At 68.5% G+C, this 104,363-nt stretch carries 95 protein-coding genes and 1 pseudogene; 58 read left to right on the top strand and 38 right to left on the bottom strand.

Translation table 11 applies throughout. The features are described from left to right. Positions 1-132: 132 nt before the first annotated feature. Together H0X95_RS24380 and H0X95_RS24375 are read right to left on the bottom strand one after the other, a co-directional pair. A complete protein-coding gene (locus H0X95_RS24380) occupies positions 133-1,065 on the bottom strand; it encodes an AEC family transporter (protein ID WP_195904306.1) in 933 nt (310 codons plus the stop codon). 173 nt (positions 1,066-1,238) lie between these two features. Next, positions 1,239-2,123, bottom strand: coding sequence for a LysR family transcriptional regulator (locus H0X95_RS24375; protein WP_034202378.1), 885 nt, complete (start codon positions 2,121-2,123; stop codon positions 1,239-1,241). A gap of 377 nt (positions 2,124-2,500) precedes the next feature. On the opposite strand from H0X95_RS24375, the gene H0X95_RS24370 reads away from it, so the two are divergent. Then, entirely contained in the window at positions 2,501-2,878 is a 378-nt protein-coding gene (locus H0X95_RS24370) for a nuclear transport factor 2 family protein (protein WP_006482852.1), read from the top strand. A gap of 24 nt (positions 2,879-2,902) precedes the next feature. On the opposite strand, the gene H0X95_RS24365 is transcribed toward H0X95_RS24370, so the two are convergent. Beyond that, a complete protein-coding gene (locus H0X95_RS24365; RefSeq protein ID WP_006482848.1) occupies positions 2,903-3,703 on the bottom strand; it encodes a helix-turn-helix transcriptional regulator in 801 nt (266 codons plus the stop codon). Between the two features lie 130 nt (positions 3,704-3,833). Between H0X95_RS24365 and H0X95_RS24360 the strand changes: the two genes are divergently transcribed. Both H0X95_RS24360 and H0X95_RS24355 read left to right on the top strand, forming a co-directional pair. Beyond that, positions 3,834-5,240 carry an APC family permease gene (locus H0X95_RS24360; RefSeq protein WP_006482833.1) on the top strand — a complete coding sequence of 469 codons (1,407 nt, stop codon included), beginning with the start codon at positions 3,834-3,836 and terminating at the stop codon, positions 5,238-5,240. Between the two features lie 64 nt (positions 5,241-5,304). Next, the gene (locus H0X95_RS24355; protein WP_006482834.1) at positions 5,305-6,414 is read left to right on the top strand and encodes a P1 family peptidase; all 1,110 of its coding nucleotides are present in this window, start codon (positions 5,305-5,307) and stop codon (positions 6,412-6,414) included. A 138-nt stretch (positions 6,415-6,552) separates the two neighbouring features. Here the strand turns inward: H0X95_RS24355 and H0X95_RS24350 are convergent, their stop codons facing one another. Both H0X95_RS24350 and H0X95_RS24345 read right to left on the bottom strand, forming a co-directional pair. After that, complete coding sequence (locus tag H0X95_RS24350) at positions 6,553-6,765, bottom strand: hypothetical protein (protein WP_006482828.1); 213 nt, start codon at positions 6,763-6,765, stop codon at positions 6,553-6,555. Between the two features lie 136 nt (positions 6,766-6,901). After that, complete coding sequence (locus tag H0X95_RS24345) at positions 6,902-9,085, bottom strand: FUSC family protein (protein WP_059723401.1); 2,184 nt, start codon at positions 9,083-9,085, stop codon at positions 6,902-6,904. A gap of 188 nt (positions 9,086-9,273) precedes the next feature. Here H0X95_RS24345 and H0X95_RS24340 point away from each other — a divergent pair, with 188 nt between their 5' ends. Beyond that, on the top strand, positions 9,274-10,221 hold the full coding sequence (locus H0X95_RS24340) for a LysR family transcriptional regulator (protein ID WP_012493318.1): 948 nt from the start codon (positions 9,274-9,276) through the stop codon (positions 10,219-10,221). Positions 10,222-10,331: 110 nt separating this feature from the next. Here H0X95_RS24340 and H0X95_RS24335 read toward each other — a convergent pair whose 3' ends face one another. Beyond that, on the bottom strand, positions 10,332-10,634 hold the full coding sequence (locus tag H0X95_RS24335) for a DUF4148 domain-containing protein (RefSeq protein ID WP_006482838.1): 303 nt from the start codon (positions 10,632-10,634) through the stop codon (positions 10,332-10,334). A gap of 230 nt (positions 10,635-10,864) precedes the next feature. Continuing rightward, positions 10,865-12,007, bottom strand: coding sequence for a porin (locus H0X95_RS24330; protein WP_196446245.1), 1,143 nt, complete (start codon positions 12,005-12,007; stop codon positions 10,865-10,867). Positions 12,008-12,347: 340 nt separating this feature from the next. Between H0X95_RS24330 and codA the strand changes: the two genes are divergently transcribed. The 3 genes from codA to H0X95_RS24315 all read left to right on the top strand — a co-directional run bounded on the left by codA (position 12,348) and on the right by H0X95_RS24315 (position 16,614). Further along, on the top strand, positions 12,348-13,583 hold the full coding sequence (gene codA, locus H0X95_RS24325; protein WP_196446244.1) for a cytosine deaminase: 1,236 nt from the start codon (positions 12,348-12,350) through the stop codon (positions 13,581-13,583). 164 nt (positions 13,584-13,747) lie between these two features. After that, positions 13,748-15,073, top strand: coding sequence for a chloride channel protein (locus tag H0X95_RS24320; protein ID WP_196446243.1), 1,326 nt, complete (start codon positions 13,748-13,750; stop codon positions 15,071-15,073). A 218-nt stretch (positions 15,074-15,291) separates the two neighbouring features. Continuing rightward, positions 15,292-16,614, top strand: coding sequence for a TIGR00366 family protein (locus tag H0X95_RS24315; RefSeq protein WP_012493319.1), 1,323 nt, complete (start codon positions 15,292-15,294; stop codon positions 16,612-16,614). A 64-nt stretch (positions 16,615-16,678) separates the two neighbouring features. Here H0X95_RS24315 and H0X95_RS24310 read toward each other — a convergent pair whose 3' ends face one another. The 4 genes from H0X95_RS24310 to H0X95_RS24295 all read right to left on the bottom strand — a co-directional run bounded on the left by H0X95_RS24310 (position 16,679) and on the right by H0X95_RS24295 (position 20,789). Then, positions 16,679-18,007, bottom strand: coding sequence for an MFS transporter (locus H0X95_RS24310; RefSeq protein ID WP_058903093.1), 1,329 nt, complete (start codon positions 18,005-18,007; stop codon positions 16,679-16,681). A 223-nt stretch (positions 18,008-18,230) separates the two neighbouring features. Beyond that, on the bottom strand, positions 18,231-19,163 hold the full coding sequence (locus H0X95_RS24305) for a 3-keto-5-aminohexanoate cleavage protein (protein WP_006482842.1): 933 nt from the start codon (positions 19,161-19,163) through the stop codon (positions 18,231-18,233). A gap of 35 nt (positions 19,164-19,198) precedes the next feature. Next, positions 19,199-20,005: an SDR family oxidoreductase gene (locus H0X95_RS24300; RefSeq protein WP_006494903.1), complete on the bottom strand. Its 807-nt coding sequence runs from the start codon at positions 20,003-20,005 to the stop codon at positions 19,199-19,201. A 73-nt stretch (positions 20,006-20,078) separates the two neighbouring features. Then, complete coding sequence (locus tag H0X95_RS24295) at positions 20,079-20,789, bottom strand: GntR family transcriptional regulator (protein ID WP_006482853.1); 711 nt, start codon at positions 20,787-20,789, stop codon at positions 20,079-20,081. Positions 20,790-20,982: 193 nt separating this feature from the next. Between H0X95_RS24295 and H0X95_RS36320 the strand changes: the two are divergent. From H0X95_RS36320 to H0X95_RS24285, 3 genes and pseudogenes are all read left to right on the top strand, one after another. Next, positions 20,983-21,321, top strand: a pseudogene (locus tag H0X95_RS36320) (hypothetical protein); the annotation flags it as partial. Positions 21,322-21,443: 122 nt separating this feature from the next. Next, positions 21,444-21,575, top strand: coding sequence for a type VI secretion system amidase effector protein Tae4 (locus H0X95_RS36210; protein WP_239068207.1), 132 nt, complete (start codon positions 21,444-21,446; stop codon positions 21,573-21,575). Next, positions 21,572-22,024 (top strand): type VI secretion system amidase immunity protein Tai4, encoded by a 453-nt coding sequence (locus H0X95_RS24285; protein ID WP_196446242.1) that lies wholly within the window; start codon positions 21,572-21,574, stop codon positions 22,022-22,024. Before H0X95_RS36210 ends, H0X95_RS24285 begins: the two co-directional genes overlap by 4 nt. A gap of 54 nt (positions 22,025-22,078) precedes the next feature. Here the strand turns inward: H0X95_RS24285 and H0X95_RS24280 are convergent, their stop codons facing one another. Next, on the bottom strand, positions 22,079-22,870 hold the full coding sequence (locus H0X95_RS24280) for an IclR family transcriptional regulator (protein WP_196446241.1): 792 nt from the start codon (positions 22,868-22,870) through the stop codon (positions 22,079-22,081). Positions 22,871-23,029: 159 nt separating this feature from the next. Between H0X95_RS24280 and H0X95_RS24275 the strand changes: the two genes are divergently transcribed. The 5 genes from H0X95_RS24275 (at position 23,030) to H0X95_RS24255 (ending at position 28,097) form a co-directional block, all read left to right on the top strand. Continuing rightward, positions 23,030-23,806, top strand: a complete 777-nt coding sequence (locus H0X95_RS24275; RefSeq protein ID WP_006482855.1) for an ABC transporter substrate-binding protein — start codon at positions 23,030-23,032, stop codon at positions 23,804-23,806. 88 nt (positions 23,807-23,894) lie between these two features. Further along, positions 23,895-24,551 (top strand): amino acid ABC transporter permease, encoded by a 657-nt coding sequence (locus tag H0X95_RS24270; RefSeq protein ID WP_196446240.1) that lies wholly within the window; start codon positions 23,895-23,897, stop codon positions 24,549-24,551. Then, on the top strand, positions 24,548-25,303 hold the full coding sequence (locus H0X95_RS24265; protein WP_196446239.1) for an amino acid ABC transporter ATP-binding protein: 756 nt from the start codon (positions 24,548-24,550) through the stop codon (positions 25,301-25,303). The genes H0X95_RS24270 and H0X95_RS24265 overlap by 4 nt, the downstream gene beginning before the upstream one ends. After that, complete coding sequence (locus tag H0X95_RS24260) at positions 25,300-26,610, top strand: NAD(P)/FAD-dependent oxidoreductase (protein ID WP_034202367.1); 1,311 nt, start codon at positions 25,300-25,302, stop codon at positions 26,608-26,610. The genes H0X95_RS24265 and H0X95_RS24260 overlap by 4 nt, the downstream gene beginning before the upstream one ends. Positions 26,611-26,828: 218 nt before the next feature. Beyond that, a complete protein-coding gene (locus H0X95_RS24255) occupies positions 26,829-28,097 on the top strand; it encodes a glycosyltransferase (RefSeq protein WP_058903099.1) in 1,269 nt (422 codons plus the stop codon). Positions 28,098-28,150: 53 nt separating this feature from the next. Here H0X95_RS24255 and H0X95_RS24250 read toward each other — a convergent pair whose 3' ends face one another. Continuing rightward, positions 28,151-29,569 carry a cytochrome-c peroxidase gene (locus H0X95_RS24250; RefSeq protein ID WP_059723420.1) on the bottom strand — a complete coding sequence of 473 codons (1,419 nt, stop codon included), beginning with the start codon at positions 29,567-29,569 and terminating at the stop codon, positions 28,151-28,153. A gap of 95 nt (positions 29,570-29,664) precedes the next feature. Then, positions 29,665-31,338, bottom strand: a complete 1,674-nt coding sequence (locus H0X95_RS24245; protein WP_006481710.1) for a phospholipase C — start codon at positions 31,336-31,338, stop codon at positions 29,665-29,667. Positions 31,339-31,737: 399 nt separating this feature from the next. On the opposite strand from H0X95_RS24245, the gene H0X95_RS24240 reads away from it, so the two are divergent. Continuing rightward, on the top strand, positions 31,738-32,595 hold the full coding sequence (locus H0X95_RS24240; protein WP_080322760.1) for an EamA family transporter: 858 nt from the start codon (positions 31,738-31,740) through the stop codon (positions 32,593-32,595). A gap of 26 nt (positions 32,596-32,621) precedes the next feature. Here the strand turns inward: H0X95_RS24240 and H0X95_RS24235 are convergent, their stop codons facing one another. Further along, a complete protein-coding gene (locus H0X95_RS24235) occupies positions 32,622-33,095 on the bottom strand; it encodes an Lrp/AsnC family transcriptional regulator (RefSeq protein WP_006479071.1) in 474 nt (157 codons plus the stop codon). A 319-nt stretch (positions 33,096-33,414) separates the two neighbouring features. On the opposite strand from H0X95_RS24235, the gene H0X95_RS24230 reads away from it, so the two are divergent. The 6 genes from H0X95_RS24230 (at position 33,415) to H0X95_RS24205 (ending at position 37,768) form a co-directional block, all read left to right on the top strand. Continuing rightward, on the top strand, positions 33,415-34,800 hold the full coding sequence (locus tag H0X95_RS24230; protein ID WP_006494893.1) for an amino acid permease: 1,386 nt from the start codon (positions 33,415-33,417) through the stop codon (positions 34,798-34,800). A gap of 46 nt (positions 34,801-34,846) precedes the next feature. Then, complete coding sequence (locus H0X95_RS24225) at positions 34,847-36,049, top strand: amino acid aminotransferase (RefSeq protein ID WP_059723422.1); 1,203 nt, start codon at positions 34,847-34,849, stop codon at positions 36,047-36,049. Positions 36,050-36,206: 157 nt separating this feature from the next. Next, on the top strand, positions 36,207-36,605 hold the full coding sequence (locus H0X95_RS24220) for a DUF488 domain-containing protein (protein ID WP_006494891.1): 399 nt from the start codon (positions 36,207-36,209) through the stop codon (positions 36,603-36,605). 111 nt (positions 36,606-36,716) lie between these two features. Continuing rightward, positions 36,717-37,007: a DUF1488 domain-containing protein gene (locus H0X95_RS24215; protein ID WP_006481711.1), complete on the top strand. Its 291-nt coding sequence runs from the start codon at positions 36,717-36,719 to the stop codon at positions 37,005-37,007. Positions 37,008-37,023: 16 nt separating this feature from the next. Beyond that, the gene (locus tag H0X95_RS24210) at positions 37,024-37,263 is read left to right on the top strand and encodes a hypothetical protein (RefSeq protein ID WP_006479066.1); all 240 of its coding nucleotides are present in this window, start codon (positions 37,024-37,026) and stop codon (positions 37,261-37,263) included. 154 nt (positions 37,264-37,417) lie between these two features. Beyond that, a complete protein-coding gene (locus H0X95_RS24205) occupies positions 37,418-37,768 on the top strand; it encodes a metal ABC transporter ATPase (RefSeq protein WP_069352236.1) in 351 nt (116 codons plus the stop codon). 30 nt (positions 37,769-37,798) lie between these two features. Here H0X95_RS24205 and H0X95_RS24200 read toward each other — a convergent pair whose 3' ends face one another. From H0X95_RS24200 to lhpI, 3 genes are all read right to left on the bottom strand, one after another. Next, positions 37,799-38,578 (bottom strand): helix-turn-helix domain-containing protein, encoded by a 780-nt coding sequence (locus tag H0X95_RS24200; RefSeq protein ID WP_006481707.1) that lies wholly within the window; start codon positions 38,576-38,578, stop codon positions 37,799-37,801. Between the two features lie 16 nt (positions 38,579-38,594). After that, positions 38,595-38,999 carry a response regulator transcription factor gene (locus H0X95_RS24195; protein ID WP_006481701.1) on the bottom strand — a complete coding sequence of 135 codons (405 nt, stop codon included), beginning with the start codon at positions 38,997-38,999 and terminating at the stop codon, positions 38,595-38,597. Positions 39,000-39,168: 169 nt separating this feature from the next. Beyond that, positions 39,169-40,104: a bifunctional Delta(1)-pyrroline-2-carboxylate/Delta(1)-piperideine-2-carboxylate reductase gene (gene lhpI, locus H0X95_RS24190; protein WP_196446238.1), complete on the bottom strand. Its 936-nt coding sequence runs from the start codon at positions 40,102-40,104 to the stop codon at positions 39,169-39,171. A 263-nt stretch (positions 40,105-40,367) separates the two neighbouring features. Here lhpI and H0X95_RS24185 point away from each other — a divergent pair, with 263 nt between their 5' ends. From H0X95_RS24185 to H0X95_RS24155, 7 genes are all read left to right on the top strand, one after another. Further along, positions 40,368-41,105, top strand: a complete 738-nt coding sequence (locus H0X95_RS24185) for a FadR/GntR family transcriptional regulator (protein WP_006481703.1) — start codon at positions 40,368-40,370, stop codon at positions 41,103-41,105. A gap of 127 nt (positions 41,106-41,232) precedes the next feature. Continuing rightward, positions 41,233-42,354 carry a branched-chain amino acid ABC transporter substrate-binding protein gene (locus H0X95_RS24180; RefSeq protein WP_077021078.1) on the top strand — a complete coding sequence of 374 codons (1,122 nt, stop codon included), beginning with the start codon at positions 41,233-41,235 and terminating at the stop codon, positions 42,352-42,354. A 68-nt stretch (positions 42,355-42,422) separates the two neighbouring features. Beyond that, a complete protein-coding gene (lhpH, locus tag H0X95_RS24175) occupies positions 42,423-43,430 on the top strand; it encodes a trans-3-hydroxy-L-proline dehydratase (protein WP_006494886.1) in 1,008 nt (335 codons plus the stop codon). A gap of 185 nt (positions 43,431-43,615) precedes the next feature. Then, positions 43,616-46,195: a penicillin-binding protein 1A gene (locus H0X95_RS24170; protein WP_196446237.1), complete on the top strand. Its 2,580-nt coding sequence runs from the start codon at positions 43,616-43,618 to the stop codon at positions 46,193-46,195. 79 nt (positions 46,196-46,274) lie between these two features. After that, positions 46,275-47,153, top strand: a complete 879-nt coding sequence (locus H0X95_RS24165) for a PilZ domain-containing protein (protein ID WP_196446236.1) — start codon at positions 46,275-46,277, stop codon at positions 47,151-47,153. A 225-nt stretch (positions 47,154-47,378) separates the two neighbouring features. After that, on the top strand, positions 47,379-47,708 hold the full coding sequence (locus tag H0X95_RS24160; protein ID WP_006483709.1) for a DUF4148 domain-containing protein: 330 nt from the start codon (positions 47,379-47,381) through the stop codon (positions 47,706-47,708). A 366-nt stretch (positions 47,709-48,074) separates the two neighbouring features. After that, complete coding sequence (locus H0X95_RS24155; RefSeq protein ID WP_006483706.1) at positions 48,075-48,479, top strand: lysozyme inhibitor LprI family protein; 405 nt, start codon at positions 48,075-48,077, stop codon at positions 48,477-48,479. Between the two features lie 40 nt (positions 48,480-48,519). Here the strand turns inward: H0X95_RS24155 and H0X95_RS24150 are convergent, their stop codons facing one another. Continuing rightward, on the bottom strand, positions 48,520-49,167 hold the full coding sequence (locus H0X95_RS24150; RefSeq protein WP_006483707.1) for a response regulator: 648 nt from the start codon (positions 49,165-49,167) through the stop codon (positions 48,520-48,522). Continuing rightward, entirely contained in the window at positions 49,164-51,266 is a 2,103-nt protein-coding gene (locus tag H0X95_RS24145) for a PAS domain-containing sensor histidine kinase (protein WP_125331898.1), read from the bottom strand. Before H0X95_RS24145 ends, H0X95_RS24150 begins: the two co-directional genes overlap by 4 nt. A gap of 319 nt (positions 51,267-51,585) precedes the next feature. On the opposite strand from H0X95_RS24145, the gene H0X95_RS24140 reads away from it, so the two are divergent. The 6 genes from H0X95_RS24140 (at position 51,586) to H0X95_RS24115 (ending at position 57,064) form a co-directional block, all read left to right on the top strand. Continuing rightward, entirely contained in the window at positions 51,586-52,056 is a 471-nt protein-coding gene (locus H0X95_RS24140; RefSeq protein ID WP_034202359.1) for a universal stress protein, read from the top strand. 314 nt (positions 52,057-52,370) lie between these two features. Further along, a complete protein-coding gene (locus H0X95_RS24135; protein WP_006485821.1) occupies positions 52,371-52,877 on the top strand; it encodes a cupin domain-containing protein in 507 nt (168 codons plus the stop codon). 185 nt (positions 52,878-53,062) lie between these two features. Next, positions 53,063-54,088: a DedA family protein/thiosulfate sulfurtransferase GlpE gene (locus H0X95_RS24130; RefSeq protein WP_006485817.1), complete on the top strand. Its 1,026-nt coding sequence runs from the start codon at positions 53,063-53,065 to the stop codon at positions 54,086-54,088. A gap of 168 nt (positions 54,089-54,256) precedes the next feature. Next, positions 54,257-54,499 (top strand): hypothetical protein, encoded by a 243-nt coding sequence (locus H0X95_RS24125; protein ID WP_077176092.1) that lies wholly within the window; start codon positions 54,257-54,259, stop codon positions 54,497-54,499. A 33-nt stretch (positions 54,500-54,532) separates the two neighbouring features. Beyond that, on the top strand, positions 54,533-55,915 hold the full coding sequence (locus H0X95_RS24120; RefSeq protein ID WP_048985478.1) for an amino acid permease: 1,383 nt from the start codon (positions 54,533-54,535) through the stop codon (positions 55,913-55,915). A gap of 213 nt (positions 55,916-56,128) precedes the next feature. Next, positions 56,129-57,064 (top strand): universal stress protein, encoded by a 936-nt coding sequence (locus H0X95_RS24115; protein WP_006485822.1) that lies wholly within the window; start codon positions 56,129-56,131, stop codon positions 57,062-57,064. Between the two features lie 475 nt (positions 57,065-57,539). Here the strand turns inward: H0X95_RS24115 and H0X95_RS24110 are convergent, their stop codons facing one another. After that, on the bottom strand, positions 57,540-57,974 hold the full coding sequence (locus H0X95_RS24110; protein WP_006492218.1) for a hypothetical protein: 435 nt from the start codon (positions 57,972-57,974) through the stop codon (positions 57,540-57,542). Between the two features lie 545 nt (positions 57,975-58,519). Between H0X95_RS24110 and H0X95_RS24105 the strand changes: the two genes are divergently transcribed. Further along, positions 58,520-58,774 (top strand): DUF3562 domain-containing protein, encoded by a 255-nt coding sequence (locus H0X95_RS24105; RefSeq protein ID WP_006491227.1) that lies wholly within the window; start codon positions 58,520-58,522, stop codon positions 58,772-58,774. A gap of 199 nt (positions 58,775-58,973) precedes the next feature. Further along, positions 58,974-60,773: a methyl-accepting chemotaxis protein gene (locus tag H0X95_RS24100; protein ID WP_006494876.1), complete on the top strand. Its 1,800-nt coding sequence runs from the start codon at positions 58,974-58,976 to the stop codon at positions 60,771-60,773. A gap of 28 nt (positions 60,774-60,801) precedes the next feature. Here the strand turns inward: H0X95_RS24100 and H0X95_RS24095 are convergent, their stop codons facing one another. Continuing rightward, complete coding sequence (locus H0X95_RS24095; RefSeq protein ID WP_080322761.1) at positions 60,802-61,842, bottom strand: sigma-54 interaction domain-containing protein; 1,041 nt, start codon at positions 61,840-61,842, stop codon at positions 60,802-60,804. Positions 61,843-62,233: 391 nt separating this feature from the next. On the opposite strand from H0X95_RS24095, the gene H0X95_RS24090 reads away from it, so the two are divergent. The 4 genes from H0X95_RS24090 to H0X95_RS24075 all read left to right on the top strand — a co-directional run bounded on the left by H0X95_RS24090 (position 62,234) and on the right by H0X95_RS24075 (position 65,993). Then, entirely contained in the window at positions 62,234-64,216 is a 1,983-nt protein-coding gene (locus H0X95_RS24090) for a hybrid sensor histidine kinase/response regulator (protein ID WP_062885512.1), read from the top strand. Positions 64,217-64,281: 65 nt separating this feature from the next. Beyond that, the gene (locus H0X95_RS24085; RefSeq protein WP_080322747.1) at positions 64,282-64,692 is read left to right on the top strand and encodes a BON domain-containing protein; all 411 of its coding nucleotides are present in this window, start codon (positions 64,282-64,284) and stop codon (positions 64,690-64,692) included. Between the two features lie 79 nt (positions 64,693-64,771). Further along, positions 64,772-65,317: a hypothetical protein gene (locus H0X95_RS24080; RefSeq protein ID WP_006491228.1), complete on the top strand. Its 546-nt coding sequence runs from the start codon at positions 64,772-64,774 to the stop codon at positions 65,315-65,317. 49 nt (positions 65,318-65,366) lie between these two features. Beyond that, positions 65,367-65,993, top strand: a complete 627-nt coding sequence (locus H0X95_RS24075; RefSeq protein ID WP_080322748.1) for a DUF4142 domain-containing protein — start codon at positions 65,367-65,369, stop codon at positions 65,991-65,993. 22 nt (positions 65,994-66,015) lie between these two features. Here H0X95_RS24075 and H0X95_RS24070 read toward each other — a convergent pair whose 3' ends face one another. From H0X95_RS24070 to H0X95_RS24060, 3 genes are all read right to left on the bottom strand, one after another. Continuing rightward, positions 66,016-66,519, bottom strand: a complete 504-nt coding sequence (locus tag H0X95_RS24070) for a PRC-barrel domain-containing protein (RefSeq protein WP_058903113.1) — start codon at positions 66,517-66,519, stop codon at positions 66,016-66,018. A 100-nt stretch (positions 66,520-66,619) separates the two neighbouring features. Then, positions 66,620-67,051, bottom strand: coding sequence for a CBS domain-containing protein (locus H0X95_RS24065; RefSeq protein WP_006491217.1), 432 nt, complete (start codon positions 67,049-67,051; stop codon positions 66,620-66,622). Positions 67,052-67,387: 336 nt separating this feature from the next. Continuing rightward, complete coding sequence (locus tag H0X95_RS24060; protein ID WP_006491222.1) at positions 67,388-67,636, bottom strand: hypothetical protein; 249 nt, start codon at positions 67,634-67,636, stop codon at positions 67,388-67,390. 134 nt (positions 67,637-67,770) lie between these two features. On the opposite strand from H0X95_RS24060, the gene H0X95_RS24055 reads away from it, so the two are divergent. The 5 genes from H0X95_RS24055 to H0X95_RS24035 all read left to right on the top strand — a co-directional run bounded on the left by H0X95_RS24055 (position 67,771) and on the right by H0X95_RS24035 (position 73,869). Then, on the top strand, positions 67,771-68,070 hold the full coding sequence (locus tag H0X95_RS24055; RefSeq protein ID WP_012493330.1) for a hypothetical protein: 300 nt from the start codon (positions 67,771-67,773) through the stop codon (positions 68,068-68,070). Between the two features lie 315 nt (positions 68,071-68,385). Further along, entirely contained in the window at positions 68,386-68,697 is a 312-nt protein-coding gene (locus H0X95_RS24050) for a hypothetical protein (protein ID WP_006479035.1), read from the top strand. A 203-nt stretch (positions 68,698-68,900) separates the two neighbouring features. Beyond that, positions 68,901-69,782 (top strand): MipA/OmpV family protein, encoded by an 882-nt coding sequence (locus tag H0X95_RS24045; protein WP_080322749.1) that lies wholly within the window; start codon positions 68,901-68,903, stop codon positions 69,780-69,782. Between the two features lie 95 nt (positions 69,783-69,877). Further along, a complete protein-coding gene (locus tag H0X95_RS24040; RefSeq protein ID WP_196446235.1) occupies positions 69,878-71,572 on the top strand; it encodes a VRR-NUC domain-containing protein in 1,695 nt (564 codons plus the stop codon). Further along, the gene (locus H0X95_RS24035) at positions 71,569-73,869 is read left to right on the top strand and encodes an ATP-dependent DNA helicase (RefSeq protein WP_059723457.1); all 2,301 of its coding nucleotides are present in this window, start codon (positions 71,569-71,571) and stop codon (positions 73,867-73,869) included. The genes H0X95_RS24040 and H0X95_RS24035 overlap by 4 nt, the downstream gene beginning before the upstream one ends. 18 nt (positions 73,870-73,887) lie before the next feature. Here H0X95_RS24035 and H0X95_RS24030 read toward each other — a convergent pair whose 3' ends face one another. The 3 genes from H0X95_RS24030 to shiA all read right to left on the bottom strand — a co-directional run bounded on the left by H0X95_RS24030 (position 73,888) and on the right by shiA (position 77,901). After that, positions 73,888-74,661 carry an IclR family transcriptional regulator domain-containing protein gene (locus tag H0X95_RS24030; protein ID WP_006485222.1) on the bottom strand — a complete coding sequence of 258 codons (774 nt, stop codon included), beginning with the start codon at positions 74,659-74,661 and terminating at the stop codon, positions 73,888-73,890. A gap of 426 nt (positions 74,662-75,087) precedes the next feature. Continuing rightward, a complete protein-coding gene (locus H0X95_RS24025) occupies positions 75,088-76,389 on the bottom strand; it encodes a UDP-N-acetylglucosamine 1-carboxyvinyltransferase (RefSeq protein WP_006485223.1) in 1,302 nt (433 codons plus the stop codon). A 204-nt stretch (positions 76,390-76,593) separates the two neighbouring features. Then, positions 76,594-77,901 carry a shikimate transporter gene (gene shiA / locus H0X95_RS24020; protein WP_058903117.1) on the bottom strand — a complete coding sequence of 436 codons (1,308 nt, stop codon included), beginning with the start codon at positions 77,899-77,901 and terminating at the stop codon, positions 76,594-76,596. Between the two features lie 358 nt (positions 77,902-78,259). Here shiA and H0X95_RS24015 point away from each other — a divergent pair, with 358 nt between their 5' ends. Further along, positions 78,260-79,387, top strand: a complete 1,128-nt coding sequence (locus tag H0X95_RS24015; protein ID WP_006485220.1) for a 4-hydroxyphenylpyruvate dioxygenase family protein — start codon at positions 78,260-78,262, stop codon at positions 79,385-79,387. Positions 79,388-79,391: 4 nt separating this feature from the next. Here H0X95_RS24015 and H0X95_RS24010 read toward each other — a convergent pair whose 3' ends face one another. From H0X95_RS24010 to H0X95_RS24000, 3 genes are all read right to left on the bottom strand, one after another. Further along, on the bottom strand, positions 79,392-80,627 hold the full coding sequence (locus H0X95_RS24010; RefSeq protein ID WP_060212418.1) for an NADH:flavin oxidoreductase: 1,236 nt from the start codon (positions 80,625-80,627) through the stop codon (positions 79,392-79,394). Positions 80,628-80,828: 201 nt separating this feature from the next. Further along, entirely contained in the window at positions 80,829-81,953 is a 1,125-nt protein-coding gene (gene ribBA, locus H0X95_RS24005) for a bifunctional 3,4-dihydroxy-2-butanone-4-phosphate synthase/GTP cyclohydrolase II (protein WP_060266082.1), read from the bottom strand. Continuing rightward, positions 81,950-82,888 carry an alpha/beta hydrolase gene (locus H0X95_RS24000; protein ID WP_196446234.1) on the bottom strand — a complete coding sequence of 313 codons (939 nt, stop codon included), beginning with the start codon at positions 82,886-82,888 and terminating at the stop codon, positions 81,950-81,952. Before H0X95_RS24000 ends, ribBA begins: the two co-directional genes overlap by 4 nt. Positions 82,889-83,170: 282 nt before the next feature. Between H0X95_RS24000 and H0X95_RS23995 the strand changes: the two genes are divergently transcribed. Continuing rightward, positions 83,171-84,361 carry a helix-turn-helix transcriptional regulator gene (locus tag H0X95_RS23995; protein ID WP_012493335.1) on the top strand — a complete coding sequence of 397 codons (1,191 nt, stop codon included), beginning with the start codon at positions 83,171-83,173 and terminating at the stop codon, positions 84,359-84,361. A gap of 195 nt (positions 84,362-84,556) precedes the next feature. Here H0X95_RS23995 and H0X95_RS23990 read toward each other — a convergent pair whose 3' ends face one another. Beyond that, positions 84,557-85,222, bottom strand: a complete 666-nt coding sequence (locus tag H0X95_RS23990) for a cation diffusion facilitator family transporter (protein WP_196446246.1) — start codon at positions 85,220-85,222, stop codon at positions 84,557-84,559. Positions 85,223-85,621: 399 nt separating this feature from the next. Here H0X95_RS23990 and H0X95_RS23985 point away from each other — a divergent pair, with 399 nt between their 5' ends. After that, positions 85,622-86,218: a hypothetical protein gene (locus H0X95_RS23985; RefSeq protein WP_006490642.1), complete on the top strand. Its 597-nt coding sequence runs from the start codon at positions 85,622-85,624 to the stop codon at positions 86,216-86,218. A 6-nt stretch (positions 86,219-86,224) separates the two neighbouring features. Continuing rightward, positions 86,225-87,154 carry an alpha/beta fold hydrolase gene (locus H0X95_RS23980; protein ID WP_196446233.1) on the top strand — a complete coding sequence of 310 codons (930 nt, stop codon included), beginning with the start codon at positions 86,225-86,227 and terminating at the stop codon, positions 87,152-87,154. On the opposite strand, the gene H0X95_RS23975 is transcribed toward H0X95_RS23980, so the two are convergent. The 4 genes from H0X95_RS23975 to H0X95_RS23960 form a co-directional block, all read right to left on the bottom strand. Next, positions 87,129-88,721 carry a S41 family peptidase gene (locus tag H0X95_RS23975; RefSeq protein WP_230878280.1) on the bottom strand — a complete coding sequence of 531 codons (1,593 nt, stop codon included), beginning with the start codon at positions 88,719-88,721 and terminating at the stop codon, positions 87,129-87,131. The two genes, H0X95_RS23980 and H0X95_RS23975, sit on opposite strands and share 26 nt — an antisense overlap. Before the next feature lie 2 nt (positions 88,722-88,723). Next, positions 88,724-89,095, bottom strand: coding sequence for a DUF4156 domain-containing protein (locus H0X95_RS23970; RefSeq protein ID WP_034202340.1), 372 nt, complete (start codon positions 89,093-89,095; stop codon positions 88,724-88,726). Between the two features lie 170 nt (positions 89,096-89,265). Then, positions 89,266-89,913 carry a response regulator gene (locus H0X95_RS23965; RefSeq protein ID WP_006490644.1) on the bottom strand — a complete coding sequence of 216 codons (648 nt, stop codon included), beginning with the start codon at positions 89,911-89,913 and terminating at the stop codon, positions 89,266-89,268. Beyond that, the gene (locus H0X95_RS23960; RefSeq protein WP_196446231.1) at positions 89,910-91,367 is read right to left on the bottom strand and encodes a sensor histidine kinase; all 1,458 of its coding nucleotides are present in this window, start codon (positions 91,365-91,367) and stop codon (positions 89,910-89,912) included. Before H0X95_RS23960 ends, H0X95_RS23965 begins: the two co-directional genes overlap by 4 nt. A gap of 289 nt (positions 91,368-91,656) precedes the next feature. Here H0X95_RS23960 and H0X95_RS23955 point away from each other — a divergent pair, with 289 nt between their 5' ends. Further along, on the top strand, positions 91,657-92,676 hold the full coding sequence (locus H0X95_RS23955; RefSeq protein ID WP_059723480.1) for a DNA-binding protein: 1,020 nt from the start codon (positions 91,657-91,659) through the stop codon (positions 92,674-92,676). An 83-nt stretch (positions 92,677-92,759) separates the two neighbouring features. Here H0X95_RS23955 and H0X95_RS23950 read toward each other — a convergent pair whose 3' ends face one another. Beyond that, positions 92,760-94,331, bottom strand: a complete 1,572-nt coding sequence (locus H0X95_RS23950; protein WP_059723483.1) for a hypothetical protein — start codon at positions 94,329-94,331, stop codon at positions 92,760-92,762. A gap of 304 nt (positions 94,332-94,635) precedes the next feature. Here H0X95_RS23950 and H0X95_RS23945 point away from each other — a divergent pair, with 304 nt between their 5' ends. The 7 genes from H0X95_RS23945 to H0X95_RS23915 all read left to right on the top strand — a co-directional run bounded on the left by H0X95_RS23945 (position 94,636) and on the right by H0X95_RS23915 (position 102,688). Continuing rightward, entirely contained in the window at positions 94,636-95,256 is a 621-nt protein-coding gene (locus H0X95_RS23945; protein WP_059723485.1) for a TetR/AcrR family transcriptional regulator, read from the top strand. A gap of 234 nt (positions 95,257-95,490) precedes the next feature. Continuing rightward, entirely contained in the window at positions 95,491-96,549 is a 1,059-nt protein-coding gene (locus H0X95_RS23940) for an NADP-dependent oxidoreductase (protein WP_006482783.1), read from the top strand. 93 nt (positions 96,550-96,642) lie between these two features. After that, positions 96,643-96,942 carry a putative quinol monooxygenase gene (locus tag H0X95_RS23935; RefSeq protein WP_006482784.1) on the top strand — a complete coding sequence of 100 codons (300 nt, stop codon included), beginning with the start codon at positions 96,643-96,645 and terminating at the stop codon, positions 96,940-96,942. A 150-nt stretch (positions 96,943-97,092) separates the two neighbouring features. Further along, the gene (locus H0X95_RS23930; RefSeq protein ID WP_006494852.1) at positions 97,093-97,548 is read left to right on the top strand and encodes a (2Fe-2S)-binding protein; all 456 of its coding nucleotides are present in this window, start codon (positions 97,093-97,095) and stop codon (positions 97,546-97,548) included. Between the two features lies 1 nt (position 97,549). Further along, positions 97,550-99,769: a xanthine dehydrogenase family protein molybdopterin-binding subunit gene (locus H0X95_RS23925; RefSeq protein WP_006494851.1), complete on the top strand. Its 2,220-nt coding sequence runs from the start codon at positions 97,550-97,552 to the stop codon at positions 99,767-99,769. Positions 99,770-99,784: 15 nt separating this feature from the next. After that, positions 99,785-101,089: a c-type cytochrome gene (locus H0X95_RS23920; RefSeq protein ID WP_059723488.1), complete on the top strand. Its 1,305-nt coding sequence runs from the start codon at positions 99,785-99,787 to the stop codon at positions 101,087-101,089. A 153-nt stretch (positions 101,090-101,242) separates the two neighbouring features. Next, positions 101,243-102,688, top strand: a complete 1,446-nt coding sequence (locus tag H0X95_RS23915; protein ID WP_006482793.1) for an NAD-dependent succinate-semialdehyde dehydrogenase — start codon at positions 101,243-101,245, stop codon at positions 102,686-102,688. Positions 102,689-102,886: 198 nt separating this feature from the next. Here H0X95_RS23915 and H0X95_RS23910 read toward each other — a convergent pair whose 3' ends face one another. Next, a complete protein-coding gene (locus H0X95_RS23910; RefSeq protein ID WP_012493339.1) occupies positions 102,887-103,654 on the bottom strand; it encodes a glycosyltransferase family 25 protein in 768 nt (255 codons plus the stop codon). Positions 103,655-104,363 lie beyond the last annotated feature (709 nt).

The raw sequence follows: 104,363 nt of genomic DNA, 5'->3' as shown, positions 1-104,363 counted from the left end.
TTCATGTGGCGTGCAATCTCGAAAGGAGGCGTGTGCCGCGAGGCGTGCGTGGCCGCGCGCGGCTAAACGATGCCGAACCGCGCGATGGCTGGCCTGCGGGCCGATTCAGGGAAGGGGGCCGGGCGGGCGTCGTCAGCGGAACGCGGGCGCCGACGCGAGCGCGGTGAGCACGGCCGGCATCGCGAGCGCGGCGGCGATCGTCTGGAACGCGGTGATGCCGGCCATCAGCGGCGCGTCGCCGCCGAGCTGGCGCGCCATGATGTACGACGCCGACGAGGTCGGCAGCGCCTGGAACAGCAGCGCGACGGTCAGCGCCGCATCGCCGAGCCCGAACAGCCGGCCGGCCGCGAGCGTGATGAGCGGCATCGCCACGAACTTGAACGCCGATGCGACGCACACCGGCTGCCACCATGCGCGGGCCGCATCGAATGTCAGCGCCGCGCCCACGCACAGCAGGCCGAGCGGCATCGACGCGGCGCCGAGCGCCCGCACGGCCGGCTCGACGGCGGCCGGAAACGCCAGGCCGCCGGCCTGCATCGCCATCCCGAGCGCGCAGGCGACGACGAGCGGATTCGACAGGATCTGACGCACGAGCGCCGCCGCGCCGAGCCGCGTGTCGCCGTAGCGCGCGAAGACCAGCACGCACATCAGGTTGACGGTCGGCACGATCGCCGCGACGCAGACGGCCGCGAGTGCAATGCCCTTCGCACCGAACAGCCCGGCGGCGAGCGCGGTGCCGACATAGTTGTTGAAACGCACGGCGCCCTGGAACACCGACGTGAAGCCGGCGCCGTCGACCCGCACGAACTGGCGGACCAGCAGAAGAAGCGCCGCGGCGAATGCGGTCGAACCGACCAGCGCCGCCGCGAGCGGTAAAACGGGCAACGATTGCAGCCGCGCATTCGCGAGGCCGTCCGCGAACAGCGCGGGCAGCAGTACGTAGTAGCAGAGCCGCTCGGCGTGCGGCCAGAACGCTGCGGCGATGAAGCCGGTGCGCCGCAGGCCATGACCGAACGCGACCAGCAGCGCGACCGGCGCGAGCGCGAGCAGGATCGGGCCGATCATCGGCGCGCCTTCATGCGGGTCGTGCCGGAGCGCCGGCGCGGCCGGCAGGCAACGCAGCGGAACGACGCGGGAATCCATCCGGCGGACGACATGGCGACATGCAATCGAAAGAGTGACGATGCCGCCAAGTTAACACGCGCAAGCAACAGGAATAATGGTGAATTATCGGGTGTTCAATGAGAAATTCTCATCGATGACGCGGTCACTTCGGCGGCCAGCGCGCGGGCGAAACGTTCGGCCGGACGCGACTGGTGTTCGAGCAGGACGACCGCGCGGCCCATCTGCGGCTGGCCGAACGGCAAGCGCGTGACCGGCGGCAGGCGCGCAAGCGTCGCGTCGGGGAGCGCGACGATCGCCGCACCGAGCCCGCGCGCCACCATGCGCGCGATCGTTTCCGCGCTGTCCAGCACCATCTCCTCGCGCACCCGCACGCCGATGCGGCGCAGCTCGGCGGCGATCATCCGGCCGGCCCACGCCTGCGCGTCGAAGCGAATGAACGGCAGCGCATCGAGCAGCGCGCCCGCGTCGCGTTCCGCATGACCGGGCGGCGCGAGCAGCCAGAACCGATCCTCGTACAGCGTGGTCCACGTCAGTTCCGCCGGATGCGGGCGCACCGGGCGCGTCGTGATCGCTGCGTCGAGTTCGCCGGCCGCGACGCGGTTCGCGAGTTCCACCGACATGCCGGCCGACACGTGCACGCGCAACGACGGATGCGCGGCACGCAGCGCGAGCAGCGCGTCGGGCAGCGGGCCGGACAACGCGGTCTGGATCGCGCCGATCCGCAGCCGGCCGACCAGCTTCTTCTCGTCGCTGAGCGCATCGGGAATCCGGTCGACCATCGCGAGCACCTGCTCGGCCTGCGCGAGCAGGATGTTGCCGGCTTCGGTGAGCACCGGCTGCCGGCGCGAACGGTCGAACAACTGCACGTTGTATTCGCTTTCGAGCGTCTTGATCTGCAGGCTCACCGCCGATTGGGTGAGGCCGATGGCTTCGCCGGCGCGCGCGAAGGTCCGGTAGCGGGCGATGGCGACGAGCGTTCTGAAGGCGCGGAGTGACATGGGCTCGGTGAGATGGACGAACGGGGCCGGCACGCGGATTGCTCGACGATGCCGGCGGCGCAGTGGCGGCATGCCGCTCGGGGTATCGACGACCGCCGAAGCGGACGGCTGGCGCCGGCACGCTGGCGGACATCATGCCCGTGCGTGCGGAAACGGGCAACCGATGCGCGCCCCGGCCTGCGCCGACAGGCGCGGTGCGGGACGGGCGGATCGGCCCGTGCGTGTTTTCTCATGCATGGCGTCGTGCCGGACATGCACGCCGGTCCGCGCACGCGTGAGCGGCCGTGGCCGTGCGTGCCGCCCGTTTCCGTTTCATCGATGCGCCGGGGCGACGCGAGCCGTTGCGGTCACCCCGACCCTTCGCGGAGGTAACGACGATGCCAGACGATCCCGGTGAAGTCGCGCGTGCGAGCTATCGCGCGTATGTCGACAAGAACCGCGACGCGATCGAAGCGCTGATCGCGCCGGACTTCCATTTCACGAGCCCGCTCGACAACCGGCTCGACCGCGACGCGTATCTGGCGCGCTGCTGGCCGAACAGCGCGATGCTCGCAGGATTCGAGTTCGTCGACGTGGCGGTGCATGGCGAATACGTGTTCGTCGTGTACGAAGCCGTCACGACCGCCGGACGGCGGTTTCGCAACGCCGAGCGATTGCGCGTACGCGACGGCCGGATCGTCGAGGCCGAGGTGTATTTCGGCTGGTACGTGCCGCACCAGGCGCCCGATGGCGGGTTCATCGAGGCGGGCGGGTGAAGGCAGTCGCGTGCATCGGCGCACTCATCCCGCCGCGTCCTCACCCAGCGCCTGGATGAACCGCGAAAACAGCTCCGGTTGCGACGAAATTCCGAGCTTTGCATACACATGCCGTCGATGCACCTTCACCGTTTCCGGTGAAATCGCGAGCCGCTCGGCGATCGCCTTCGACGAATTGCCGCGCAGCACCATGCGCGCGATCGACATCTCGCGGTCGGTCAGCACGCCCGCGCCGAAGCGCGCGAGCGCCTGCTCGACACGTGCGCCGAGATCGGCGTCGGGCATCACGCGCGCGGCGTCGCCCACCAGCCGCCAGTGCTGCCGGATCGCCGCGAGCACCCACGGCATCGCGGCCGTCAGCTTGCCGAGCGGCTCGACGTCGAAGCGCGTCGACGCACCGAGCGACAGCGACAGCAGCGTGTCGGCATTCGGCCGCACGAGAATCTGGATCTCGTCGTCGCCGACCGCGTCGCGGAAATAGCTGAGGAAATACTCGCTCTGCCGGAACAGGTCGGGCGCGACTTCCTCGAGCCGGTAGCAACCGTCGGCGAGCCCGTCGTGCGCGGCCTGCAGGAACGGATCGAGCAGATAGACGCCGTTCAGGTAGAGCGGCACGGGCGACGCGCTGTCGGTGCCGCCGGTGTCGTATTCGTCGAGCACGAGCGGCACGCCGTCGCTGCCGACCGCGGTCGCGAGCGCGTTGTCGAACGGCACCATTTCATTGAGCAGCAGCACCAGGAACCGCCAGAAGCGCGGCTGGCCGAGATGATCGATTGCGCGGCCAAGCGCCTGGTGCATTGCGATTTCCGAAAAGAGACGATCCATACCACCACCGGAAGGGCGTAACACGAAGGGGGAATAGCGGTCCTGAAATTGGCTTCCTAGACTGCCACGCAATCAATCGGGCCCGAGTATGGGTTGTCAAAAAAGAGCAGCATAGGCGCAGGAGAACGAAATGGCGATGATGTCGGAATCGACGGGCAGCGTGCAAGCGGCGCCCGCAATGGAAGACGCGCCGCGCGCGCTGTCGCAGACGCTCAGCGTGCGCGACGCAGTGATGATCACCGTATCGGGCGTGACACCGGCCAGCTCGATCTTCGTGATCGCGCCGTTCGCGATCCAGCAGGCCGGCAGCGGCGCCGTGCTGTCGTTCGTGCTCGGCGGCGTGCTCGCGCTCGCGTTCGCGCTCTGCTATGCGGAACTCAGCGCCGCGCATCGCAGCGCGGGCGGCGAATACGTGATGGCCAAGCGCGTGTTCGGCACGCTGCCCGGCTACCTGACCTTCATCACGGTGCTGTCGGTCAGCGTGTTCATCCCCGCCGTGCTCGCGAGCGGTGCCGCGCCGTACCTGAACAACGCGCTCGGCACGCACTTCAGCAACCAGTCGGTCGCGCTGACGATCGTGCTGCTCAGCTATCTGCTCGGCATGCTGAACATCAAGACGAACGCCTGGATCACCGGCGCGTTCCTGGTCGTCGAAATCGGCGTGCTGATGCTGATCGCGGGGCTCGGCTTCGGGTCGCCGCATCGCGGCGCCGAAGTGCTGATCGCACCGGTCGTCGCGAGTGGCAATGCGCTCGTGCCGGCGACGCTCGCGGCCATCGTGCCCGCGATCGGCACCGCGATCTTCTGCTACAACGGCTTCGGCTCGGCCGCGTATCTCGCGGAAGACCTGCGCGGCGGCAACCGCAACGTCGCGAAGGCGGTGATCTATTCGCTGCTCGTGATCCTCGTCGTCGAACTGGTTCCGCTCACCGCGATCGTGCTGGGTGCGCCGTCGCTGACGGAACTGACGAAGAGTGCCGATCCGATCGGCTATGTCGTGCGCTCGCTGAGCAATCCGGCCGTGTCGCGGGTGGTCAGCGGCGGGATCTTCCTGTCGGTGTTCAACGCGATCATCGCGATCGTGATCACGATGGGTCGCCTGCTGTACAGCAGCGGCCGGCATGCGCTCTGGTCGCGCACCTGCAACCGCGCGTTCTCGGCGATCCATCCGCGCCTCGAATCGCCGTGGCTGGCGACGATCGCGCTCGCGATACCGTCGGCCGGGCTCGTGTTCGTGTCGAGCCTCGACGAGCTCACCGCGTTCACGGTCGACCTGTTGCTGCTGATCTACCTCGTCGTCGGGCTGGCCGCGCTAGCGAGCCGGTTCGTGCGCCGCGACGTCGAACATCACTACCGGATGCCGCTGTGGCCCGTGACGCCGCTCGTCGCGGTGGCGGGCGCCGCGTATACGCTGGTCACAACGTTGGCCACCGCGACGAAGCCGACCGACCTGATCATCATCGCGGGGCTGCTGGTCGCGGCACTCGTGATGTACGTGGCCTGGGCGCGCCACAGCGAAGCGTTCCGCGCGCTCTGAGCACCGGATCGACACCTTGCAGCACCGATATACCGAACCATTGAAAGACGGGAGGAATTGCATCATGCGCACGAGGGATCTCGGCATCCGCATCGGACTCGGCACGCCGGGCCGCTTCAACGCGATCACGGACGTACCGGGCGTGCGGGTCGGACATTGCACGCTGAACGTCGAGAACGGCGACGCGTCGATCCGCACCGGCGTCACCGTGATCGAGCCGCGCGCGGGCGCCGTGCACGATTCGCCGTGCTTCGCGGGCGTGCACGTGCTGAACGGCAACGGCGACGCGACCGGGCTCGAATGGATCCGCGAAGCGGGCCTGCTGACGACGCCGATCGCCTATACGAACACGCACAGCGTCGGTGCGGTACGCGACGCGCTGGTCGCGAACGAACGCGAAGCGGCGGCCGGCCGCGTGTACTGGTGCATGCCGGTCGTGATGGAAACCTACGACGGACTGCTGAACGACATCTGGGGGCAGCACGTGAACGCCGCGCACGTGCAGCGCGCGCTGGCCGCCGCGCAATCGGGGCCGGTCGCCGAAGGCGGCGTGGGCGGCGGCACCGGCATGATCTGCCACGAGTTCAAGGGCGGCATCGGCACCGCATCGCGCGTGCTGGCGGACGAGGCGGGCGGCTGGACCGTCGGCGCGCTCGTGCAGGCGAACTACGGCGTACGCGAGATGCTGCGCGTGGCCGGCTACCCGGTCGGCGAAGTGCTGCGGCACGTGCATTCGCCGTTCCGCGACGCGGACGCGAAAGGCGAGGCCGGCATGGGTTCGATCGTCGTCACGATCGCGACCGACGCACCGTTGCTGCCGCATCAATGCACGCGTCTCGCGCAGCGCGCGAGCGTCGGGCTCGCCCGCGTCGGCGGCGGCACCGAGGATTCGAGCGGCGACATCTTCCTCGCGTTCGCCACCGGCAACGACGGCTTGCCGGCCGCGAACTACGGCAGCAAGGGTACGCCGACCACCGGCGTGCAAATGGTCAACAACGACCATATTTCCGCGCTGTTCGTCGCGGCGGCCGAAGCAGTGGAGGAGGCGATCGTGAATGCGCTGGTCGCGGGCGGCGACGTCGCGTCGCGCGGGGCGCGGGTCGAGGGGCTCGGGCCGGCGCGCTTGCTGGATGCGTTGCGCGAAGTGGGTTGGCGGCCGGGGCGCGGCGCCTGAAACGGCAAGCGCCGCTTCAATCGAAGCGGCGCGGGGCGGAACGGCGATGCGGCGATCGGCCGGACCGCCGTCCGCCCGCGCAGGTCATGCGCGCGGTGCGGGCGATACGGGCCTGGCCGTGACGACGCGGCGTCATGCTCAGCTGCCGAAATAGATGTTGCAGAAGCTGACGGGGCCGACGCAGGCATTCGGGTCTTCCTGCTTCGATTGCGCACGATCGACGCGGCCGGCGGCCTTGATCGCCTCGGCGCGGTTCGCCTGTTGCGGTGCGACGTCTGCCGGCGCCGGCTGTGCGTGGGCGACAGCAGCGGTGAGCGACAGGGCAACGAGGGCGAGGTGCAGCGGCTTCATTTGAGTTCTCCTGGGTGAGTGCCAGTCTCGCTGGCAGTGAGGAAACTATAGGCTCGCACTGCTTAAAGATTAATCACCGCGGCTGTAGAGCTTATTTCCATCCGGAACAACGATCCCGTTGCGCGCGCATCGGCCTTCAATGGCGGTGCCGGTTGAACGGCGCGTCCTTGTCGAGCAGCGCGCTGCGCATGAAGTGCAGGCAGCCGACGATCCGCTGCATGCTGCGACGCGCGTCGGGCACCGCGTACCACGCCTGCAGCGTGTGCTGCGCCGCGCGGATCGCGAGATTCACGGATTTCAGCGTGCGTGCATGGTGGCCGGGCGTCGGATCGTCGAAGAAGCGTGGCAGTTCGTTCAGCACCGCGTCGATCGAACCGGTCCAGCGCAGCGTCTGCGGCGGTTTCGACGCGCAGAACGCGTGCAGTTCGTCGCGCAGGTCGATCACCGCATGGCCGACCTCGAGCGTCGACAGCATCCAGCGCATCGCATCGCGATGCTGCCGCGTGCGGCGTACCAGCAGCGTCCGCAGTTGCGCCATCAGGTCGTGCGTGCTCGACTGGAAGCGCTGCGCGAGGCCGTCCGGCGCGCCTTCGCATGCGAGCGTCACCTGGCGGCGCAAGTCGTGCGCGATCCGGCCGGTGAGCCAGGGCATGTGGGTCGGGAACACGACGGCGAACACGAGCGAGCACGCGAGCATCGCGACGACGATCGCCAGCCCGTTGTTGATCAGCACTTCCGGCATATACGCGATCGCGTTGTCGGGGCCCGCGAGCAGGCAGAAAAACACCGCGAAGCCGATCCCGTAGCCGGACAGGCCCGGCCGCATCGCGAGGAACGCGCCGAGGCCGAGCACCGGCGCGAGCGCCGCGCACAGCAGCGGAAAGCCGTCGATGTTCGGATAGACGTAGCACAGGAACAGGTAGCCGACCGCGGTCGCGAACGCCGCGCCGACGCTCATCTGCGCGACGAATTTCGGCGCGCGCGGCGAGGTCGAGCTGAGCGCGCATGCGATCGCGGTGGCGATCACCGCGAGCGAGCCGCTCGGCCATTCGGACGCGATCCAGAATGCGCTCATCGCACCGACGGCGACCACCGTGCGCAGGAAGGCGAAGCCGACGAAGAACGCATTGGTCTTCACCGCGTAATGCGTGACCGAGCGCTCGAATGCGTGGTCGTCCTGATCGAGCGACGCGTAGGTATCGACGTAGCCGAGATATTCGCCGATGAACCGGTACAGCAGCTCGATCGCGGTATCGAAGTCGAGCAGGCCGCCGGCCGCATGGTCCTCGATGGCCCGTCGCGACGCGCGCGCGGCCTTCGGCAACGCACCATGGAAGCGGCGCAGTTCGAGCAGCGCGCCGGTGGCCGGTGCGATGCCGTGCTGGCGTTCGTCGCGCAACGCGGCGAAGCGCTGTGCGAGCGCGTCGACGTGCGGCGCCAGCGCGTCGAGCACCGCGTCCGAATGATTCGCGCGCAGCCGTTTGACGAGCTGGTGCAGCGCATGCAGCCGCGTGCATGCGTTCATGAACTCGCTGTTCAGCCGCGCGAGCCGGCGGCTGCGCGCGCGAATGTGCGGGTCCTCGAACGACGCGAACGCGCGGTTGGCTTCGAAGCCGACGATGTCGTCGACGAAATCGGCGAAGCGCCGTTCGAAATCGCCGCGCGCGACGTCGCCCGCCAGCGCGCCGGCCGTGAACGCCGCGAACGTCGCGTGGCGCGCGCTCAACGAGCGCATCAGCGCCTTCGCGGAACTCAACGGCAGGATCAGCGCGCTGACCGCGCCCGAGCACGCGATGCCGAGTGCGACTTCCGCGGCGCGCGTGAGCGCGGACTGGAACAGCGTCTGCGGCGTCATCACGGCCGGCAGGCCGATCAGCGCGGCCGTGTAGCCGGCGAGCACGAAGCCGTACCAGCGGAAGTGGCGGTTGCGCACCGCGAGGGCGATGCAGCCGCCGATCCACAGCGTGATGCCGGCCATGTACAGCTCCGGCTGCTGCGCGAACAGCCCGCCGAGCGCGAGCGCACCGACGAGGCCGGCCGCCGTGCCGAGCACGCGATAGAAGCTCTTCGCGAACACCATGCCCGACAGCGGCTGCATCAGCACGAACACGGTCGTCATCGCGGTGCGCGGCTGCGACATCTCGAGACGCATCGCGATGCCCATCGCCAGCAGCGCCGCGAGCACCGTTTTCGCGAGATGCAGCCAGATCAGCCCGTCGGTCGCGGCCCAGTCGCGCGCCGCGTTGCCGAGCGGATCGAGCCATGGCCTCCATCGTGCCGGTTCGATGGAAGATCGCTCGATCGCAGGTTGTGGCTTCATGAAAAGAGGGGGCCGGCGCGGTGCCGCGGCGCGTCCGAACGGCCCGTTCGACTGGTGAGGCGCCGATTGTAGGAGCGCGGCGCCCGCGCATTAACGCAGTTGCGGGGAAACGATAGTTGCAGCCGAAGTAACAATCTGTCGCATCCAGTGGAGGAAAATGGCGGCTCCGCTACAGGTTGCTCACAGGAATGGATACCCTACAAAACATGCGGGTGTTTTCGCGCGTCGTCGAGACGGGCAGCTTCACCGCCGCCGCGCAATCGCTGAATTCGACGACCGGCGCGATGTCGCGCGCGGTGTCGGAGCTCGAGGCGCGCCTGCGCACCCGTCTGATGAATCGCTCGACCCGCCGTCTCGCGCTGACGTCGGCCGGCGAAAGCTATCTGCGGCGCTGCCGCCAGATCCTCGCCGACGTCGACCGCGCGGAAGAAGAAGCGAGCTGCGCGCACGAGCGCCCGGCCGGTGTGCTGCGCATGCACAGCTTCGCGAGCGTCGGTCACCACTACGTGATGCCCGCGCTGACGCGCTATCACACGCAGTACCCGGACGTGTCGATCGAGCTGTCGCTGTCGCAGCGCATGCCCGACCTGTTCGACGGCACGAGCGACATGGCCGTCGTCACCGCGTCGTCGCTGCCCGATTCGGAACTCGTGTCGCACCTGCTCGGGTCGACCTTCAGCATTCTGTGTGCGTCACCCGACTACGTGAAACGGCACGGCGTGCCGGCCCGCCCGCAGGATCTCGCCGCGCACGCGTGCCTGACGCTGTGCACGCCGGCGTTTCCGACGCACGAATGGGTGCTCGAAGGGCCCGAAGGCGTCGAGCAGATCCACGTCGCCGGGCCGGTGCAGACCAATACCGCCGAATCGCTCGCGCTCGCGATCCGCGACGGCATCGGGATCGGCATGCTGCCGCTGTATTCGGCGATCGACGCGCTGCGCGACGGCACGCTGGTCCGTGTGCTGCCCGCGCATATCCTGCAGAAGATGAACGTGTATGCGCTGTACCCGTCGCGCCGTTTCGTCGATGCGAAGGTGCGGACCTGGGTCGAGATGTTGCGTGCGCAAGTGCCGGGAATGATTGCGCGCGACGTCGAGATGCTGAACGCGATCGACCGCGAACCGCAGGCCGCCTGAGCGCAGGCCGCCTGAACCCCGCGCGCGCATCGGCGCGCGGCGGGTTGTTTCCTGCAAACATCCACTACGCGTCGCTCGCCATGCATGCTCGATGCGAGCGACGCACGTCATCACAGCGCGGGCTTGGCCGCCGCGCCCGATTCGGTTGCAGGCGCCCCGGCCGGGCCGTAGGCGGCCTGCGCCGCTTTCCGCTCGGCGAGACGCTTCGCCTGCAGTCGTTCCTGCGCCGCCAGGATGTCCTCCGGATAGTTGCCGACTTCACCGCGCGCCGGGTTGTAGCCGACCGATTCGAGATCGATCAGTTCCTGCAGCACCTGCGCGCGCGTGACGGGCGACTTCGCCTGCTGGGCGAACGACAGGGCCGGTGCGGCAAGCAGGATGGCAGCGGCGGCGGTAACGACGAGCGATTTCACGAGGTTCTCCTGAATACGGGGTGGGTGGCCGGATCGACGCGCGACGCGCGGCTCCGACCTTCCACGTCAGTCTACGCAGCGGGCCGATGCGCAAACACCCCGATTCCAGGAGGGCTGCGTTCCAGAAGCAACAACATTGGCGCTGTCACCCGCCGCGGCCGGACCCGTGAGCAAACACGGGCGCCGTGCACACGGGCTCGGTACAGGCGGGCGACGTTGCGCGCTGCCGGTCAGAAGCGCGTGCGCATGCCGATCGTGCCGACGACCTGGTTCGCCGTGCTCGATGCGCCGCCCGACGTGTTGATGAACGCCTGGTAGCCGCGGCCGGACGCATGCTGGAACATCGCTTCCGCGTACAGGTCGGTGCGGCGCGACAGCTTGTACACGGCCTGCAGGTCGACCTGATGCCACTTCGGATCGGTGCCGTGCTTGCTGTCGGGATTCGACACGCTGGCGTCCGTGTACACATAGGCGGCGCCGAGGCTGACGGCCGGCGTGACCGCATAGCGCACGTTCACGTCGTAGTTGTTGAACGCGATCTGGCCGCTGGAGCCGAACGAGCCGGTGTTGTCGTACTGCGAGCGCGTGTAGACGAAGCCGACGGTCGCCGGCCCGAATACGTAGCTGACGCCGCCGCCGTAGGTGCGCATGCGGTCCGAGCCGATCGACCAGCCCCCCTGGTTCAGGCTCTTCGCCTCGGCCGAATCGGTCGCGCCGGGGCTCGCGCTCGTCGAGCCCTTCGTGCCTTTCATCTGCAGGTAGGCGCCGGCCAGCTTCAGCGGGCCGTTCGTGTAGCTCGCGGCCACGCTGTACGCGCGGTTGGCGCTGAAATTCGCCGAGTTGGAGAACGCGTACAGCGCGCCGACCTTGAAGCCCGCGATCGTGTCGCTCGTGTACTTGACCGCGTTGTTGATGCGCAGCGAGTGGTTCAGGTTGTCGTTGTCGAACGGATGCGCGAAGCCCGCATCGCCGAGATCGCCGGCCGTCGCGGACAGCGGCGCGACGAAGTCGACCATCGTGTCGTACTGGCGGCCGAGCGTCAGCGTGCCGTAGCCGGCGCGGCTCAGGCCGACATACGCGTGGCGGCCGAACAGCTTGCCGTCCTGGCCGAGCCCGCCGTTGTTCACGTTGAAGCCGTTCTCGAGCACGAACAGCGCCTTCAGGCCGCCGCCGAGATCCTCGGTGCCGCGCAGGCCGAAGCGGCTGCCGTTGATCGTGCCGGTCGCCATGCGCCACTGCGACGCGCCGTTCACGTTGTTGGTATAGGCGATGCCGGCGTCGATCAGGCCGTACAGCGTGACCGAGCTTTGCGCGTGGGCGAGCGGCGCGAACAGGGTGGCGGCGCACGCGCCGGCGATCATGGTTTTTTTCATCGGGAAGCTCCTGCGTGTGGGACTGGAAACCAAAGTTCGGCGCAAGTATAGGAATGCGCCGCACGCGCAAGGGCCTTGGGGCCGCGAGCGCACTGTTCCTGATCCGGCAAGAGTCCTTCACAAAACTGACACGCGGCGTCGCGCGCGCGTCGGGCCGGCGGTTCCTGCGTGACGGCCGGCATGCGGCTGCCGTCCCGCGCAGCCCGGCTGTCGCGTCGATGCAACATGCGCGGCAGGTGCGCGCGTCGCCGCTTTTCCTCCATACTGATTGCCCGGACCGCACGGTCGTCGACGCAGATCGCGCGGCCGTGTTCACGCATGCACGACAAGAGGCCTCCCCATGAACCTGTTCAACGTACGCCTGCGCGGCCGCGACGGCCTGTTCACGATCGGCATCGATGCCGGCAAGATCGCGCGCATCGACGCGCAATCCGCGCCGATCGCGTCGACGAACCCGGACCATATCGACGGCGGCGGCCGTCTCGCGATTCCGCCGCTCGTCGAGCCGCATATCCACCTCGATGCCGTGCTGACGGCCGGCGAGCCCGCGTGGAACATGAGCGGCACGCTGTTCGAGGGCATCGAGCGCTGGGCCGAGCGCAAGGCGACGATCACGCACGAGGACACCAAAACGCGCGCGCATGCGGCGATCGGCATGCTGCGCGACCACGGGATCCAGCACGTACGCACGCACGTCGACGTGACCGATCCGACGCTCGCCGCGCTGAAGGCGATGCTGGAAGTGAAGGACGAGGCGCGCGGGCTGATCGATCTGCAGATCGTCGCGTTCCCGCAGGAGGGCATCGAATCGTTCGACGGCGGCCGCGCGCTGATGGAGCGGGCGATCGAACTCGGCGCGGACGTCGTTGGCGGGATTCCGCATTTCGAGAACACGCGGGAGCAGGGCGTCAGCTCGATCCGCTTCCTGATGGACCTCGCGGAGCGCACGGGCTGCCTCGTCGACGTGCACTGCGACGAGACCGACGATCCGCATTCGCGCTTTCTCGAAGTGCTTGCCGAAGAGGCACGCGTGCGCGGCATGGGGGCACGCGTGACCGCGAGCCATACGACCGCGATGGGCTCGTACGACAACGCGTACTGCTCGAAGCTGTTCCGGCTGCTGAAACAGGCAGGGCTGAACTTCATCTCGTGCCCGACCGAGAGCATCCATCTGCAGGGCCGCTTCGACACGTTTCCGAAGCGGCGCGGCGTCACGCGCGTCGCGGAACTCGACCGTGCCGGCCTCAACGTGTGCTTCGGGCAGGATTCGATCAAGGATCCGTGGTATCCGCTCGGCAACGGCAACATCCTGCGCGTGCTCGACGCGGGCCTCCATATCTGCCACATGATGGGCTACCAGGACCTGCAGCGCTGCCTCGACTTCGTGACCGACCACAGCGCGACGGCGCTACACCTCGGCGACGGGTACGGCATCGCGGTCGGACGTCCGGCGAATCTCGTCGTGCTGGATGCGGACAGCGACTACGAAGCCGTGCGCCGGCAGGCGAAGGCCACGCTGTCGATGCGCCACGGGCAGGTCATCATGCGGCGCGAACCGGAGCGGATCACGTATTGACGAGGAGGCGGGCCATTCCGGCCCGCCGGACGCCGTGCATTCATAAAATGCATGAGTCGATTCGAAAAATACGTTTGTCTCATGAGAGGTGCAGGCCTACGATGCGGTGCTGACGACGGCGTGCGGGTTGCATGCCGTCTTTTCGATCCCCGTTCGCCGACCTTATGCGCCTCGATCTTCCGTCCCCTCCCGCGGCATCTTCGCCGACCGCCAGCCCGTTCGCGCGCGTGGCCGTCGTCACGGTCCTGACCGGTATCGGCGCGGGGCTCGGCGGCATGCTGCTCGCGTTGCTGCTGCATGCGATCCAGCACGTCGCGTACGGCTACAGCGTCGCGCACGTGATCGGCGCCAAGAGCTTCCTCAGTGGCGTGACCGGCGCCGAGCCGCTGCGCCGGTTGGCGGTCCTGGTCGTCTGCGGGATCGTCGCGGGCGGCGGCTGGTGGGCGCTTTACCGGTATGGCTGGCCGCTCGTCAGCATCCGCCGCGCGGTGCGCGCGGCCGATCCGCGGATGCCGTTCGTCAGCACGACGGTTCACGCGCTGCTGCAGATCGTCACCGTCGCGCTCGGCTCGCCGCTCGGCCGCGAAGTCGCGCCGCGCGAGATCGGTTCGCTGCTCGCCGGGCGGCTTGCCCATGCGGCGGGACTCACGCCCGACGACTGCCGGCTGATGGTCGCATGCGGCGCCGGCGCGGGGCTCGCGGCCGTCTACAACGTGCCGCTCGGCGGCGCGATCTTCGTGCTCGAGGTGCTGCTCGGCACGTTCGAACTGCGTGCGCTGGTCGTGGCGGTCGTGACGTCCGCGATCGCGGCGATCGTCGCGTGGCTCGGTCTCGGCAACGAACACCAGTACACGGTGCCGGCGTTCGTGCTGAGCACGCCGCTCGTCGCATGGTCGGTCGTCTGCGGGCCGCTGTTCGGCTTCGCCGCGTACGGGTTCGTGCGGCTCACCACCCGCGCGCGGGCGAACGCGCCGAAGGACTGGCGGCTGCCGGTGTTCGCGCTGCTCAACTTCGCGGTGATCGGCGTGCTGTCGATGCGGTTTCCGCAATTGCTCGGCAACGGCAAGGGGCCGGCGTCGCTGGGTTTCGACGGCACGCTGACGATCGGCCTCGCGGCGGCGCTGCTCGTGCTGAAGGTGCTGATCGAGGCCGGCAGCCTGCGGGCCGGCGCGGAGGGCGGGCTGCTGACGCCGGGTCTCGCGAACGGTGCGCTGCTCGGGGTCGTGCTCGGCGGGCTGTGGAGCGCCGTGTGGCCCGGCGCATCGCTCGGCGGATGCGCGCTGATCGGCGCGACCGCGTTTCTCGCCGCATCGATGCAGATGCCGGTCACGGCCGTCGTGCTGCTGCTCGAATTCACGCGTGCGAATCACGACAGCCTCGTGCCGATGCTGCTGGCGGTGGCGGGATCGCTCGTCGCGTATCGGTTCGCGCAGCGGCTCGCCGAGCGGCGGGTGACGGACGTGGCGACGCTGAGCGAGCCAGTGAAGTGACGACGGCGCGTTGACGCGCGGCGGCCATTACCCTCGAAGGCGGCGCGGATCGTGCCGCCTTTCTCCGTTTTTCCCCGTTTCCCTGTCCTGACACGACGCGATCGTGATTTTGCGCGCCGAAGCGCGTCCGCCGGTTCTGTGCAAGAATCCGCGCGTTTCCGCGCCTCAACCAACAACGATACGCGCGGATGTCCCTATCAGGAAACGAGGAGCTCAAGTTGATCCAGCGCATTTCCCGCTTCTTCACGCAGGTGGTCCACCGCGTGTTGCCCGACCCGTTGATTTTCGCGATCCTGCTGACGATCGTCACGTTCGCGCTCGCGTTCGGCCTCACGCCGAACACACCCGTGCAACTCACGACGATGTGGGGTTCGGGCTTCTGGAACCTGCTCGCGTTCTCGATGCAGATGGTCATGATCCTCGTCACCGGCCACGCGCTGGCGAGTTCGCCGCCCGTGCGGCGCCTGCTCGTCGCGCTCGCGAGCACCGCGCGCACGCCCGGCCAGGGCGTGATGCTCGTCGCGTTCGTCGGCGCGCTGGCCTGTGCGATCAACTGGGGCTTCGGGCTCGTGCTCGGCGCGATGCTGGCGCGCGAAGTCGCGCGCCGCGTGGCCGGCAGCGACTACCGGCTGCTCGTCGCGTCCGCCTACATGGGCTTCCTGAGCTGGCACGGCGGGCTGTCGGGTTCGATCCCGCTCGTCGCGGCGACGAAAGGCAATCCGATGGAAAAGACCATCGGCCTGATTCCGGTGTCCGACACGATCTTCACCGGCTACAACGCGTTCGTCACGATCGGGCTGATCGTGATGCTGCCGTTTCTCGCGCGAATGATGATGCCGAAGCCGGGCGACGTCGTCAGCGTCGATCCGGCGCTGCTCGCCGAGCCGCCGAGCGTCGAGCGCAAGCTCGGGCCCGACGCGACGTTCGCGGAGCGGATGGAGGAGAGCCGCGTGCTGTCGATGCTCGTCGCGGCGCTGTGCGCGGCGTTCCTCGTGCTGCGTTTCGCGCAGAAGGGCTTCGCGCTAGACATCGACACGGTGAACCTCGCGTTCCTCGCGGCCGGCATCCTGCTGCACCGGACGCCGATGGCCTATGCACGCGCGGTGGCCGGCGCGGCGCGCGGCGCGTCCGGGATCATGATCCAGTTCCCGTTCTACGCCGGCATCCAGGCGCTGATGGATCACTCGGGGCTCGCGGGCGTGATCACGAAGTGGTTCGTCGATATCGCGAACGTGCACACGTTCCCGCTGCTCGCATTCCTGAGCTCGGCCGTGATCAATTTCGCGGTGCCGTCGGGCGGCGGCCACTGGGTCGTGCAGGGGCCGTTCGTGATGCCGGCCGCGCAGGCGCTCGGCGCCGATCTCGGCAAGGCGGCCATGGCGATCGCGTACGGCGAGGCGTGGACCAACATGGCGCAGCCGTTCTGGGCGCTGCCCGCGCTGGCGATCGCGGGGCTCGGCGTACGCGACATCATGGGGTACTGCGTGACGACCCTGCTGTTCTCGGGCGTGGTGTTCGTCGCCGGGATGTATCTGTTCTGACGAAGTGAGACGAGAGGCGGGCGCGAGGCCCGCATCCTGTCCGCTGGATTTTTTCAGCCTGCCTTCAGCCGCGCGACCGCACGCCGGCGCGCTCGTGCCCGTGCCGCAAAGCGAGGCTCGCGAACGCTGCGATCACGAGCGCGGCCGCCAGCAGCGTCAACCCGTTCTTTGCATTGCCGGTCGCCTGTTCGATCGCGCCGACGACGGTCGGCCCGACGAAGCCGCCGAGCAACCCGCACGTATTCACGAGCCCGAGCCCGCCGGCCAGCGCGCTGCCCGCCAGCCGCGACGCCGGAAACGTGAACACGATCGACTGGACGACGAAGAACATCGACGCCGCCACGCACACGCAGAGCAGCCCCGCCAACGGCGACGCATGCGCGGCGCCGACCATCCCGGCCGCCATGACCACCAGCCCCGCGCACAGCATGCGGCGCGAATGACGCGATTCACGGGCGAAGCGCGGCAGCGTGCCGGCCCCGAGCGCGGCGGCGAGCCACGGCAGCGAAGTCAGCAACCCGACCGCGAACGGCGAGAGGCGCCCCGACGCACCGATGATGCCCGGCAGGAAAAAGATCACCGTGTAGATGGTCAACTGGTGGCAGAAGTACACGAAGATCGCGAGCCAGATCTGCGGATCGCGCAGCGCGGCGCCGAACGCATGGCCGCCGTGCGCGGCGACGCCCGCGTCCTGTTCGGCGGCCAGCTTGCGCTCGAGCGCGCGGCCGGTTTCCGGAGCGAGCCACGGCGCGGCGCTCGGCCGGTCCGGCAATCGCATCCATACGACGAACGCGAGCAGGATCGCCGGAATGCCTTCGACGACGAACAGCCATTGCCAGCCGTGGAAGCCGAGCGTGCCGTCGAGCTCGATCAGCGCGCCGGCCAGCGGCCCGCCGACGATGTTGGCGATGCACACGCCGAGCAGGAAATAGCCGGTGGCGCGCGCACGTTCCTCGCGGCCGAACCAGTACGTCAAATACAGCATCACGCCGGGAAACAGGCCGGCTTCGGCCACGCCGAGCAGCAGGCGCATCACGTAGAACGACGTTTCGCCGCTGACGAACGCCATCGCGACCGACAGCGCACCCCACGTGATCATGATCCGCGTGATCCAGAAGCGTGCGCCGACGCGATGCATGATCAGGTTGCTCGGGATCTCGAAGAGCGCGTAGGTCAGGAAAAACAACCCCGCGCCGAGTCCGTACGCGGCCGATGAGATGCCGAGATCGACGCCCATCGAGTGTTTGGCGAACGCGATGTTGGTGCGGTCGAGAAAGCTGATCACATACGCGGCGATCAGCAGCGGCATGAGTTTGCGGAACAGCAGCCGGTTCAGCGACGCGTTCGCGTCGCCGGCGGCGGACGACAGGGCCTGAGCGTGATGAGTGGACATGCGGACGACTCCGGTAAGGGCGAACCGGCGCGCACGGCAAGCACGGCGCGCCGCGTTCGGCAAATGCCGCTGCGGTGTGGGCAGCGGATGGGCAGACGACGGAGCCGCGCCGGCGGCGCTCGAACGGAGCGGGGCGATGAAGGGCGTCCTGGCGCCGGCCGGCTCGGGCCGGCGCCTTGTCACTGCGCTTGCGGATTCTGGTGTTGGGGTGGCGACCCGGCGATCAGAAATTCACCGCGTCGCCGCCCTTGAGCGCGAGCATCGCGCGCGCCTCGGCCGGCGTCGCGATCTCGAGCGACAGGCCTTCGAGCACCTGACGCATTTTCAGGACCTGCGCGGCACTCGATTCCGCGAGCTTGCCGGGCGCGATCCACAGCGAATCCTCGAGCCCGACGCGCACGTTCGCGCCTTGCGCGGCGCCGATCGTCGCGAGCGGAATCTGGTTGCGCCCGGCGCCGAGGATCGACCATACGTAATCGCTGCCGAACAGGCGGTCGGCCGTCCGGCGCATGTGCATCAGGTCCTCCGGATGCGCGCCGATCCCGCCGAGCAGGCCGAACACGCTCTGCACGAAGAACGGCGGTTTCGCGAGCCCGCGATCGACGAAGTGCGCGAGGTTGTACAGGTGCGAGATGTCGTAGCACTCGAATTCGAACCGCGTGCCGTTCGCGCCGCAGCGCGTGAGGATCGTCTCGATGTCGGCGAACGTGTTCTTGAAGACGAGATCGCGGCTTTTCTCGAGATGTTCGCGCTCCCACGGATGCTTCAGCTCGCGGAAGCGCTCGAGCATCGGGTACAGCCCGAAGTTCATCGAGCCCATGTTCAGCGACGCGACCTCGGGCTGGAAATGCAGCGCGGGCTGCAGCCGTTCGTCGACCGTCATGTGCGGGCTGCCGCCGGACGTGAGGTTGATCACGGCGTCGGTCTGTGCCTTGATGCGCGGCAGGAATTCGGCGAACACGGCCGGATCCTGCGTCGGTTTGCCGTCCGACGGGTTGCGTGCGTGCAGGTGCAGGATCGCCGCGCCGGCCTGCGCGGCCGCGACCGCGGCCGTTTCGATTTCGTGCGGCGTGACGGGCAGGTACGGCGACATCGACGGCGTATGGATCGCGCCGGTCGGCGCACAGGTGATGATGACTTTGCGAGCGTTTGCCACGGATGGATTCCTTTCGATGAACGATGCAGGAGGCGTCAGAGCACTTCGACGTTGCCGCAGACGGAGATCGCCTGCCCGGTGATTCCGTGCCCGCCCGGCGAGCACAGGAACAGCGCGGTCGCGGCGATCTCGGCCGGATCGGTCATGCGCCGCAGCGAGATCTTCTCGAGATAGCGCTGCTCCATTTCGTCGTAGCCGATGCCGAGCTGCTGCGCGCGCGCCTCGATCACGCGGCGCATCCGCGGGCCGCGCACGATGCCGGGCTGGATCGCGTTCACGCGGATGCCGAGCGGCCCGAGTTCGATCGCGAGGCTTTTCACGAGACCGACCACCGCCCATTTGGTGGCCGCATACGGCGTGCGGAACGCGTAGCCGAGCCGGCCGGCGACCGACGACAGCGCGATGATCGCGCCGCCGTGTTTCGACTCGCGCAGCAGCGGCACCGCGCGGCGCGCGAACTGGAATTGCGCGTTCAGGTTGATCGCGACGGTCTGCTCCCATTGCACGGGGTCGATTTCGTCGATGCCGCCGGTCGGGCCGGCGATCCCCGCGTTGTTGACCAGCACGTCGAGGCCGCCGAGCGTGGTCGACACGTCGGCGAACACGCGCTCGACGGCGGCCGGGTCGGATACGTCGGCCAGCGTCGCGCTGATCGCGCCGGCCGCGGCACGCGGCGGCCGGTCGGCGAGCGCCGCGATCGCGGCTTGCGATGCGTCGCACACGTGCACGCGCGCGCCGCATTCGGCGAACGCGTCGGCGATTTCGAGACCGATGCCCGATGCGCCGCCGGTCACGAGGACGCGCAGGCCGTCATAGGGTTTCAGCAGGTCGGAAGCTGTCATGCCGGGTTGTCTCCATCGTTGATGTTGTGGGATGACGGCCGCTTGGGTATCGGGCGGCCGTGGCAGGCGGTCGCTACGGCTTCGCGTTCACGGTCCGCGGTGTCTGTTCGGCGCGCAGCGTCTCGGCGAGGTCGTGCGCGGCGCCGCCGATGTCGAGCGCGATGCCGGCCCGCACGCCCGCGCCGTCGCGCCGCTCGAGCGCATCGACGATCGCGCGGTGCGCATCCATCGAGCGCCGCATGTGCGGGATGTCGAGCGCGACCATGTTGAGGAACGGGCCGACGCGCATCCACAGGTTCTCGACGATCGCGAGCGTGCTTTCGCTGGCGCCGTGCGCATAGATCGCGCTGTGGAACGCAAAATTGCTTTGCAGGTAGGCGCGCGAGCGGCCGGCCTCGGCGTGTGCCTGCATCGTCTCGCAGGTCTTGCGTACGGCCGCGATCTGCGCGTCGGTCATCCGTGCGCACGCGCGCTCGGCGATGCAGCCTTCGAGGGCGATCCGCACGTCGCGCAGTTCGTCGAGCATGTCGAGCGTCATCGGCGGGACGACGAGCGCCCGATTCGGGCCGTCGACCAGTGCGCGTTCGGCGCGCAGCCGCGTGAGCGCGGCACGCACCGGCATCGTCGACGAGCCGACCGCCTCGGCCACGCTGCGCAGGCTCAGCGCCTGGCCAGGCGCGAAGCGGCCGCTCATCAGCGCTTCGCGCAGTTGCTGGTAGACCTTGTCGGCCATCGTTTCCTGTTCGATGACCTTCAATGCGGGCGGGGCGATACGAGGCGGCAAGGCGGGCTCTCCTGGGTTTGATCTGCGATCTGTGATCACACTGACGATATGCGAAGTTTTGACGATCGGAGGAGCGGAGTCAAGGCGAACGGGATTGGGGAAAACGAGGGGGGCAATAGAAGAGGGGCGGCGTCCGGGAAGCTGGCGTCATTACAAAAAACTTTCAAATCACGCATCATGACGCCCTGATTCGATGGATTCGAAGGTTCCCGGAGCACATGAGCCGTCGCGAGTTTTCGATGCGTTTGCCCTCGAGTCGAATTCATCTCAACAACAAGGAGCCAAAGTGAAACGTCCATCATTTGCCGTTGCATGGGCGGCATCTCAGCGAATCTACGACCCGGCAAATTCCGGTGAGCGCGTTGCGAAAGTGATAGGTGGATACGTCGAGAAGAACGTCAACAATCCGAATCCGACAGAGCGATGGAGCAATACTTGCGCGGTGAGGATGAGTTATATCCTGGGTGAAGCCGGTATGGTGATACCGAGAATCCCCGAGCAAACGGTCTCGGGCAGAGACAATCGGCAATATTTTTTTCGTGTCCGGGACTTGATTCGTTTTCTCGAGCAACGCTGGGGGAAGGCTGAGGGCGTCAAATACCCGCCGTCGAACGGAGGGCTGCTTGCGGTCGGCAGGGCGTCATCCTGTTCGAGGTGTCGGGGTGGAGCGATGCACAGGGCCACGCCACGCTGTTCAATGGGCGGACGTGTTACGACCATTGTTACTTCAACGAACCGGGCGCGCGGTATCGTACCGATCGCGCAAATTTTTGGAGCCTGTCATGAGGGGAGTCCGGATCGCTGCCGCGTTGGCGTGCATCGCGTTTCAACCGACGATGGCCGTGGCGAAGGACGTCGCACAAACTTCGCCCGAGGCCGGCTCACGAACTTACCTCCAGAACTTCAAGGACATGGTGCTCGCGGAGTGCCTGGCTACCGCATACAAGCAGGCGCCCGGCGCGAGCAAGGACATCGGCAGCAGCATCAGCGCTTTGCGCGACTGGACCTACTACGACATGGAACGTGCGCCGGACGTCATTCGCGCGCTGGTCGCGAAGTATCTGGCTCGCGACTATCGGAGTCCGGGTGTCGAATCGGAAGTCGCGGATGTGAAGTTCGACTTCCTGAAGTGCGTCGATCTGTATCACGGCAAGGAACTGGACGCTGCAGCGAAGCAGCTCGTATCGCGTCCGGACCGTACCTATCGGACCGAGCATTCGCCGAAGCCGCGGTAGCGATCAAGCGCCGCTACGCAATGCACCGGCGCGCCGCATGCCATTTCGTCGACGCTATTCGAGCGTCCGAATCGAATTGCTGATCCCGCGCGCGCAGTCGATCACCGCCGGCGCGAGCTTGCGGCGCGCATCGTCGAACGTCCAGCGGCTCGTCGGCGCGACCACGTGCACGGCCGCGACCGGCTGCCCCTGGCTGCCGAGCACGGGCGCGGCGATCGACATGTCGCCGATGAACAGTTCTTCCTGGTTGGTCGCGTAGCCTGTGCGCCGCGCACTGTCGAGCAACGCGACGAGTTCGTCGAGCGCCGTGACCGTGCGCGGCGTATGCGGCGTGCGCACCATGTCGTCGAGCCGTGCACGCGCGTCGGCCGGCGGCAACGCGCTCAGGAACGCGCGCCCGCTGCCGGTGCAGTACATCGGGATACGGCTGCCGATCGGCATGTGGATCGGCACGAACTTGGTCGACACGAAACGCGCGACGTACACCATTTCGTCCTCGTCCGGCTCGGTGAGGTTGGTGGTTTCGCCGGTCAGGTTCGTGAGCTCGGACAGGAACGGATTCGCGACGTCGATCAGCGTATCGGCCGCGAGATAGTTGAAGCCGATCCGCATCACGTGCGGCGTGAGTTGGTAACGCCGCGTGACCGGATGCTTGCGGATGTAGCCGAGCTTCTCGAGCGTATAGACCATCCGCTGCGCCGAGCTTTTCGTCATCCCGGCCGCGTCGGCCACTTCCGCGAGCGTCATCGTGCGCCGCTTCGCGCTGAACGCGCGCAGCACGTTGAGCCCTTTTTCGAGCGACTGGTTGAACAGCAGGTCGTTTGACTGATCGGGCGACGTTTCCATGGCATGAGGCGGGATCGATTCGATATCGCATCATAGCGTATCGCATATCGATACTGAAAAATCTTTTTACGATATTTTTGATTCGTTTTAAGATCGAGCCATCGTCGCAGTGTCGATCAGCGACCGGCCGGCGCCCGGATTATTCGAGAAGGAGACACCATGGTTCCGTTCATCAAGCGGTTCGGCGCACTGGCCGCCGGTTTCGCCACCTGTATCGCACTCTCCACGGCCTCGGCGGGCGTCGTTGCGGCCGAGCCGACGCTGAAGGTCGGCGCGACCGCCACCGGCGTGCCGTTCACGTTTCTCGACGTCAAGAGCAATTCGATCCAGGGGATGATGGTCGATGCGATCACCGCGGCCGGGAAGTCGGCCGGGTTTCGCGTCGACGTGCAGCAGACCGTGTTCTCCGCGCTGATCCCGTCGCTCACCACGCAGAAGATCGACATCATCTCGGCCGCGATGCTGAAGACGCCGGCGCGCCAGCAGGTCGTCGATTTCTCCGACACCGTTTACACGTTCGGCGAAGGCCTGATCGTGAAGGCCGACGACCCCGGCCGCTATACGTCGATGGACGATTTCAAGGGGCAGGTGGTCGGCGCGCAGGTCGGCACGGCGTTCGTCGACGCGCTCAACAAGAAGGGCATCTTCAAGGAAGTGCGGACCTACGATTCGATCGCCGACATCATGCGCGACGTTGCGCTCGGGCGCATCAAGGCCGGCTTCGCCGACCAGCCGATCGTCGCGTACCAGATCGAGCACGGCGTCAATCGCCAGGTGCGGCTCGTGCCCGAATACCAGAGCGTGGTGAAGGGGCAGGTCTGCTTCATCGTGCGCAAGGGCGACACCGCGACGCTCGAACAGCTCAACGGCGCGATCCGCAAGATGAAGGGCGACGGCACGCTGCAGCAGATCCTGCAGAAGTGGCACATGAGCTGAGCGCCGGCGCCCGATTCCCGACCGGCATCGCCCGCGCGTCGCGGGCATCCACCGCGGCGCGCCGTCCCGACGTCGCATAGGAGACCTCATGTTTTTCCAGAATGCGATCGATTTTCTGCCGATCCTGCTGAAGGGCGCGGTGGTCACGATCGAGATCACCGCATGCGCGTTCGTGCTCAGCTCGGTGCTCGGGCTGATCCTCGCGCTGCTGAAGGTGTCGCGCAATCGGGCGGTATCGACCGCCGGCAGCACGATCGTCAACGTGATCCGCGGGCTGCCGATCATCGTGCAGCTGTTCTACATGTACTTCGTGCTGCCCGATCTCGGCGTCCAACTGTCGGCGTTCCAGGCCGGCGTGCTCGGGCTCGGCATCGCGTATTCGGCATACCAGGCCGAGAACTTCCGCACCGGCATCGAGGCGATCGACCGCGGCCAGATCGAAGCCGCGCACGCCATCGGCATGCGCGGCCCGATGATCATGCGGCGCGTGGTGCTGCCGCAGGCGTTTCGCATCGCGCTGCCGCCGTACGGCAACACGCTCGTGATGCTGCTGAAGGATTCGTCGGTCGCGTCGACGATCACCGTCGCGGAGATCACGCGCGCCGGCCAGCTGATCGCGTCGTCGACGTTCCAGAACATGAGCGTGTATACGCTCGTCGCGCTGCTGTATCTCGCGCTCGGCCTGCCGCTGATGTTCGGCGTGAACCGGCTCGGCAAGCGGCTCGCATTGAGGAGGGGCGCATGATCCGGATCGATTCGATACACAAGCGGTTTCAGCAGCACGCGGTGCTGAAGGGCGTGAGCCTCGACGTGCAGCAGGGTGAAGTCGTGTGCCTGATCGGGCCGTCCGGTTCCGGCAAGTCGACCGTGCTGCGCTGTATCAACGGCTTCGAGACCTACGACGAAGGGTCGATCACGATCGACGGCGTGAAGGTCGACGCGCATTCGAAGCGGATTCACGAGCTGCGGATGCGGGTCGGCATGGTGTTCCAGCGCTTCAACCTGTTTGCCCACCGCACGGCGCTCGAGAACGTGATGGAAGGGCCGGTGCACGTGCGGCGCGTGCCGGTCGTGCAGGCGCGCGAGCAGACCCGCGCGCTGCTCGACAAGGTCGGCCTCGCGCACCGGATGAATGCGTATCCGTCCGAGCTGTCGGGCGGGCAGCAGCAGCGCGTCGCGATCGCCCGCGCGCTCGCGATGGAGCCGCAGGCGATCCTGTTCGACGAGCCGACGTCGGCGCTCGACCCCGAACTCGTCGGCGAAGTGCTCGGCGTGATGCGCGGGCTCGCCCGCGACGGGATGACCATGGTGGTCGTCACGCACGAAATGGCGTTCGCGCGCGAAGTGGCCGATCGCGTGTGCTTCCTGCACGACGGCACGATCTGCGAAAGCGGACCGGCGCGCGACGTGCTCACGCAGCCGACTCATCCCCGCACGCAGGAATTCCTGCGTCGCCTGCTGGCGTCGGACGGCGCCGACAACCCGGATCGAACATGAGCGCAACGAACGCGGCACCCGGATGGCCCGATTCGCCGTGGCCGGATTCGCTGTGGGCGGCGACCGCCGCGCCGGCACCCGATACGCCCGCGCTCGACGCGTCCGTATCGTGCGACGTGGCGATCGTCGGCGCCGGCTTCACGGGCCTGTCGACCGCACTTCACCTGGCCGAACGCGGCGTGAACGTCCGCGTGATCGACGGCGCGCAGCCGGGCTGGGGCGCGTCCGGCCGTAACGGCGGGCAGGTGATTCCCGGGCTGAAATACGACCCCGACGAACTCGTTCGCCGGTTCGGCGACGCGGCCGGCGAGCAGCTTGCCGGTATCGTCGGCGGCGCGGCCGATACCGTGTTCGACCTGATCGCGCGGCACGCGATCGACTGCGATGCGCGTCGCCAAGGCTGGATCCAGCCCGCGCCGACCGCCGCGATGCTCGACACGGTCGCCCGCCGCGCGCAGCAGTGGGCCGCGCGCGGCGCGCCGGTCGAGGTGCTCGGCCGCGACGACGTCGCGCGACGGCTCGGCACGCCCGCGTATGCGGGTGGCTGGATCGATCGCCGCGCGGGCAGCGTGCAGCCGCTCAGCTATACGCGCGGCCTCGTGCGCGCCGCGCAGGCGAGCGGTGCGGTCGTGCACGGCTTGACCCGCGCCGTCGGGCTGACGCGTGTCGACGGCCGCTGGCAGGTCGCGACGTCCGGCGGCGCGACGCTGTCGGCCGCGCGCGTCGTGATCGCGACCAACGGCTACACGGATGGGCTATGGCCCGGCTTGCGCCAGTCGGTGATCGCCGCGAACAGTTTCATCGTCGCGACGCAACCGCTCGCGCCGGAACTCGGTCGCGACATCCTCGCCGGCGGCGAGGTCGCATCCGATGCGCGGCGCCTGCTGCTGTACTTTCGCCGCGATGCGGCCGGGCGACTGCTGATGGGCGGCCGCGGCCCGTTCGCCGAACCGCGCGCGCCGGGTGACTGGCGCCATCTGGAACGCGCGACGACGCTGTTGTATCCGCAACTGAAGGGCGTCCGGTTCGAATACCGCTGGGCCGGGCGCGTCGCGATCACCGCGGATTTTCTGCCGCACGTGCACGAGCCCGCACCGGGCGTGACGATCGCGCTCGGTTACAACGGCCGCGGCATCGCGATGGCGACGACGCTCGGCAAGCATCTGGCCGCGCATCTGTCGGGCGATGCGCAACTGCCGTTGCCGTTCCGCGTGTCGCCGATCCGGCCGATTCCGTTGCACGGGCTGCAGCGCTTCTATATCGCGGCCGGGGTCGCCTGGTATCGGTTGCTCGACAGCCTGTCCTGAGCAGGTGGGCGGTTGAACCGCGCATCGCGTGCTCCGACGTTTGCGCGAGATGCCGGCGGATGGCTTCGCAATCGGCGACTGTCGCCCCTACCTGATTCCGGCAATAGGGAAAAATCGACCGCGCCCCGTCCTTGCTTGGCTATTGGAATACCCTATGTTATAAAAGGCCGCGCCCAAATCAGGTGCATAGTCCAACAATAGACAACATAATAGAAATCATGGCCGACGCGGGGTATACCGAAAGTGCGGACACGCGTGTTCGCGTGTTGTTTCACGTAACCGATTTCGGGAACGGCGGGATCGAATCGTCTCTGATCCAGTGGCTGCGCATCCTCGATCGCAAGCGTTTCAGGGCCACATTGTCGGTCACGTACGCGTCGCCGATGCTGGCGCAGCGCTTTCGCGCCCTGATTCCGGATGACATTCCCATTGAAATCCTGGTGCGTCCGCAGTGGCTTCGCTATTTCCAGGACCGCCGCCACGCACGCAAGCTCGACAAAGTGGGCCGGATTGCTCGTGACCTTCACGGCGCGCTCGCGGTGCGTCCGTACATCGGGCGGCGTGTCGCCGAACTGGCGCGCGACGTAGACGTCATCGTCGACTACGACTTGTCGCTGCGGCGCCTTGCCGGCCGCTTCGGGGTGGCCTGGATCGGCGTCAACCACTTCAGCTTCGTCGCCCGGCTCGGCGGCCGCGGCCGGCGCATGCGCCGCCTGCTCGAGCAGTACAGCCGCTACGACAGTATTGCCGCATTGAACCCGCAGATGGGCGACGAAGCCGACCGGATGTTCGGCGACCGGCTGCAGCAAGTCACCGTCCTGCCCAACGCGATCGACATCGACGCCATTCGCGAGAACGCGACTGCCGCGCGTCCCCCGTTGCCAAGCGATGTGCCTTACATCGTCTCCGTCGCCCGGCTCGATGAACTCCAGAAAGATCACCGCACGTTGCTGCGCGCGTATGCGCAACTCGTCGCGCAGCGCGATTTGGCGGAGCATCTCGTGCTTGCCGGCGACGGCGCCCATCGCGACGAGCTCATGCGTCTCGCGCACGAGCTCGGCATCGGCGCGCGAGTGCATTTCATGGGGCAGATGGACAACCCGCATCCGCTGATGGCGGGCGCGTCGATCATGGTGCTGAGTTCGAAGAACGAAGGGATGCCGATGGTGCTGATCGAGGCACTCGCCCTCGGCAAGGCAATCGTATCGACGGATTGCCCGACCGGGCCGCGCGAGATTCTCGACCACGGCCGCGCGGGATTGCTGGTGGAAGTCGGGAATGTCGATGCGTTGGCCCGCGCGATGGCGCAATTGCTGACCGACGACCGACTGCGTGCCGACCTGGCCGCCCGGGCGTTCGAGCGGGCGGCACGCTTCGGCATTGCGGAAAGCAACCGGCGGCTCGATGCGTGCATCGAGGCGATTCGCGTGAAACGCGCAAGCCGGTGTCGGGCGCCATCGGGCGAGGGCATGCAGCGCGCCGGCTGACGGCCGATGTCCTGGCGGCGTGACGCGCCCCGCTTCGGCGGGGCGCGTGTCGTTTACCGCGCAGGCGGGTCGGTAAGCGTATTCAGGAACGCCTCGATATCCTTGATGTCCTGCGCGGTCATCGCGGGCTTGTCGCCGGGCTTGCGATCGAACGGCGCGTCGGTCACGTCCACGTTCGCGCGATATTTCGGCGGAATGTCGTCGTATTCGTCGACCTTGCCGTCCGCGCCGCGCGAGTAGAACTTCTGCGGCGAGATGCTGCGTTCGTTGTAGAACGCCATCACCTGATCGAGCGTGTGGAACACGCCGTTGTGGAAGAACACGTGGCGCGTCGCCGCGTTGCGCAGCGTCGGCGTCAGAAACATTCCGCAATACTGTGTCTGGTCCTTCAGGTCGTCGCGGAACGGCCCGCACACGCCGAGATCGTAGAACGCCGGATTGCGGTTCTGCGCGAGCGCCCGATTGCGCGGCGCGCCCAGCGCCTCGTACTGGTAATCGGTAAACATCGGCGGCAGCCCGTCCTTGCCGGGTTTCGACAAATGGCAGCCCGCGCAATTCGCCTTGTCCGGATCGTTGAACAGGCGCAGCCCGCGCAGTTCGGCCTGCGTCAGGCGGGCGCGGCCCTCGAGCCAGCGATCGTACTTGCTGTCGTACGGATGGAACGACGGATCCTCGACCTGATAGCGCGCGATCGCGAACATCGCTTCCGATACCGCGAGCTGCGGGCGGTCGAACACGCGCGCGCCGAATAACTGCTCCAGTTGCGCACGATGCGACGATTGCGCGAGCTTGTGCGCGACGTCGCCGACGCTCGCGTTCGCCATTTCGACCGGATTCAGCAGCGGGCCGAACGCCTGTTGCTGCAGCGTATCGGCGCGGCCGTCCCAGAACATCCCGCCCTGCGGCACGAGCTGCGGCGCGGCCGACGTGCCGGCCACCTTCTGCGCCTTGACGACGCCGGCCGCCGCCGCGGCCTGCTGCGCGACGCTCGGCGCGGCGTCGTTTTCGCCGGCGTCGGGGCCGATGCTGAAATTCGGCTGGCGGTACAGGTACATCAGCGACGGCGGTGGACGATAGCCCTGCTGCGTCATCGCGAGGCCGCCCGGCTGCACGTCGAGCGCATTCGGCGGGCCGTACGCGTGATCGGGGCTGTGACACGACGCGCACGACTGCTTGCCCGACGCCGACAGCGACGGATCGTGGAACAGTGCGCGCCCGAGCTCCGCGACCGCCGACAGCGGCTGCGCCGCGGGCCGCTGCAGCACGACCGGATGCGGGTTCGCGCCGGTCCAGTCGGCGACCACGGTGCCGATCGCCGCCGGCACCTGCGCGGGAAACGCGATCGCGAACGCGCCATAGCCGATCACGGCCGCGCCGAGCACGAACGCCGCGCGGCGCAGCAGGCGGGAAGGGGGGCGCGGCGCGGGCGTGCCGGCGGCATCGGGAGACGGAAATGCGGGGCGAGCTGTCATGCTGTCGGTCGAAAATCGGGCGTCGCGCGAAGCGGCGCGTTGAAACGGAAACGGCCGGCGCGTGACGCGCCGGCCTTGCGGTCATGCCGGCACGGTCAGATCGACGGTGCGGCGCTCAATACGGTGCCGAGCGTCGGGTCGAGATACAGCGGCGTCGTGTTCGGCTTCGACGTGAAGTCGAACAGGTTGCGCAGGTCGCCCGCCGTCGCATCGAACGAACCGCCGCCGATACGCTGGCCGCCGAGCCAGTTGTCCTCGATGAAGCGCACGACGGACGACTGGTCGAGCATCGTGTGATCGACGTAGTTCTGCTTCGCATACGGCGAGATCACGACCAGCGGGATGCGCACGCCCGGGCCGCAGCGGCCGTTCACGGTCGCGCCGTTCACGCCGGTGGTGCCGCCCGTGCCGCACTTGCCGGCGCCGTTGAGCTGATCGACCGGGTCCGACGATGCGCGCGTCGGCGCCGTGTACACGTGGTCGTACCAGCCGTCCGAGTCGTCATAGGTGACGATCACCGCGGTGTTCTGCCAGTCCGGCTGCTGCTGCAGGAAGTTGACGACCTTGGTCACGAACGCCTGCTCGTCGAGCGGATCCGAATAGCCCGCGTGGCCGTCCTGCGCGGCCGGCGCCTTCAGGTAGCTGACCGACGGGAAGTTGCCGGCCTTCACGGCGGCGAAGAAGTCGTCCGTGTCGTACTGGTGGTTCGCCGGTTCGGGAGTCTTGCCGTCGGTCTCGACGCTCGAACCGATCGCCGCGATCGAGCTCGGGCGCGTGTGCTGCGGGTTCGCGGTCGACGCGTAGTACTGGAACCAGTTGTGGTGCGGGATGTAGTCGGCCGTCGCGGCGTTCACGGCGGTGGCGACCGTGCTGCGCGCGCAGCCCGTCGTGCCGTTGCCGTTGGTCGTCGACAGGTTGAAGCCGCCCATGAAGCCGCCCCACGTGATGTTCGCGCCGTTCAGCAGGTCGCCGATGTTCTTGCCGGTCATCATCGCCTGGTCGGTCGGGCTGGAACACACGTCGAAGCCCGGGTCGACGTCGTTGATCATCGTGAAGCCGCCCTGGCCGTCATTGATGTAGTACGAGCTGGCGGCGAGCGTCGACGGCTGCTTCGACGTCTTGACGATCTGCATCCCGTTGGTCTGCCCCGACACGACGTTCAGCGCGCCCGGCGTCGACGGGCCGTACGACGTCGTGAACGTGTTGTCGCTCATCGCGAAGCGCTGCGCGTAGTTCCACAGCGCGGTCACCGTGTTGCCGTCGAAGTAGCCCATCACCTGGCCCTTCGTGCCGAACGCGCCGGCGCCGCCGGACGAGCCCTTGCCCGTGTACTTCGGGAACAGGTCCGCCAGACCGTTGTCCTCGGCCTGCTCTTCGGCCGTGTACGCGTGGTTCTGGTCGGCGGTCGCGGCCTGCGTGCGGTCGAGGCGGAACGGGTTCGCGGCGTCGGTGCCGTTGGCCGTGTTCGTGAAGTTCGGGTTCGCGGTCAGCAGCGTGCCCGTCAGGCCGTTCGGCGTCGGCGTGCCGGATTTCGCGGTGAACGCCGGTTCGCCCGACGGGTTCGTCGCGTTCGGGTAGGTGCCGAAGTAGTGGTCGAACGAGATGTTTTCGCCGTAGATCACGACGACGTGCTTGATCGGCGTGGCGGTCTGCAGCGCATCCTGCGACGACACGGCGGGCGTCGGCGTGGAATCGTCGCTGCCGCCGCAGGCGAACAGCGCCAGCGCTGCGGCTGCGCAGGCAGTGACGAGCAAGGCTTGACGGAACATCGGGAAACTCCAGGGTAAGGTCTTCGATGGTGGAGAACGGCCCCGTCGCCGTGTCGGTTCGGCGCGAAGCTCGTGAGGGAGCACGCGCATTGGACCAGCCGCGTATGAAGATATGGGGACGGAGTGATTTCGCGATGGTTGCGCTCCGGTATCGGTTTCATTACGACGCAGGGCGATGCGAAAGAGAACGGAAAGGGGCGGACCGTGTGCAATCTCCACGTCACATGCCGGCACGGGCGTGCTGCGGTGGCGGCATCCGGCGCGGGAGCGGAAGGGCGCGTGGCGGCCGGCTCACGTCCGGAGTCTCGTGCGTCGCTTTTTTGACAATCCGGTGACGCATTCATACGATGAACGGCTGCCGCGCACCGCGCGGCCTCCGACCGTCAGGGAGTGTTCAGCGTGCCGATCCCCGTTCTGTTTGCCGTTCTGTGCGCGGCGTTCCTGCACGCGTCATGGAATGCGCTGGTGCGCAGCAGCGGCGACCGGCTGCGCTCGGCCACGGTGCTGCAGATCGCGATCGGGCTGTTCGCGCTGCTGTTCCTGCCGGCCGCCGCGCCGATCACGCCGACGAGCTGGCTGTGCGTCGTCGCGTCGGCCGTGATCCACGTCGTCTATACGCTGCTGCTCGTCCGCGCGTACGAACACGGCGACCTGACCGTCGCATACCCGGTCGCGCGCGGCACGGCGCCGCTGCTCGTCACGCTCGGCGCGGCGGCGTTCGCCGGCGAGCGCCTGAACTTCGGTGCGCAAGGCGGGCTCGTGCTGATCTGCGCGGGGATCATGGCGATCGGGCTGGAGCGCGGACGCGGCGACCGACACCGGATGACGCAGGTGCTGCCGACGGCGTTCGCGACCGGCGTGTCGATCGCCGCGTACAGCGTGGTCGACGGGATCGGTGTGCGCGAGAGCGGCAGCACGGTTGGCTATACCGCGTGGATGTTCGTGCTGACGGGCGCGCTGATGGCCGGGTACTACCGGCTACGGGCGGGACCGTTGCGGTTGACGCAGGATGTCGGCGAAACCGCGAAGGCCGCCTGCGGCGGCGTATTCGCGGCGCTCGCGTACGGCATCGTGATCTGGGCGATGGATCGCGCGCCGATGGGGCCGGTGTCGGCGCTGCGGGAGATGAGCGTGGTGTTCGCGGCACTGATCGCGCGCGTGTATCTCGGCGAGCGGCTGACGCCGCGCCGGGCGGCCGGTTGCGTGGTGATCGCGGCGGGGGCGTTGTTGATCAGTGCGTTCGAGGCGGTGGGGTAAAGGATCACCCCGATGCGCCGGGCGTGTCAGCTTTCCACCGGCATCGCACTCGTACACTTGATCTCGTCGAGGCACACGCTCGAATGCACGCCGCTCACGCCGGGAATGCGCATCAGCGTTTCGAGCAGGAACGTCGACAGTCCCTTCAGATCGTGCGCGACGACTTTCAGCACATAGTCGATGTCGCCCGTCACCGAGAAACACTCCTGGATCTGCGCGAGATCCGACACGAGTTTCTGGAACTTCGACAGATCGCGGATATGTCCGCGCTCCATCGTCACGTGCACGAACGCGGTGACGCCGAAGCCGAGCGTATCGGGGCAGAGCCGGGTTTCGTAACGGCGGATCGCGCCGATCTCCTCCAGCCGGCGGTGGCGTCGCAAGGTCTGCGCGGGCGACAGGCCGACGGCCTTCGCCAGGTCGAGGTTCGACGCGCGGCCGTTCTCCTGCAACACCGACAGCAAGTGGCGATCGATGCGATCGAGAACCGGTTCAGGCATTTTTGTTTCCTCATCTGTCTCCCGGATGCAATCTTATCTCATAATGTAGGGTTTGCATGAGCGGGTTACGCAACCCGATTTCGCCGTCGCGACGCTAAACTGACGCCGGATTTTCGTGTGCGGCCGCAGCAATGCGGCGCGGGCGACGAGTCGGCGGCGGGGCTGGCCGGCACGCCGACGCGGATCGACTGCCGGCACGCGAAGATTGCAGTCCCCAACCCGGCGGCTCCACGAACGGCCGCCGGCACAGCAAAACAGCGCCCGGCACACCGAGGCGCGCCGCACCGCTCCAGGCGGAAGCGGACAGAGTGGAGAAGACATGGTTTCTGGAAACGAGAGCGACGGCCTGAAGCGCGGGCTGAAGAACCGGCACATCCAGCTGATTGCGCTCGGCGGCGCGCTCGGCACGGGGCTGTTTCTCGGCATCGCGCAGACGATCAAGATGGCCGGCCCGTCCGTGCTGCTCGGCTACGCGGTAGCCGGCGTCGTGGCGTTCTTCATCATGCGCCAGCTCGGCGAGATGGTCGTCGACGAGCCCGTCGCGGGGTCGTTCAGCTATTTCGCGAACAAGTACTTCGGCCACTTCACGGGCTTCTTGTCCGGCTGGAACTACTGGGTGCTGTACATCCTCGTCAGCATGGCCGAACTGTCGGCCGTCGGGATCTACGTGCAGTACTGGTGGCCGGGCGTGCCGACCTGGGTGTCGGCGCTCGTGTTCTTCGTCGCGATCAACCTGATCAACCTGACCAGCGTGAAGTCGTACGGCGAGACGGAATTCTGGTTCTCGATCATCAAGGTCGCCGCGATCGTCGGGATGATCGGCTTCGGCGGCTGGCTGCTCGCGAGCGGCCACGCCGGACCGGAAGCCACCGTCCGGAACCTGTGGCAGCACGGCGGCTTCTTCCCGAACGGCGTGTCGGGCCTCGTGATGTCGATGGCCGCGATCATGTTCTCGTTCGGCGGGCTCGAGCTGGTCGGCATCACCGCGGCCGAGGCCGACGATCCGAAGCGCAGCATCCCGCGCGCGACCAACCAGGTCATCTACCGCATCCTGATTTTCTACATCGGCGCGCTGGCCGTGCTGCTGTCGCTGTATCCGTGGGAGAAGGTCGTCAGCGGCGGCAGCCCGTTCGTGCTGATCTTCCACGCGCTCAGCAGCAACCTGGTCGCGAACGTGCTGAACGTCGTCGTGCTGACGGCCGCGCTGTCGGTCTACAACAGCGGCGTGTACTGCAACAGCCGGATGCTGTTCGGCCTCGCGCAGCAGGGCAACGCGCCGAAGGTGCTGTGCTCGGTGAACAAGCGCGGCATCCCGCTCGCGGCGCTCGGCGCATCGGCGCTCGCGACCGGCGTGTGCGTGCTGGTCAACTACTTCATGCCGGGCAAGGCGTTCGAGGTGCTGATGGGCCTCGTCGTGTCGGCGCTGATCATCAACTGGGCGATGATCAGCCTGATCCACCTGAAGTTCCGCCAGGCCAAGCGCGCTGCCGGGGAGGAGACTTCCTTCCGCAGTCTGGGCTATCCTTTCACGAATTACCTGTGCCTGGCATTCATGGCCGGCATTCTCGTCGTGATGTACCTGACGCCGGATCTCCGCCTGTCGGTGTACCTGATCCCGGTATGGCTCGCGGTGCTCGCGGTCGGGTATCGCTTCCGTCAGAAGAATGCCGGCTTTGCGGTGCATGATGGCGTCTCCGCACGCTGACGCAGGCCACGACCGACCATTCTTCCAAACGAGACCGACTCAAGCCATGTTCGAACACATCGACGCGTACCCGGGCGACCCGATCCTGACGCTCAACGAGAACTTCCAGAAAGATCCGCGCGACCAGAAGGTCAACCTGAGCATCGGGATCTATTTCGACGCCGAAGGCCGGATTCCGGTGATGGGCGCGGTGCGCGAAGCCGAGGCCGCGCTGCAGCGCGACAGCGGCCCGAAGCCGTACCTGCCGATGATCGGCCTGGCCGCGTATCGCGACGCCGTGCAGTCGCTGGTGTTCGGCGCCGATCATCCGGCCCGCGCGGCCGGCCGCATCGCGACGCTGCAGACGCTCGGCGGCTCGGGCGCGCTGAAGGTCGGCGCCGATTTCCTGAAGCGCTATTTTCCGGATTCGCAAGTGTGGCTGAGCGACCCGAGCTGGGAAAACCATCGCTTCATCTTCGAGCGCGCCGGCTTCACGGTGAACACGTATCCGTACTACGACGAGGCGACGGGCGGCCTGAAGTTCGACGCGATGCTCGCGGCGATCGACGCGCTGCCGGCGCGCAGCATCGTGCTGCTGCACGCGTGCTGCCACAACCCGACCGGCGTCGACCTCGACGAAGGCCAGTGGGAGAAGCTGATCGACGTGATCGAGGCGCGCGGGCTGCTGCCGTTCGTCGACATGGCGTACCAGGGCTTCGGCGCGGGCCTCGACGCGGATGCGTTCGCGGTGCGCGAGCTGGCCCGCCGCGGCGTGCCGACGCTCGTCGCGAACTCGTTCTCGAAGAACTTCTCGCTGTATGGCGAGCGCGTGGGCGGGTTGAGCGTCGTCTGCGAAGACGCGGCCGCGGCCGAGCGCGTGCTCGGCCAGCTGGCCGGCGCCGTGCGCTCGAACTACAGCAATCCGCAGACCTACGGCGCGAAGGTCGTCGCGGCCGTGCTCGGCACGCCGGCGCTGCGCAAGCAGTGGGAAGAGGAACTGGCGGCGATGTGCCGCCGCATCGCGCGGATGCGCCAGTCGATCCACGACGGCCTGCGCGACCACGTGAGCGGCGAAGCGCTCACGCGCTACGTGAAGCAGCGCGGGATGTTCACGTACACGGGCCTGACCGAATCGCAGGTCGACGCGCTGCGCGAGGTGCACGGCGTGTACATCCTGCGCTCGGGCCGGATGTGCGTGGCGGGGCTGAACGACTCGAACGTCGGCATCGTCGCGGACGCGATCGGCAAGGTGCTGAAGAGCGGCGTCTGACCGCGGCGCCGCGGCGCGCCAGGATGCACAACCGGCTGTGTCCCGTCACGGGAGCAGCCGGTTTTTTGTTGGGCGTCGATCATGTGCGGTGCCCGGCTGACGCACGGGCAGGCACGGCGGTACGATCACGGGATCGCATGCACGACAGAGGAGCGACATGGGCATCCGGATCATCCAGCTCGGCACGCCGCGCGCGGCCGGCGAAGGGCTGCGGATCGGCACGGTGCGGCGGCCGCCGCGCGGTGTGCCGAAGGCGGAATTCGCGTCGCGCAACTACTATGATGTATGGCTGCCGACGCTGTCGCCGAGCCCCGAACTCGTCGCACAGGCGCAGGCCGCCGAAACCGACGCCGAATGGAAAGCGTTCAAGCGTCACTTCCGCGCGGAGATGACGCACGGCGATCCGGCGAAGGTGCTGGACCTGCTGGCCGCGCTGTCGGCGACCACCGCGCTGTCGATCGGCTGCTACTGCGAAGACGAGCGCCATTGCCACCGCAGCGTGCTGCGCGAGCTGCTCGCGGAACGCGGCGCGGTGATCGAGCCCGACGCGGGCTGACGCGGCGTCGCGCGGCCGCGCCGCGATCGTGCGGTGCAGCGAACCGGTTGACGTGGGTCAAGCGCGCGGCCGCGCGCGCCACTATGCTCTCGTCATGGAGCCATCACGACGATGACAGGCCGACAGATGCACATTACTTTCCCGCCCGAGCCGCCGGAATACTGCGCGCGCGATCTGGTCGTCGCGTTTTCGGCGCTGGTCGACGGGCGTTGCGTCCAGTGCGCGGTCACGGCCGAGGCGCTGGAAGACCATTTCGGCGCGCGGTCGCTGCTCGAACGCGATCTGCTGCACGCATTCGACGCGCACCGGTCGGCGATCGAGGCGATGGCACGGCGAATGCTCGAGGAAATCGGCGGCCGGCCGGTGCTGCTGCACAGCGGGCACTTCCGGCTCGAAGACTGATACCGCAGGAGGGCGCATGACACTGCAGGGCAACATTCACGAACGCGACTGGTCGGTCGAGGTGGAGACGCGCCCGTGCGAATCGGGCGAGTTCCGCTGCCGCGTGTCGGTCGAGCACGGCGCCGGCGCCGCGCGGTTTCATCATACGTTCGAGCACAGCCACGCGTATCCGACGGAGCGCGAGGCGATGATCGAAGGGCTGCGGGCCGGCATGACGTGGATCGAGATGAAGGCGTCGCAGACCTTCAACGTATGAATGGCCCCGCGCCAGCCAGGCGCGGGCAGACCGTCGGCCGGCCGCGATCGAATCCTGCGCGCCGCGCGATGGGAAACACGTGCCGCCTCCATCGCGAGGCGGCCGGCACATGCAAGGCGGTCGACGAGCGGGCGGCCCCGTCAGGAGACACGACATGGGCGTGGGCATGCAGATCGCCTGCCTCGGATTCACGGTTTCGGCAGCGGTCGAGGCCGAAGCCGGCGCGCAACTGGTGCGGCTCGAACGGTTTCGCGCGTTGATCGACGGCTGCCATCTCGTGATCGACGCGCGCACGGTGGCCGATGGCGCGTGCCTGTACGACGTGCGGCTCGACCTGGTGATGCACGACGCGACGCTCAGGTCGCTGCCGCCGTGCGTCGGCGTCGACGTGGACGATGCGCTGCGCCGCGCGTTCGCGCAGGCCGAACAGGCGCTGATCGCGTGGCAGGCGGGCGCCGCGACGGTGGCGCTGCGCGACGCGGCGACCGGCGATGCGATCCGGTAATGCCGCGCGCCGGCGCGCCGGCGCCGTGTGTCAGACCCGTGCGAGCGCTTGCGCGTCGATGATGCGCACGCGCTTGCCGCGCGTCTCGACGAGCGCTTCGCGATGGAACCGCGAGAACATCCGGCTGACGGTTTCGAGCTTCATCCCGAGATAGCAGCCGATTTCCTCGCGCGTCATCCGCAGATTGAATTCGGTCGCCGAATAGCCGCGCGCCTCGAACCGCGACGACAGGTTCAGCAGGAAATGCGCGACGCGCTGCTCGGCCGACATCGTGCCGAGCAGCAGCATCTGGCTCGACTCGCGGACGATCTCGCTGCTCAGCATCTGGTAGAGGAAGTGCTGCATCGGCTTCATCTCGCGGCACGCGGCTTCAAGCGCGCCGAACGGGATGATGCACACCACGCTGTCCTCCAGCGCGATCGCGTCGCAGCAGTGCTGGCCGCCGCCGATGCCGTCCATCCCGAGCGTTTCGCCGGCGATCTGGAAGCCCGTCACGTGCTCGCGGCCGTCGCGATGCATCATCACCGTCTTGAACGAACCCGCGCGCACCGCATAGATGCTCTGGAACGGATCGTCGGTGCGAAACAGCGCGTCGCCCTGGCGCACCTGTCGCGTCGTGCAGATGATCGCGTCGAGGCGGCCGTATTCGGCGGCCGTCAGATGCGGCGGCAGGCACATCGAGCGCATCGCGCAGGCCGAACAGCGTGCGGCCGGATGCTTGGCGGCGTCGGCGCGCGCGACCGGGCGCAGGGCAATCGTTGGCCGGGGTACGACGGACACGTCGGCGGCGAAGGCGGTGGCGGTGGACATGAGTCGCTCCGGCTCGTCAGGGGCGGCGCACGCGAGCGTGCACCAGGGATTCGATGACACGGCATGCGGCGTCGAATTCGACGGTCTTGTCGAAGAAGTAGTCGGCTCCCGCCGTCGCGCATGCCTCTCTGAATGCCGGCGCCGAGTGGTTCGTCAGTACGATCGTGACGATGCGCGGTGCGGCCTTCGACAGCATCCCGATCAGGTCGAGACCACTGCCGTCCGCGAGCCGCACGTCGACGATCACCACGTCCGCGCGACTGCTGCGGATATGCGACCACGCGTCCTGGCCGTCTTCCGCTTCGCCCACGACGGCAACGCCGCGGATCGCGCCGACGAGCAGCGCGATCCGCTGGCGAACGGCGACGGCGTGATCGACGAGGAACACCCTGAGCGCGGCGGGTGACAGGCTGGCATTCATGCCGGCAGTATCGTGTTGCGCCGCCGAAATTGAAATCGGCCGAATTGGAACTTCGTGTAGGCCGCTTCGGCGCGGTGTAGGGCATTTCCTACACCGCGTACGGGAAATCGCCGGGACGATCCGGCTGCGGCGATGCCGCGCGAGCGGCTGGAATGGTTGCGCGGCCGGATCAGCCGGCGCGGCGGGCGGCCAGCGCGTCGCGCGCGGTGCGGCACGCGGCCAGATCCCACGCGGCGCAGCCGACGCTCTTGAACAGCAGCGGGCCGCCGCGGGCGAAGACGCCGTTCAGCACGTCGGCGAGCGATGCGACGTGCTGCCAGTCGACCCGCGCGACGATCAGGTCGCCGGCTTCGTGGCGCGCGCCGGCCGGATCGTCGACGACGAGCCGGCTGCCATGCACCGTGTTCGCATCGATCTCGGCGGCATCCGCGGTGAACGCGCCGACGCCGACCACGAGACGGCCTTCGCGCGCGGCTTCGCGGTAGACGGGCGTGCGGCTGGTGGTCAGCGTGACGACCACGTCGATCGCCTCGGGAATCGCGTCGCCGTCGAGCGGCGCGAGCCGCGGCGCATGGGCGCGATGAGCGGCGCAGAAGGCGGCCGCGCGCTCCGCGGTCGTGCCGCGCACGTGCAGCCGCGCATCCGGAAAGATGGCCGCGAGCGCTTCCGCGTGATTGGCCGCCTGCTTGCCGGTGCCGATCAGCAGGATGTCGCGCGGCGCGGCGCCGTGCAGCGCCTGGATGCCGAGCGCGGTGATCGCCGCCGTGCGGCGACCGGTGACGGTCGGGCCGTCGAGCGCGAAGCGCATTTCTCCGGTCGTCGCGTCGTACGCGGTGACCTGGCCGAGGATCGTCGGCAGCCCGCGCGCGCCGTTGCGGGGGCACACGTTGACGAGCTTGTGGCTCGCCAGGTCGTGGGCGCTCGACGGCATCGACAGCATCACGCCGCCGCCTTGCAGCGGCACGACCAGGCGTTCGGGGCTGACGATGTCGCCCGCCGCGTACTCGGCGACGGCTTGCCTGAGCGTGGCGAGCAGCGCCGGGTAGTCGAGCAGCGCGGCCGTGTCGGCCGCGTCGAAAACGGGAATCGGGGAAGAGGCGGTCATCGTGTACGTCGTGGGCGTCGGTGAGCGTGAACGGCGGACGCATGCCGCGCCCGCCACAGGTCTGCCGGATACCGTGACACAGGGCAGTGTGGATCGAATCTATACCACTTGCTGGCGCGCCTGCAACCCAGAAAATAAAGCGCTGTGGGGATTTTGGTTCTAATATCTGGCCAGAAGCGCGCCGCTGCCGTGCCGCCCGCGCGGCTCCGGTATAGTGCGAACCCATTCCAGATCCACGCCCGCGAACGGGCAGGAGCCATCCGATGATGTCCGCGCGTCCCGACTCACCCGAAGGCGGTTTCCGCCCGCTGCAGATCTACGAGCAGGTAGCCGAAAAGATCCGCGACGAGATCCGCGCGGGGCGCTACGCGGCCGAGTCGCGGCTGCCGTCCGAGCGCGAGCTGGCGGCGCTGTTCCAGGTCGGCCGGCCGGCGGTGCGCGAGGCGCTCGGCGCGCTGCAGAACGAAGGGCTCGTGTGCACGAAACGCAATTCGGGCACCTACGTCGTCGCGGCGCCGCTCGACGTGCTCGCGCAGCGCGGCGATCCGCACACGGCGTCCGAGGCCGACTTCAGCCCGACGTCGACGCTCGACGTGCGATTGATCCTGGAGCCCGCGATCGCGCGCCTCGCGGCCGCCCATGGCCGCGCCGACCCCGGCGCCGAACGCTATCTCGCGCAGATGGAAACCATCACCGACGTCGACGATCCGCACCAGCGCGCGCTGTGGAACGAGAGCGACCGGCTGTTCCACCGGCAGCTCGCGCTGATGACCGGCGATGCGCTGATCGTGAAAATCGCGGACGAAGTCGCGAAGACGATGGACCAGCCGCTGTGGAAGCGGCTGAAGGACGACGGCATCTACGACGCGGGCCGGATCCGGCTCTACGTGTCCGAGCACCGGCTGATCTACGAGGCGATCGTGTCCGGCGATGCCGATGCGGCTGCGTTCTATGTCGAACAGCACATCCGCCGCGTGCGGCGCGACATCGCGCCGAAGTGACCGGCCTGCGCGCGAAGTCGTTCTGGTCTTCAATATGACCAAAATCCCGACAATTATTTTGAAATTGCTTGCGATGTGACCACGTGTGTCCTACATTGGTTTCACACAAAACCAATCAGGAGACATCATGCGACACCTCGTGACCGCGCTCTCGGTGGCTGTTGCCGCCGGCGCGCTGACTTCCGCGCACGCGCAGGAAGTCGTGATGATCGGCCATTCGGCGCCGCTCACCGGCCCGCAGGCCGCCAACGGCAAGGACAACGAAAACGGCGCGCGGCTCGCGGTGGACGAGCTCAACAAGGCCGGCATCAAGGTCGCCGGCAAGGCCGTCACGTTCAAACTGGTTTCCGAAGACGACCAGGCCGACCCGAAGGCCGGCGTGCAGGTCGCGCAGAACCTCGTCGACAAGGGCGTCGTCGCGGTGCTCGGACCGTACAACTCGGGCGTCGCGATCCCCGCGTCGCGCGTGTATTCGACTGCCGGCGTGCCGATCCTGCCGGTCGCGTCGAACCCGGCGCTGACGAAGCAGGGCTTCAAGAACATCTTCCGGATCGGCGCGAGCGACGAGCAGCTCGGCGGCACGATGGCCACGTTCGCCGCGAAGACGCTGAACGCGAAAACCGCCGCCGTGATCGACGATCGCACCGCGTACGGGCAGGGCGTCGCCGAGCAGTTCATGAACGTCGCGAAGGCGAACGGCATCAAGATCGTCGACCAGGAATACACGAACTCGTCGGCCACCGATTTCCTCGGCATCCTCACCAAGATCAAGGCCAGCAACCCCGACGTGATCTTCCTCGGCGGCTATGCGGCGCAGGGCGCGCCGATGGCCAAGCAGATGAAGCAGCGGGGCTTGCGCGCGAAGCTGCTCGGCGGCGACGGCATCTGCTCGGCCGACATGGGCAAGGTCGCGGGCGAGGCCGCGTCGATCGTCTACTGCGCGCAGGGCGGGGTCGCGCTCGAGAAGACGGCGGCCGGCCGCGAATTCCTGAAGAAGTACCACGACGCCTATCACACCGATACGCAGGTCTATGGGGTCAACTACTACGACGGGATGAAGCTGCTCGCCGACGCGATGGTCAAGGCCGGCACGACCACCGACAAGGCGAAGCTGAGCGCGCAGCTCGCGAAGTCGAACTACGCGGGCGTCGCGGGCACCTATTCGTTCGACGCGAACGGCGACCTGAAAGGCGCGCCGACCACCGTCTACGTGATCCGCAACGGCCTGCCGGAACCGTACGCGAAGTAATTGCCGCATCGCCCGTCACCGGACGGCGGCCCGGCCGCCGTCCTTCGTTTCAACGCATTCGATCCGCCATGAAAATTTCCCGATCCCTGTCCACCGTCGAAGTGCACACCGGCGGCGAGGCGTTCCGCATCGTCACGAGCGGGCTGCCGCGCCTGCCCGGCGACACGATCGTCCAGCGCCGCGCGTGGCTCAAGGAGCACGCCGACGAGATCCGCCGCGCGCTGATGTTCGAACCGCGCGGCCATGCCGACATGTACGGCGGCTATCTGACCGAGCCGGTGTCGCCGAACGCCGATTTCGGCGTGATCTTCGTGCACAACGAGGGCTACAGCGACCATTGCGGCCACGGCGTGATCGCGCTGTCGACGGCGGCCGTCGAGCTCGGCTGGGTGCAGCGCACCGTGCCCGAGACGCGGGTCGGCATCGATGCGCCGTGCGGGTTCATCGAGGCGTTCGTCCAGTGGGACGGCGAGCACGCGGGGCCGGTGCGCTTCGTCAACGTGCCGTCGTTCATCTGGCAGCGCGACGTGTCGGTCGACACGCCGTCGTTCGGCACCGTGACCGGCGACATCGCTTATGGCGGCGCGTTTTATTTTTATGTCGACGGCGCGCCGTTCGACTTGCCGGTGCGCGAATCGGCGGTCGAGAAACTGATTCGCTTCGGCGCGGAAGTGAAGGCGGCCGCGAACGCGAAGTATCCGGTCGTCCATCCGGAAATCCCGGAAATCAACCATATCTACGGCACGATCATCGCGAACGCGCCGCGCCACGCGGGTTCGACGCAGGCGAACTGCTGCGTGTTCGCGGATCGCGAGGTCGACCGCTCGCCGACCGGCTCCGGCACCGGCGGGCGCGTCGCGCAGCTCTACCTGCGGGGGCTGCTCGCGGCGGGCGACACGCTCGTCAACGAATCGATCGTCGGCACGGTCTTCAAGGGGCGCGTGCTGCGCGAAACGACGGTCGGCGACATCCCGGCCGTGATCCCGGAAGTGGAAGGCAGCGCGCATGTCTGCGGGTTCGCGAACTGGATCGTCGACGAACGCGATCCGCTCACGTACGGGTTTCTCGTGCGCTGACCCGCGGCGTCGGTCGCGCCGCTGCCGCGTCGCCGTCGCGCGGCGTTCAGGTTGTCGTACCAGGTTTGGCGCGTCGCTCCGGTTGCGGGGCACGCGCCTTTTTTGCGTGAGCGTTGCGGCGAAACCGCACCGCGTGTGCCGGCGCAAGGCCGCCGCGGGCCGGCCGGCCGCGCGAGTTTGGTACGATGCAGCCTTTTCAGCCGAGCTCCACCCGCGTGAATCGCCGAAACGTGTCGTCAGTGCGTGCCTTGTGTGCCAGATGGGTCGCGCGCGCCCAACCCGTCGCGGCGGCCGCCGTCGCGCGGGCCAAGCCTCTCGCCGCCACCGCGTGGCGCCATGTCCGCCATCCGACGCGCCGTGGCGTGCTGCTCACGGCCGCCGCCGTGCCGGCGCTGTTCGCGGGGTACGTGATCGTGCTCATCCCGTTCACGCCGGGGATCGGCGACATCCGCAAGGCGCGCGTCGACCAGCCCGCGCAGGTGCTGTCCGCCGACGGCAAGCTGCTGGCCGAATTCAAGCCGTCGAACCGCGAATGGGTGCCGCTCAAGCAGATCTCGCCGCGCATGATCGACGCGCTGATCGCGACCGAGGATCACCGCTTCTACGAACACCACGGGCTGGACTGGAAGCGCACGGCGTCGGCCGCGCTGCATACGTTCTCGGGCAGCCGCCAGGGCGGCTCGACGATCACGCAGCAGCTCGCGCGCAACCTGTATCCGGACGAGATCGGCCGCGCGCCGACGCTCACGCGCAAGGTGAAGGAGGCGATCACCGCGCTGAAGATCGAGGCCGTCTACAGCAAGGACCAGATCCTCGAGACCTACCTGAACACGGTGCCGTTCCTGTACAACGCGTACGGCGTCGAGATGGCCGCGCGCACCTATTTCGACAAGTCGGCCGACGAACTCGACGTGCTCGACAGCGCGACGCTCGTCGGGATGCTGAAGGGCAACAGTTACTACAACCCGGTGCTGAATCCCGAGCGCGCGCTGCAGCGGCGCAACACGGTGCTCGGCCAGATGGTCAAGTACGGCAAGCTGTCGCCGGCGCAGTTCGCGCAGTTGCAGCGCCGGCCGCTGCGCATCGACTTCGAGCGCCAGAAGGAGCCGCCCGGGCCGGCGCCGCATTTCGCGCAGCAGTTGCGCAAATGGCTGATCGCGTGGGCCGACCGCAACGACTACAACATCTACTCGGACGGGCTGATCGTGCGCACGACGATCGACTCGCGGCTCCAGCAGATGGCGACGCAGGCGCTCACGTTGCAGGGCAATCAGCTGCAGGGCATCGCGAACAACGCGTGGAGCGGCCGCGACGGCTGCGGCACCGACAACGAGGTGTTTCGCACCTTCATGCGTGAGTCGCCCGAGTACAAGGCCGCGCAGGAGGCCGGCAAGGACGACGCGGCCGCGATGAAGATGCTCGCGGCCGATCGCGGTTTCATGCATGCCTTGTGCAAGGCCAAGACCGACGTGCAGGCCGGCTTCCTCGCGATCGATCCGCGTGACGGGCAGATCCGCGCGTGGGTCGGCAGTCGCGACTTCACCCGCGAGCCGTTCGATCACGTCGCGCAGGCGCGGCGCCAGCCGGGCTCGACGTTCAAGCCGTTCGTCTATGGCGTCGCGTTCGCGAACGGGATGAAGCCGGAAGATACGTTCGTCGACCAGCCGGTCGAGATCCCGCTGAAGGGCGGCGAGATCTGGCGGCCGAACGACGACGTGCCGCCTACGGGCAAACCGATGACGCTGCGCGACGCGGTCGCGCTGTCGCGCAACCGGATCACCGCGCAGGTGATGGAGAAGGTCGGGCCGGGCGCCGTCGCGCGGCTGGCGCGCGACATGGGCGTGCGCGAAAGCCCGCTCGAACGCGTGCCGTCGCTCGCGCTCGGCACGAGCCCGGTCACGCTGAAGGAAATGGTCGCGTCGTACGCGACGATCGCGAACGGCGGGCTGTACGTCGAGCCGCAGATGGTGACGCGCATCGAGAATCGCCAGGGCGAGGTGCTCGCCGAATACGCACCGGCGCCGCCCGAGCGCGCGCTCGACGCCGAAACCGACAAGACGCTGCTCGACGTGATGCGCGACGTCGTGACGCGCGGCACGGGCGGCAGCATCCGCACGCGGTTCGGCATCCGCGGCGACGTGGCCGGCAAGACCGGCACCACGCAGGACAACGCGGACGGCTGGTTCATCCTGATGCAGCCGGGCCTCGTCGCCGGCGCGTGGGTCGGATTCGACGACGGCCGCGTGACGCTGCGCAGCGATTACTGGGGGCAGGGCGCGCACAGCGCGCTGCCGATCGTCGGCGATTTCTTCCAGCGCGCGCAGCGCGCCCGGATCGTCGATACCAAGGCGAAATTCGATACCGAACCGTCGCCGGGCTGGTTCGCGTCGCTGCGCGAGCGCGCGACCGACCTGTTCGATACGTGGTTCCCGCCCGAGCCGAAGAAGGCGCCCACGCCGGTCAGGACGCCGCGTGTCGAGCGTCCGGCCGAGGTCGACGAGGGCGCGGCGTCGGCAGCCTCCGCTGCGTCGGCGCCGGATGTCGCTTCCGGCGGCATCGTCGAGGAATGGGTGCCGGCGTCCGAAGTGGCCGCATCGGCCGCGGCGCTGTCGTCCGGCGCGTCGCAACTGCCTGCGCAGCCGCCGGCAGGCGCCAGTACGACGAGCGGAAGCAGCGCCGGTAGCGGCGCCGCGCCTTCCGCCGTGCCGACTCCGCCGCCGATGTCGGTGCCGGCCGCGCCCGATGCGACCGGCGCGTCGCAGTAACGAAGCCGTTCAGATTCCGCGCGATGCTGCCGTAATCAAGTTGTCACGACAGCTCGCGCGGTCGCTCCGCGCTTCTCCGATGCTGCTTTCCACCGATTACGTCGCGCTCGCACGCGACGATCTTTCCGCCGAGGTCCCGCTCGGCTTCGACCTCTACGACGCCGACGGCGCCGCGCTGCTGCCGGCCGGCACGACGCTGCGCGACCCGGCGCAGCACGATTTCCTGTTCGACCATTTCCGCCCCGTGCGCCGGCGCGAGGACGCCGACACCGGTCCGCGCGGGTCCGCGACGGCGGCCGCGCCCGCCACGCGCATGGGCTTGTCGGCGGGCGCCGCGATCGGCATCCGCCGCCGGGTCGGCACGACGCGCGCGCTGCAGCGCTGCCGGCTGATCGGCGTCGGCGCGTCGGGTGCGCTGTTCGTCGAGCCGCAGCCCGCCACCGTGCTCGATTTCGCCCGCGGCGACGACGTCGAAGCAGTGGCGATCGGCCGGGCCGCGGTATCGCGTTTCGGCGCGACGGTCGAATCGGTGCAGGTGTCGGGCGCCGCGCCGTTCATGGTCCTGTCGCCGCCAGGGTTCGTCGACCGGCTGCGCACGCGCGCGGAGCCGCGCGTGCCGGTGCGCATCGCGGCCTGCTGCAGCGGCGGAGCGGAAGGGACGGAAGGCATCGGGGTGGTGCACGACATCAGCCTGAGCGGGCTGTCGATCGCCGTCGACCGGCCGATCGCGGCGACCGGCGAGCCGTTGCGCGTGCTGCTTCCGTACGAAACCGCTGGTCGCATCGAGCGGCTTGCGCTCGATGGCACCGTGCGGGCCGTGCATGCCGACCCGGCGCCGCCCGCGCTGACGCTCCATCATGCGGCGTTCGGCGACATCGATGCCGACGACCTGATTCGCCTCAAGGCGCTGCTGTTCGACAGGCAGATGGCGTCGGCGGATACCGATCGCCTGCGTTGAACGCGCGACCCGCGCGTGCCGGCTGCCGTATCGCGGCATTCGGTGCACGAACGCCGATAATCGTCTGACGAAACGACTTATTCCCGCTCGATTGTACGGTTTCGGTCAACAGTGAATTTGCGATTTAAGTATTTACCCTGATAGCCGCGCCTCCTAGACTTCTACTCATGCGCAACGACCTCGAGTCCGAAGCGCCTGACAAAACAATCCTGGAGGTAACGCATCATGAAATCGCTGATCAAGGCAGTTGCACTGGCCGCCCTGGTGGCCGCACCGGTCGTCTCGTTCGCCCAATCGAACCAGCAGCCGCTGACCCGCGCGCAAGTGCGCGCCGAACTGGTCCAGCTCGAAAAGGCCGGCTACAACCCGAACGACTGGATCAACTACCCGGAAAACATCCAGGCCGCCCAGGCCAAGATCGCCGCCGCGCAGAATGCCGGCGCGCAAGCCGACGCCACCGGCTACGGTGCGAACCCGGTCGCGACGTCGCAGTCGGGCCAGCGTGCGGCCGTGCCGGCCGTGAGCGACCGCTCGTCGGTGTACTTCGGCCACTGAGCCGGCCGTTGCCGCGCGGCCCTCGACGGCCGCGATTGAAGCCGTATCGAGAAAGCCTGCACGCGTATCGCGTGCAGGCTTTTTTGCGTCTTCTTCATTGGGCGGCCCGATGCACGAGGTCGGCCGAATCGGTCGCGGATAGCCTGCGGCGCGCATGAGCGAAACGCCGGATGCCGATCGGCGCGGGATCCGCGCGATACCTTGGCGTGCATGATCACGTCACTTGCCGCGCCGCACCCCGCTGACAATCCGCCGCGCGTGCGCTAGCATCGCGGTCGATGTCGCCGCGGCGCGTGGCGCGGCCCATTCACACGGGGCGCAGCAGGGCGCCGGGTTCCACACTTCAACGAACGACAAGGAGCATCCATGCGTGTCTTGACCGGTCTGCTGGGCTCGCTGGCGCTGGTGGCGAGCGTCGCCCATGCGCAGGCGAATTGTGCGGACGCGACGGATCAGGCGACGATGACGGCGTGTGCCGATCGCGCGTACAAGAAATCCGACGGGGAACTGAACCGGACTTACCAGGCCGTCACCGCGCGCCTGCGCGACGCGCGGCCGCTTGCCGACAAGCTCGTGAATGCGCAGCGCGCGTGGATCGCGTACCGCGACGCCGAATGCCGTTTCTCGAGCGCGAATGCCGAGGACGGCAGTGCATACCCGATGGTCGTATCGACCTGTCTCGACGATCTGACGAAAGCGCGCACCGACACCCTGAAGGGCTATCTGTCCTGCGAGGAAGGCGACCTCGCGTGCCCGGTGCCCGCGAAGTAACGATCACGCGCGGGCCCGACCGGGCCTGCACGACGCCGGCTCAGACGTCGTCCGTCTCGTCGAGCAGCTTGTGCCGCATCGCGTAGCGCACGAGCGCCGCTTCGTGCGGCATCTGCATCTTTTCCAGGATCCGGGTCTTGTAGGTGCTGACCGTCTTCGCGCTCACGCACAGCGCATTCGCGATCTCGGTCAGCGTCTGGCCGGCGGCGATCCGCCGGAACACGTCGAATTCGCGGTCGGACAGCCGCTGGTGCGGCAGCGTTTCGGCCGGCTCGTTCAGGCTCTGCGCGAACTGCTCGGCCATCGCGAGGCTCACGTAGACACCGCCCGACGCCACTTTCGTGACCGCGCCGACCAGCTCGGCGCTCGCGCTTTCCTTCGTCAGATACCCCGACGCGCCCGCGCGGAACGCCCGCACCGCGTATTGCTGCTCCGCGTGCATGGTGAGCACCAGCACGCGCAGCGCGGGCTTTTCGTCCTTGATCTGCTTGATCAGCTCGACGCCGTTGCGGCCGGGCATCGACAGGTCGAGCACGAGCACCTGCGCGGGCGTCGCACGCACCAGCGCAATCGTCGACGGGCCGTCGCAGGCTTCGCCGGCCACCTCGAATCCGGTGGCGTTCTGGAGGATGTGCCGCAGACCGTCGCGTACGAGCGTATGGTCGTCGGCGATGAGCACCTTGATCATGTGATGAGCGTGTCCTGTTGAACGGTGGCGAGCGGAAAGGCGACGGTAATCGAGAAGCCGCGCGCGAGCGCGGTGTCGATCGTCACGGTGCCGCCCAGCATGTGGGCGCGTTCGCGAATGCCGATCAGGCCGAACGATTTGTCCTCGTGGGCCGGGCCGCCGGGCGCCGCGCCGCGGCCGTTGTCCGCGACGCGCAGCACGCAAAAGCCTTCCTCGATGTCGAGCCGCAACGCCACGCGCGTCGCATCCGCATGGCGCGCGACGTTCGTCAGCGCTTCCTGGACGATACGGAACAGCGTGGTCGCGCCCGCGCTGGTGAATGTGAGGCCGCCGGTTTCGATGTGGCGCTCGACATCGATCCCGTAGCGGTTCGTGAAATCGTTCGCGAGCCATTCGATCGCGGGCACGAGGCCGAGATCGTCGAGCATCACCGGCCGCAGGTCGGCCGCGATGCGCCGCACCGACGCGACCGTCGCGTCGATCAGCCGCCGCATGCCTTGCAGATGCGTCTGCACGCCTTCATCGGGTTGCGCGCGGCCGGGCATCCGCAATTGCTGCTCGACGACCGACAGGTCCATCTTCAATGCGGTGAGCTGTTGCCCGAGGTCGTCGTGCAGTTCGCGCGCGATACGGGTCTTTTCCTCCTCGCGCACGTTCTGCAGGTTCGCGGACAATTCGCGCAATTCCTCGCGCGATTGCTTCAACGCATTCTCGGCCCGTTGCCGCTCGGTGATGTCGCGCAGCATCACCGTATACAGCTTGCCCGACGCGTCGCGGATCTGCGAGATCGACGCTTCGATCGGGAATTCCTCGCCGTTGGCCCGCAGCCCGAACAGCACGCGCTGGCGGCCCATCTGCCGCTCGGACACGCCCGTCACGCCGAACTGGTCGACGTGCTTCGCGTGCGCGGCGCGGAACCGTTCGGGAATGAAGCGCGACAGCGGCGCGCCGATCGCTTCCATCGCGGACACGCCGAACACCTGTTCGGCCATCGGGTTGAAGATCACCACCGTCTGCTTCTCGTCGATCGTGATGATCGCTTCCATCGACGAACGGATGATGCCCATCATCCGCGCCTCGTTGAGGATGCCGCGGCTGCTTGCACCGGCGTCGGCGCGCCCGCGCAGCAACGCATGGACGAGCGCCGCGAACGCGAACGACGCGATCAGCCCGGCGGCGAGCACGGTGCCGGCCGCACGCTGCGCGCCGGTCGCGCTCGGCCGGCCGTCCGCGGAATAGGCGAGCGTCAGCGCGGTGCCGCCGAAATTCAGCACATCGGTGCGCCGCATCAGGTCGGGTGACGCCGATGCTTCGTCGGTCGTCGTCTCGACGCTGGCGATCGCGCGCGCATCGCCGCCGGCGGTCATCCACAGGTCGATTCCGCGCTCCGCATCGAGCGCGCGCTCGATCAGGCGCCGCGGGCTCAGCGCCGCGAACAGCATCCCGTCGGCGCCGCCTTCCCGCGTGCCGGAGGGCTTGGCGGCCGCCAGCGGTGAAGACGCCACGGGCAGGAACAGCGTCAGGGTACGGGCGTCGCGGGAAGTGTCGTCGTCGGCAGGGTGAACGCCGAGCGCGATATCGCCGGTGCGCAGCGCGCGCGTGAGCGGCGCCGCGTCGGACGCACCGAAGCGCACGACCGGCGAGTTCGAGACGGGCGCGCTGAGCGTCGCAGCCGCGAGCGGATCGGCCGGCAGCGGCTTCGCGCCGGCCAGCGCGGCGCGCGCCGCGGGCGTCAGCGGCGCATAGCCGATCTGCCGGACCGGCGAGCGGCCGCTGTCGAGATCGAGCGTCTCCGCATACCGGCGCCATTGGCCGAGCGTCATGTCCGGGACGAGGCCGAACGCGCCGCGCGCGCCTTCGAGCACGGCGACACCGGCCTGCAGTTCGTGGCGCAGCATCGCGGTCACGTGCGACGTGCGGCGTTCGAAACGCGTGTGAACGGCGCCTTGCCACTGCTCGCGCACCAGCAGCGCGACGCCGAGCGACAGCACGGCGCCCGCGCACAGCGCGACGACGCCGGCCGCGAACGGCTGGCGTAACATGGTCTGGAGGCGCGTGGGCCCTCTGGCGTCACGCGTCGGGGTTCCACTGGCGGTCATTCGATGGCCATTCTGTTATTCGGGCTACCCGGGGCACTCGGGCAGCGCGGCAAAACCGGGAAAACTCGCACCGGCTGCGTGCAACGACTATTTTCAAGATGAAATTGTGCGCGTTTTACACATTTTTTGTAATGGGGTCGGTTGAAATTGCGGCAAACGGCGTGGGGCAGCGGGCGCGCGGGGCGCGCTTGACGCGCGTCAACGCGCGCGTCGGCACGTGGGGCAGACTGTTCGGCAGGCAAGCCGGCGCCGGGCCGGCTTGCGGTAACGGGTCGTGGCGGCGCAGTGCGCGACGCGCGCCCGGTCGGAGGGACGGACCATGTACAAGCGGATTTTCGTCGGGCTCGACGGCAGCCCGAGCGCGCGTCTCGCGCTGAACGAGGCGATCCGGATCGCGACGGCGTCCGGCGGCGAAGTGACTTGTGCGTACGTCGTCGAGCATCGGCCGCAGCTCGTCGACGTCGACGCCGGCTTCGCGGCCGAGCGCGACGGCGATGCCGCCGCGGCCGATGCCGCGACGCCGGTGCTCGACGATGCGAAAGCGGCGCTCGCGCGGCAGCATGTGCGCGGCACGGTGCGCGCGCTCGACGCGTACGGCGAGGACATCGCGACGGTGCTGATGCGCACGGCGGCCGAAGCCGACGCCGATCTGATCGTGATGGGCACGAGCGGGCGACACGGCCTGCGCAGGCTGTTGCTCGGCAGCGTGGCGGAATCGTTGCTGCGCGCGGCCGACCGGCCCGTGCTGCTGGTGCGGCATGGCGAGGCGGGGGCGTCGGCGGCCGCATGATCGACGACGGGCGGTACGGCGGCCGACGCGGCGCACACATCCGCGGTCGGCCGAGCGCCGCGCGCCGGGCCGGCCGTCGGCGCGAGCGATCCGGCGCGCGGCGCCGCACTGCCGATACGCTCGCCGGTGCGCGATTGCGCGTCGACGGTTGCATCCCGGCACGCAGTTCTGGCAGCATCGGCCGGTGTCCGCTCGATCGCCGCGCGCATGGCCGCGGCGATCGACGCAGGGACATCCGGCGGCACCCGAGCGCGTGAATCGAGATCGGGCAGGCCGCCGGATGCCGGTTTCCTACCTTACCGACGTCATCTGCCATGCCGATTTCCGCCCCCGACCTGATTCGCCAGTTCGACCTGCAGCCGCATCCCGAAGGTGGCTATTTCCGTGAAACCTACCGCGCGACCGATTCGGTCGTGCGTCCGGCCGACGGCGCGCCCCGTGCCGCGTCGACCGCGATCTACTACCTGCTGTGCGACGGCGCATATTCGTCGTGGCACCGCATCCGCTCCGACGAGGTCTGGCATTTCTATGCGGGCGACCCAATCGAAGTGTGGGTGCTCGACGCGCGCGACGGGTTGACGATCCACCGGCTCGGCAATCCGCTTACGCATCCCGGCACCGTGTTCCAGGCGGTCGTGCCGGCCGGAAGCTGGTTCGGCGCGCGCTGCGCGTCGCCGCAGCACGTCGCGCTCGTCGGCTGCACGGTTGCGCCGGGGTTCGAGTTCGCGGAATTCGAGCTGGCCGATGCGGCCGCGCTGGCGGCCGAGTTTCCCGACTACGCGGAACACGTCGCCCAGCTCGCGCAGCGCTCCGACGCGTGACTGTCACGGACGCGTCACGCCGGGTGCAAAGCCCGTGCCGACGGCCCGCGTTCCGCGCGGTCGAGGCCAAACCCGTTTAGAATGCGCATGATGCACCGGTCGGTCGCGGACGTGCCGCGGCGGCCGTTGCGCCGCCGTACCGACGGCCCCGTCGCGCGGCCTGCATGTCTTCCAGGAGCGCCGCCGTGTGGCACTTTCCCATTGCTATTCCATCGTCGCTCGGCCCGTGGGCCGTGTTCGCGAGCGTGTTGATCACGCAGCTCGGCGTGCCGGTGCCGGCCGTGCCGATGCTGATTCTCGGCGGCACGATGGCGGCGATGGGGCAGGCGTCCTGGGTCAGCATGTTCGCGGCGGCGATCGGCGCGACGATGCTGGCCGATTCGCTGTGGTTCTTCATGGGCCGCACGCGCGGCCGGCGTCTGCTGAACGGCCTCGTGCGCTTCTCGCTGTCGCTCGACACGACGCTGCGCTTCGCGCGTAACGTGTTCGAAAGATACGGCGCGCCGCTGCTCGTGCTGTCGAAATTCCTGCCGGGCCTCGGCCTCGTGTCGGCGCCGCTGCTCGGCACGACCGCGATCGGCATCGGCGTGTTCCTGTTCTGGGATCTGGCCGGCGCGTCGCTGTGGGCGGCGTTCTGGCTGATCGGCGGCGCGGCGATTCACGACCAGATCGTCCAGTTCGTGCTGTGGGTGCGCGCGAGCGGCGGCACGATCCTCGACGCGTTCCTCGCGATCTTCATCACGTTCCTGCTGTACCGCTGGGTGCGCCGCGTGCAGTTCCGCCGCTATCTCGCGCAGGTGCGCATTTCGCCGCCGCAGCTCGTCGAGATGATGACGTCCAGCGAACCGCCGCTGATCTTCGACGCGCGGCCCAAGGCGATTCGCGAACGCGAGCCGTACCGGATTGCGGGCGCGGTGCCGGTCGATCTCGATTCGCCCGATCTGCTCGATCCGGAAGTGCTGAAACGGCCGATCGTCGTCTATTGCGTGTGCCCGAACGAGGCGACCGCGAAGCGCCTGATCGCGAAGATGCAGCGCAAGAAGATGATCCACAACATCCGCGCGCTGAAGGGCGGCCTCGATGCGTGGGAAAAGCACGGTTATCCGGTCGAGCCGCTGCCGGCCGATCTGGATTCGTCGCGTTATTTCGTGCGGCCCGAGCAGGGCCGGCTCGACGGCGAATATACGGTGCGGGCGACGTTGTCGAAATAAATGCGCGCGCTGCGCCGCGCGCATTCGAATCCGATCACCGCTTTCACGCACCGCGATTTTCCCCAAAATCACCTGGCGTTAAATCGCCGATCCTCCCTATAATCCCGCCTGCATATTGCGTGCGCGAAATTGCGCACATTCGACGCGCGGTCGTTCGCGCCGAAAGCGATGGATCCCGTTGCCGCTCGCCACGCGCACAGCCGCGTCGCGCGGGCCGCTCGGGTGTATTCCGTGAAGGGCTCGATCCGTTTTTCCGGATTGTTCCGGGAAATTCGGATAATCCGCGGCAATTCCAACCGGATTGACGCGGTATCCGTGTCGTTTCTTATTCGGAAATCGACAGCGGCGATTATTTCGTTTTCGGCTGCCACACTCGGCATGAACGGGCGCGCCTTGTCATCGACACAATGACGGCGGCCCGCTCGCGGCTGCCAGGAGACGGATTTGAAACAACCAGAAGACCAGTTGCACCGCGGGCTGGAAGAACGGCACATCAACCTGATGGCGCTCGGCGCGACGATCGGCGTCGGCCTGTTCCTCGGCTCCGCCACCGCGATCCGCACGGCCGGCCCGGCCATCCTGCTGACCTACCTGCTGGGCGGCCTCGCGATCTTCCTGATCATGCGCGCGCTCGGCGAAATGGCGATCACCAACCCGGTCGCCGGCGCCTTCAGCCGCTATGCGCGCGACTACCTCGGCCCGCTCGCCGGGTACCTGACCGGCTGGACCTACTGGTTCGTGTGGATCGTCACCTGCATGGCGGAAATCACGGCGGTCGGCGTCTACATGCACATGTGGTTTCCCGGCGTGCCGAACTGGATCTGGGCGCTCGCGGCCCTGATGGCGATGGGCTCGGTGAACTTCATCGCGGTCAAGCTGTATGGCGAATTCGAATTCTGGTTCGCGCTGATCAAGATCGTCACGATCGTGCTGATGATCATCGGCGGCGGGCTGATGATCGCGTTCGGCATCGGCAACGGCGGCATCGCGACCGGCATCTCGAACCTGTGGTCGCACGGCGGCTTCATGCCGAACGGGATCAACGGCGTGATCGCCGCGCTGCCGATCGTGATGTTCGCGTATCTCGGCGTCGAGATGCTCGGCCTCACGGCCGGCGAGGCGCGCAACCCGGAGAAGTCGCTGACCAAGGCCGTGAACTCGGTGTTCTGGCGCGTGCTGATTTTCTACATCGGCGCGCTGTTCGTGATCATGTCGCTCTATCCGTGGGACCAGATCGGCACGCAGGGCAGCCCGTTCGTGATGACGTTCTCGCGGCTCGGCATTCCCGCCGCCGCCGGCATCATCAACTTCGTCGTGCTGACCGCGGCGCTGTCGTCGTGCAACAGCGGCCTGTTCAGCACCGCGCGGATGCTCTACAACCTCGCGCAGCAAGGCCAGGCGCCGGCCGCGCTCGGTCGCGTGAACCGCAGCGGCGTGCCCGTGTACGGCGTGGCCGTGTCGGTCGCGCTACTGCTGATCGGCGTGTTGCTCAACTATCTCGCGCCGCAGCACGTGTTCACGTGGCTCACGTCGGTGTCGACGTTCGGCGCGATCTGGACGTGGTGCGTGATCCTGATCGCGCAGATGCGTTTTCGCCGCACGCTGTCGGCCGACAAGATCGCGCGCCTGCCGATTCGCGTGCCGTTCTATCCGCTCGGTTCGTTCGTCGCGCTCGGGTTTCTCGCGCTGGTCGTCGTGCTGATGGCGTTCACGCCCGATACGCGCGTCGCGCTCGTGATCGGGCCGGTGTGGATCGTGCTGCTCGGCATCGCGTACGCGCTGTTCTACGCGAACCGTCCGGCCGCATCGATGCCGACGAAGTCGTAAGCCGGCGCGGGCAGGGTGCCGCGCGATCGTTGATCGCGATCATGCACGCGCGGGCCGGACGGCCTATGCTGAACGAACGCATTGCTTGTCCGCGCTTCGCGTGGCATCCGCCGATCCCTGCGACCGCGGCGGCTGTCCGGCCGCCGCGCGCCGCTGCCGCGCGAAGCGCCCGTCGTCGTTCAGCGACGACGTGCACGCACGGAGGCCTTCGCCATGCAGCCTGCCCAGCCCATCCCGACGCTCGCGCGGATCGCGCTGGCTGTCGACCCGACGCCCGAATCGCTGACCGCCGCGCGCTACGTGCGTACGCTGCTGAGCCCCGGCATGCGATTGCGCATCATTTGCGCGATCGACAATCCGCGCCTCGTGTTGCCCGACATTCCGCGCATCGATGCGCTGCTGACGTCCGCGCGCGAGGACATGACGCGCGAAGCGCACGCCACCTGCGAGCGGATCGCGGCGCTGTTCGCCGACAACGGCATCGACGTCGAACAGACGGTCGTCGATACGTCGGTCACCGGCGGCTCGGTGGCGGACGCACTGGTGAACGATACGTCGACGTGGCATGCGGACGTGCTGGTGATCGGCGCGAATCCGCATCACGGGCTGTTGCGGCTCGTCGAAGGCGCGATGTCGGACACGCTGACGAAACGCGCGCGCTGCGCGCTGCTGATCGTGCCGGGCACCTATGCGCGGCCGTCGGACGGCGCGCTGCAGCGGCTGATGTTCGCGGTCGACGGCAGCGAACCGTCGCTGCACGCGGTGCGCGTCGGGCTCGGCTTCGCGGCGCCGACGACGTTGCTGTATGCGGCGTACGTGATCGATCGCGCGGTTCGTCTGACCGATGTCGTGCCGGTGCGCGCGCTCGAGGATGCGTACCGCGCGGAGGGCGAGGATGCGCTCGCGAAGATCGGCCCGCTGTTCCATGCGACCGGCAATCCGACCAAGCGCGGCATCGTCGAAACGCGCCCGACCAGCGACGACGTGGCCCATGCGCTGATGCGCGATGCCGTGCACTGGCGCGCGGAGTTGCTGGTGGTCGGCACGCATGGCCGTCGCGGCATCGCCGCCTGGCTGATCGGCAGCGTCGCGCGGCGCGTCGCGCATCTCGCGCAAGTGCCCGTGTTGCTGGTGCGTGGCGCGGACTGAATCGCGCGTCATCGCGACCGAAGCGGGTTTGGATTGACCTGCATCAGAAACGCGACGCACATCGCGTGAGACAGTGATGAAACATCCGGCGACGCGGCGGGTCGGTCGTGCAATCGCGACGGCAACCGCGCCGGCATGCGAGTGACGATCACCGTCGCACGCGCCGCCGTCACATCATTTTCGGGAGCCGCGCCACGTGTTCGTCCGGCGCGTCATCCGACCGGGAACTCTCTGGCACGAGGGTAGGCAACCGACGGTTGCCTTGGAGGACGGGCGGGGTGCAAGTCACCCCGTCCGCTTTCCGCCTGGCCCCGTCGAATTCACTTTCCCGCAGGAATGGTTTTGAACGCGGCCGCGTCGAGCGGCGCGTCATCGCGCGGTCGCTTCGGCACGGACCACGGCGAACCTGGAAGCCTGCACGGCAGCGCGCGGGCATGGCAGTCGCCTCGTGCCGTGCGTCGGTGACGCGCTCAGATCAGAGGATACGAAGAACCGATCGCAGGTCGTGCCGGCGGCCCGCGCCGCGCCGTACCCGCGAATGCGGATGAGCGACACGGAGCGGCGCGCATGCGCTGCACGTGCGGCTGCGCAGACGATTCGCATGCGGCCAGCCCGGGCGCGCCTTGCGACGCGGCTCGGACACGGCCGGCGCGTCGGCTTCGGTTCGCGCGCTGAGCGCCGCGGCGAACCGCTGCAGCGCGAGAACCGACCCCACGACGCTCTGATACTTCTCGCGGCCGATCTGCCCGTCGAGCGTGACGAGCAACCCGGCCTCGCGGGCGAGCGCGAGCAGGGTGTCGAGATCGTCGGACGGACGGTTGCCGGCCGACGCGGCCCGGGCGGGCAGGGCGCGCGCGTTGCCCGACGCGCGCCGCTGGCCGTCCCGGCCCGGCAAGTTGCGATGTGCCATGATTGGTCTCCTGCGCGGAACCCCGCGTGCCGGCTCGATGGCCAGCTGAGCGATGTTCCGGTATGAACGCCTGGTTCATGTGATCAGTATCGTGCGGCGACGGTGCGCTGCCAAGCGGCGCGCGCTGAAGTCGCTGTCAGGAAAATGCGCGACGCGTATCGGAATCCGCTGACACGCACGGCAGTCGACCGGCCGGGCCGGCAGGTTCGTTCGACGAATGGGCGGCACACGCGGGGCGCCGCTTGACGCATGATTTCGGCCGGTCTAAGTTCGCGTCTGCATCGGCGTCGCGCGCGTTTCACCTGCCGCCCGTCGTCAGTGCCGCGCCCCGGGGTGGCGTGGCAGGGCTTCCAGTCTCGTTCGCGGGCCACGTGCACCGCGAACCCCGCGCGGGGTCGGTTCGGAAACGGATCGGCGCGGCGGCACGCAACGTGCCGTTGATCACGCGCAAACACGTGCCGGCGCATCGTACGCCGCGTATCTGTCTAGTCTTTAAGCTTCCAGTACCGTCATCTTTTCGTTCCTCGTCCGTCAGGAGTCCGTCGATGTCCAAGGACAATTTGCTCGATTCACTCAAGGAAGCCGCCGAACAGCGTGCGATCGGCGCGGATCAGCTGCGCGCGATGCTCGACGACGAAGTGCGCGCGCTGTCGTCCGGTGCGCGCGTGCACGACTACATCCACGTGTTCGCGATCCGCAACCTGCGCGAGCGGATGCGCCAGAAGGACGAGTTCGACCGCGACACCCGCGCCGACGCAGCGCCCGCGGACGCCGATCCGCGCCCGAGCCATCGGCTGTAACGCGCGGCGGCCGGGCGCCGCACCGGCATGCCGCATGCCCGTCGGCGCCGGCCATCCTGACGATCCGCCGACAGTCGCCGGCGCCTTTCGTCATACGTTTCACTGAATTGTCACAACGACCTCAAGTAAGCGGCGCGATTGCCGTTTACCCGGTGAATTCGTCCACCGGGCGTTCGCGCTCCCTTACCGAGTCGTTGCCATGTTCTCGTCCATTCGCGCCCGCATTCTCGCCGCGTGCGTCGCCATCGTCGTATTCGCGCTCGTCGCCACGACCCTGATCAACTATTTCATCGCACGCTCGTACAACGACGACGCGATCGACCGCAACCTGACCTCCGTCGCCAGCGGTCACGTGGTCGGGATCGCAGACTGGGTCGCGACCCGCAGCCGGATGATCGCGTCGCTGCAGGATGCCGCGCTGACCCCCGATCCGCTGCCGGTGTTCAAGCAGATGGCCGCGGCCGGCGGCTTCACCAACGTCTACGCCGGCTACGCCGACAAGGCGTTCCACTTCTCCGACCCGACCGGCATCCCGCCCGACTACGACCCGACCGGCCGCCCGTGGTACAAGCAGGCCGCGCAGGCCGGCAAGCCGGTCGTCACGCCGCCGTACGTCGATGCCGGCACCGGCAACCTCGTCGTCACGTTCGCGGTGCCGATCCTGCGCGACGGCGCGCTGAAGGGCGTCGTCGCCGCGGACGTGTCGATGGACAGCGTGATCGCCAACGTCAAGTCGATCCGCCCGACGCCGGCGAGCTTCGGGATGCTGATCGACAGCAGCGGCCACGTGGTCGCGCACCCGGACGCGAAGCTCACGTTGAAGCCGGTCGCCGACGTCTCGCCCGAACTCGGCTCGCTGGGCGTGGCCTCGATCGCGGCGGCGAGCGCGCCGGTCGAGGTCGGCGTCGGCGGCGACGCGAAGCTGGTGCGCGCGAAACCGGTGCCGGGCACCGACTGGTACGCGCTGGTGCTGCTCGACAAGACCGAAGCGACGGCCGGGATGCGTTCGCTGCTGACCGCGTCGCTGATCACGCTGATCGTGATCGTCGGCGTGGCGTCGCTGATCATCGGCGCGATCACCGCAACCGCGTTCCGCCGCCTGTCGCAGGTGCGCCAGGCGATGGCCGCGATCGGCTCGGGCGCCGGCGACCTGACGCAGCGCCTGCCGGCCGACGGCCGCGACGAAGTCGCCGACATCGCGCGCTCGTTCAACAGCTTCGTCGACAAGCTGAACCACGTGATGCGCCAGATCCGCGACGCCAGCGAATCGGTGCGCACGGCCGCGAACGAGATCGCGGCGGGCAACCAGGACCTGTCGTCGCGGACCGAATCGGCGGCGGCAAGCCTCGAGCAAACCGCCGCGTCGATGGAAGAGATCACCGCGACCGTCGGTCAGTCGGCGGCGGCCGCGAGCCAGGCCGACGAACGCGCGGCGGCCGCGTCGCGGATCGCGTCGCACGGCGGCGTGGTCGTGTCGGACGTGGTCGCGACGATGGGGAAGATCGAGGAGGCGTCGGGCCGGATCGGCGACATCATCGGCGTGATCGACGGGATCGCGTTCCAGACCAACATCCTCGCGCTGAACGCGGCCGTCGAAGCGGCCCGCGCGGGCGAACAGGGCCGCGGCTTCGCGGTCGTCGCACAGGAAGTGCGCAGCCTCGCGCAGCGCAGCGCGCAAGCCGCGCGCGAAGTGAAGGTGCTGGTCGAATCGACGGTCGCGAGCGTGTCGGCCGGGTCCGGCCAGGTACGCCAGGCCGGCGACACGATGCGCGAGATCGTGTCCAACGTGTCGAACGTGACGACCATCATCTCCGAGATCACGCACGCGGCGAACGAGCAGACGCGCGGCATCCAGGAAGTGAACCGCGCGGTCACGCAGCTCGACGAAATGGTGCAGCAGAACGCGGCGCTCGTCGAACAGTCGACCGCGGCGGCCACCGCGCTGCAGTCGCAGGCGAACGCGCTGGCGACGACGGTCGGCCAGTTCAAGGTTGCCTGACGCAGCGGCGGCTCGCGGGCTGCGCCGCTCACGAACCGTCCTGGTCGCGCATCAGCGCGAGCCGGTTGTAGAGCGTCTTCAGGCTGATGCCGAGGGCCTTGGCCGCGCGCGGCTTGTTGCCGTCGAAGTGACGCAGCGTCGCCGCGATGAAGTGTTGCTGCGCGTGGTGCAGCGTCGCGCCGAGCGGCAGCGCCATCGCGCCTTCCGACGTGCTGTCGACGGCCGGCACCGGCTGCTTCGGCAGCGCGACCTCGATGCCTTCGTCCGACAGGATGTACGCGCGCTCGATCGTGTTGTGCAGCTCGCGCACGTTGCCGGGCCACGAATACGCGCGCAACGCGGCGATCGCCGCGTCGGTCAGCCGCTTGTGCGAGCGATGCCGTGCGTTCAGCGTGTCGACGAATTCCCGCGCGATCGTCTCGACGTCGCCGTCGCGCTGGCGCAGCGGCGGCACGTAGATCGCGAACGCGGCGAGCCGGTAGAACAGGTCCTCGCGCAACCGGCCGTCGCGCACGGCGTCGGCCGGATTGTGGCGGGTGGCCGACACGAACCGCACGTCGAGCGGAATCGATTCGGTGCCGCCCACCCGCACGATCGTGTTCGACTCGATCGCCCGCAGCAGCTTCACCTGCAGCGCCGCGGGCATCTCCGCGATCTCGTCGAGCAGCAGCGTGCCGCCGCGCGCGGCTTCGAAGAACCCTTCACGCTGCGTGACCGCGCCGGTAAAGCTGCCTTTCTCGTGCCCGAACAATTGCGCCTCGGCCAGGTCAGGCGGAATCGCGCCGCAGTTCATCGGCACGAACGGGCCGTCGCGCCGGGCGCTCAGATCGTGCAGCCGGCGCGCGACGATATCCTTGCCGACCCCGCTTTCGCCGGCAATCATCACGCTCGCGCGGGTCGGCGCGATTTTCTCGATACGGCCGAGCAGCGCGCGCATCGCGGCGGACCGGCCGGACAGCCGGCGGTCGTCTGCGCGCTGCTTCGTCCGGTTGGCGGATTCACCCATAGGCGTTCGCGGGCCGTTTTGAAAAACGGCATCACGCATCCCGTTGATTGCAATATTTATCATCGACAGCGAAACGACCACGAAGGTGCCGCTGAATAGGAATTTCCAATGCGGGCGAGCGGCACGAAAGGAATCGCCCATCGGTTTTCCGCGCATTCGGCGCGCGACGCTCCATCCGGTCACTACCGGCGCTTTTTTACAGGAAGTCGATGAAAAAAGTGGCCGGCCGCACGGTGCGCCCGCGCGCGCCGTGAGATCGGCGACGACCTGATCGGCCACGGCCCCGTGCGGGCGCACGGTCCCGCCTGCCGTTGCCGCGAACCCGACTGCCTGCCCCGGCCAGGCACGCCGTTTGCTGACGCGTTCACGCTCGCCCGGCGCGTTCGACGGCATGCCGGATGGCCGACTGGCGGCATGCCCCGCACGACGGCAGCCGGTGCGATGCAAGGATGCAATGAGGACTCTGACCCGTGAGGTGTTGCGGCAGGGTGCATGGGTCGTGCTGGCCGTCGGGCTGGCGTCCGCGCTGCAGGCGTGGGCGATTCGGGCTGTCGGCCAGCACGCGCCCTTTGCGCCGCTGCCTTTCTACGCAGGCGTGGCGGCTGCCGCATGGCTGACGTCGTTCGCCGGCGGACTCGTCGCGACCGCCGCGAGCGTCGGCGTGATCGGCGCATTGTGGTGGCGCGACGCGCCGCTGGCGACGCTGCTGGCGCAAGCCGGCGCGTTCGTCGCGATCAGTTTCGTCGAATGCGTGCTGGTGACGGCCGTGAAGCCGCTGCTCGCGAACGATCGTCTGCGCGAGATCGATGACGACGACGGCGGCTCGTACCCGCCGCACCTCGAGCCGTCGTCCGTCGCGGCTGCGCCCGACGACGGGCTGCTGCGCCGCGTGGTCGACGCGTCGCCCGATGCGATCGTCGGGACCGATGCCGCGCGCCGGATCACCAGCTGGAATCCGGCCGCGGCAAGCATCTTCGGCATCGATACGGCCCAGGCGAACGGACGGGACATCGTCACGATGATCGCGCCACGCTGGTTGCGCCGGCATCCGGTGCCCGCATCGTTCGCGGACCTGCGCGCGCCGGTCGGGCCGCTCGACGTACTGTGCGTGCGCCCTGACGGCGGCCGTTTTCGCGCTACGTTCGCCGCGTCGCCGATCGTCGACGCGCAGGGCAACTGCACGGGCCTGTCATTGACGCTGCGCGAAGCGGGCGAACGCCGCCGCGACGAACGCCACCACCTCCGTTCGCTGCGCGGCGCCCGCGACGCGCGCGTACAGGCCGACGCGTCGAACCGGCTGAAGGACGAGCTGCTGGCGACGGTGTCGCACGAACTGCGCACGCCGCTGAACGTGATCTACGGCTGGGTCGAGGTACTGCGCAATGCCGACGGGCCGGGTTTCGTGCAGCAGGCGGTCGCCGCGATCGATCGCAGCGCACGGTCGTTGTCGCACATGGTCGCCGACCTGCTCGACGCATCGTCGCTCGCGACCGGCCGGCTGCGCCTCGAGCGCGTGCCGGTCGATCTCGTGCGGATCGTGCGCGACGCGGCGCGTGAACTCGACGCGACCGCGCAGGCGAACGGGCTCGTGCTGTCGACGGAATACGCGATGCCCGCCTGCGTGATTCCGGCGGACGGCGAACGCCTGCGTCAGGTCCTGTCCAACCTGCTGTCGAATGCGATCAAGTTCACGCCGCCGGGCGGCCGCATCAACGTTTCGCTGACGCGCGCGGGCGAACGCGTGCGGCTGTCGGTCTCCGACACCGGACAAGGCATTGCACCGGAACGCCTGCCGCATCTGTTCGAGACGTTCAGCCGGCCGGAAGGCGCGTTCACGTCGCCCAAGCGCGGCCTCGGGCTCGGCCTGTCGATCGTGCGCAATATCGCGCAGCTGCACGGCGGCGAGGTCGTCGCGACGAGCGCGGGCGCCGGGCGCGGAACGACCGTCACGGTGACGCTGCCGGCCGGCTGGGACGCCGACGATCCGGTGGGGCAGACGTCGCGCGCGCGAGGCGCTCCCGATACGGTCGCGCTCGACGGCCAGCGCGTGCTGGTGGTCGACGACGACGCAACGTCGCGGACCAGCCTCGCGGCGGCGCTCAAGACGATGGGCGCACAGGTATCGACCGCGCGTTCGGGGCACGATGCGCTCGCGGCGGTGGAGCGGCAGCAGCCGAGCGTCGTGCTGTCGGATCTCGCGATGCCGGACGGCGACGGCTACTGGCTGCTCGACCAGATCCGGCATTTGCCGAACGGCGGCGGGCATCTGCCGGTCGTGGCGGTGACCGCGCACGCCGGCACGGCCGACCGGCGTCGCGTGATGGCCGCCGGGTTCGATGCGTATCTGTGCAAGCCGGTCGACATGCCGACGCTCGCGAGCGTGATCGTCGACGTCGTACCGGACGACGCCGGCGACGGGAAGCCGCGCGACCGATAGCGGCACGCACGCGGCCCGGCGGGCCGGCCCCCTGGCCACTCGGCCGCATACGAAAAGGAGACGCGATGGACGCAACGGAAAGCATGCGGCGCGACGGCGGCTGCCGCCGGCCTGCACGCACCCGACGCAGGACGCCGGTCGTGCCGATCGCGAGCATACTGATGCTGTCGTGTGCATGGATCGCGACACCCCGCCACGCAGCCGCCGAGGAGGGCACGCGTGCGAAGCTCGCGAGCCAGGCGTCGGCCGTCGGGGGCCAGATCCGCGATGCGACGCTCGCGTCCCGCGTCCGGGCCGCGCTCGTCGCCGAACGCGGGCTGGCTTCCGCGGACATCGACGTGCAGGTTCACGATCGCGTGGTCGAACTGACGGGCAACGTGCCCGACGAGCGGCAACGCGCGACCGCGATCCGCGTCGCGCACGACGTCGACGGCGTGAGCGGCGTGCGCGACAAGCTGCAGATCCGCCGGAAGTAACGTGATGCGCGGGCCAGCGCCGGGCCGACCGGGCGTCGTACGTCCGCGGCCCTGCGCGTCACCGGGCAGGAGGTTCGACATGGACACCATCATCGCGGGCCGTTTCTCGCGGCTCGAACAGGCGGAACGCTGCGCGGAACAGTTGCGCGGCCACGCCATGCATCGGGACGACGTGAAGGTCTTCTTTCTCAATCCGCCCGGACAGCACGCGCTGTTCTGGCTCGGCGGCGACGTCTATGCGGACTCCGCAGCGCGGCCGGGCGGCCTCGGCGCGCTGGAAGGCGTGGCCATCGGTGCGGTCGTCGGGCTCGCCGGGGCCGCGCTGCTCTATCTGGTCGGGCTTCATTCGCCGCTCGCGTGGATCGGCGTGCCGCTCGTCGGCGGCTATGTCGGCGCGTTGTGCGGCGCGCTCGGCCGGATGCGCGGCGATGCGCCGGAGGGGCATGGCGCGCTCAAGCAATGCGAGAACGGCGTCGTGCTGGCCGCGCACGTGACGCGGCGCACGATCACGTTCGCCGAGCGCACGATGCTCGCGGCCGGCGCGCTGTCGGTCGAGCGTACCGAGGGCGCGTGGCACAACGGCGCGTGGACCGATTTCTTCACGTCGGCCCATCGTCCCGCGTGACGGCAAGCCGGGCGGCCGGCCCGCTCCGTCGCCCGACACGGAGGCCCGGATGACGACAATCCACCGAATGAAACCCGGCACGCGGCGGCCGATGGCCATCGTGCTGGCGGCCGCCGCCAGTATCCTGACGTCCGCGCTGTCGCACGCGCAGGCGCCGCCCGCGTCATCCGCGCAGGTCGCGCCCGGCGTCATCCGCCCCGGCCCGACCGCCGACGAGCCTGGCCTGACCCAACGACCGATCGGTATCGATGCCGAATTCGTCGACAAGGCGGGCATGATCGGCAAGGTGGAACGGCAGGCCGGCCAGCTCGCGCTCGACCGCTCGTCGAACGCGGACGTGAAGGCGTTCGCCCGCAGGATGGTCGACGATCACGCGCGTATCGCGGACGAATTGCGGCATATCGGTGCGCAAAAGGGCGTGCCGGTGCAGACGCGCATGCTCGTCGATCCAGAGGTAACGGCATTGCGGGCGAAGGACGGGCGCGCGTTCGATGCCGCGTACGTGGCGCTGGCCGGGCCCCGCGCGCACGAAGCGGCGGTCCGGCTTTACGAAACCGAGGCGAAAGAAGGCCGCGACCCGCAGCTTCGCGCATTCGCGGCCCGCACGCTGCCGACGCTGAACGCGCACCTGAGTGCCGCGCGGCAACTCGCGAAGACGGTGGCCGCCGCGCAGTGATCGGCTTTCCGGCGGGCAGGTGTCAGTGCTGCCGCGTGCCGTCCTCGGGGCCGCCTGGCGACGCCTCGTACGGCGGCGAATCGAGCGCCGTTTCGCCTTCCTCGATCAGCCAGTACGGCGAGCGGCCGTAGTACGCATGCAGTGCTTCGGCCCATTCGGGGTCCGCCATCGCGGGCCACCGGCTCTTGTCGAAACCGGGCGCCTCGCGCACACGTTCGGTGTTGACCGGCAGCACGAAACACTCGCGCTCGGCATCGAGGACGAGCGCGTTCCACGGCACCGCGAGCAGCTTGTCGCCGAACCCGAGCAGGCCGCCCGACGACACGACCGCATACGCGACCCGCCCGGCGCGCACGTCGAGCATGATGTGGGTGAGCTTGCCGACGTCGTCGCCGTCCATCGTCAGCACGCGATCGCCTTCGAACGTGCGGGCGGCCATCACGTCGGGCCCCGGCCCGCCGGCGGCCGTGCGCGGACGGGTGCCGACGATGCGCGCGGGATCGCGCGACGGTTTGTCCGTTGTCATCGAAAACCTCCTGGTCGTAGCGGCAACCCGGTGCGCATGCGAATTCGCCGCGCGGGCAATGCGCCGGGAGAACGGGCCGCGAGGTGATGAGGGACGCCGATCAACGGCGGCGCGGCAGCGATACGTCCTCGAGCGTATTGGCCAGCTCGTCGCGCGCCGGACCGCCGGCGCGCGTCGCGATGTCGCCGAGCGACACCATGCCGACCAGCTTCAGGCTGCGGTCGAGCACCGGCAACCGGTGCAACTGCACGTCGGCCATCCGCTGCTGGACGTCGCCGACGCCATCGTCCTCGACGCACCACTGCACCGGCCGGGACGCGACCGCCTGAACCGGCGTATCGGGCGAATGACCGTGCGACAGCGCCCGCACCGCGAGGTCGCGGTCGGTCACGATCGCGACGAGTTCGGTGCCGTCGCACACGGGCAGCACGCCGATATCGAAGCGCTGCATCAATTCGGCCGCATGGCGGATCGTGTCGGTCGGCGCGACGCACACTACGTCGCGCGACATGATCTCGTTGACGCGATACATGAACGCCTCCTTCGTGATCGGAACGATACGGGAGCAGGCCGCGTGCCGCGCGCGCGGCGCGCACGCCGGGCCTGGGCGGCCGGGCGACGGAGAAATTTGCCACCGCGCTTGTACATCTTCCACGGCGGCGCCGCGGCCGGTCGGTGCGGGACGTCAGTGACCGATACCCGTCACCGTGACGATTGCCAGCACCACCGCGCTTTCGATCGCGGCGAGCGCCGCGACGCCGGCCGCGCCGCTGATTTCATGCCATCTGCGTTCAAGGACTTTCATCGGATCGCTCCTGATTTCGCCGGCGCGCCGCTGCTGCCATGCACCGCGCGCCGGGTGCCGCCGTCAGCCGTGATCGCGGGGCGGGGAAGGGACGTGCGGCGCGCGACGTTCGTGCTCGCCGGACGGCTTGGCGGGGTCGATACGCGTCGCACCGCCGACGGCGGGCGGATCGCTGGCCGGGAACGTCTCCTCGAGCCCTTCGTCGATGCGCTCCTCCGTCTTGTCTTCGGACGGCGGGCGCGACGTGGCGAGCCGGAGCAGTCCGGCAGCCGGTGACACGGCGTCGCGGCGGCCGGGGGCGTGAACGGTCATGGTCAACCTCCTTGTCGATGAGAAGGCGCAAGCGCCGTACCCGCGGTGTCCGCGGCACGGCGCTTGCAAGCCGGCGAGGGCCGGGCATGCGGATACGACGCGCACGCGTCCGGTATGGACGAGAGGACATCGTGATGAATGCAGCCAGGGAAAGGATACGTTACGACGCGAACGTCTGCGGCGGCGACTTCGGCCACGTGCGCGAACGCTTCGCGACGTGGAAACGCGAATCGCTGGTCTATCGGCCGGAGCGCCGCATGTTCGACGGCAAGGACGAGGTACGCGCACTGAACGACACCGTCTACGACGGCCCGGAGCGCGCGCAGCAGGCGCTCATCGCGCGATGCGAGCCGTCCGATCCGTTCGCGCTCGCCGTGCAACTGAGCGCCGAGGGGCGCACGATGTGGCTCGTCATGGCGGCTTACGACGAATGACCGATGAACCAAACGCCCGATGGCCGCGGCGCGAGAGCAGGCACGGTGCTTGCGGGCGCTCGCCTCGCCATCGAGATGCGCGCGCCGTCGCGCGGGAGTGACATGAACACGCCATCCATGCTGCATCGCCCCGAACCGACGACACCCGACGTCGATCCGGATCCGCCACCGCCCGGACACGACGACCCGGTCGATCCGCCCGTGCCCGACGGGCTGCCGCAGGGCGATCCGCCGTCGAACCCGCCGCCGATGCGGATGCCGGGCGGAGGCCATGCGCCGCGAGCGGCCGCGCGAACCTTGAAAAGGAGGACCGACATGGACATTCACGTGCAATCGCCAGACAAGCGCGCGATCGCTCAGGTACTGGGCCGCTATTTCGAATCGCGCTCGCTGCACTATCACATCGAGGAACTGCCGGGCGGCGTGCTGCAGATCGGCTTTCGCGCCAGCGGCCGCCCGGTCGCCGTCACCGTTTCGTTCGACGATGCCGCGTACGACACCTACACGCACTGGGACGCGAGCCAGAAGCAGCTCGCGCTCGGCCGGCTCGCCGACGGCTTCTCGCGGATGATGTCGACGCGCAGTCCGGCCGCGCTCGCCGGCGACTATCACGTCGAGCGTTTCTGATTCCGCAATCATTCGCCGGCTCATGCCGGATTTCGGCAAAGTGCCCGTGTACAACGGGCGCTTTGCGTCTGCGCGCGTGTCGCGTAGGATGTCCGTTAATTCAGCGCACGCTACGTTCGCGCAGCAGGCCGCCGGCTGTTGCGGCCGATGAAGCGCGACGCGCTTTCCTTCAGGTTCGTTTCGCGCAACCGACGGAGACCGCCTTGACCCCTGTTGCTCGCCTGTTGCTGTCCCCCGGCGCACGCCGGTTCGTATCCGGCCTGTCGGCCTTCGCCGCGCTCGCCGCCGCCGGCGCCCGCGACGCGTCGGCCCAGACGCCTTCGCCGCTCGGCGAATGGCAATACACGGCGGGCGTACCGCTCCAGAAACTCTTCGATCCGAATATCCCCGCCTGGCAAGTGAGCGTCGGCGCCGCGATGACGCTGCAGCCGCGCTATGCGGGCTCCGACCGCTATCGCGTGATGGGCGGCCCGAACTTCGACATCCGCTATCGCGACCTGTTCTTCCTGTCGACCGGCGAGGGGCTCGGCGCGAACGTGTTGCGCGGGCCGAACTGGCGCGTGAGCCTGTCGGTCGGCTATGACCTCGGACGCCGTTCGGCCGACGATCTCGGCCACCTGAACGGTCTCGACAACATCAACGCGGCGCCCGTGATGAAGCTCGCGGCCGACTACGTGGTGTCGAAGGATTTCCCGCTCGTGCTGCGCGCGGACGTCCGGCGCAGCATCGGCGGGTCGAACGGCTGGACCGGCGATTTCTCCGCGTACATGCCGATGCCGGGCAGCAACGAACACTTCTTCTGGTTCGCGGGGCCGACCGTGACGTTCGCCGATTCCCGCTACATGAACAGCTGGTTCGGCGTGAACCCGGGCGCGGCCGCTCGCTCGGGGTTGCCGACCTATTCGTCGGGGGCGGGGATCAAGTCGGCCGGCCTCGGCGTGACGATGGTGTGGTTCGTGAACAAGCACTGGTTCGTGACGATGGACGGCGCGATCGAGCAGCTCGTCGGCCGCGCGGCGCGCAGCCCGATCACGCAGCAGTCGACCAACGGCGTGTTCGACATGTCGGTGAATTACCAGTTCTGACCGGGGCGGGCAGCGAAAGGGCGATGCCGCATGCGGCATCGTCCGTCACATTTGATATGATTGCGACCTGTACAAATGTACAGTGATCGATCCCCGTGACGCCTGCCTCGCCCACGCCCCCGGCGTTTTACTACCTGACCAATTTCGAACGCGCGCTGACCTGGCTCGGCGAGCGTTACGACGACCTGTTCGATGCGCACGAGCACGCGTTCGTCCGGCAGTTCGCGACGCTGCCGCAGGCGTCGCGTGCGCTGCTCGTGCGGATGCTGATGCGCAACGGGTCCGATTTCCGTGCGAGCAAGCTCGTGTACGACGAGATCGGCTGCCCGCTCGACGCCGCCGCGCCGCTCGTCGCGCTCGGCTGGGTCGATCCGGCGCCGGCGCTCACGCTCGACGAACTGTTCGCGCTGTCGACCAAGGCCGATCTGCTGCGCATCTTTCCGTCGCTCGCCGCGCATGCGGGCGAGCGCAAGTCCGACTGGCTCGACCGGCTGCGGCCCTCGCACGACGTCGCGCAACCGCTCGACGCGTGGTGCGCGCAGTGCGACGACCGCGTGCTGCGTGTGACGGTCGGCGCGCTGTGCGACCGGCTGCGGCTGATGTTCTTCGGCAATCTGCATCAGGACTGGAGTGAATTCGTGCTCGCCGATCTCGGCGTGTTCCAGTACGAAAGCGTGCCGATCGCGCCGTCGTCGCGCGCGTTCCAGCAGCGCGGCGACGTCGACGCGTATCTCGCGCTGCAGATGTGCCGCGACGCGCTCGACGCGTGGCCCGACGATCTGCCGTTCGACGACCTGATCCGCGCGCTGGACGCAATCGACTGCGCGCAACCGTGGCTCGCGACGCGCCGCGCGAAGCTGCTGTTCGCGCTCGGCCAGGCGTGCGAACGCCGTGCCGACTGGGACGCCGCGCTCGACGCGTACACGCGCAGCGCGTGGCCCGGCAGCCGGCACCGGCGCATCCGCGTGCTCGAACGCTGCGGGCGCGACGACGACGCGCTCGCGCTGGCGCTCGACGCGCGCGGCGGCTTCGAGAGTGACGAGGAGCGGCAGCGCGTCGAGCGCATGCTGCCGCGCCTGCAGCGTCGCGCCGGCCAGCGCGTCGAACGCGCGGCCGCTGCGGCCGACGTGCCGCGCGAAACGCTCGTGCTCGCGCGTCCCGACGCGTTCGTCAGCGTCGAGTTCGCGGTGCGCGACCACCTCGCGCAGCCGGCGTCGCCGGTCCACTACGTCGAAAACACGCTGATCAATTCGCTGTTCGGGCTGCTGTGCTGGGAGCCCGTGTTCGCGGCCGTGCCCGGCGCGTTCTTTCACCCGTTCCAGCGCGGCCCGGCCGACCTGCACGCGCCCGATTTCGCCGTGCGCCGCGCGGCGGCCTTCGATGCCTGCTTCGCGCAGCTCGATTCGGGCGCGTACCGCGACACGATCCGCCGGCATTTCGCGACGAAGGCCGGGCTGCAATCGCCGTTCGTGTTCTGGGGCGTGCTGACGGACGCGCTGCTCGACGAAGCGCTCGCCTGCCTGCCGCCCGAACACCTGCGGCTGTGGTTCACGCGCCTGCTCGCGGATATCCGCAGCAACCGGTCCGGCTTGCCCGATCTCGTCCGCTTCTGGCCCGCCGAACGCCGCTACGAGCTGATCGAGGTGAAGGGCCCGGGCGACCGGCTGCAGGACAACCAGACGCGCTGGCTCGCGTACTGCATCGCCCACCGCATGCCGGTGCGCGTCGTCGACGTCGAGTGGGCCGGCGAGGGCGTTGCGCACGCCGAGGCGGCGGGGTTGTCCGCATGAGCTACGTCGTCGCGGTGCGGGCGATGTGCGAGTTCACCGCGCGGCGCGGCGATCTCGACCTGCGCTTCACGCCCGCGCCGACCGCGCTCGAAGGCATTGCCGGGCACGGCGCGGTCACGTCGAAGCGCGGCGCGCGCTACGAAACCGAAATCGCGCTGACCGGCACGTGGGGCACGCTCACCGTGCGCGGCCGCGCGGACGGCTACGATCCGGTGGCGAACCGGCTCGAGGAAATCAAGACCTATCGCGGCAGCCTCGACGCGATGCCGGCCAACCATCGCGCGCTGCACTGGGCGCAGGCGAAGGTCTATGCGCACCTGATGTGCGCCGCGCGCGATCTCGCGGAAATCGACGTCGCGCTCGTGTATTTCGACATCGTGTCCGAGCGCGAGACCGTGCTGACGGAGACGCTGGACGCCGGCACGCTCGCGACGTTCTTCGCCGAGCAGTGCGCGTGCTTCGTCGGCTGGGCCGAACGCGAGACGGCCCATCGCGCCGCGCGCGACGCGGCGCTGCGTGCGCTCGCGTTTCCGCACGGACAGTTCCGCAGCGGCCAGCGCGAACTGGCGGTGGCCGTCTATCGCGCGGCACGCGACGAGCAGTGCCTGATGGCGCAAGCGCCGACCGGCATCGGCAAGACGCTCGGCACCGTGTTCCCGCTGCTGAAGGCATGCGGCGAGGGCGAGCTCGACCACGTGTTTTTCCTGACCGCGAAAACGCCCGGCCGCGCGCTCGCGCTCGAAGCGGCGACGACGCTCGGCGCCGGCACGTCCGCGCTGCCGCTGCGCGTGCTGGAACTCGTCGCGCGCGACAAGGCGTGCGAGCATCCGGACAACGCGTGTCACGGCGAATCGTGCCCGCTCGCGAAAGGCTTCTACGACCGGCTGCCGGCCGCGCGCGATGCGGCGATCGAGGCCGGACTGCTCGATCGCGATACGGTGCGCACCGCGGCGCTCGCGCACGACGTCTGTCCGTACTACCTGGCACAGGAACTCGCGCGCTGGTCGGACATGGTGATCGGCGACTACAACTACTACTACGACGGCAGCGCGATGCTGCACACGCTCGCGCAGCAGAACCAGTGGCGCGTCGGCGTGCTCGTCGACGAAGCGCACAACCTGCTCGATCGCGCCCGCAAGATGTACAGCGCGTCGCTCGATCCGTTCGCGTTCGCGGCCGCGCGGGAAGCCGCGCCCGCCGCGTTGCGCAAGGCGTTCGACCGGCTCGCCCGCGCGTGGGGCACGCTCAATCGTGCGCAGGCCGAACGCTATGCGGCCTATCCCGACGTGCCGGGCCCGATCGTGTCGGCCGTGCAGAACCTCGTCGCGGCGATCGGCGAACACCTGACCGACGCGCCGCGCGCGAACGGCGACGCGCTGCTGCGCTTTCACTTCGAAGCAATCCAGTTCGGCGTGCTGGCCGAAGCGTTCGACAGCGCGTCGATCTTCGACGCGACGCTGCACGGCGAACCGATGCCGCGCCAGCCCGTGCTCGACGGCGTCGCGGCGGCCGGCCGCCGGCGCCGCGTCCAGTCGACGCTGTGCGTGCGCAACGTGATCCCGGCCGGTTTCCTGGCGCCGCGCTACGCCGCCGCGCGCGCGACCGTGCTGTTCTCCGGTACGCTGAGCCCGTTCCATTTCTACCGCGACACGCTGGGGCTGCCCGGCGATACGGGCTGGCTCGACGTCGACGGGCCGTTCCGCGCGGAGCAACTGACGGTGCGCGTGGCGAGCCACGTGTCGACCCGCTGGCGCGACCGCGATCGCTCGCTCGAACCGATCGCCGACCTGATCGCCGCGCAATATGCGACGCGCCCCGGCAACTATCTCGGCTTCCTGAGCAGCTTCGACTATCTCGGGCGCGTGGTCGCGCTGATGCAGACGCGCCATCCGGACGTCCCCGTGTGGGCGCAGGCGCCCGGCATGGCCGAAAGCGAGCGCGATGCGTTTCTCGCGCGCTTCGACGCGGGCGGACGCGGCGTCGGTTTTGCGGTGCTGGGCGGGGCGTTCTCGGAAGGCGTCGACCTGGTCGGCGAGCGGCTGATCGGCGCGTTCATCGCGACGCTCGGGCTGCCGCAGGTCAACGACGTCAACGAGCAGATGCGGCGCGCGATGGACGCGCGCTTCGGCAACGGCTACGACTACATGTACCTGTATCCGGGGCTGCAGAAGGTCGTGCAGGCGGCCGGGCGCGTGATCCGCACCGAGCACGACGAGGGCGTCGTGCATCTGATCGACGACCGTTACCGGCGACGCGAAGTGCGCAATCTGCTGCCGCGGTGGTGGCGGATCGGGTGACGGCGTTGCCGGTCGTCGCTACAGCACGTTGAGCATCGCGAGCGCGGCTTCCTGCAGATGCGGCAGCACGCGCCGCACGGCCGCATCGGTCGTTTCCGCGCCGATCGGCATGTTCGTGCTGAGCGCGGCGACGACTTCGCCGTGACGGTTCTTCAGCGGCACCGCGATGCCGCGCACGCCGACCTGCAATTGCTGCTCGATCGCCGCGTAGCCGGCGTCGCGCGCCTGGTCGACCTGTTCGAGCAACCGCGCCTTGTTGGTGATCGTGTGCGGCGTGAACGGCGGCAGCTCGGTCTCGTCGAGCCACGCGCGCACGGCTTCGCGATCGGGATGATGGGCGAGCAGCACGACACCGGGCGACGTCAACGGCGCCGGCACGCGCGCGCCGAGCACGAAGCCGGTCGTCATCACGCGCGACACGCCGTTGCGGGCGATGAACACGAGTTCCCAGCCGTCCAGCACGCTGACGTACGCCGATTCGTTCAGCGACGCGCTCAGTTGCTGCAGATAAGGCTGGACCGTGCGCGGCAGCCGCGCCGAATCGAAGTACGACCAGCCGACCCGAAGCACGCGCGGCGTGAGGCCGTACAGCTTGCCGTCGGTGTACACGTAGCCGAGCGATTCGAGCGTCAGCAGGTAGCGCCGCGCGGCCGTGCGCGTGAGGCCGGTGCGGGCGGCGGCCTGCGTGGGCGTCATGCGCGCGTGCTGGCTGTCGAAGGCCTCCAGGATCATCAGGCCTTTTTCGAGGCCGGCAATCCAGTCGCGTCGGTCGAGGTCGGGCTTTTTCGTCATGGGCGGCGCGCGGGTAGATGCGCGGTGTTCGCGCAGGAGTGGGCGATTATCGCGCGAGTGGTCGGGTAACGGGAAATCGGTCGATCCGCCATCCTTGTCCGCTGGATAGCGGCAGATATAGAGTCGACGACATCTATTCAAGGAGGTCGTATGCGGGTTTTGGGCAATTGGACAGGTCTGAATCTGGTTGTGCCGTGAGCGGGAAAATGCCGGCAGGGCGCGGGAGTAGACGCCCCGATGACGCATTGTCGGGCTGGCGCTGACTGCGGGAAAGAGGCGTGAAGCAGCACGCAGTGTGCTGCCGTAAACAGATGGCAACCGATGGCAGAACGCTGCGCGGCCGCGCATGGAAGCGGCCGATACGGCATGAAAAGCCGAGGAACCGGATGCGACGCGACTATTCCGCGCGCCGCATCCGTCATGCCCTTACTCGCTGCTCGTCCACTCGACGTTCGCGCCCACCGAACGCAGGTTCTCGACGAAATGCGGATGCGCGCGGCGGATCGGCAGCGCATTCATGATTTCCGAGCGGCCTTCGATGCTCGCGGCCACCATCAGCAGCGCGATCGCGACGCGAATGATGTACGGGCTCTCGACACGGGCCGGCGTCAGTTGCAGCCCGCCGAACGTGATCAGCCGGTGCGGATCGGACAACAGCACGTGCGCGCCGAACTTCGACAGTTCGCCGGACCAGCCGAGCGCGCCGTCGTAGACCTTGTTCCAGAACATCGCACTGCCTTCCGCGCGCACGCCGAGCGCGATGAAGATCGGCAGCAGGTCGACCGGCAGGTACGGCCACGGCGCGGCTTCGACCTTGGTCAGGATGTTCTGCGTGAACGGCCGGCGCACGCGCAGTGGGCCGTCGCGTTCCGCGCGCGACCAGCCGTCGCGGTGCGTGACGGTGACGCCGAACTTCGCGAACGTGCGGTCGATCAGCGGGAAATGCTCGGGCGACGAGTTGCGCACCGTGATGTCGCCGCCCGTGATCGCGCCGAGCGCGAGGAACGTCGCGATCTCATGGAAATCCTCGGCGAAGCGGAACTCGCCGCCGCCGAGCTTGCCGCCGCCCGTCACGCACAGCCGCGACGTGCCGATGCCTTCGATCGCGACGCCGATCATCGCGAGGAACTGGCAGAACTCCTGCACGTGCGGTTCGGACGCCGCGTTCATCAGCGTCGACGTGCCGCTGGCGGCCGTCGCGCACAGCGCGAAGTTCTCGGTGGTCGTCACCGATGCGTAGTCGAGCCAGTGATCGTTGGCCGTCAGCGGGCCGTCGGTACGGACGATCAGCGAATCGGGCGTGCGCTCGATGTGCGCGCCGAATCGCTCGAACACCTCGACGTGCGGATCGATCTCGCGCACGCCGAGCGTGCAGCCCTTCACGTCGTTTTCGAGCCGCGCGACGCCGAAGCGCGCGAGCAGCGGCGGAATCAGCATGATCGACGAACGCATCGCCTCGGGCAGCCGGTGGACCGCCGGATCGAACTTCGTGTCGCGATGGTGGAGTTCGAGCAGACCCGTCGTGAAATCGACCGACACGTCGCTGCCGAGCGTGCGGAAGATGTCGAGGATCTTGCGCACGTCGGTGATGTCCGGCACGCCGACGAGACGCAGCGGCTGATCGGTCAACAGGGTGGCGCACAGAATCGGCAGGACGGCGTTCTTGTTCGCGGACGGCTTGATGTCCCCGCGCAGCGGAGTGCCGCCGTGGACGATGAGATTCGACATGATATGGGGGCGTATCGGTGACTGACGTAGGCCCATATGATGCCATTGGTCGGCACGCGGCGTGGAATGTTCAGAGGGGAAAAGGGGGAATCGGCGCGCTTAACTGACAGTGTTTGACGTCGCGCCAGAGATACGGCAGGCCGAATGCCGTCCGGCCCGACGCAATGGCCGGCCGCACGTCGGGCCGGCCATCCGCTCACACCGTCATTGCGCCGCCCGCATCCGCGCCGCGACCACCAGCGAGATCAGGCAGCCGACCGCGAGATAGCCGGCGACGAGGTGCCACGAACCGCCGGCCACGCTGACGAGGCCGACCGCGATGAACGGCGTGAACCCGCCGCCGACGACGCTCGCGAACTGGTAGCCGACGCCCGCGCCGCTGTAGCGGTATTCGGCGCCGAACAGCTCGGTAAACAGCGGCTGCTGGACGCTCACGACCATGTCGTGCGCCGCGTTCGCCAGCAGGATCGAGAAGATCACGATCCATGCGATCGACCGCGCTTCCAGTGCGACGAAGAACGGTACCGCCGACGCGAGACCGATCAGCGCGCCGATCAGGTAGATGCGGCGCAGGCCGTAGCGGTCGGCGAGCCACGCGAAGCACGGGATCGTCACGCAGCTCACCGCGCCGACCAGCAGGCCGATGTTCAGGAACAGGTCGCGCGACATGCCGAGGTTCGTCGTCGAATAGCTGAGCGCGAACGCGGTGACGATATACATCGTGAACAGTTCGGCGAGCCGCAGCGCGACGATCAGCAGGAACGCCTTCGGGTGGCGCGTCAGCGCTTCCAGCACCGGCAGGCGCAGCTTGCGGTTGCCATGCTCGACCTTCTCGACGAACTCCTGCGATTCGTCCATGTTCTTGCGCACCCACAGCCCGATCAGCACCAGCACGATGCTGAACACGAACGGCAGGCGCCAGCCCCACGACTTGAACGCGGCCTCGCCGAGCGTATGGCTCAGGATCGAGACGATGCCGGTGGCCAGCACGAGCCCGACGCCGTAGCCGACCTGCACGCCGCTGCTGTAGAACGCCTTCTTTTGCTTCGGCGCGCTCTCGACGGCCATCAGCGCCGCGCCGCCCCATTCGCCACCGACGGCGAACCCCTGGATCGCGCGCATCAGCACCAGCAGCACGGGCGCCCACCAGCCGATCGTCGAGAACGCCGGCAGCAGGCCGATCGCGACCGTCGACAGCCCCATCAGCATCACGGTCAGCACGAGCATCCGCTTGCGGCCGAGCCGGTCGCCGTAGTGGCCGAACACGATGCCGCCGAGCGGCCGGAACAGGAAGCCGACGCCGAAGGTGGCGAACGCCGCGAGCGTGCCCATCGTCGGACTGACTTTCGGGAAGAACTCCGAATTGAACACCAGCGCGGCGACGATCCCGTACAGCAGGAAGTCGTACCAGTCGACGACGGCGCCGACGAAGCTGCCGATCGCGGCCTTGCGGGCCTGGCTGCGCGCACGGGCGCCGGCCGCGGCGTCGAGGGTGTCGAAGGTGGGGGTCATGGCAATGTCTCCTGGCACGGCGCATCGTGGAATCGTGGCGGCGCCGCGTCCGATGCTGCATTGAAGTCGAAGGGTGAACGGAGAATAGGGCGCGCGCCACACGGCGGCAATTGGCCAAACGGGCAATGTGCGCGATTATCGTTCAAGTCCGTGCGATTATCGAACGCTTTCCGGGTTTGCACTAGGCGGCGCGACGATATCCCGTTCGGCCGGGGTGTGCCGCCGTGAACGATCTGGTTAAAATCTGCAGCATCGACAACTCGCCCGTTCGGGGCGGATGCGCCGCCGTCACCTGGGCCGCGCATGCCGCACGCGACAGGCACGAATCCCCATCGACCGCATGCCCCCGGAGACTGGAATGCCCGGCACTTCCCACCCATTGTCCAGCGATACGCCGCCCGTCGCCGATCCGGCCGCCAATCCGCTCGGGATGGCCGGCCTCGAATTCGTCGAATTCGCGGCGCCCGTGCCGGAAGCGCTCGCGCAACGCTTCGAGCAATTCGGGTTCAAGGCGATCGCGCGGCACGTCAGCAAGAACGTCACGCTGTACCGGCAAGGGCAGATGCATTTCCTGATCAATGCCGAGCCCGATTCGTTCGCCGCGCGCTATGCGGAGGAGTACGGAATGGGCGTCTGCGCGATCGGGTTGCGCGTGGCGAACGCCCGGCGTGCGTTCGAACGCGCGATCCAGCTCGGCGCATGGGCGTTCGAAGGCGAAAAGGTCGGGGTCGGCGAGCTGAAGATCCCGGCGATCCAGGGGATCGGCGATTCGCACCTGTATTTCGTCGACCGCTGGCGCGGGCGGGACGGCCAGCGCGGCGGCGTCGGCGACATCTCGATCTTCGACATCGATTTCCGGCCGATCGACATCGCGACCGCGCATACCGATCTCGATTGCGCGGGCGTCGGCCTGCAGCAGGTCGATCACTTCACGCAAACCGTCGGCGCGGGCCGCATGCAGGAGTGGCTGGATTTCTACCACGACCTGCTGCACTTTCGCGAGATCCATCAGATCGACGCGCACTGGCATGTGTCGGAGGAATCGCGCGTGATGGTGTCGCCGTGCGGCGCGGTGCGGATTCCGGTCTACGAGGAAGGCACGCGCCGCACCGAGCTGATGCATGCGTACCTGCCCGATCATCCGGGCGAGGGCGTGCAGCACGTCGCGCTGGCCACCGACGACATCCTGTCGTGCGTCGATGCGCTGCGTGCGAACGGCGTCGAGTTCATCGAGCCGCCCGCACGCTATTACGACGACGTCGACGCGCGGCTGCCGGCGCATGGCGTCGACCTCGATGCGCTGCGCCGCCGCGCGGTGCTGGTCGATGGCGAGATCGGCAGCGACGGTGTGCCGAGGCTGTTCTTCCAGACCTTCGTCAAGCGCCGCCCCGGCGAGATCTTCTTCGAGATCGTGCAGCGCAAGGGGCACCACGGGTTCGGCGAGGGCAACCTCGCGGCGCTTGCCCGCGCGCGCGACGCCGGCTGAACGATCAGGCGCCGGCGGCCGGCACGCGGTTCGGCGCGGGGTCGTTCGGCTCGCGCAGCACGCATGCGGTGCCACCGGGCGTGTACATCGACACCACACAGCGGTTGCACGACGTACAGCCCGACTGCGCGAGCCGGCCGTCGCGCAGCCCGTTTACGAAACCCGGCTCGAACACGAGCGCCCGTGCCAGCGCGACCGCGTCGAACCCTTCGCGCATCGCCCGCGCGACGTTGTCGCGCGAGCGCACGCCGCCGAGGTAGGCAAGCGGCATCCGGACGGCCGCGCGCACCTGCTTCGAATGCTCCAGGAAATACATCTCCCGGAACGCGCCCATCTTCGGCTCGGTGAGCGTCTGCAGCGCCATCGCGGCCCGCACGATCGCATTGTCGGCATTCGCGCGCGCATCGCCCGGCAGCGGGCTGCCGAACAACTGCCATACCGATTCGACGTTCATCCCGCCGCTCAGCACGAGCAGGTGCGCGCCTTCGGCTTCGAGCCGCCGCGCGATCTCGCACGCGTCGTCGGCCGTGCCGCCGCCACGCACGCCTTCCGTCACGCCGATCTTGCAGACCACGGCGAGATCGCGGCCCACCGCGTCGAGCACGCGGCGCAGCACGTCGACCGGAAAGGCCGCCCGACGCGCGGCGTCGCCGCCATACGCGTCGCGGCGGCGGTTGTACAGCGGCGACAGGAACTGGCTCAGCAGATAGCCGTGCCCCATGTGAATCTCGACCGCATCGAAGCCGGCGTCGCGCGCATGCCGCGCCGCCTGCGCGAACTCGTCGGCGATCGCCGACATCTGCTCGCGCGTCATCGCCTGCTTCAGGAAGCGGCCGCTCATCACGCCGACCTTGTTGAAGCCGCCCGACGCGCTCAATGGCCGTTTCGTCGACAGCGACGGCAGGAACGTGAAGCAGCCGCCGTGCGTGATCTGCGCGGAGGCCGCCGCGCCGTGACGGTGGACGGCATCGGTCAGCACGCGGAATTGCCGGACCGTCGGTGCGTCGAGCCGGGCCTGATCGACGAACGTGCGACCGTCGGCGCTGATCGCGCAGTATGCGACGGTCGTCAACGCGGCGCCGCCCTCGGCGATGCGCTCGTGAAAGCGGACGAGCGCTCGCGACGGCACGCCGTTCGGCGTCATCCCTTCGTTGGTGGCGGACTTGATCAGGCGGTTGCGCAGCGTCAACGGGCCGATCTGCAGCGGGCTGAACGCGGTGGTGAGGTCAGCTGATTCCATGGGGCGGACGAAAGGATGGGCACGGCGACCATTGTGCGGCGGCGGGACGGGCGCGCATCGTCCGGGTGGATGAGCCGCGGTGCCGCGCGGCGGCCCGCCGCGATCCCGTCGAGCACGCACGGTGGCTGGCAGGCATCGACGAAACACCCCTCCACGGCACCGAACGGCAGCGTGCCGCGCCCCGGCTACCCGCGCCGACCCTCACGCCGCCCGCAATGAATTCGCCGGCATCGCCCGCGCGCCTTCCGGATCGTCGTCGCCGAGCGGAATGAACGCCATGATCTCCAGGTCGTGCCCCGACAACGCCGGCAGCCGGAACGGGCTCGACAGCACGTTCAGCCGCCGCACGCCGACGTCGCGCAGGATCTGCGACCCGATCCCCGTCACGCGTCCGTCGCGGCGCGCCGTACCGGCCGGCATCCGCGGCGCGTCGCCACGCAGGTCGCAATCGAGCAGCACCGCCACGCCGCAGCCGGCCGCATCGATGCGCTGCAGCGCGGCGTGCAGCGGCCACGAATGCGCGGAGGGCTCCGCGTCGAGCAGGTCGAGCAGCGAATGGCATTCGTGCACGCGCGCCAGCACGGGCGTCGCCGGATCGGGTTCGCCCCGCACGAGCGCCAGATGCGGTGCGCCGTGCACGGCGTCGCGATACTCGATCGCACGGAACCGTCCCCACGGCGTATGCAGCGGTCGCTCGCCGACGCGTTCGACGAGCGACTCGTGCTCGCGGCGGTAATGGATCAGGTCGGCGATCGTGCCGATCTTCAGCCCGTGATGCGCGGCGAACGCCTTCAGCTCCGGCAGCCGCGCCATCGTGCCGTCGTCGTTCATCACCTCGCAGATCACCGACGCGGGCGTGAGCCCGGCCAGCGCCGCGAGATCGCAACCGGCCTCGGTGTGCCCGGCGCGCACGAGCACGCCGCCCGGCCGCGCGGCGATCGGAAACACATGGCCGGGCTGCACGAGATCGTCGGGGCGTGCGCCCGAACGCACGGCCACGCGGATCGTATGCGCGCGATCGGCGGCCGAAATGCCGGTCGTCACGCCTTCGGCCGCCTCGATGCTGACGGTGAACGCGGTGCCGAACGGCGTGCCGTTGTGGTCGGCCATCGGCGGCAACCGCAGTTGCGCGCAGCGTTCGGCGGTCAGCGTCAGGCAGATCAGCCCGCGCCCGAAGCGCGCCATGAAATTGATCGCGTCGGGTGTCACGTGATCGGCGGCGATCATCAGGTCACCTTCGTTCTCGCGATCCTCTTCATCGACGAGCAGGACCATGCGGCCCGCGCGCAACTCGTCGACGATCTCCAGCGTGCCGGCGAGCGTCATGACGCCTCCGTCGCGTCGAAGGCGCGGCGCAGCGCGTCGGCGCCGAACGTCAGCACGCGCTCGGCCGCGTCGACCGCGCCGAGCATGCTCGCGAAACCGTGCAACTGGCCCGGCCAGCGCACGAGCGTCACCGGCGTGCCGGCCCGCGCGAGACGCAGCGCATACGCTTCGGCCTCGTCGCGCAGCGGATCGAATTCGGCGCTGACGATCGTCGCCGGCGCGACGCCCGCGACATCCGGCGCAGCGAGCGGGCTCGCGAGCGGCGACGCGCGATCGGCGCCGTCGTCGAAGTAGTGGCCCTTGAACCAGCGCATCATGTCGGCCGTCAGGAAATAGCCGCTGCCGAGCGATTCGTACGACGGATGCTCGGTCGCGCAATCGACGACCGGATACAGCAGCAACTGGTGCGCGATGGCGATGCCCGAGCCGCGCAACTGCAGCGCGGCGACCGCCGCGAGATTGCCGCCCGCGCTGTCGCCGGCGACCGCCACCGCGCCGGCGCGGGCGCCGAGATCGCGTGCACTGGCCGCCGCCCAGCGCACGGCGTCGCACGCATCGTGCGCGGCGGCCGGGAAGCGCGCCTCGGGCGCGAGCCGGTAGTCGACCGACAGCACGAGCGTGCGCGCCCGATGCGCGAGGCTGCGGCACAGGTTCGCGTGCGAGTCGATGCCGCACGACACGAAGCCGCCGCCGTGGAAAAACACGGTCAGCGGCAACGGCCCGTCGACGGTGGGCCGATACAGCCGCGCCGGCAATCGACGGCCCGCTGCCGGGATCTGCCAGTCCGCTTCGGCGGCGACGGCATCGCCGGGCGCGAACGCGCCGCCGGCGGCGAGGCTCGCGCGGTACGCGGGAACGGTGAGCTGCGCGAAATCGATCGCGGGGGCCTGGGCGAATGCGGCGAGCAGCGCCTGCGCCTGGGGGTCGAGCGGCATGGGAACTCCTGTCTGAATCGGATGCGGTCTGAATCAGGTAAACCCGTGTCCCGGTTTTCCCTGAGTCCGCGCCGGACGCTTGCCGGCACGGCCTGACGGGCATTCCAGCGCAGCGGGCAGGGCGCCACATCATCCGATCGGACGATGGTTTGCCCGCCCGGATGGCCAATTCTCGCCATTCAGTGAATCTCCCGATGACGCCGGAATTTAGACGCGTCTTAAATCATGGCGGCGCGGCTCGGTCGCACCGCAAACATGTCGTATGGAGGATGGAGCGTGCTGATGGAGACGAGATGGGCTCCGCAAGAGAGCCAGGCAACCAGTGACGAGGCCGACATCGGCGTCGCGGATTTCAGCGAGCTGATGGCGCGCATCTACCAGGGTCCGCTGGAGACGCCGCCGTGGGCCGGCGCGCTCGAGCTCGTCCGTCGCTGGCTGCACGCGAACTACGTGACGCTGATCCTGCGCGCGGCCGCGAGCGATCGCCGCGCGCCGCTGTCCGTGCACGCGTCGGAATTCGGCCCGGTCGTTCCGGGCGACGGCGAGGCGTCGTACAACAACTACTACTATTCGCTCGACCCGTTCGTCGGCCTGCCGGCCGATCGCGTCGTCACGGTCGACGACGTGTTCGGCGACACGGGCTGGCTGTCGAGCGAGCTGTACAAGCAGTTCCTGAAGCCGCAGGACGTGCGCTATATCCTCGGCGCGGACCTGCGCACGCCGTCGGGCGTCGAGTGCCGGTTCCGCGTGTGCCGCAACCATGCGTCGAAGCAGTTCTCCGCGCGCGACAAGGCGGTCTGCGCGCTGCTGCTGCCGCACCTGAAGCGCGCGGTGGAACTGCATTCGCGGCTCGATTCGGCGGAGGTCGAGCGCTCGATCTACGCGAACGCGATCGACCGCATGCAGGTCGGCACGATCGCGCTCGACGAGAACGGCACGATCATCGACATGAACAGCGTCGCCGACGAGATCCTCAAGCAGAACAACGGGCTGACGATCGCGCGCGGCACGATCGAGGCGACCGACGCGCAGGAGAACCGCACGCTGAAGCGGCTGATCCGCCACGCGGTGATGGGGCATCACGGCACAGCCGCGGCAACCGTCGAGGCGATGCCGATCACGCGCAGCTTCGACAAGCCGCGCCTCGGGCTGCTGGTGCGCACGGTGCTGCTGTCCGACTGGTCGGAGGACAACCGGCGACGGCCGGCCGTCACGCTGTTCCTGCGCGATCCCGATCGCAAGCCGCAGGGCGCGCAGGAAATCATCCGCAAGCTGTTCGACCTGACGCCGGCCGAGACATCGCTCGCGCTGCTGCTCACCAACGGGCTGACGCTCGAGGAAGCCGCGGACGAATCGGGAATCAGCAAGAACACCGCGCGTACGCACCTGCGCGCGATTTTCTCGAAGACGGGCGTCACGCGTCAGGCGACGCTGGTGCGGATTCTGCTCGGGAGTGTCGTGCCGCTCGGGTGAATGGTGTAGTCGATGCCGACCGAGCGGCAACGGATGCGTTCGCCCGGCAATACATCGACATCGATCGATACGTCACCGGCGTCGCGACGATGGCGACTTGACGCAAAAGAGGCTCGCACCGCGCGAGCCGCTTTTTCATCCCGTGCCGTCGCTCATGCGTATCGATTGGGCGACGGGTCGTGCGGCTACCCGAGTTCACGACCCGCGCGTCGAGCGATTCGCCCAATCGGCCCATGCCGGCCACTGCGCGCAGCCGCGCCGGATGAAGGCGACGCCGGTGCGGATCACGAGCGCGCCGATCGCGAGCGCGGCCAGGTCGTCCAGGCGCCCGAAGCCAATCAGCGCCGCACTCATCGCGAGCGCCGCGAGCAACGACGACAGCGCATCGGTCCGCACGTGCCAGCCGCTCGCCTCGAGCAGCGCGGAAGCGGTCTCGCGCGCCTTGCGCAGCATCCAGCAGGACAGCACGGCCTTGCCCGCGAGCGTGACCGCAACCAGCGCGAGCGCGGTCGCGCCCGGCTGCACGACCGGCGGCGTATCGAACCGGGTCAGCGCATGCCAGATCATTTGCGCGCCGGTGATGGCCAGCAACGCGCCGAGGCCCGCGAGCGCGAGCGGCTCGTAGGTCGGGCGACGCTGCGGCGGCAGGCGCGCGTCGAGCCGGCAGGCGACGAGGATCAGCGCATCGGCCGCAAGGTCGATCGCCGCATGCGCGACGTCCGCGAGCAGCCCCGACGAATGCGCGGACCATGCCGCCGCCGTCTCGGCGGCGAGCAGCAGCAGGTTGATCGCGAGGCTGACGACGAGTGCGCGGGACGTGGCTGCGTAGACGTGGCGCGCGACGGGCGCTGCATGGCGGATCGCTTGTCGGAATCGGGGACGGCTTCGAACGTTACCGGCCTACGGTGGCACGCGAATGACAGACGAAACGAAGGCGCGGCGCGAGGATTCGGCGCATGGCGATCCGCTGACCGGTCACCCGTCGCGCTCACCGCTTTCGATCGCGCTGAAAAAATTACAGCGCACGTTCATTTGGTAGCGGATTCGCTGGCATCGGATGACGCTGCCGCGCCGTCGCCGCAGGCCGCCCGATGGAGCGCCGAAGCGCGATGAGCGACGCGGCCGGCTTGCGAGCAGGATCGCGGTTTGCTTTCGCGACAGCCCGGCAGGTTCGCCCGGACCGCGTATCCGAGGTTTTCCCGGCCGCCACCGGCAGCTGCCGGGCGACGAAATTCACCGCCCACTCCCGTGAGCGCCTCAATGCACGACAGCCAGCACCTTCACCCACCCGACACGATGCGTGAGTCCAGCACGATCGTCGTCGGTCGCGTCGTTCATCCAGGACGGGAAAGGCAATTCGATCGCTGGGCGCGCGAGATCGACGCGGCGGCGCGGCGTTACCCGGGGCACCTCGGAAACGTTCGCCTGAGCGATTCCAGCGGCATCAACTACCTGATTTATCGGTTCGACTCGCCGGCGCACCTGCATGCGTGGGAGGCCTCCGCGGAGCGACGAAAGCTGGTGGCGAAGGGCGACACGATATCGGACGAGCATCGCGATGCCGCGGTCGGCATGGATGCGTGGTTCGCGATCGCCGGCAAGCCCGCTACACCGAAGTGGAAAACGTTTCTCGTGACGTGGCTGGCCGTTTATCCGGCCCTGCTGTCGATCACGTACCTACTGAACGCGCTCCTGCCAGCGTCGGAGCGTCCTGTCCAACTCGCGCTCAGCTCCGCGCTGCTGACCGCATCGCTGACCTGGATCATCATGCCGCTCCTCACGAGGCAACTTCGGCCATGGCTGCTCCGGGGCGTGAAGCAGGTCGACAGGCTGGGCGACCGACACAGCAACGGATGACGACCCATGCAGAACGAACGATCCGAACAATCGATGCCAGGGATGCCGGCGCCGGGCCTGCCGGCCGGTTTCGAGCGGCGCTTCAGCCGACGCTACGCGCAGCTCGACGACGTCCGACTCCATTACGTGACCGGCGGCCCGGACGACGGCGAGATGGTGGTCCTGCTGCACGGCTGGCCGCAAACCTGGTACACGTGGCGTCACGTGATGCCGGCACTCGCCGAAGATGGGTATCGGGTCGTCGCGGTCGATTACCGCGGCGCGGGCGAATCCGACAAGCCGCTCGGCGGCTACGACAAGGCGTCGATGGCGGGTGACATCCGCGCCCTCGTTCACCAGCTCGGCGCGACGCGCATCCACCTCGTCGGCCGCGACATCGGCGTGATGGTGGCCTATGCGTACGCCGCGCAATGGCCGACCGAGATCGTGAAACTTGCGATGCTCGACGTACCGGTGCCGGGCACGCGTATCTGGGACGAGGCGAAGGCCAGCGCCGATCCGCAGATCTGGCATTTCGGACTGCATCAGCAGCGCGATATCGCGGAAATGCTGATTGCGGGCAAGGAGCGCGCGTACATCCTCGATTTCTACAAGAAGCGAACCCACGTCGCGCTGTCGAACGACGATATCGCCGTCTACGCCGACGCTTACGCGGCGCCGGGCGCGCTACGCGCCGGGTTCGAACTCTATCGCGCGTTTCCGCAGGACGAGACGCGGTTCAAGGCGTTCATGAAGCACAAGCTCCCGATGCCGGTGCTGGCGCTCGCGGGCGACAAGAGCGACGGCGCCAAGGAACTCGACATGGCGAGGGAGCTGGCGCTGGACGTTCGCGGAGCCGTTGCGCCGAATACGGGCCATTGGCTGCCGGACGAGAATCCGGCCTTCCTGACACGCCAGTTGCTCGATTTCTTCAGGGAAGCCGCGTCGGGCCGTTGAAGGCCCGCGCCGTGATGCGTCGCGCTTCGGGCCGCCCTCGCGCGCGGTGGTTGGGTCGGTCGCGCATGGTGCGCCGGGTCCGGTGCGACAGCGCGGCTTCGCCGGCAAGCGCCGCGGCGCGCAACACGGCGCGGCCGTAACCCGAGTCCGACGCATCGTCCGGAATCACGTCGAATTCCGCGTCGGGCCGGATTCCGCGTGCTTCGTATGACACGCCGGCTGCATCGCGCGTCACATGATTCGCGATGCCCATCATCCAGCCGTTCGGCAACCCTTTGCCGAAGCCGCCGGACAGCGCACCCTGCGTGGTCTGGCCGGCCTGGATCGCGTGCGGCAGCGTGCGCATCATCAGCGTCAGGTATTCGCCGGCGCTGACGGTCACGTCGCTCGTCAGCACGACGACGGGCTTCGCATAGCGCACGGCGCCGCCCGGTTCGACATGGAATCGCTGCGGCGCGATGCCGGCCGCCTGCGGGAGCGCACGCGTATAGACGAGCCGCTTGCGGTCGGCGAAGCGCGCGGCGATGTCGTGCGCGATCTGCGCCGCGCCGCCCTGGTTGAACGCGAGGTCGAGCACGAGCGCATGCGTCTGCCCGAGCCGCTGGAGCACGACATCGAGCGTGGCGGCGAGCCGGGCCCGGTCCTGCTCGATGTCGGCGATCGGGCCGCCCGCAAAGCCGCCCATCCGGTCGATCGCGAGATAGCCAATATTGCCGTCGAGCACGCCCCAGACCAGGCTGCCGTCGAATTCGATGCCGCGCGCATCGGCGCGCAGGAGGCCGAGCCGCGCCTGCGTTTGCCGCGCGTGCCACACGCCGAGCCAGGCCGGAAACGACGTAGCGGGCGCCTCTTGCATCCACGCATGCCGCAACCGGCGGAAGGTCTGCTGCGGTGCGTTTTCGTCGCGCCAGCCGAGCGTGAACGAATCGTTTTCGTCGCTGATGCTGGTATGCGCATCGACCGGTGCGCCGAGCAGCGCATCGAGCACGGGCCCGAGCGCCGCGTCGCTGCCGGCGGCGGCGGCCCGCGGGCGCAGTCGCGCGATACGCGCCGCCCAGTCGATGCCGTAGTCGGCCGCGAACGAATGGAAGTCGAGCAGCAGGGCGGCGACCGCGTCATACGTCGCGAGCGGCGACGGCGCGCCGTTGCCCGTCATGCGACACGCGTCGGGCAGCGCAGCCAGCGGGCGCGCATGCAGCTGCATGCCGTCCGGCGAGTCGGTGAAGACCATGCCGCCGCGCCAGCGTGCATACATCCCGATCAGGCCGGCGACGGCCGCCGTGCTCGCGTTGTACGCGGGATCGCGCCAGCACAGGTTGCCGGTGCGCGTCGTGTTGTAGATGACCGCGCCGTGCGGCCCGATCTCGGCGATCGCGCCGGTGCCGGCAAGCGCCCAGATACCGTGTGTCTGCGGCACGAACGCGCCGTCCTGCCACGCGGCGCGCAGCATCTCGGGCGGCGCGGACGGCAGCCCGCCCGGCACGACGGGCTCGTTGCCGTCGCCGCCGCAGCCGGGCAGCCAGCCGGAAATACCGAGGCTCCATATCAGGGTGGCGAAGGCACGCATCGTCACGCCCCGGCGCCCGGGCAGCGATACACGCTGCCGGTCAGCGTGACGCCGGTCTGCCGCAGGTAGCCGCCGTCGGTACCGTCGAAACTGCCGCTTTGCACGCCGCGCTGCGTGAGCAGCACCACGACGTTGCCGCCGAGCGCGGCCGCGCGGGTCTTCAGGTCGTTGCGCGCCCCGGTTTCGAGCGTCGCATCGGGGATGAAGCCGCCGATCAGGAAGTTGCCGCGGCTGCCGGTCACGTCGCCGAGGTGGCGGCAGGTGCCGCCGGGGTCGCTCGTGACGATGCGCACGTCGCGCCCCGCGGCGGAAGGTTCGAGCGGCGCGCATGCCGCCAGCGCGACGGGAAGGCACAACAGCCAGGCAGGTCTCATGTTTTCGCCGTAACGAATGCGCGGAATCGCGCGACAGCGCCACTTTAGGGACGCCGGCCGCGCCGCGCATCGGGCGAAGGTCGCGCGCTGGCGACGGAAAGGATCCGACGAAAGTCGTAGATACGGGGAAGCGCGGTCGACGCGCGGCCGGCACTGGCCGCTCGGCGACGTCAGGTTTTCGGCGCCATCAATCCTTCGCGCCACGCGAGCGCGACGGCCTGCGTGCGGTCGGACAGATGCAGTTTCGACATCACGTTGCCGAGATGCGTCTTGACCGTCTTTTCCGTGATGCCGAGCGTCGCGGCGATGCGCGCGTTGCTGCCGCCCTCGGCCAGGCAGCGCAGCACTTCGAGCTCGCGCGCGGTCAATGCGGCGAACGGGTTGCGCGGCGGCTTGCGCAACGCACCGATCATGCGCTGCGCGATGCCGGGGTGCAGCGTCGGTTCGCCGTGGACGGCCGCATGGATCGCTTGCAGCAAACGCTCGCCGCGCATCGATTTCAGCAGGAACGAATCGGCGCCGGCGTCGATCGCGGCCAGTGCCAGCGCATCGTCGTCGGACGACGTCAGCACCATGATGTGCGTGTCGCCGCTGGCCGCCCGAATCGCACGAATCACCGCCGGCACGCCGGCGTGGCCCATGCCGGGCATCATCAGGTCGAGCAACAGCACGTCGGGACGATGCACGCGTACCTGCTCGACCGTGGACGCGCCGTCGTCCGTTTCCGCGACGATCTCGAACGACGCATCGAGCCGCAACAGGCCACGGATGCCTTCGCGCACGACCGCGTGATCGTCGGCAACGAGGATGGTGGTCATGTGGTCTCCATCGGATTGAAATGGACGGTCACGCGCGTGCCGTCCGCGCCCGACACGATGTCGAGCCTGCCGCCGGGCAGCGCGTCCGCGCGCCAGCGCAAATTGCCGAGCCCCATGCCGACGGGCACGGCGGCCGGGTCGAAACCGGCGCCGTCGTCGCGCACGCTCCATCGCCAGTGTGCCGGCGGACGGGCGGCCGATGCGTGACCCGCGTCGCCCGGTTCGCACGCGATGTCGATGCGGCGACAGCCGCTATGGCGCAGCGCATTCGCGACCGCCTCGTGCGTGATCATCAGCAACTCGTGCGCGGCCGCCGGATCGGCATCGAGCGTGCACGCCGCGGCATCCGGCAGGTCGAGCGACCACGCGATGCCCGAGCCGGCCAGCAAGTCGCGCACCGCGTGCGAAACGGCCGCACGCAGGCCGTCCTCGGCAATCGCGGGCAGGCTGAAGCCGGTCACCACGTTGTCGAGATCCTGCTGCAGGTGATCGGCCAGACGCCGCGCCGCGCCGACGGTCGGCAACAGGTCGGGATGACGCTGCGCCTCGTATTCCAGCTCGGTCAGCTTGAGGCCGAGCACGAAGCTGCGCTGCTTCGCGGTGTCGTGCAGGTCGCGGGCGATGCGCGTGCGCTCGACCGATACCGCGAGCGCCTTCTGCATGCCGAACGCCCGCGCGAGCGCATCGGCCATCCGGTTGAAATGCGCGGCCAGCGCGCCGAGTTCGTCGCGCGACGCATCGGCGATCCGCGCCGACAAGTCGCCGGCCGCCCAGCGGTCGGCCGCCGCCGTCATCCGCCGCACGCGCCGCACCAGCAACCAGACGAGCAAGCCCGCGAAGCTCGCGCCCATCGCACCGAGATACAGCACGGTGCGGATCAGGTCGTAGGCCGAGGCGTCGTCCGCGATCTCGTAGTGGAGTTGCCAGCCCGGCCAGTAATGGACGCCGATCCGCGCGATCGCGCCGCCGGCCAGCGCGATGCGCGTGACGATGGCCCAGTCGCCGTCACGATGCAGCATCGTGTCGGGCGCCGCCGGGTCGGCCGGTGTCGCCGCGAACGCATCGGACAGCAGCGGCGACGCGACCGGCGACGTTTCGCATCCCGCGCCATCCGGCTGCGCGATGCGCACCTGCAACCGGCCGGCGCCGAAGAAGCCCATCATCGGCGCGAAATCCATCACGTCGCGCGCGCCGATTCGTGCGATCTGCCAGAACATCGCGTCGGCCGCGGCGCGGCAGGCGACCGGGTCGCGCAAGTCGACGGCGCCGGTCGCGGCGGCCAGTGCAGGGCGATCGAGATTGCCGAGAAAACGGCGAATGTCGCTTTCCGCATGCGTGCGCCACAACACGCTCGTCAGCACCGACGACAGCACCATCGCGACGAACCCCACGACGATGAACGTCGGTACGAGCTTGACGAACAAGCCGCGAAAGCCGATCCGGAATGTGCGCAACGCGGGCTCCTCGTTCTTCTGTCTTTTACCGTTGCCCCGGCAAAGCAGGGCGGCCAGCCTTCAATCGCACCATGTTGACGTTTTTTCGAGGCGGTTGCAGCGGCGTTTTTGCCGGGCAACCACGTTGGGGTGAAGGCGAGGCCGCCAACAGCTTCCGCGATGGCACATGCGAGGCCATGAACCATCGCACTCGACATTATAGAAATAATGTCAAAACTTAATTGGCGAATGATTGGATATCTAACGGTTTACGTTATATTATTTATCAAATTCCCGACGAAACCCCGCCATGTCCGATCTCGCCGCCGACGAACCCCGCCTGACCGCCGAAATCGAGCGCCTCAAGGCCGACTTCCCGAAAACCCGCGAGCTGTACCGCGAAGCCTGCGCGTTGCTGTTCTTCCGCTTCGGCATCACGCCGACGGCGAACCGCCTGTACCAGCTCGTCCGCAAGGGCAGCATGAGCACGCCGACGGCCGTCCTGGCCGAGTTCTGGGCCGAGCTGCGGGAAAAGAGCCGCGTGCGCATCGAGCACCCGGACCTGCCGGCCGATCTGCAGGCCGCGGCAGGCGAACTGGTCGCGGCGCTGTGGAACCGGTCGAGTACCGACGCGGCCGCCGCACTCGACTCGCTGCGCGCGGAAGTCGAAGCCCAGCGGGCCGCGGCGCAAGTGGAAGTCGCGACGTTGCAGGCCGAACTGGCCCGCACCGAAACCGCGCTGGAGCAACGCACGACCGCGCTGCTGGCCGCGCAGGTCCGCATTCAGGAACTGGAGCAGGCGAGGGCGGCGGACGATGCATCGCGGCAAGCGCTGCAAGCGGATATCGAACGCCTGACAGCCGACAACGCGGAGGCCGATCGCGCACTCGCCGAAGCCCGCGCGGATTTCACCACCCAGCTCGACCGGTTGCGCGACGACGCGGGCCGCGCCGAGGCGCGCCTGCGCGCATCGGAGAAGCGAGCCCTTCAGGAAATCGATCGCGAGCGGCTCGCGGCCGCACGATTGCAAAAGGAACTCGACGCAGCGACATCGCGCGCGGAACAGCGCGATGCGCAGCAGCGGAAGGACATGGCCGCGCTACAGGCGCAACTCGGCGACGCGTTGCATCGCTGCGGCGTGCTTCAGGGGCAGCTCGACGGCGCCCTGGCGACCGATGCGGAGCGCAGCAACCAGCTCGACGCGCTGAGGCGCGAGATGGCGGCGCTCGTGCGCCGGCCGCCGTTGCGCGGAGTCAAGGCCGTCCCGGCCGCCGAACGGAGCGAGCGGCGGGCACGCATGAGAAAGCGCGCCGACGAAGCGCCGCGCTGACTGCAGGGCCGATCGGCGCCGCATGCGCGAAGCGACGTGGCGCGAGCGGCCGGCCCGACCGACCGCCGGCCGCTGCGCCCGGCTCAACTCCCTACATACCGCGACGGCAGCGGCGGCGCGTCCGCCGGAATCGTCACGAGCGACGTGTTCAGCCAGCCTTGCGGCGTGCCGTTCGACTGCGCATACGCGCCGACGTACGGCATCATCCGCGTCGTCTGATAGACCTGCGGCGTCCAGCCGGCGGGCGCGAGGAAGATCGACGTCGCGCGCTTCTCGCTGTACGCGGATGCGCCGTACGTCGAGATGTTCCACAACGTCTGCTGATACGTCGCGTAGTCGGCGTTGTGGCGCGAGCCGCCGGCCTGCCAGCCTTCGAGCTGGATGAACGTGTTGTACGTGCCGGCGCCCGCGAGCAGGTTGTTCACCGTGCGCCCGTACAGAAACGACAGGATCAGCCCGCAATTCGCCGGCGCGAAATCGTTGCCGACGCTCAGGTAATAGCGGCCCGTCGTGTTCACGACCGATGCGTAGTGCGAATTGCCGATATCCGTCGACGTCGCCAGCCCGCTCGCCCCCATGAAACTGTCGAAGGCCTGCATCGTGACGCCCGCCGGCAGGTCGCTGGTCGCGCTGATCGCGACGAGGTGCGAACCGGCCGCCAGCAGCGTCAGGAACGCGGACAGCGTGGCCGCGTTCCAGTTGCCTTGCGCGTCGACGAACGGGAACGCGCGATAGCCGGTCAGCGAGAAAACCGCCGGGTCGGAGCCGGCCTGCCACGCGATCTGCGGCACCCACATCGTCAGCGGGCCCGCGTTCGACGCGCTCGACACGTACTGCTTCAGCGCATCGATCAATTGCGCATCGGCGCCGGGCAGCACGGTGTACGACGCGCCGTTCTGCCAGCGTCGCACCCATTGCGCGACGAAGCCCGCGAGCTGGCCGCCGGTGAAGTCGGCGGGCGGCACGTAGCCGAGCGAGCCCGTGCCGTGATACGCGGACCGGATCGCCGCGGCCGTGCGCACGTTGCTGCCGAACATGCTGTTCGCGAAATCCTGGCAGTTGTTGGCCGGCGGCGTCGCGAGTTGCGCGAGCGGGACGACCCATGCGCCGTTCGCGGTCGCGACGCCGCGATACAGGTTGAGATTCGCGACCGAGTCGTGGCCGGGAAACGTCGCGGCGTCGGCGCCCGACACGTAGCCGGCCGACGGCGTGACGCTGACGGTGGTCGGCTGCGACCCGAACGGATGCGTGTACGCGATCGCGAACGATGCGTCGCCGCCGGCGAGGCTGAACGATCCCGTGCAATCGCCCCAGCTGTTCGACGCGCTGACGGCGGTCGATTGCCCGGTCGCGATCAAACTTTGCGACGCCTGCGGCGTCGAGCCGCTCTGGCTCGCCGCATTGCCGAACGCGAGCGTGGTCGACGGAATCGCGTTGACGACGTTGATCGTGATCGAGCGATCGGCGATGCCGTAGCTGCGGGCGGACGTATCGGCGGCGCCGGTGGCGGCGAACGACGATGCGGCGGCCGGGCTGCCGTCGCCGCCGCAGGCAGCCAGCGAGCCGACGAGCGGCGACAGGGTCAGCGCGGCGCCGCGCTGGATGAAGCGCCGGCGGTTCGGCGCGGTCGGGCGGACGGGTTTCGAAGCGGTCATGGGGCGTTCCTGGTCACGGGTTCGAGAGGCGGTAACGGTCCGGCGCATTGCACTCGTGTGCAATGCCGGCTGCGTCCTCGCGCTCACCGGCACATGCGCCGCGCGTATTTATGCGGGAGATCGATGAAATGCCTGCGACGAAACCGAGTCGCCGATGTGACGCGCCGCACGCGGACGGCCCGGGCGGGTGAGGGGAGCGCCGGCCAGGCATTGGGTGCGCGACGGGGATCGGGTAAAGTGCCGCTCAACATGCCGGTTCGACGTTACTAGACGACCGGTCTAATCGTTGCTACCATACGCCATCATGAATGCATCTTCAGGCGCCGAAGTCCGCCAGCACATCCTGAACATCGCGAAGCCGATCATGCTCCACAAGGGGTTTTCGGCGGTCGGTCTGAACGAGATTCTCGCCGCGGCGGGCATCCCGAAGGGCTCGTTCTACCATTACTTCGGCTCGAAAGAGGCATTCGGCGAAGCGCTGCTCGAATCGTATTTCGAAGGCTATCTCGCGCATCTCGACAACCTGCTCAAGCACCAGGCCGGCACGGGCGCCGAGCGCCTGATGACGTACTGGGACAACTGGCTGCACACGCAATGCGCGGACGATCCGGAAGGCAAGTGCCTCGCGGTGAAGCTCGGCGCGGAAGTGTCGGATCTGTCGGAAGCGATGCGCGCGGTATTGCGGCGCGGCACCAGCCAGATCATCGAGCGGCTCGCGGGCGGCATCGAAGGCGGGCTCGCCGACGGGTCGCTGAGCGGCGTCGACGATCCGTCGTACACGGCCGCGATCCTGTACGAGCTGTGGCTGGGCGCGACGCTGCTGGAAAAGATTCACCGCAACCGCAAACCGCTCGAAAGGGCGATGGCCGAAACGCGGCGCATGCTGAACCTGCCGCCGGCCGCACACGACGGAGCGCAGTCGTAATCCGGGCGCGCCTGGGCGCGCCTTGTTTTTGCCCTGATTCTAGACGACTGGTCTACTCAACCCTTCATGACGAACGCTTCACGTTGCGTTACGCTGTCCCGATCGTTCCCACCGCCTGCCTGCGAGCGCACCGGCCCGGCCGCCGATGCCGCCACGGGCGTGCACTTCCTGCTGGTCCATCCCTGATCCGATCGTGCCCACGAAGCACGTTCATTCCTGTTGACGGAGGCTCACATGCCGCAAAGCAAGACCGCAAACCGCCAGATCATCCTGAATTCGCGCCCGGTCGGCGCACCGACGCCGGACAACTTCCGCGCCGAAACGAGTGACGTGCCGGTGCCCGGCCCCGGTCAGGTGCTGCTGCGCACCGTCTGGTTGTCGCTCGACCCGTACATGCGCGGCCGGATGAGCGACGCGCCGTCGTATGCGCCGCCGGCCGAACTGGGCCAGCCGATGGTCGGCGGCACGGTCAGCCGCGTGGTGTCGTCGAACCTGCCGGCGTTTCGCGAAGGCGATCTGGTCGTCGCCGGAGCGGGCTGGCAGGACTACGCGCTGTCCGACGGACGCGACCTGATCCCGCTCGGCCGCGACTTCGCGCATCCGTCGTACGCGCTCGGCGTGCTCGGCATGCCGGGCTTCACCGCGTACACGGGGCTGCTGAAGATCGGCGAACCGAAGGCCGGCGAAACCGTGGTCGTCGCGGCCGCGAGCGGCGCGGTCGGCGCCGTGGTCGGCCAGATCGCGAAGCTGAAGGGTTGCCGCGTGGTCGGCGTCGCGGGCGGCGCCGACAAGTGCGCGTACGTGACCGGCACGCTCGGCTTCGACGCATGCGTCGACCACCACGATCCGGCGTTTGCCGCGAAGCTGAAGGACGCGTGCCCGAACGGCATCGACGTCTATTTCGAGAACGTCGGCGGCGCGGTGTTCGATGCGGTGTGGCCGTTGCTGAACGACCATGCGCGCGTGCCCGTCTGCGGGATCATCGCGCACTACAACGACGCGGCCTACGACGACAAGGCGCTGTCGACCGGCCGTGATCGGGTGCCGGCGCTGATGGGGGCGATCCTGCGCAAGCGCATCCGCGTGCAGGGTTTCATCATCCTCGATCATTATGCGAGCGGCTATGCGCCGTTCCTGAAGGACATGAGCGAATGGGTCGCGCAGGGCAAGGTGAAGACGCTCGAGGACGTCGTCCCCGATCTCGCCGACGCGCCGCAAGCGCTGATCGGCTTGCTCGCCGGCAAGAATTTCGGCAAGGTCGTCGTGCGTGTCGGCCCGGACGAGCTGGCCTGATCCCTCCGCTCGACCACCTACCACCGTTGCACGCTGGCGTCGCCCGACGCCGGCTTGTGGCATGCTCGTTTCCGTTTGCAAAGGAGTGAAAAAATGGCGCTTCACGTGATTGCTTCGCTGTTCCTGAAACCCGAACACGCGCAGGCCGCCGAGGCCGAGCTGCGCAGCATGGTCGCCAAGACGCGCACCGAACCGGGCAACCGGCGCTACGACCTGTTCCGCGAACAGGACGGTTCGCCGAACCTGCATCTGTACGAGATCTACGACGATCAGGCGGCATTCGACGCACACCTCGCGAGCCCGTATTTCGGCGAATTCCGCACGAAGTCGGCCGACTGGTTCACCGCCCCGCCGGTCATCAAGGTGCTGTCGGGCATCGACGTGGCCGAGTAACGACGCAGCACGCAACACCACCGCCGCGGCCCGCCCGCACCCGGACCGCGCGGCACCCGTTGCGCACGACGCAACGGCGATGACGACGACCACACGGCGCAGCGCGCCTCGTTCGCGCCGCTTCCCCAATACAACGGCCCCGGAGGCTGAATGATCACCCTCAACATCAACGGCGAAAACCGCTCGGTCGACGCCCCCGACGACATGCCCTTGCTCTGGGTGCTGCGCGACGTCGTCGGCCTCACCGGCACCAAGTTCGGCTGCGGGATCGCGCAATGCGGCGCGTGTACCGTGCATCTCGACGGTGTCGCCGCGCGTTCGTGCGTGCTGCCGGTCGCCGCGGTCGCGGGCCGCAAGATCACGACGATCGAAGCCGTCGGCGCGACACCGGCCGGCCACAAGGTCCAGCAGGCCTGGCGCGAGCTCGACGTCGTCCAGTGCGGCTACTGCCAGTCGGGGCAGGTGATGGCCGCTACCGCGCTGATCGCATCGAACCCGAACCCGAGCGACGCCGACATCGACGCGGCCATGGCCGGCAACATCTGCCGCTGCGGCACGTACAACCGGATTCGCGCCGCGGTCAAGCAAGCCGCGAAGGAGGCCTGACATGTCGCGAGGACTCCTCGAAGCAGGCCGGGCCGGCGCGGGCGTGTCGCGCCGCGGGTTTCTGAAACTCGGCATGTCGCTCGGTGCCGCGGCCGGCGGCGGCTTGCTGCTCGGCTTCAGCCTGCCGGCCGCGGGCGACGATGCACGCCGTTCGGTGATCGGCGGCGACGCGGCCGAACCCGCGGCGCCCGGCGTGTTCGCGCCGAACGCCTTCGTGCAGATCGACCGCGCCGGCAAGGTCACGCTGGTGATGCCGAAGGTCGAGATGGGGCAGGGCGTCTACACGGCGCTGCCGATGCTGATCGCGGAAGAACTCGAAGTGCCGCTGTCGAGCGTGACGCTCGATCATGCGCCGCCGAACGAGAAACTGTTCCTCGATCCGTTGCTCGGCGGCCAGCTCACCGGCGGTTCGACGTCGGTGCGCTACGCGTGGGAACCGATGCGCCGCGCGGGCGCCACCGCGCGCACGCTGCTGGTCACGGCCGCCGCGAAACAATGGAACGTCGATCCGGCCACTTGCCGCGCGGCGAACGGCGAGGTGCAGCATCCGCCGAGCGGCCGGCGCGCATCGTACGGCCAGCTGGCCGACGCCGCGGCGAAGCTGCCGGTGCCGAAGGACGTCGCGCTGAAGCAGCCGGCGGATTTCAAGCTGATCGGAACGCCCGCGAAGCGCCTCGATTCGCCGGAGAAAGTCGACGGCACCGCGCAGTTCGGGCTCGACGTGCGCCTGCCCGGCATGCTGTATGCGGTGATCGTGAACAGCCCGGTGTTCGGCGGCACGGTCGCGAGCGTCGACGACACGGCCGCGAGGAAGATCCCCGGCGTGCGCCAGGTCGTGCGCGTCGACAACGCGGTCGCGGTGGTCGGCGATCACACGTGGGCCGCGAAGCGCGGTGCGTCGGCGCTCGTCGTGAAGTGGAACGAAGGCGCGGGCGCGAAGGTGTCGACGAAGGATCTGTTCGCGGATCTCGCGCAGGCGGCGGCGAACGGCAAGGGCGCGGTCGCACGCAAGGAGGGTGACGTCGGCAAGGCGTTCGCGAACGCGAAGACGCGCGTCGACGCCGTCTACGAACAGCCGCTGCTCGCCCACGCGACGATGGAGCCCGTGAACTGCACGGTGCACGTGCGCGGCGACGGCTGCGAGATCTGGGTCGGCACGCAGGTGCCGACCCGCGCACGCGACACGGCGCAGCAACTGACCGGGCTGCCGCCGGACAAGATCGTCGTGCACAACCACCTGCTCGGCGGCGGGTTCGGCCGACGGCTCGAAACCGACATGGTCGGCCAGGCCGTGAAGGTCGGCAAACAGGTCAACGCGCCGGTGAAGGTGATCTGGACGCGCGAGGAAGACGTGCAGCACGACATGTACCGGCCGTGCTACTACGACAAGATCTCCGCCGGCCTCGACGCGAACGGCAAGCCGGTCGCGTGGCAGCACCGGATCGTCGGCTCGTCGATCATGGCGCGCTTCGCGCCGCCCGCGTTCAAGGACGGCGTCGATCCCGACGCGGTCGAGGTTGCGGCCGAACTGCCGTACGACCTGCCGAACCAGCTCGTCGACTACGTGCGCCAGGAGCCGCGCCACGTGCCCACCGCGTTCTGGCGCGGCGTCGGGCCGACGCGCGGCACGTTCGTCGTCGAGAGCTTCATCGACGAACTGGCCGCGCAGACCAAGACCGACCCGGTGCAATACCGCCGCGCGTTGCTCGACAAGACGCCGCGCGCCCGCAACGTGCTCGACGTCGCGACGAAGGCGGCCGGCTGGGGCGCGCCGCTGCCGAAGGGGCAAGGGCGCGGCGTCTCGGTGATGCACGCGTTCGGCAGCTTCTTCTCGATCGTCATCGACGTCGCGGTGGACGGCGGCGAGGTGCAGGTCAAGCGCGCCGTGTGCGCGGTCGATTGCGGGATGTTCGTCAATCCGAACACGATCGAGGCGCAGGTGCAGGGCGGCATCATCTTCGGGATCACGGGCGCGCTGTACGGCGAGATCACGATCGAGGACGGCCGCGTCGTGCAGACCAACTTCACCGACTACCGGATGATGCGCATCAACGAGGTGCCACCAATCGAAGTCCATCTGGTGAAGAGCGGCGAAGCGCCGGGCGGAATCGGCGAGCCGGGCACGGCCGCGACCGCGGCGGCGCTGTCGAACGCGATCTTCGCGGCCACCGGCACGCGGCTGCGCAAGCTGCCGGTCGGCAACCAGCTGAAAACGGCCTGAGGGGAGGGGAACATCATGCGACATCTCACCCTGAACCTGAACACGCTCCGCGCGTCGTTGCTCGCGCTGTCCGCACTGGTGGGCGGCACGGCCGCGCATGCCGCGCAGCCGGCGCCCGCCGACAGCGCGCTCGTCGCGCGCGGCGCGTATCTCGCGAAAGCCGGCGACTGCGTCGCGTGCCATACCGCGCCGCGCGGCACGCCGTTCGCGGGCGGCCTGAAGATGGTCACGCCGATGGGCGCGATCTACACGACCAACATCACACCCGACCCGGAGACGGGTATCGGCGGCTATACCGAAGCGGATTTCGCCGGCGCGTTGCGCAAGGGCGTCGCGAAGGACGGTCACAACCTGTATCCGGCGATGCCGTATCCGTCGTACGCGAAGCTGAAGGACGACGACGTGAAGGCGCTGTATGCGTACTTCATGCACGGCGTCGAACCGGTGAAGCAGGCGAACCGGCCGTCCGACATCCCGTGGCCGCTCAACATGCGCTGGCCGCTCGCGTTGTGGAACGCGGTGTTCCTCGACACGACGCCGTACGCGGACAAGCCGGCCAAGGACGCGATGTGGAACCGCGGCGCGTATCTCGTGCAGGGGCTCGGGCACTGCGGGTCGTGCCACACGCCGCGCGGTGTCGGCTTCCAGGAGAAGGCGCTCGACGAAAGCGGCGCGGCGTTCCTGTCCGGCGCGTCGATCGACAACTGGTTCGCGTCGAACCTGACCGGCGAGCACAACACCGGGCTCGGCCGCTGGAACGAGGCCGACGTCGCGCAGTTCCTGAAGACCGGCGCGAACCAGCACGCGACCGCGTTCGGCTCGATGGTGAGCGTGATCAACCACAGCACGCAGGAACTGACCGACGACGATCTGGCGGCGATCTCGCGCTACCTGAAATCGCTGCCGGCGGCAGGCGGCACGGGCGCGCCGCCGTACCGCTATGATCCGAAGGCGACGCAGGTCGCGCTGGGCCGGCCGGCAGCCGATCCGGGCGCGAAGGTGTATAACGCTTACTGCCTGCATTGCCACGGGGCGGACGGGCGCGGCTATGCACCGTTGCTCGCGCCGCTCGCCGGCAATCCGAACGTGCTCGAGGCCGATGCATCGTCGCTGATCAACGTGACGCTGAACGGCAGCGACACGCTCGTGATCGGTGGCGTGCCGTCCGCGTATCCGATGCCGGCGTTCTCGAACCAGTTGAACGACCAGCAGGTCGCCGACGTGCTGACGTTCATGCGCGCCGGCTGGAACAACGGCGCGCCGGCCGTGCAGGCGGCGGACGTCGCGAAACTCCGCAAGGCGACGGCGGCCGCGCGCTGAGCGCGGTGCGCTGCAAAACGACGGCGGGCCGGCGTGCCTGCCGTCGATGCCGCCGGGTGCGTGCCTGCCCCGGCGGCTCGGCTTTTTCTGTCAACCGGCGCGTGGCCGTTCGCGGCAGCGCGCGTTTTATCGACGCAATGTAGGGGTGTCTGGATGGCTAATGTGACTTATACGGATACGCAACTGCTGATCGACGGCGAGTGGGTCGACGCCGCGAGCGGCAAGACGATCGACGTCGTGAACCCGGCGACCGGCAAGCCGATCGGCAAGGTGGCCCACGCGGGCATCGCCGATCTCGACCGCGCGCTCGCCGCCGCGCAGCGCGGCTTCGAGGCATGGCGCAAGGTGCCCGCGCACGAGCGCGCGGCGACGATGCGCAAGGCGGCCGCGCTGGTGCGCGAACGCGCGGACACGATTGCACAGCTGATGACGCAGGAGCAGGGCAAGCCGCTCACCGAAGCACGCGTCGAAGTGCTGTCGGCGGCCGACATCATCGAATGGTTCGCGGACGAAGGCCGCCGCGTGTACGGCCGGATCGTGCCGCCGCGCAACCTCGGCGCGCAGCAGACGGTCGTGAAGGAGCCGGTCGGCCCGGTCGCGGCGTTCACGCCGTGGAATTTCCCGGTCAACCAGGTCGTGCGCAAGCTGAGCGCCGCGCTCGCGACCGGCTGTTCGTTCCTCGTGAAGGCGCCGGAAGAAACCCCGGCATCGCCGGCCGCGCTGCTGCGCGCGTTCGTCGATGCGGGCGTGCCGGCGGGCGTGATCGGCCTCGTGTACGGCGATCCGGCTGAAATCTCGTCGTACCTGATTCCGCACCCGGTGATCCGCAAGGTCACGTTCACGGGTTCGACGCCGGTCGGCAAGCAACTGGCCGCGCTCGCGGGCCAGCACATGAAGCGCGCGACGATGGAACTGGGCGGCCATGCGCCGGTGATCGTCGCCGAGGATGCGGACGTCGCGCTCGCGGTGAAGGCCGCCGGCGGGGCGAAGTTCCGCAACGCAGGGCAGGTGTGCATTTCGCCGACGCGCTTCCTCGTGCACAACAGCATCCGCGACGAATTCACGCGCGCGCTGGTCAAGCACGCCGAAGGGCTGAAGGTCGGCAACGGCCTCGAGGAAGGCACGACGCTCGGCGCGCTCGCGAACCCGCGGCGCCTGACCGCGATGGCGTCGGTCGTCGACAACGCGCGCAAGGTCGGCGCGAGCATCGAAACCGGCGGCGAGCGGATCGGCGCGGAAGGCAACTTCTTCGCACCGACCGTGATCGCGAACGTGCCGCTCGAAGCGGACGTGTTCAACAACGAGCCGTTCGGCCCCGTTGCGGCGATTCGCGGTTTCGACAAGCTGGAGGAGGCGATCGCCGAGGCGAACCGTCTGCCGTTCGGCCTGGCCGGCTACGCGTTCACGCGTTCGTTCGCGAACGTGCATCTGCTGACGCAGCGCCTCGAAGTCGGGATGCTGTGGATCAACCAGCCGGCGACGCCGTGGCCGGAAATGCCGTTCGGCGGCGTGAAGGATTCCGGCTACGGGTCGGAAGGCGGGCCGGAAGCGCTGGAGCCGTATCTCGTCACGAAGTCGGTGACGGTGATGGCCGTCTGACGGTCGGTTGAGTGTGGGCGCGCCGCGATGCGTGCGGCGCGCCCGCTTTGCGGATGTCTCGATGCCAGTTGGTCGCCGTCCATGGGCGACGGTCGGCGGCTCGATGCCGGTTTAGAAAGGGCGGGGCCGGCTCGATGATCGCCCGGACTGGCGACGGCGCGCCGACGCGCCGGGTGCCGCCGCTTTCAATCGCAGGTCTCACGCGTCAATCGTTTTTCGCTCGTCAAGCGTTATCGGACTCGACGGACGGTGCTTCTTGGCGTACGCGCGTGCCGCTATACGATCGACCTTCCGGTGATATTTGGCTTTCAGCCGTTGTACGAGCGTGCGGGCGTCTGAGCGATCAAGGATCGTGGTCGGTGCGCCGGTGTCCTGGACGAATTGCGGCTCAGTGACAAACATCCGCTGCTCGTGTTCCCAATTGCGATCGAACGCGATATCGATGGCGTGCAAAATCCTGGACGTGTAATCGAGCATGGCTTCGGCTGCTTCGCGCGTGATCATGTAGCACTGCAAACCGACCGGGCTTTCCATCCACATCAGCTTTGTACCGCTCGACAGGTGTGCGTATTCGGTTTGCTCGCGCCTGTTGAGCCACATCAATCGCACCATGTCCCAGTGCTCGCGCGTGGCGTACAGTTCTTCGGTCGCGGATTTGAAGCCATCCAGTAACGCCACGTCGTCCTCCATGATGCAGCACGCGTTGCTCCCCGACTCCACAAGTTGTCGCCAGACAGCGCGATGACTGAGATAGCAACCGAGCTCGCCCGGTGACAGCAGCCAGCCGTAACGGCGAAGGCGGGCGCCGGTGTCGTACCCGGGGATACCGTGGCCGCAGCCTTTGAGTTCGAAGGCGTCGAAGAAGCGCGCATTGATATTTTGTTTCGCGAATTCCTCGACCATTCCTGCGCGGCGATCGTGTGCGCGCGCGAGTGAAATGCAGACGTATGACAGACCCCGTGTCATGCGAAATAACCCCGTAATAATTGAAAGCGTTTGGTCGGAAGATATCACACGCGTTACAACGCCCGAACTTCCTGCGTCGGCAGTTCAAATATTTCGGCGGTATCTGCGGGTGGGTCGATGCCTGTCCAGGGCGGCCCAGAATGCCATGCGCGCGGTAGATCCAGCGCGAGCGCGCCACTTGGCGAGCACGGTCGCGAACGTGTCCATGAACACCGACTCATGGCAGCATTTCATCGAGCGGAACGTCCAGCGCGGATGTTCGCGCGTAGCAGCGACGGCGGGTTGACGCGCGTGCAGGCTGCCGCCGATTCATGGGCTGTGCTGTGCGCTTCGAGCGCCAGCAGGCGCAGGACTTCGAGGCGATGCCGCGGAATCGGCGAGCGGCCGGCGACGTAGTTCCGGTGCGAATGCAGCAGCGGAGTGTTTGGGCGCTTCGAGCGATAGACAGGCCATCGGTGAGCGTGAGCAAATCGGCTTGCGCGCCGTGACGGCAGGCGGCGGCATTCATAGGCGTTGCGGGCGATGAACTACCGGTTTTCGCTAGCGACTCAATTTTACATAACGTGAATTATCGACAATTTGTGTGTAAGAGCAAAGTTGTAATGTCGCATCTGAGCAAAGTTGAAATGTCGTAGTTCGAGGGTTTCGGCGCATGCTGGCGGCGGTTTGAACTGCCGGAGCGCATCGTGGGCCAACCTGGACTGATCAC

This window comes from Burkholderia sp. 9779_493 (genome assembly GCF_015712215.1).
GTDB lineage: Bacteria > Pseudomonadota > Gammaproteobacteria > Burkholderiales > Burkholderiaceae > Burkholderia > Burkholderia cenocepacia.
This window is presented reverse-complemented; position numbering and strand designations above follow the sequence as displayed.

Bases quoted from the DNA above. Each gene is read 5' to 3' on its own strand.
- H0X95_RS23925 (WP_006494851.1), top strand. From the start codon at position 97,550: ATGTCGCGAGGACTCCTCGAAGCAGGCCGGGCCGGCGCGGGCGTGTCG.
- H0X95_RS24320 (WP_196446243.1), top strand. From the start codon at position 13,748: ATGCGCCTCGATCTTCCGTCCCCTCCCGCGGCATCTTCGCCGACCGCC.
- H0X95_RS24245 (WP_006481710.1), bottom strand. From the start codon at position 31,338: ATGTTCCGTCAAGCCTTGCTCGTCACTGCCTGCGCAGCCGCAGCGCTG.
- H0X95_RS23980 (WP_196446233.1), top strand. From the start codon at position 86,225: ATGCAGAACGAACGATCCGAACAATCGATGCCAGGGATGCCGGCGCCG.
- H0X95_RS24270 (WP_196446240.1), top strand. From the start codon at position 23,895: ATGTTTTTCCAGAATGCGATCGATTTTCTGCCGATCCTGCTGAAGGGC.
- H0X95_RS24135 (WP_006485821.1), top strand. From the start codon at position 52,371: ATGCCGATTTCCGCCCCCGACCTGATTCGCCAGTTCGACCTGCAGCCG.
- H0X95_RS24370 (WP_006482852.1), top strand. From the start codon at position 2,501: ATGCCAGACGATCCCGGTGAAGTCGCGCGTGCGAGCTATCGCGCGTAT.
- H0X95_RS24260 (WP_034202367.1), top strand. From the start codon at position 25,300: ATGAGCGCAACGAACGCGGCACCCGGATGGCCCGATTCGCCGTGGCCG.
- H0X95_RS24265 (WP_196446239.1), top strand. From the start codon at position 24,548: ATGATCCGGATCGATTCGATACACAAGCGGTTTCAGCAGCACGCGGTG.
- H0X95_RS23945 (WP_059723485.1), top strand. From the start codon at position 94,636: ATGAATGCATCTTCAGGCGCCGAAGTCCGCCAGCACATCCTGAACATC.
- lhpI (WP_196446238.1), bottom strand. From the start codon at position 40,104: ATGACCGCCTCTTCCCCGATTCCCGTTTTCGACGCGGCCGACACGGCC.
- H0X95_RS24380 (WP_195904306.1), bottom strand. From the start codon at position 1,065: ATGATCGGCCCGATCCTGCTCGCGCTCGCGCCGGTCGCGCTGCTGGTC.
- H0X95_RS24170 (WP_196446237.1), top strand. From the start codon at position 43,616: ATGCAGCCTTTTCAGCCGAGCTCCACCCGCGTGAATCGCCGAAACGTG.
- H0X95_RS24125 (WP_077176092.1), top strand. From the start codon at position 54,257: ATGGATCCCGTTGCCGCTCGCCACGCGCACAGCCGCGTCGCGCGGGCC.
- H0X95_RS24310 (WP_058903093.1), bottom strand. From the start codon at position 18,007: ATGTCCACTCATCACGCTCAGGCCCTGTCGTCCGCCGCCGGCGACGCG.
- H0X95_RS24140 (WP_034202359.1), top strand. From the start codon at position 51,586: ATGTACAAGCGGATTTTCGTCGGGCTCGACGGCAGCCCGAGCGCGCGT.
- H0X95_RS24050 (WP_006479035.1), top strand. From the start codon at position 68,386: ATGGACATTCACGTGCAATCGCCAGACAAGCGCGCGATCGCTCAGGTA.
- H0X95_RS24080 (WP_006491228.1), top strand. From the start codon at position 64,772: ATGGACACCATCATCGCGGGCCGTTTCTCGCGGCTCGAACAGGCGGAA.
- H0X95_RS24255 (WP_058903099.1), top strand. From the start codon at position 26,829: ATGGCCGACGCGGGGTATACCGAAAGTGCGGACACGCGTGTTCGCGTG.
- H0X95_RS24210 (WP_006479066.1), top strand. From the start codon at position 37,024: ATGACACTGCAGGGCAACATTCACGAACGCGACTGGTCGGTCGAGGTG.
- H0X95_RS24015 (WP_006485220.1), top strand. From the start codon at position 78,260: ATGCCCGGCACTTCCCACCCATTGTCCAGCGATACGCCGCCCGTCGCC.
- H0X95_RS24165 (WP_196446236.1), top strand. From the start codon at position 46,275: ATGCTGCTTTCCACCGATTACGTCGCGCTCGCACGCGACGATCTTTCC.
- H0X95_RS24115 (WP_006485822.1), top strand. From the start codon at position 56,129: ATGCAGCCTGCCCAGCCCATCCCGACGCTCGCGCGGATCGCGCTGGCT.
- ribBA (WP_060266082.1), bottom strand. From the start codon at position 81,953: ATGACGCTCGCCGGCACGCTGGAGATCGTCGACGAGTTGCGCGCGGGC.
- H0X95_RS24230 (WP_006494893.1), top strand. From the start codon at position 33,415: ATGGTTTCTGGAAACGAGAGCGACGGCCTGAAGCGCGGGCTGAAGAAC.
- H0X95_RS24185 (WP_006481703.1), top strand. From the start codon at position 40,368: ATGATGTCCGCGCGTCCCGACTCACCCGAAGGCGGTTTCCGCCCGCTG.
- shiA (WP_058903117.1), bottom strand. From the start codon at position 77,901: ATGACCCCCACCTTCGACACCCTCGACGCCGCGGCCGGCGCCCGTGCG.
- H0X95_RS24085 (WP_080322747.1), top strand. From the start codon at position 64,282: ATGGACGCAACGGAAAGCATGCGGCGCGACGGCGGCTGCCGCCGGCCT.
- H0X95_RS24105 (WP_006491227.1), top strand. From the start codon at position 58,520: ATGTCCAAGGACAATTTGCTCGATTCACTCAAGGAAGCCGCCGAACAG.
- H0X95_RS24035 (WP_059723457.1), top strand. From the start codon at position 71,569: ATGAGCTACGTCGTCGCGGTGCGGGCGATGTGCGAGTTCACCGCGCGG.
- H0X95_RS24215 (WP_006481711.1), top strand. From the start codon at position 36,717: ATGACAGGCCGACAGATGCACATTACTTTCCCGCCCGAGCCGCCGGAA.
- H0X95_RS23965 (WP_006490644.1), bottom strand. From the start codon at position 89,913: ATGACCACCATCCTCGTTGCCGACGATCACGCGGTCGTGCGCGAAGGC.
- H0X95_RS24055 (WP_012493330.1), top strand. From the start codon at position 67,771: ATGAATGCAGCCAGGGAAAGGATACGTTACGACGCGAACGTCTGCGGC.
- H0X95_RS24160 (WP_006483709.1), top strand. From the start codon at position 47,379: ATGAAATCGCTGATCAAGGCAGTTGCACTGGCCGCCCTGGTGGCCGCA.
- H0X95_RS24180 (WP_077021078.1), top strand. From the start codon at position 41,233: ATGCGACACCTCGTGACCGCGCTCTCGGTGGCTGTTGCCGCCGGCGCG.
- lhpH (WP_006494886.1), top strand. From the start codon at position 42,423: ATGAAAATTTCCCGATCCCTGTCCACCGTCGAAGTGCACACCGGCGGC.
- H0X95_RS23915 (WP_006482793.1), top strand. From the start codon at position 101,243: ATGGCTAATGTGACTTATACGGATACGCAACTGCTGATCGACGGCGAG.
- H0X95_RS24200 (WP_006481707.1), bottom strand. From the start codon at position 38,578: ATGTCCACCGCCACCGCCTTCGCCGCCGACGTGTCCGTCGTACCCCGG.
- H0X95_RS24340 (WP_012493318.1), top strand. From the start codon at position 9,274: ATGGATACCCTACAAAACATGCGGGTGTTTTCGCGCGTCGTCGAGACG.
- H0X95_RS24025 (WP_006485223.1), bottom strand. From the start codon at position 76,389: ATGTCGAATCTCATCGTCCACGGCGGCACTCCGCTGCGCGGGGACATC.
- H0X95_RS24235 (WP_006479071.1), bottom strand. From the start codon at position 33,095: ATGCCTGAACCGGTTCTCGATCGCATCGATCGCCACTTGCTGTCGGTG.
- H0X95_RS24275 (WP_006482855.1), top strand. From the start codon at position 23,030: ATGGTTCCGTTCATCAAGCGGTTCGGCGCACTGGCCGCCGGTTTCGCC.
- H0X95_RS23995 (WP_012493335.1), top strand. From the start codon at position 83,171: ATGGAGACGAGATGGGCTCCGCAAGAGAGCCAGGCAACCAGTGACGAG.
- H0X95_RS24350 (WP_006482828.1), bottom strand. From the start codon at position 6,765: ATGAAGCCGCTGCACCTCGCCCTCGTTGCCCTGTCGCTCACCGCTGCT.
- H0X95_RS23930 (WP_006494852.1), top strand. From the start codon at position 97,093: ATGATCACCCTCAACATCAACGGCGAAAACCGCTCGGTCGACGCCCCC.
- H0X95_RS24195 (WP_006481701.1), bottom strand. From the start codon at position 38,999: ATGAATGCCAGCCTGTCACCCGCCGCGCTCAGGGTGTTCCTCGTCGAT.
- H0X95_RS24030 (WP_006485222.1), bottom strand. From the start codon at position 74,661: ATGACGAAAAAGCCCGACCTCGACCGACGCGACTGGATTGCCGGCCTC.
- H0X95_RS24365 (WP_006482848.1), bottom strand. From the start codon at position 3,703: ATGGATCGTCTCTTTTCGGAAATCGCAATGCACCAGGCGCTTGGCCGC.
- H0X95_RS24150 (WP_006483707.1), bottom strand. From the start codon at position 49,167: ATGATCAAGGTGCTCATCGCCGACGACCATACGCTCGTACGCGACGGT.
- H0X95_RS24075 (WP_080322748.1), top strand. From the start codon at position 65,367: ATGACGACAATCCACCGAATGAAACCCGGCACGCGGCGGCCGATGGCC.
- H0X95_RS24145 (WP_125331898.1), bottom strand. From the start codon at position 51,266: ATGACCGCCAGTGGAACCCCGACGCGTGACGCCAGAGGGCCCACGCGC.
- codA (WP_196446244.1), top strand. From the start codon at position 12,348: ATGAACCTGTTCAACGTACGCCTGCGCGGCCGCGACGGCCTGTTCACG.
- H0X95_RS23950 (WP_059723483.1), bottom strand. From the start codon at position 94,331: ATGACCGCTTCGAAACCCGTCCGCCCGACCGCGCCGAACCGCCGGCGC.
- H0X95_RS23955 (WP_059723480.1), top strand. From the start codon at position 91,657: ATGTCCGATCTCGCCGCCGACGAACCCCGCCTGACCGCCGAAATCGAG.
- H0X95_RS24110 (WP_006492218.1), bottom strand. From the start codon at position 57,974: ATGGCACATCGCAACTTGCCGGGCCGGGACGGCCAGCGGCGCGCGTCG.
- H0X95_RS24090 (WP_062885512.1), top strand. From the start codon at position 62,234: ATGAGGACTCTGACCCGTGAGGTGTTGCGGCAGGGTGCATGGGTCGTG.
- H0X95_RS23920 (WP_059723488.1), top strand. From the start codon at position 99,785: ATGCGACATCTCACCCTGAACCTGAACACGCTCCGCGCGTCGTTGCTC.
- H0X95_RS24250 (WP_059723420.1), bottom strand. From the start codon at position 29,569: ATGACAGCTCGCCCCGCATTTCCGTCTCCCGATGCCGCCGGCACGCCC.
- H0X95_RS24300 (WP_006494903.1), bottom strand. From the start codon at position 20,005: ATGACAGCTTCCGACCTGCTGAAACCCTATGACGGCCTGCGCGTCCTC.
- H0X95_RS24060 (WP_006491222.1), bottom strand. From the start codon at position 67,636: ATGACCGTTCACGCCCCCGGCCGCCGCGACGCCGTGTCACCGGCTGCC.
- H0X95_RS23940 (WP_006482783.1), top strand. From the start codon at position 95,491: ATGCCGCAAAGCAAGACCGCAAACCGCCAGATCATCCTGAATTCGCGC.
- H0X95_RS24345 (WP_059723401.1), bottom strand. From the start codon at position 9,085: ATGAAGCCACAACCTGCGATCGAGCGATCTTCCATCGAACCGGCACGA.
- H0X95_RS24205 (WP_069352236.1), top strand. From the start codon at position 37,418: ATGGGCGTGGGCATGCAGATCGCCTGCCTCGGATTCACGGTTTCGGCA.
- H0X95_RS23910 (WP_012493339.1), bottom strand. From the start codon at position 103,654: ATGACACGGGGTCTGTCATACGTCTGCATTTCACTCGCGCGCGCACAC.
- H0X95_RS23970 (WP_034202340.1), bottom strand. From the start codon at position 89,095: ATGAGACCTGCCTGGCTGTTGTGCCTTCCCGTCGCGCTGGCGGCATGC.
- H0X95_RS23985 (WP_006490642.1), top strand. From the start codon at position 85,622: ATGCACGACAGCCAGCACCTTCACCCACCCGACACGATGCGTGAGTCC.
- H0X95_RS24285 (WP_196446242.1), top strand. From the start codon at position 21,572: ATGAGGGGAGTCCGGATCGCTGCCGCGTTGGCGTGCATCGCGTTTCAA.
- H0X95_RS23975 (WP_230878280.1), bottom strand. From the start codon at position 88,721: ATGCGTGCCTTCGCCACCCTGATATGGAGCCTCGGTATTTCCGGCTGG.
- H0X95_RS24155 (WP_006483706.1), top strand. From the start codon at position 48,075: ATGCGTGTCTTGACCGGTCTGCTGGGCTCGCTGGCGCTGGTGGCGAGC.
- H0X95_RS24010 (WP_060212418.1), bottom strand. From the start codon at position 80,627: ATGGAATCAGCTGACCTCACCACCGCGTTCAGCCCGCTGCAGATCGGC.
- H0X95_RS23935 (WP_006482784.1), top strand. From the start codon at position 96,643: ATGGCGCTTCACGTGATTGCTTCGCTGTTCCTGAAACCCGAACACGCG.
- H0X95_RS24065 (WP_006491217.1), bottom strand. From the start codon at position 67,051: ATGTATCGCGTCAACGAGATCATGTCGCGCGACGTAGTGTGCGTCGCG.
- H0X95_RS24095 (WP_080322761.1), bottom strand. From the start codon at position 61,842: ATGATAAATATTGCAATCAACGGGATGCGTGATGCCGTTTTTCAAAAC.
- H0X95_RS24355 (WP_006482834.1), top strand. From the start codon at position 5,305: ATGCGCACGAGGGATCTCGGCATCCGCATCGGACTCGGCACGCCGGGC.
- H0X95_RS24070 (WP_058903113.1), bottom strand. From the start codon at position 66,519: ATGACAACGGACAAACCGTCGCGCGATCCCGCGCGCATCGTCGGCACC.
- H0X95_RS24100 (WP_006494876.1), top strand. From the start codon at position 58,974: ATGTTCTCGTCCATTCGCGCCCGCATTCTCGCCGCGTGCGTCGCCATC.
- H0X95_RS24225 (WP_059723422.1), top strand. From the start codon at position 34,847: ATGTTCGAACACATCGACGCGTACCCGGGCGACCCGATCCTGACGCTC.
- H0X95_RS24330 (WP_196446245.1), bottom strand. From the start codon at position 12,007: ATGAAAAAAACCATGATCGCCGGCGCGTGCGCCGCCACCCTGTTCGCG.
- H0X95_RS24360 (WP_006482833.1), top strand. From the start codon at position 3,834: ATGGCGATGATGTCGGAATCGACGGGCAGCGTGCAAGCGGCGCCCGCA.
- H0X95_RS24220 (WP_006494891.1), top strand. From the start codon at position 36,207: ATGGGCATCCGGATCATCCAGCTCGGCACGCCGCGCGCGGCCGGCGAA.
- H0X95_RS24280 (WP_196446241.1), bottom strand. From the start codon at position 22,870: ATGGAAACGTCGCCCGATCAGTCAAACGACCTGCTGTTCAACCAGTCG.
- H0X95_RS24000 (WP_196446234.1), bottom strand. From the start codon at position 82,888: ATGCCGCTCGACCCCCAGGCGCAGGCGCTGCTCGCCGCATTCGCCCAG.
- H0X95_RS24375 (WP_034202378.1), bottom strand. From the start codon at position 2,123: ATGTCACTCCGCGCCTTCAGAACGCTCGTCGCCATCGCCCGCTACCGG.